Origin of the sequence: Mesorhizobium qingshengii (genome assembly GCF_900103325.1) — a bacterium.
In the GTDB taxonomy this organism is placed as follows: domain Bacteria; phylum Pseudomonadota; class Alphaproteobacteria; order Rhizobiales; family Rhizobiaceae; genus Mesorhizobium; species Mesorhizobium qingshengii.
On record NZ_FMXM01000017.1, the window covers coordinates 1 to 115,343 of the forward strand.

Annotated in this window: 92 protein-coding genes and 5 pseudogenes (1 of these 97 running past the window's edge); 49 read left to right on the plus strand and 48 right to left on the minus strand. The window is 61.5% G+C overall.

Features of this window, described 5'->3' with window-relative positions; all coding sequences use genetic code 11:
- The 5 genes and pseudogenes from BLS48_RS23625 to BLS48_RS23645 form a co-directional block, all read left to right on the plus strand.
- Positions 1–906 (plus strand): annotated as a pseudogene (locus tag BLS48_RS23625) (collagen-like protein); the annotation flags it as partial.
- Positions 907–1,128: 222 nt separating this feature from the next.
- Complete coding sequence (locus tag BLS48_RS23630) at positions 1,129–3,423, plus strand: peptidase domain-containing ABC transporter (RefSeq protein ID WP_244529812.1); 2,295 nt, start codon at positions 1,129–1,131, stop codon at positions 3,421–3,423.
- Between the two features lie 105 nt (positions 3,424–3,528).
- Entirely contained in the window at positions 3,529–4,869 is a 1,341-nt protein-coding gene (locus tag BLS48_RS23635) for an HlyD family type I secretion periplasmic adaptor subunit (RefSeq protein ID WP_244529813.1), read from the plus strand.
- A gap of 29 nt (positions 4,870–4,898) precedes the next feature.
- Positions 4,899–6,635, plus strand: coding sequence for a tetratricopeptide repeat protein (locus tag BLS48_RS23640; protein WP_091582892.1), 1,737 nt, complete (start codon positions 4,899–4,901; stop codon positions 6,633–6,635).
- Positions 6,636–8,052: 1,417 nt separating this feature from the next.
- A complete protein-coding gene (locus BLS48_RS23645) occupies positions 8,053–8,484 on the plus strand; it encodes a hypothetical protein (protein ID WP_244529814.1) in 432 nt (143 codons plus the stop codon).
- A gap of 177 nt (positions 8,485–8,661) precedes the next feature.
- On the opposite strand, the gene BLS48_RS35750 is transcribed toward BLS48_RS23645, so the two are convergent.
- From BLS48_RS35750 to BLS48_RS23720, 13 genes are all read right to left on the minus strand, one after another.
- A complete protein-coding gene (locus tag BLS48_RS35750; RefSeq protein ID WP_167365226.1) occupies positions 8,662–9,273 on the minus strand; it encodes a hypothetical protein in 612 nt (203 codons plus the stop codon).
- Positions 9,274–9,488: 215 nt separating this feature from the next.
- Positions 9,489–11,432 carry a type IV secretory system conjugative DNA transfer family protein gene (locus BLS48_RS23660; RefSeq protein WP_425284736.1) on the minus strand — a complete coding sequence of 648 codons (1,944 nt, stop codon included), beginning with the start codon at positions 11,430–11,432 and terminating at the stop codon, positions 9,489–9,491.
- Positions 11,429–12,454, minus strand: a complete 1,026-nt coding sequence (gene virB11, locus BLS48_RS23665) for a P-type DNA transfer ATPase VirB11 (RefSeq protein WP_091582902.1) — start codon at positions 12,452–12,454, stop codon at positions 11,429–11,431. Before virB11 ends, BLS48_RS23660 begins: the two co-directional genes overlap by 4 nt.
- The gene (gene virB10 / locus BLS48_RS23670; RefSeq protein WP_091583187.1) at positions 12,435–13,661 is read right to left on the minus strand and encodes a type IV secretion system protein VirB10; all 1,227 of its coding nucleotides are present in this window, start codon (positions 13,659–13,661) and stop codon (positions 12,435–12,437) included. The genes virB11 and virB10 overlap by 20 nt, the downstream gene beginning before the upstream one ends.
- Positions 13,661–14,473 carry a TrbG/VirB9 family P-type conjugative transfer protein gene (locus BLS48_RS23675; RefSeq protein WP_091582904.1) on the minus strand — a complete coding sequence of 271 codons (813 nt, stop codon included), beginning with the start codon at positions 14,471–14,473 and terminating at the stop codon, positions 13,661–13,663. Before BLS48_RS23675 ends, virB10 begins: the two co-directional genes overlap by 1 nt.
- A complete protein-coding gene (locus BLS48_RS23680) occupies positions 14,470–15,165 on the minus strand; it encodes a VirB8 family type IV secretion system protein (protein WP_091582907.1) in 696 nt (231 codons plus the stop codon). Before BLS48_RS23680 ends, BLS48_RS23675 begins: the two co-directional genes overlap by 4 nt.
- A gap of 46 nt (positions 15,166–15,211) precedes the next feature.
- Positions 15,212–16,213: a TrbL/VirB6 family protein gene (locus tag BLS48_RS23685; RefSeq protein WP_091582910.1), complete on the minus strand. Its 1,002-nt coding sequence runs from the start codon at positions 16,211–16,213 to the stop codon at positions 15,212–15,214.
- 224 nt (positions 16,214–16,437) lie between these two features.
- Positions 16,438–17,136, minus strand: coding sequence for a type IV secretion system protein (locus BLS48_RS23695; protein ID WP_091582916.1), 699 nt, complete (start codon positions 17,134–17,136; stop codon positions 16,438–16,440).
- A gap of 31 nt (positions 17,137–17,167) precedes the next feature.
- Positions 17,168–18,235 carry a lytic transglycosylase domain-containing protein gene (locus BLS48_RS23700; protein ID WP_091582919.1) on the minus strand — a complete coding sequence of 356 codons (1,068 nt, stop codon included), beginning with the start codon at positions 18,233–18,235 and terminating at the stop codon, positions 17,168–17,170.
- Entirely contained in the window at positions 18,232–20,646 is a 2,415-nt protein-coding gene (locus BLS48_RS23705; RefSeq protein WP_091582922.1) for a VirB4 family type IV secretion/conjugal transfer ATPase, read from the minus strand. Before BLS48_RS23705 ends, BLS48_RS23700 begins: the two co-directional genes overlap by 4 nt.
- A gap of 2 nt (positions 20,647–20,648) precedes the next feature.
- Positions 20,649–20,948: a VirB3 family type IV secretion system protein gene (locus BLS48_RS23710; protein WP_091582925.1), complete on the minus strand. Its 300-nt coding sequence runs from the start codon at positions 20,946–20,948 to the stop codon at positions 20,649–20,651.
- 3 nt (positions 20,949–20,951) lie between these two features.
- A complete protein-coding gene (locus BLS48_RS23715; RefSeq protein WP_244529817.1) occupies positions 20,952–21,290 on the minus strand; it encodes a TrbC/VirB2 family type IV secretion system protein in 339 nt (112 codons plus the stop codon).
- Between the two features lie 11 nt (positions 21,291–21,301).
- Complete coding sequence (locus BLS48_RS23720; protein WP_091582928.1) at positions 21,302–22,210, minus strand: lytic transglycosylase domain-containing protein; 909 nt, start codon at positions 22,208–22,210, stop codon at positions 21,302–21,304.
- Positions 22,211–22,409: 199 nt separating this feature from the next.
- Between BLS48_RS23720 and BLS48_RS23725 the strand changes: the two genes are divergently transcribed.
- The 5 genes from BLS48_RS23725 (at position 22,410) to BLS48_RS36315 (ending at position 25,681) form a co-directional block, all read left to right on the plus strand.
- Positions 22,410–22,970: a hypothetical protein gene (locus BLS48_RS23725; RefSeq protein WP_091583192.1), complete on the plus strand. Its 561-nt coding sequence runs from the start codon at positions 22,410–22,412 to the stop codon at positions 22,968–22,970.
- Positions 22,967–23,605, plus strand: coding sequence for a thermonuclease family protein (locus BLS48_RS23730; RefSeq protein WP_143019485.1), 639 nt, complete (start codon positions 22,967–22,969; stop codon positions 23,603–23,605). The genes BLS48_RS23725 and BLS48_RS23730 overlap by 4 nt, the downstream gene beginning before the upstream one ends.
- Positions 23,606–23,610: 5 nt before the next feature.
- Positions 23,611–24,405, plus strand: coding sequence for a hypothetical protein (locus BLS48_RS35110; protein WP_143019486.1), 795 nt, complete (start codon positions 23,611–23,613; stop codon positions 24,403–24,405).
- 161 nt (positions 24,406–24,566) lie between these two features.
- Positions 24,567–25,067, plus strand: a complete 501-nt coding sequence (locus tag BLS48_RS23740; protein ID WP_143019487.1) for a hypothetical protein — start codon at positions 24,567–24,569, stop codon at positions 25,065–25,067.
- Between the two features lie 242 nt (positions 25,068–25,309).
- On the plus strand, positions 25,310–25,681 hold the full coding sequence (locus BLS48_RS36315) for a hypothetical protein (protein ID WP_244529839.1): 372 nt from the start codon (positions 25,310–25,312) through the stop codon (positions 25,679–25,681).
- Here BLS48_RS36315 and BLS48_RS36925 read toward each other — a convergent pair.
- On the minus strand, positions 25,585–25,953 hold the full coding sequence (locus BLS48_RS36925; RefSeq protein ID WP_483127883.1) for a sunset domain-containing protein: 369 nt from the start codon (positions 25,951–25,953) through the stop codon (positions 25,585–25,587). The two genes, BLS48_RS36315 and BLS48_RS36925, sit on opposite strands and share 97 nt — an antisense overlap.
- A 164-nt stretch (positions 25,954–26,117) precedes the next feature.
- Between BLS48_RS36925 and BLS48_RS23755 the strand changes: the two genes are divergently transcribed.
- From BLS48_RS23755 to BLS48_RS35755, 5 genes are all read left to right on the plus strand, one after another.
- Positions 26,118–26,552, plus strand: coding sequence for a histone H1/H5 family protein (locus BLS48_RS23755; RefSeq protein ID WP_143019488.1), 435 nt, complete (start codon positions 26,118–26,120; stop codon positions 26,550–26,552).
- Complete coding sequence (locus BLS48_RS23760; RefSeq protein ID WP_091582939.1) at positions 26,518–27,051, plus strand: recombinase family protein; 534 nt, start codon at positions 26,518–26,520, stop codon at positions 27,049–27,051. The genes BLS48_RS23755 and BLS48_RS23760 overlap by 35 nt, the downstream gene beginning before the upstream one ends.
- A 24-nt stretch (positions 27,052–27,075) precedes the next feature.
- On the plus strand, positions 27,076–27,657 hold the full coding sequence (locus BLS48_RS23765; RefSeq protein ID WP_091582942.1) for a DUF922 domain-containing protein: 582 nt from the start codon (positions 27,076–27,078) through the stop codon (positions 27,655–27,657).
- 553 nt (positions 27,658–28,210) lie between these two features.
- On the plus strand, positions 28,211–28,561 hold the full coding sequence (locus BLS48_RS35115; protein ID WP_143019489.1) for a hypothetical protein: 351 nt from the start codon (positions 28,211–28,213) through the stop codon (positions 28,559–28,561).
- A 273-nt stretch (positions 28,562–28,834) separates the two neighbouring features.
- Positions 28,835–28,999, plus strand: coding sequence for a hypothetical protein (locus tag BLS48_RS35755; protein ID WP_167365227.1), 165 nt, complete (start codon positions 28,835–28,837; stop codon positions 28,997–28,999).
- 54 nt (positions 29,000–29,053) lie between these two features.
- Here BLS48_RS35755 and BLS48_RS23785 read toward each other — a convergent pair whose 3' ends face one another.
- The 7 genes from BLS48_RS23785 to BLS48_RS23815 form a co-directional block, all read right to left on the minus strand.
- Positions 29,054–29,524 carry a nucleoside deaminase gene (locus BLS48_RS23785; RefSeq protein ID WP_091582955.1) on the minus strand — a complete coding sequence of 157 codons (471 nt, stop codon included), beginning with the start codon at positions 29,522–29,524 and terminating at the stop codon, positions 29,054–29,056.
- 148 nt (positions 29,525–29,672) lie between these two features.
- Entirely contained in the window at positions 29,673–31,631 is a 1,959-nt protein-coding gene (locus BLS48_RS23790; RefSeq protein WP_091582958.1) for an oxidoreductase, read from the minus strand.
- A complete protein-coding gene (locus BLS48_RS23795) occupies positions 31,628–31,999 on the minus strand; it encodes a cupin domain-containing protein (RefSeq protein ID WP_091582961.1) in 372 nt (123 codons plus the stop codon). Before BLS48_RS23795 ends, BLS48_RS23790 begins: the two co-directional genes overlap by 4 nt.
- Before the next feature lie 19 nt (positions 32,000–32,018).
- Positions 32,019–33,314, minus strand: a complete 1,296-nt coding sequence (locus BLS48_RS23800; RefSeq protein WP_091582964.1) for an NAD(P)/FAD-dependent oxidoreductase — start codon at positions 33,312–33,314, stop codon at positions 32,019–32,021.
- A 73-nt stretch (positions 33,315–33,387) separates the two neighbouring features.
- Positions 33,388–34,443: an ABC transporter substrate-binding protein gene (locus BLS48_RS23805; RefSeq protein ID WP_091582967.1), complete on the minus strand. Its 1,056-nt coding sequence runs from the start codon at positions 34,441–34,443 to the stop codon at positions 33,388–33,390.
- Positions 34,444–34,462: 19 nt separating this feature from the next.
- Entirely contained in the window at positions 34,463–35,533 is a 1,071-nt protein-coding gene (locus tag BLS48_RS23810) for an ABC transporter ATP-binding protein (RefSeq protein WP_091582968.1), read from the minus strand.
- On the minus strand, positions 35,530–35,709 hold the full coding sequence (locus tag BLS48_RS23815) for an ABC transporter permease subunit (RefSeq protein ID WP_143019490.1): 180 nt from the start codon (positions 35,707–35,709) through the stop codon (positions 35,530–35,532). Before BLS48_RS23815 ends, BLS48_RS23810 begins: the two co-directional genes overlap by 4 nt.
- Positions 35,710–35,735: 26 nt before the next feature.
- On the opposite strand from BLS48_RS23815, the gene BLS48_RS23820 reads away from it, so the two are divergent.
- A complete protein-coding gene (locus BLS48_RS23820) occupies positions 35,736–36,710 on the plus strand; it encodes a helix-turn-helix domain-containing protein (RefSeq protein WP_244529818.1) in 975 nt (324 codons plus the stop codon).
- A 100-nt stretch (positions 36,711–36,810) separates the two neighbouring features.
- Positions 36,811–36,987: a hypothetical protein gene (locus tag BLS48_RS35760; RefSeq protein ID WP_167365228.1), complete on the plus strand. Its 177-nt coding sequence runs from the start codon at positions 36,811–36,813 to the stop codon at positions 36,985–36,987.
- 225 nt (positions 36,988–37,212) lie between these two features.
- Here BLS48_RS35760 and BLS48_RS23825 read toward each other — a convergent pair.
- Positions 37,213–37,317: pseudogene (locus BLS48_RS23825) on the minus strand (transposase); the annotation flags it as partial.
- 472 nt (positions 37,318–37,789) lie between these two features.
- Here BLS48_RS23825 and ric point away from each other — a divergent pair.
- Entirely contained in the window at positions 37,790–38,485 is a 696-nt protein-coding gene (ric, locus tag BLS48_RS23830; protein WP_091582975.1) for an iron-sulfur cluster repair di-iron protein, read from the plus strand.
- 300 nt (positions 38,486–38,785) lie between these two features.
- Here ric and BLS48_RS36320 read toward each other — a convergent pair whose 3' ends face one another.
- The 3 genes and pseudogenes from BLS48_RS36320 to BLS48_RS23845 all read right to left on the minus strand — a co-directional run bounded on the left by BLS48_RS36320 (position 38,786) and on the right by BLS48_RS23845 (position 39,522).
- Complete coding sequence (locus BLS48_RS36320) at positions 38,786–39,067, minus strand: DUF6522 family protein (protein ID WP_342028535.1); 282 nt, start codon at positions 39,065–39,067, stop codon at positions 38,786–38,788.
- A pseudogene (locus BLS48_RS23840) lies at positions 39,051–39,200 on the minus strand (iron-sulfur cluster assembly protein); the annotation flags it as partial. The gene BLS48_RS36320 and the pseudogene BLS48_RS23840, both read right to left, overlap by 17 nt.
- A 1-nt stretch (position 39,201) precedes the next feature.
- Positions 39,202–39,522: a DUF2249 domain-containing protein gene (locus BLS48_RS23845; RefSeq protein WP_425284737.1), complete on the minus strand. Its 321-nt coding sequence runs from the start codon at positions 39,520–39,522 to the stop codon at positions 39,202–39,204.
- Between the two features lie 74 nt (positions 39,523–39,596).
- Between BLS48_RS23845 and BLS48_RS23850 the strand changes: the two genes are divergently transcribed.
- Positions 39,597–39,989 carry an AAA domain-containing protein gene (locus BLS48_RS23850; protein ID WP_208604663.1) on the plus strand — a complete coding sequence of 131 codons (393 nt, stop codon included), beginning with the start codon at positions 39,597–39,599 and terminating at the stop codon, positions 39,987–39,989.
- Between the two features lie 219 nt (positions 39,990–40,208).
- On the opposite strand, the gene BLS48_RS36815 is transcribed toward BLS48_RS23850, so the two are convergent.
- The 3 genes from BLS48_RS36815 to BLS48_RS23870 form a co-directional block, all read right to left on the minus strand.
- The gene (locus tag BLS48_RS36815) at positions 40,209–40,514 is read right to left on the minus strand and encodes a DUF6455 family protein (RefSeq protein WP_091582980.1); all 306 of its coding nucleotides are present in this window, start codon (positions 40,512–40,514) and stop codon (positions 40,209–40,211) included.
- 64 nt (positions 40,515–40,578) lie between these two features.
- Positions 40,579–40,977: a hypothetical protein gene (locus BLS48_RS23860; protein WP_091582983.1), complete on the minus strand. Its 399-nt coding sequence runs from the start codon at positions 40,975–40,977 to the stop codon at positions 40,579–40,581.
- Between the two features lie 1,370 nt (positions 40,978–42,347).
- Positions 42,348–42,668 (minus strand): hypothetical protein, encoded by a 321-nt coding sequence (locus tag BLS48_RS23870; RefSeq protein WP_091582989.1) that lies wholly within the window; start codon positions 42,666–42,668, stop codon positions 42,348–42,350.
- A gap of 249 nt (positions 42,669–42,917) precedes the next feature.
- Here BLS48_RS23870 and BLS48_RS36820 point away from each other — a divergent pair, with 249 nt between their 5' ends.
- Together BLS48_RS36820 and BLS48_RS36825 are read left to right on the plus strand one after the other, a co-directional pair.
- Positions 42,918–43,106 (plus strand): 2-dehydropantoate 2-reductase N-terminal domain-containing protein, encoded by a 189-nt coding sequence (locus BLS48_RS36820; RefSeq protein ID WP_425284739.1) that lies wholly within the window; start codon positions 42,918–42,920, stop codon positions 43,104–43,106.
- A gap of 41 nt (positions 43,107–43,147) precedes the next feature.
- A complete protein-coding gene (locus BLS48_RS36825; RefSeq protein WP_425284741.1) occupies positions 43,148–43,252 on the plus strand; it encodes a hypothetical protein in 105 nt (34 codons plus the stop codon).
- On the opposite strand, the gene BLS48_RS23880 is transcribed toward BLS48_RS36825, so the two are convergent.
- The 7 genes from BLS48_RS23880 to BLS48_RS23910 form a co-directional block, all read right to left on the minus strand.
- Positions 43,206–44,033: an XdhC family protein gene (locus BLS48_RS23880; protein WP_091582995.1), complete on the minus strand. Its 828-nt coding sequence runs from the start codon at positions 44,031–44,033 to the stop codon at positions 43,206–43,208. The genes BLS48_RS36825 and BLS48_RS23880 overlap by 47 nt on opposite strands.
- A 14-nt stretch (positions 44,034–44,047) precedes the next feature.
- Positions 44,048–45,253, minus strand: a complete 1,206-nt coding sequence (locus tag BLS48_RS23885; protein ID WP_091582998.1) for a vWA domain-containing protein — start codon at positions 45,251–45,253, stop codon at positions 44,048–44,050.
- The gene (locus BLS48_RS23890) at positions 45,250–46,137 is read right to left on the minus strand and encodes an AAA family ATPase (protein WP_091583001.1); all 888 of its coding nucleotides are present in this window, start codon (positions 46,135–46,137) and stop codon (positions 45,250–45,252) included. The genes BLS48_RS23885 and BLS48_RS23890 overlap by 4 nt, the downstream gene beginning before the upstream one ends.
- Positions 46,138–46,144: 7 nt before the next feature.
- Entirely contained in the window at positions 46,145–48,565 is a 2,421-nt protein-coding gene (locus BLS48_RS23895) for an aerobic carbon-monoxide dehydrogenase large subunit (RefSeq protein ID WP_091583004.1), read from the minus strand.
- Complete coding sequence (locus tag BLS48_RS23900) at positions 48,562–49,062, minus strand: (2Fe-2S)-binding protein (protein WP_091583007.1); 501 nt, start codon at positions 49,060–49,062, stop codon at positions 48,562–48,564. The genes BLS48_RS23895 and BLS48_RS23900 overlap by 4 nt, the downstream gene beginning before the upstream one ends.
- A gap of 12 nt (positions 49,063–49,074) precedes the next feature.
- Entirely contained in the window at positions 49,075–49,938 is an 864-nt protein-coding gene (locus tag BLS48_RS23905; RefSeq protein WP_091583200.1) for an FAD binding domain-containing protein, read from the minus strand.
- 172 nt (positions 49,939–50,110) lie between these two features.
- On the minus strand, positions 50,111–51,358 hold the full coding sequence (locus BLS48_RS23910; RefSeq protein WP_091583203.1) for an MHYT domain-containing protein: 1,248 nt from the start codon (positions 51,356–51,358) through the stop codon (positions 50,111–50,113).
- A 104-nt stretch (positions 51,359–51,462) separates the two neighbouring features.
- On the opposite strand from BLS48_RS23910, the pseudogene BLS48_RS23915 reads away from it, so the two are divergent.
- From BLS48_RS23915 to BLS48_RS23955, 9 genes and pseudogenes are all read left to right on the plus strand, one after another.
- Positions 51,463–51,866: pseudogene (locus BLS48_RS23915) on the plus strand (DDE-type integrase/transposase/recombinase); the annotation flags it as partial.
- Positions 51,867–52,086: 220 nt separating this feature from the next.
- Complete coding sequence (locus BLS48_RS23920) at positions 52,087–53,997, plus strand: putative bifunctional diguanylate cyclase/phosphodiesterase (RefSeq protein WP_091583011.1); 1,911 nt, start codon at positions 52,087–52,089, stop codon at positions 53,995–53,997.
- A 198-nt stretch (positions 53,998–54,195) separates the two neighbouring features.
- Positions 54,196–55,161 (plus strand): ABC transporter substrate-binding protein, encoded by a 966-nt coding sequence (locus BLS48_RS23925; RefSeq protein ID WP_091583014.1) that lies wholly within the window; start codon positions 54,196–54,198, stop codon positions 55,159–55,161.
- Between the two features lie 11 nt (positions 55,162–55,172).
- Positions 55,173–56,123, plus strand: coding sequence for an ABC transporter permease (locus BLS48_RS23930; protein WP_167365230.1), 951 nt, complete (start codon positions 55,173–55,175; stop codon positions 56,121–56,123).
- The gene (locus tag BLS48_RS23935) at positions 56,104–56,955 is read left to right on the plus strand and encodes an ABC transporter ATP-binding protein (RefSeq protein WP_208604664.1); all 852 of its coding nucleotides are present in this window, start codon (positions 56,104–56,106) and stop codon (positions 56,953–56,955) included. The genes BLS48_RS23930 and BLS48_RS23935 overlap by 20 nt, the downstream gene beginning before the upstream one ends.
- Positions 56,956–57,053: 98 nt before the next feature.
- The gene (locus tag BLS48_RS23940) at positions 57,054–57,776 is read left to right on the plus strand and encodes a TetR/AcrR family transcriptional regulator (protein ID WP_167365231.1); all 723 of its coding nucleotides are present in this window, start codon (positions 57,054–57,056) and stop codon (positions 57,774–57,776) included.
- Positions 57,777–57,813: 37 nt separating this feature from the next.
- Complete coding sequence (locus BLS48_RS23945) at positions 57,814–59,178, plus strand: aminotransferase family protein (RefSeq protein ID WP_167365232.1); 1,365 nt, start codon at positions 57,814–57,816, stop codon at positions 59,176–59,178.
- A gap of 80 nt (positions 59,179–59,258) precedes the next feature.
- On the plus strand, positions 59,259–60,428 hold the full coding sequence (locus BLS48_RS23950; RefSeq protein ID WP_091583028.1) for an acetyl-CoA acetyltransferase: 1,170 nt from the start codon (positions 59,259–59,261) through the stop codon (positions 60,426–60,428).
- The gene (locus tag BLS48_RS23955; RefSeq protein ID WP_091583031.1) at positions 60,425–62,020 is read left to right on the plus strand and encodes an acyl-CoA synthetase; all 1,596 of its coding nucleotides are present in this window, start codon (positions 60,425–60,427) and stop codon (positions 62,018–62,020) included. The genes BLS48_RS23950 and BLS48_RS23955 overlap by 4 nt, the downstream gene beginning before the upstream one ends.
- A 278-nt stretch (positions 62,021–62,298) precedes the next feature.
- Here the strand turns inward: BLS48_RS23955 and BLS48_RS23960 are convergent, their stop codons facing one another.
- The 4 genes from BLS48_RS23960 to BLS48_RS36610 all read right to left on the minus strand — a co-directional run bounded on the left by BLS48_RS23960 (position 62,299) and on the right by BLS48_RS36610 (position 69,590).
- The gene (locus BLS48_RS23960) at positions 62,299–65,769 is read right to left on the minus strand and encodes an ATP-binding protein (protein ID WP_091583033.1); all 3,471 of its coding nucleotides are present in this window, start codon (positions 65,767–65,769) and stop codon (positions 62,299–62,301) included.
- Positions 65,766–67,025, minus strand: coding sequence for a metallophosphoesterase family protein (locus BLS48_RS23965; protein WP_091583036.1), 1,260 nt, complete (start codon positions 67,023–67,025; stop codon positions 65,766–65,768). Before BLS48_RS23965 ends, BLS48_RS23960 begins: the two co-directional genes overlap by 4 nt.
- 419 nt (positions 67,026–67,444) lie before the next feature.
- Positions 67,445–68,782, minus strand: a complete 1,338-nt coding sequence (locus tag BLS48_RS23970; RefSeq protein ID WP_091583205.1) for a glucoamylase family protein — start codon at positions 68,780–68,782, stop codon at positions 67,445–67,447.
- 676 nt (positions 68,783–69,458) lie between these two features.
- Positions 69,459–69,590 (minus strand): hypothetical protein, encoded by a 132-nt coding sequence (locus BLS48_RS36610; RefSeq protein WP_280142541.1) that lies wholly within the window; start codon positions 69,588–69,590, stop codon positions 69,459–69,461.
- A 193-nt stretch (positions 69,591–69,783) separates the two neighbouring features.
- Between BLS48_RS36610 and BLS48_RS36830 the strand changes: the two are divergent.
- From BLS48_RS36830 to BLS48_RS24000, 6 genes and pseudogenes are all read left to right on the plus strand, one after another.
- Positions 69,784–69,881, plus strand: a pseudogene (locus BLS48_RS36830) (IS481 family transposase); the annotation flags it as partial.
- 657 nt (positions 69,882–70,538) lie between these two features.
- Complete coding sequence (locus BLS48_RS23980) at positions 70,539–80,753, plus strand: hypothetical protein (RefSeq protein ID WP_091583042.1); 10,215 nt, start codon at positions 70,539–70,541, stop codon at positions 80,751–80,753.
- Between the two features lie 221 nt (positions 80,754–80,974).
- Positions 80,975–81,685: a hypothetical protein gene (locus BLS48_RS23985; protein WP_091583045.1), complete on the plus strand. Its 711-nt coding sequence runs from the start codon at positions 80,975–80,977 to the stop codon at positions 81,683–81,685.
- A gap of 72 nt (positions 81,686–81,757) precedes the next feature.
- Entirely contained in the window at positions 81,758–82,453 is a 696-nt protein-coding gene (locus tag BLS48_RS23990; RefSeq protein ID WP_091583048.1) for a hypothetical protein, read from the plus strand.
- Positions 82,454–82,520: 67 nt separating this feature from the next.
- A complete protein-coding gene (locus tag BLS48_RS23995) occupies positions 82,521–83,255 on the plus strand; it encodes a hypothetical protein (protein WP_143019492.1) in 735 nt (244 codons plus the stop codon).
- A gap of 191 nt (positions 83,256–83,446) precedes the next feature.
- Entirely contained in the window at positions 83,447–83,740 is a 294-nt protein-coding gene (locus tag BLS48_RS24000) for a DUF6916 family protein (RefSeq protein WP_091583053.1), read from the plus strand.
- 38 nt (positions 83,741–83,778) lie between these two features.
- On the opposite strand, the gene BLS48_RS24005 is transcribed toward BLS48_RS24000, so the two are convergent.
- The 4 genes from BLS48_RS24005 to BLS48_RS24020 all read right to left on the minus strand — a co-directional run bounded on the left by BLS48_RS24005 (position 83,779) and on the right by BLS48_RS24020 (position 86,049).
- Entirely contained in the window at positions 83,779–84,318 is a 540-nt protein-coding gene (locus tag BLS48_RS24005) for a GNAT family N-acetyltransferase (protein ID WP_091583055.1), read from the minus strand.
- Entirely contained in the window at positions 84,318–84,851 is a 534-nt protein-coding gene (locus BLS48_RS24010) for a phage tail protein (RefSeq protein ID WP_091583058.1), read from the minus strand. The genes BLS48_RS24005 and BLS48_RS24010 overlap by 1 nt, the downstream gene beginning before the upstream one ends.
- Before the next feature lie 61 nt (positions 84,852–84,912).
- Positions 84,913–85,443: a phage tail protein gene (locus tag BLS48_RS24015; protein ID WP_091583061.1), complete on the minus strand. Its 531-nt coding sequence runs from the start codon at positions 85,441–85,443 to the stop codon at positions 84,913–84,915.
- Between the two features lie 75 nt (positions 85,444–85,518).
- Positions 85,519–86,049, minus strand: a complete 531-nt coding sequence (locus BLS48_RS24020; protein ID WP_091583064.1) for a phage tail protein — start codon at positions 86,047–86,049, stop codon at positions 85,519–85,521.
- 237 nt (positions 86,050–86,286) lie between these two features.
- Between BLS48_RS24020 and BLS48_RS24025 the strand changes: the two genes are divergently transcribed.
- The 7 genes from BLS48_RS24025 (at position 86,287) to BLS48_RS36325 (ending at position 100,109) form a co-directional block, all read left to right on the plus strand.
- On the plus strand, positions 86,287–91,086 hold the full coding sequence (locus BLS48_RS24025) for a putative Ig domain-containing protein (RefSeq protein WP_091583066.1): 4,800 nt from the start codon (positions 86,287–86,289) through the stop codon (positions 91,084–91,086).
- A 372-nt stretch (positions 91,087–91,458) separates the two neighbouring features.
- Positions 91,459–93,558 (plus strand): multicopper oxidase family protein, encoded by a 2,100-nt coding sequence (locus BLS48_RS24030; RefSeq protein ID WP_091583069.1) that lies wholly within the window; start codon positions 91,459–91,461, stop codon positions 93,556–93,558.
- A 10-nt stretch (positions 93,559–93,568) separates the two neighbouring features.
- Positions 93,569–95,542 (plus strand): tyrosinase family protein, encoded by a 1,974-nt coding sequence (locus BLS48_RS24035; protein WP_244529824.1) that lies wholly within the window; start codon positions 93,569–93,571, stop codon positions 95,540–95,542.
- A 33-nt stretch (positions 95,543–95,575) separates the two neighbouring features.
- A complete protein-coding gene (locus tag BLS48_RS24040; RefSeq protein ID WP_091583074.1) occupies positions 95,576–98,221 on the plus strand; it encodes a LodA/GoxA family CTQ-dependent oxidase in 2,646 nt (881 codons plus the stop codon).
- Positions 98,222–98,223: 2 nt separating this feature from the next.
- Positions 98,224–98,640, plus strand: coding sequence for a hypothetical protein (locus tag BLS48_RS24045; RefSeq protein ID WP_091583208.1), 417 nt, complete (start codon positions 98,224–98,226; stop codon positions 98,638–98,640).
- On the plus strand, positions 98,621–99,781 hold the full coding sequence (locus BLS48_RS24050; protein ID WP_143019493.1) for an NAD(P)/FAD-dependent oxidoreductase: 1,161 nt from the start codon (positions 98,621–98,623) through the stop codon (positions 99,779–99,781). The genes BLS48_RS24045 and BLS48_RS24050 overlap by 20 nt, the downstream gene beginning before the upstream one ends.
- Positions 99,756–100,109 (plus strand): type 1 glutamine amidotransferase family protein, encoded by a 354-nt coding sequence (locus BLS48_RS36325; RefSeq protein WP_244529825.1) that lies wholly within the window; start codon positions 99,756–99,758, stop codon positions 100,107–100,109. Before BLS48_RS24050 ends, BLS48_RS36325 begins: the two co-directional genes overlap by 26 nt.
- Positions 100,110–100,348: 239 nt before the next feature.
- Here the strand turns inward: BLS48_RS36325 and BLS48_RS24060 are convergent, their stop codons facing one another.
- Positions 100,349–101,176: a GntR family transcriptional regulator gene (locus BLS48_RS24060; RefSeq protein ID WP_091583076.1), complete on the minus strand. Its 828-nt coding sequence runs from the start codon at positions 101,174–101,176 to the stop codon at positions 100,349–100,351.
- 278 nt (positions 101,177–101,454) lie between these two features.
- On the opposite strand from BLS48_RS24060, the gene BLS48_RS24065 reads away from it, so the two are divergent.
- Complete coding sequence (locus BLS48_RS24065) at positions 101,455–107,127, plus strand: peptidoglycan-binding protein (RefSeq protein ID WP_091583079.1); 5,673 nt, start codon at positions 101,455–101,457, stop codon at positions 107,125–107,127.
- Between the two features lie 238 nt (positions 107,128–107,365).
- Here the strand turns inward: BLS48_RS24065 and BLS48_RS24070 are convergent, their stop codons facing one another.
- Positions 107,366–107,833, minus strand: coding sequence for a hypothetical protein (locus BLS48_RS24070; RefSeq protein WP_091583082.1), 468 nt, complete (start codon positions 107,831–107,833; stop codon positions 107,366–107,368).
- Positions 107,834–108,269: 436 nt separating this feature from the next.
- Here BLS48_RS24070 and BLS48_RS24075 point away from each other — a divergent pair, with 436 nt between their 5' ends.
- A complete protein-coding gene (locus tag BLS48_RS24075) occupies positions 108,270–108,881 on the plus strand; it encodes an efflux RND transporter periplasmic adaptor subunit (protein ID WP_091583085.1) in 612 nt (203 codons plus the stop codon).
- Between the two features lie 438 nt (positions 108,882–109,319).
- Complete coding sequence (locus BLS48_RS24080) at positions 109,320–109,676, plus strand: ArsR/SmtB family transcription factor (RefSeq protein ID WP_091583087.1); 357 nt, start codon at positions 109,320–109,322, stop codon at positions 109,674–109,676.
- A 570-nt stretch (positions 109,677–110,246) separates the two neighbouring features.
- On the opposite strand, the gene BLS48_RS24090 is transcribed toward BLS48_RS24080, so the two are convergent.
- The 3 genes from BLS48_RS24090 to BLS48_RS24100 all read right to left on the minus strand — a co-directional run bounded on the left by BLS48_RS24090 (position 110,247) and on the right by BLS48_RS24100 (position 113,543).
- Positions 110,247–110,570, minus strand: coding sequence for a hypothetical protein (locus tag BLS48_RS24090; protein ID WP_091583090.1), 324 nt, complete (start codon positions 110,568–110,570; stop codon positions 110,247–110,249).
- The gene (locus BLS48_RS24095) at positions 110,567–111,370 is read right to left on the minus strand and encodes a DUF2092 domain-containing protein (protein WP_244529826.1); all 804 of its coding nucleotides are present in this window, start codon (positions 111,368–111,370) and stop codon (positions 110,567–110,569) included. The genes BLS48_RS24090 and BLS48_RS24095 overlap by 4 nt, the downstream gene beginning before the upstream one ends.
- Before the next feature lie 232 nt (positions 111,371–111,602).
- Positions 111,603–113,543: a DUF3604 domain-containing protein gene (locus tag BLS48_RS24100; RefSeq protein ID WP_091583096.1), complete on the minus strand. Its 1,941-nt coding sequence runs from the start codon at positions 113,541–113,543 to the stop codon at positions 111,603–111,605.
- 222 nt (positions 113,544–113,765) lie between these two features.
- On the opposite strand from BLS48_RS24100, the gene BLS48_RS36835 reads away from it, so the two are divergent.
- The 3 genes in view from BLS48_RS36835 to BLS48_RS24115 are tightly spaced (at most 46 nt apart) and all read left to right on the plus strand, a layout consistent with a single transcriptional unit that may run on beyond the window.
- The gene (locus tag BLS48_RS36835) at positions 113,766–114,044 is read left to right on the plus strand and encodes a helix-turn-helix domain-containing protein (protein ID WP_425284738.1); all 279 of its coding nucleotides are present in this window, start codon (positions 113,766–113,768) and stop codon (positions 114,042–114,044) included.
- A 46-nt stretch (positions 114,045–114,090) separates the two neighbouring features.
- The gene (locus tag BLS48_RS24110; protein WP_244529827.1) at positions 114,091–114,948 is read left to right on the plus strand and encodes a peptidylprolyl isomerase; all 858 of its coding nucleotides are present in this window, start codon (positions 114,091–114,093) and stop codon (positions 114,946–114,948) included.
- On the plus strand, positions 114,945–115,343 hold the 5' portion of the coding sequence (locus tag BLS48_RS24115) for a HupE/UreJ family protein (protein WP_091583101.1). The gene runs 594 nt beyond the window's last position; 399 of the gene's 993 nt are visible here — the first part of the coding sequence; the start codon lies at positions 114,945–114,947; the stop codon falls past the right edge of the window. The genes BLS48_RS24110 and BLS48_RS24115 overlap by 4 nt, the downstream gene beginning before the upstream one ends.

Sequence of the window (115,343 nt, forward strand, 5' to 3'; positions counted from 1 at the left end):
TCGACTGGCGCAACCGGCTCCACCGGAGCGACTGGTTCGACCGGCGCCACCGGCTCGACTGGTGCGACTGGCTCGACTGGAGCAACAGGTGATACCGGAGCGACTGGTGCGACTGGTTCGACCGGTGCAACAGGCTCTACAGGTGCAACTGGTGCGACTGGCGACACGGGAGCGACAGGTTCGACTGGTGCAACCGGCTCGACCGGAGCAACTGGCTCGACCGGAGCGACTGGTGCAACTGGAGCCACAGGTGCGACCGGCGATACGGGAGCGACAGGTTCGACTGGAGCAACAGGCTCGACCGGAGCAACTGGCGATACCGGGGCGACCGGAGCAACGGGTGCAACCGGCTCTACAGGTGCAACTGGTGCGACTGGCTCGACCGGAGCAACAGGCTCGCCTGGTCCGACAGGGTCGACAGGTCCGACCGGCTCCGGCGGTGGCACCGGGGGTCACGGCAACAACGGCCACGGCAACGGAGAACAGCCCGCGCCGGGCAATTCCGGGGACCATAACAATGCCGACAACAGCGGACATCAGGGACAGGGCAACTCTGCCGGTGGCCAAGGCAACGGAAACGGTACCCCCGGCGGTGCCAGCATCACGTCCACCTCGCTCGGGCTCGAGGACACCAAGCAGTTCCTGCAGACCGGCTCGACTGGCGGTGGTAGTGGTTCGGGCGGCAATGTATCGTTCAGCCAGTTGATCGGCCTCGCTGCGACGTCGGTGACGACAGACCTGCTGAACGTCCTCAAGACGGTTAGCGGATTTGGCAACAACGAGAACAAGCCGTCCGGGGCGAGCACGGATCTCATCTCGGACCAGACCAAGCCTGGTGCCGGCTACGCCAGCAACGACCACGCCGTCCAGACGTCCCTGAAGGATCTCTTGAAGCCGCACGAGTGAGCATGAATGGACCACGTATGGAGACTGGTCCAAGTTTGAAAAACGGGCGCGCGGGCTTCGCTGGGAAGCGGGGTCCGCGCCGTTCAACATCCCGGACAGGGATTGGCATGAGAGTCGCACGGCGAATTAATTCGGAGTACAAGGGGGCATGATCGGAAACCTCGGTAGAGGCACTTCGGCCCGGGTACTGTCGAGTTCGCTCGCGCATCGGAAGATAAGTCTATGGCGAATATCCCCGTGAACGCCGAAATCCAGCCGGTCCCCATCCACGCCGGTTCCGCGCAAAGCGACGCAGAGGGCGTCGAGAGTACTATGGCGCGGATCCCTGGCGGTCCGGCCGAATTCGACAAGATCGGGCCACGCCTAAAGGCGATGCTGCGAGCCGCCCGCTATCACGGTGTCGAGCTCGACCCCAACGAATTCAGGGCCGCGAGCGCGGTTCCGGCCGCCGCCGATCTGTCGCAGTGGGCGCAGGACGCCGGCATGTGGTCACGCGCCGTGCGCATCCGCTGGTACCACCTCTTGCGTTTCCAGGAAGTCGGACCGGTCGTCCTGTTGTTCAACGATGGCGGCGCGGCTCTTCTTATCGGGGCGAGCGCCGAGCGAAACATCGTCTTCCTTAAAAGTGTGGATGCACCCGACGATGGTGAAGCTACCGCCATCGACGAACTGCGGCTGTCTCAGGTGTGGACAGGCGAGGCACTGCTGTTGCGCGCCGCACGATCCTATGTCGCGGCGGACGCACCCTTCACCCTTCGCTGGCTCGCCGAACTGGTGCGACTCGAGAGCCGTGCCCTGCGCGACATCACCATCGCTTCGTTCACACTCAGCGTCCTTACCATCCTGCCGCCGCTCATCGTCATGACGGTGGTCAACAAGGTGCTTCAGTTCAACAGCGTCTCGACGTTGGTGCTCTTGTCCGCGGTGATTGCCGTGGTCTTCGCCTACGAGACACTGCTTGGCCATGCGCGGCGACTGATCATCAACGTCGTCGGCGCCCGTCTGGACACCAAGCTGCAACTGCACGTCTTCAGTCGGCTCCTGCGCCTGCCGCTCGACTATTTCGAGCGTCATCCGGCCGGCGAAACGATGTATCACCTGGCCCAAGTCTATCGTATCCGCGAATTCCTAACCGGAAAACTCCTCAGCACGTTCCTGGATCTGATCACGCTCTGCGTGCTGGTACCGGTCATGTTCTACATCAACGCCACGCTCGCCTGGGTCGTGCTGGCCTGCGCGGTCGTGATCATGCTGATCATCCTAGCCTATCTCAGACCGCTGCGCCGGAGATACCAGCGGGTGGTCGAAGCCGAGACGTGGAAGTCGGCGGCGCTCGGCGAGACTGTCGTCGGAATCAAGACGGTGAAAGCGCTCGGCCTTGAGCCGCAGCGTAAGGCGCTCTGGGATGAGCGAGTGGCGGAAGCGGGAAAGGCGCGTCTCGCCTTCGGGCAGCTCGCCAACTGGCCGCAGACCCTGGTCACGCCGATCGAACGTGTGATGGTGCTCGGCACCATGCTGATCGGCGCCTATCTCGCGTTGAACGACCGTTCGGGCTACATGGTCGGCAGCCTGTTCGCCTTCATGATGATCTCCCAGCGCGTGGCGCAGCCGCTGGTCGGCCTGGCGCGACTGGTTGAGGACTACGAGGAGGTCGGTGCAGCGATCGGGGAGGCAGCGTCGGTCCTCAACCGGCCGCTGGAGAGCAGTTCGAATTCCACCGGACTGAGACCCAGGCTTGTCGGCGAGGTCGCGTTCAGCGACCTGACCTTCAGCTATATCGGTACCAAGACACCGGCGCTCGACCGGGTCAGCTTCCACATCCCAGCCGGGACCATGTTTGGCATTGTTGGGCGCAGCGGCTCGGGAAAATCGACAATCGCGCGCCTCCTGCAGGGGATCAACCGCGACTACAGCGGCTTCCTCAAGCTTGACGGCGTCGACCTCAAGGAAATCAATCTGCGCCATCTTCGCCAGGGACTCGGCGTGGTTCTCCAGGACAACTTTCTGTTCCGCGGATCGATCCGCGATAACATTATCGCCGGGCGCGCAGGCCTGACGCTTTCCGACGCCATGCGTGCCGCGCACCTCGCTGGCGCCCAGGAATTCATCGAGCGTATGCCGAATGGCTATGACACCTACATCGAGGAAGGTTCGCCCAATTTGTCAGGCGGTCAAAAACAGCGGCTGGCGATCGCGCGCGCCCTCATCCACGATCCGACCATCCTCATCCTCGACGAAGCGACTAGTGCACTCGACCCGGAGAGCGAGGCCGTGGTCAGCGCCAACCTCATCCGCATCGCCAGCGGGCGCACCATGATCATCGTTTCGCACCGGCTCTCCTCGCTGACCGAATGCGACAATATTCTGGTAATGGATCAGGGCAAGGTCCTCGACGTCGCACCGCACGCGACACTGCTCGAACGATGCGCGCTCTATCGCCAGCTGTGGTCGCAGCAGAACCGGCACCTCGACGGCCGTCGCGGCCGCCCGGTCGCTATCCCGCCGCGGTTGGTTTGACGATGCTGCGGTTCATTTGCGCTTCAGGTCCGGTAACCTATGAGTAGTACCTCGCTCACCACGCTCTCCGCTCGGCGGCATCGGATGGAAACGAGGGACCCGACGATGCCAGCCATACTCGAGTTCCAGTGGCCGTCGACGGCTGTCGCCAATGCGCCTATTCCGCAGGCGGCGCGCGGCATCGTCTGGATCATTTCAAGTCTGGTCATCGCGCTGATCGCCTTGGCAGGATTGATACCGGTCGATCAGGTTGTGACGACCAGAGGGCTCGTGGTGTCAAAATCGCCCAACATCGTCGTGCAACCGCTAGAGACCGCGATCGTGCGCTCGATCGATGTTCGTGAAGGACAGCACGTGCAGGCCGGTCAAGTGCTTGCTCGCCTCGATGCGACCTTCGCTTCAGCCGACCTCGCGGCGCTTTCGATGCAGGTTTCGACGCTTGAAGCCGAAGTGGCGCGGTTGAAGGCTGAAGCGGATGGCCAAACCTTCAACTATGACGGTCTCGACCCAAGCTGGACTCTGCAGGCATCTATCTTTGAGCGCCGCAAGGCGGTCTACGACGCCAAGGTTGAGAATTTCGACCGCCAGCGCGACGAACTCAGTTCGGTAATCTCGCGTTCGCTATCGGATGCCGATGGCTACCGCCAGCGGCTCGCGGTCGCGGGCTCGATCGAAGAGATGCGCAAGCAGCTCGAAGCAAGACAGGTGGGCAGCCGCCTCAACACACTGCTCGCCGAGGACAATCGCGCGGAAATGTCCAGGGCGCTCGGCAATGCCGAGCAGACTGCAGAAGCCGCGAAGCTCCAGCAGGCGGCGGTAGCCGCAGAGCGCAACGGCTACATTCAGGGTTGGCGAGCGGATGTTTCGCAGAGCCTTTCGGAGGCGAGCTCGCGGATCTCCGACGCCCGCGAACTTCTCAACAAGGCAAAGCTGCGCAAGCAGTTGGTTGAGTTGAAGAGCGAAGTAGACGCCATCGTTCAATCCGTGGCCAAGGTTTCGGTCGGTTCGGTCCTGCAGTCCGGCGAGCGATTGATTACGCTGGTGCCGGCCAACGCGCCGCTTGAGATCGAGACAAACATCGTCGGCCGCAGCAGCGGCTTTGTGCATGTCGGCGACCAAGTGGTCATCAAGTTCGACACCTTCCCCTATTCGCAATACGGCCTCGCTCATGGCACCGTGCGGGCGCTCAGCCCTGATTCCTTCTCTGCGCAGGAGCAAGCACGCGATCCGAACAGCTCTCTGGCAATGCTGCCATCTGACGCCGAGCCGTTCTATCGCACGCGAATTTCCATCGACCAGGTCGCCCTCCACGGCGTGCCTGCGGGTTTCACCGTCAGCCCCGGCATGCCGGTGACGGCCGACGTAAAGGTCGGCCGGCGCACAGTGCTCAAGTACATTCTCGGTGTGATGCTCCCAATCGGCCAGGAGGCGATGCGGGAGCCTTAGAGTACTGGAGGAATTAGAGGCTCGAATCGATGACAATCCTGGATCGGCTGACTGGTCTGGCCTTCCCGGCTGCGGTGTTACGTCGGGCGATCCAGCTTGCTGACAGCGGCAAGGCCGCTGAAGCCTTTCCGCTTATGGCGAAAGCGGCGCGCGCGGGGATCGTCGACGCTGAATACCGGGTCGCGCGTTGCTATCTGGAAGGCGCCGGTGTGCCACCGAGCCGTATGGAAGGCGCGCGATGGCTGCTGCGAGCAGCCAATCACGGGAGCGCGGATGCGCAGGCGCTCCTCGCCGCTCTCTACGTCACCGGGCTGGTGACGGCGGAAGCCGACGGCAAGGGAGCCGATTCGGAGCACTTGTTCAAAACTGATTCCCCGGGAAAACCAGACTTCACGGCCGCTCTCGACTTTGCCACCAAGGCGGCCGAGGCAGGCTCGGCCACGGGACAGGCGATCCTCGGTTATATCCTTACTAGCGGCCCCACATCGATGCGCGATGCCAATGCGGCCCACCGGTGGTACGAGAAGTCGGCTTCTGCCGGCTGCGCCGAAGGGTGCCTTGGCTTTGCCCTGTCGCTGGCCCGCCGCGGCAAACGCGAAAACAGAGTCCGGATTGCGGAAGAGGTAAGGCGTGCAGCCGACGCCGGCCTGCCGACCGCGACCTATCTTCTTGCGGTCCTTACCGAGCACGGGCTCGGCGTAGCATGCGACATGGCTGCAGCCGCTCAACTGTATCAGGCTGCTGCAGAGAAGGGCCTGCCCTCCGCCCAGTTTCGGTTGGGATTGGCATTGATTGATGGTGCACTCGTCGGCCAAGATGTCGCTGCCGGGGAGGCGTGGACGCGGCGTGCTGCCTTGGCCGGCAATATCGAGGCAGCCTATATGCTGGGCGATCGCTATGTGAAGACGCAGCGGCCGGATTTTGCAGAAGCCGCGAACTGGTATCGGCGGGCGGCCGAAGCGGGCCACCAAGCCGCCGCCCGCGCTTTGGCCTCGCTCTATTTGACGGGTAATGGTGTGGCTGAGGATGTCGAGGAAGGAGCACGCTGGCTGCGCTCTTCCGCAAATGGCGGCAATCAGCAGGCACAGACAGACCTCGCCAATCTTATCCTCGGAGGAGCCGGCGAGCCGGACGACGGTGCAAGCGTTGCCGGATGGTTCGAGGCGGCCGCATCATCGGGCGACCTCATCGCGGCATTCAACCTTGGGCTCTGCTTCGCCAAGGGCGTCGGCGTTCGCCAGGACGAGGGGCAAGCGGCACACTGGCTGCGGCGCGCCGCCGAAGGCGTCGCCGAGGCGCAATATATGTATGCCCGCCTCCTCCAGGATGGACGCGGCGTGGCGGCCGACCCAACTCAGGCCCGCGTGTGGTTTGCGCGGGCGGCCGACGCCGGCGTGCTCGACGCACGCGTGGCGCTCGCGGAGATGCTACTCAATGGGCGCGGAGGCATGCCCGAGCCCGAGGCTGCAATGCAGCTGTTTGAGCAGGCCGCCGCCGACGGTCACGCCGGGGCGATGTTTGCGATTGGCGCGCTGTACGGAGCCGGCCACGGCCTGCCGGTCGACCAGACAGCAGCGCAGAAATGGTACGCTGCCGCTGCCGGACGTGGGCATAGCCAAGCCCAATTTATGCTCGGACGTTATCTCTTGAAAGGCCTCGCCGGGGAGCGCGACCCGGTTGCCGCTCGCCTTTGGCTCGAACGCGCGGCTGCGCACGGGATCGGTGAAGCCGCCGACGAACTGGGGACTGCGGGCGGGTCCAACTAGTGCTGCCGTGGCTGTTAGAATGAAGCGGCGCGAAGAGGGCTGGAGGCCCGTTGGGTCAAACTGCGGCAGGCGAAATCGGCACCGAGCAGTTCGTCGAGTAGGGCAACTGCTATGGCAATGTGCGGCGTTGCCGCAGCCTGGCGCTTGGCAGCTTTGAGGGCGGAATGAACTACTGGATCTACGAGAGCCGGACCCGCGATCGAGGACGGATCCATCGAGCCGATTGCGGCTTCTGCAACGGGGGCCAAGGCACGCAGGCCAAAGCGGGGGACAGGAACGGTCGCTGGCACGGCCCGTTTGATCGAGAAGCTGCATTCGCAAAAGCAGCCCAACTCAATCGCGTCGATATGCGAGCATGCTCAATTTGTGATCCGTAGTAGCCCTAAGAGCATTCCGCGTGCTCAACCTCGTCGAGGACGTGACGCGTGAATGCCTCGCAACAATCCCGGACACGCCGATCTCCGACCGCCGGGTGGCGCGTTAACTGACGGAATCGTCCGCCGCGGCAAGCCGGCCACATATTCCTCGCTCGTCTTCCAGACCTTGGCGGCCATGCCGAGATCATCACCGCAGCCGGCTACGACGCTGCGCTGATCGAAGGCTCCGCATCTTCGCCGGTTGCTCAACCCGCGCCCACGGCGGAACAGCACCGCCAAGACTTGGTGAGGCGCGCTGGCTAGTTCACCGGCCCTGTGTCCGTCAGCAAGGCGCATACTCGCGTCATGAAGCCGCTAGTTAGTGCCAGCCGACATTGCCAACGAGAACGGCAAGCCTGAAGATCACCTAGCAGCCGCCACCATGGCGCTACACAAGGCTATGGACGGGATGGAAGCACCGGCCAAAGTGATAGAGGACGCTTTGGCTGTAGCCGTGCCTCTACGCGCTATCCAACCATTGGGGAATGGTAGCTCTGCCCTGCGGGAATGACCGACGCGGATGCCCGGGTGCAACGGCCCCTTGCAACAGTTTCACCAAAATTCAACGGACACTGTTGATCCTACTGTATCAATTGCGAAATTTAATGGCCATTTCGGTCGCCGGCGATCGACGATCTTCCACCTGCTTCCAAAGTTGCAATAGTCGAACTGCGTTGCATTGTACGCCACCTTGGCGACGTGAAGACGCCACCGACAATGTCTTTCTAGGCTCTCAAAGCTAAAGCCCAGGGGTGTCCACCGGATCGCCCCGATCGGGCTACAGTTGAGGCCTGATCGTGCGCTCAGGTCGGAGCCAGGAAGGGCGTCACTGTCGCATGGAGCAGCTGCCTCTGCCGACAGCCCGCCAATCGCGGCTCCAATACCAGGATCACGCACCCTCCCGGGTACTGACATTGGACATCGCTGCGCGATCGCGCCGAAGCGCGTTGGATGGCGGTCGTTTGGATTCCTGTGTGAAATGATCCTAGTAGGATTGCCGATTGCGCCTGCGCGCCCATAGTCGCGGCATGAAGGCGGAGTATGTTGAGCTGGTCTTACTGGAGCAGTCGCTCGCCAGCACAGACGGTATTTATCCCCCGTTTTCGGATCGAGTGAGTGACGTTGCGGAGAAAACTGGCGGATCTGTCTTGTTCGACGTTCGCGTAGAGAGCGACATTCGAATTCAGAGAATGGCGGTTATTGGGTTTGGTGTAGACGGCACCGTCGCAATCATGATGGATAAGAACGGACAGCTTATTTCCGCACCGGTGGACGCAGACAGCGACTTTCTGGTTGCCGAACTAACCGCGTGGAGTTCACTGCCGATGGCCGAGCAGGTCTGTGCCAGCTACAGCGGTGCGGCCGCGACATTGCTTGTGGAGCTTTTAGCGCCGCACACAGCATTGGTTGCTCCGACGGCGACAGATCCGTAGCCGCCCTTCCTGGCCTACCCTTTGGTTCGGCGACGGCATTCCCTTCTGGAGGCGTGTCGCGATAGGGGAATTGCCATAGCCGGTTCCAAACAGAAGCTGGCGTTTAATGTCGTCGTTGCCGTAACCATCAGCATTGGATCGCCTCCGCCCCAGGGGAACGAACCGCTCCGCTATGAGTTAGCAATTCATGATGTACACTTTGGAACCCCCCGGTCGCGGGATAGCAGCCGATATTTTGACCTTGGAACTGGCCAAGGCCAGGCAGCGAGTTAGCCGAGCCGAGCTCGCCTTGGAACGCGCCACCGAAATGCTGGATGAAGGCTGTGGCGTCGGAATCAATCTCGCGCTCTGCAGCAGGATAAGGTTCGCGCAGCGACGTGTGATCGAAGCCAGGGAGCGCCTGACGAAGATCGATTCCACCGACATGAATTGACCCCTCCTTTGGGATTGATGATCGCGACCCTCCACCTTGAACTGCGAAATGACGTTTATCGCGCCGCAATGCTCGTGCTGCTGAGGCAGCAAATGATCCGGCACAATAAGCGCACTGACGCCTCGGCTGAAAAAGTCGAGCAAGCGCTGGCTAGGTTGGCCGAAGCAAACGCACCCATGGACCGGCTCAGGCGGCATCAGTAGGGCCACGCTGATGCACGACGTCCGCATCGGCACGATGTGCGGGCGTTTGTTCGGCTGCTGCATATGACGTTCGCGCCACTGCTTCGCGCTCGGTCGAGCTGCTGCCCAGGCGAACGGGTCGAGTTGCGTCGGATTGGGCTTGCGCTTGGTCATGCCGCAACGCTCCGATCTTGACTCGCTGTCACGCAGCATGCCGACGATAGCAGAAGAACGCCCCCTCAATAGTGGATCTCGCGATGTAGCGGTCTTCCAACTCGAACCCCGAACACTCTGCAATTGTTGGCACACAGGACAGGACGCGAACGTGTAACCTCTGCCCTCGCAGGGACTGGCAGGAGTTGTAAAGACGTCTCGAGCCGTATCCGGTCCTACTCGTCCTCTTCATCGGGAACGGTTTCATCAAAGATAGCTGACCAATTCCTGGCGGTCCCGGCAGGCGAATTCCCGGCACTCCTGGTCGTCAGCACCTTGAGTTTCCGTGCCGCGGCGGCAAAACGGGTTTCTATCTCAGTTCTGGAATCTGGCCGGGAAGCAGCCGGGTCCCCCGGCAGGCGGCCGGAATCCGTGTGTGATGGGGTCAGCGCGGCCGCGGCAGTTGCCCGACTCTCATGCTCACCGATCCTGGAATACAGGCCTCCGGTCGCAGGCACGGCCATAGGCGGCAGGAACTCTGTCCGCGGTACATCGGGCACGTTGAGTTGTGAGTATTTCTCCATCGCCACATAGGGGGCCGTTGCAAAGAAACGTAGCTTTTCGCCAAGGACAGGCCTTTGTCCCTCGGCCAGGATAATCATCTTGTCAGCCGGCAGCTGTCTGATCTCCTGAGGCATCATCAGGTCACGTTCGCGGAGCTGCTCGACCTTGGTCCGCCGATGAAGCCCCATCAACTCGATGGTGCGCGACTCGGTCTTGTAGCGCACCGTCCTCTTGCCCAGCCCCTTCGAAACACTCTCGGCGGTCGCCTGATCGTTAGCGCCAAGAACAAGTTGATAGCCGCAATTGCCCATCAGCGAATGACGAGTGGTTTCACCATAAATCTCATCAAGGTTCTTGAGGTCTTGAATGACGAACGCCATTTTTATTTTGTAGCCGGCGACGTAGGGCAGCTTGCTCGTAATCTCACTGAGCTTTCGCAGCTGCCGGAACTCGTCCAACAGAAAGTAGACCGGCACGACGTGTGGATCGTGTGCGAGCAACAGCACATCGAGTGTCTGCTGGATAAAGAGCGAGAGCAGCGGCTTCAGAAGCGTGAGATCGGTGATGTTCGGCGCCAGGTAGATCGATATCGGCCGGTGCTTCAAGGCCCGAAGATCCATGTCGGTTACCGAGGTGGCCGCGATCACACGCTCGTTGCGAAACGGCCGCAGAGCCTTCTGGATGTCCAGCAGTGCGGAGGCGGCAGCCCGTTCGGACAGCGCGATGTAGGCATTGAAGCTCTCGCGTGTGAAGCGCGACAGGTAAGGTTCTCGTTCCTTGATCAGGGCCATCAGGGCCTGAAGATCGACACCGCTGTTGAAGAAGGATGTCACTTCGCCAAGGTTGCGCCGGTCACGATAGAAATCGCTTTCGTTGATGTAGCTGATCGCGCCTGCTATCGCGATTTGGGCCGTCGCCTGCCAGATCGAATTCTCCGACTCCGTGTTTTCCGGCACGAGAATGCTGGCGATATTCTGGATGTCTGTCGTGCGATCACCCCGATCCGATCTGATGAAATCAAGCGGGTTGTAACGGTGGCTTCGTTCCGATCCCGGGGCAAACAGGAACACCTGGTTTCCCTGTGCTTTCCGGTAGCCCGCCGTCGAACGAAAGATCTCTCCCTTGAGATCGGTGACAATCATCGAACCTTGATGGGTGAGCGCATTCGGGATGACGTAGGAAGCCCCCTTGCCCGAGCGTGTCGGCCCTATCACAAGATGGTGACGTTCATCTTGAACGCGCAGGATCTGTCGACCGAAGCGCCCGAGGATGTGGCCCTTTCGCCGAAACCAGTGGCCACGGCGTAGCGAGAGCAGATTTTGAAAGCTTGCATCGCCAAGAGGGTTGGAAACGGATCTAAGACCGGCATAGGCGAGCGCGCCCGCACAAACCAATGCGAGGATGACGGCGCCCAGGCTGACACGCTGCAATACAGGGCTGTCGTGATACCGGATCAGTTGCTGAAACGGCGCAAAGGGATGTTTCGTGATCGTGGCTTGAAGGATGCGGCCGTCGCCATGGAGAAGCTGCAACGCCAAGCCATAGGCGAACAGCCAGACAACAACCGCCATTACGATGCAGAACGCAACGTAGGCAATGCGATAAGCGCCGGTCACGGGTTGTCCATCGGCGAGAAATAGATTTCCGAGACGCAGCGCTTTCCGCCGTGCCGCCGAAGCTGAATGACGATCGGGATGACGCTGCGGATGTATGAGATCAGATCTGCCTTGGGATATGCGGCCGAGAGGCCCGATTGCATCACCATCATGGCGAGCTGCTCATAGGCGCCATGTGGCGTGTCGGCATGGACGGTCGACATGGATCCGGGATGGCCCGTGTTTATGGCGCGCAGAAATGAAAAGGCTTCCGCTCCCCTGACCTCTCCGACAATCAGCCGGTCCGGCCGCATGCGAAGCGAGGCCTCCAGGAGAGTCTGGATCGTGACACTGGCCGTGCCTTGATCACCTTTCGAAGCAAGCAGGTGGACAGCATTGGGCTGCGGCGGAAACAGTTCCCGCGTGTCTTCCAGCGTTATAATGCGCTCCTGCATGTCCACCGACTTCAGGCAGGCGTTCAAGAATGTGGTCTTGCCGCTCGAGGTGCCGCCGCTGATCAGGATCGACACGCGGTTGGCGATTGCAGCACGAACAAAGCCATAAACGTCGTCGCAACGCAGAACGTCGATCAGCGATCGCACAACATCACCCATGCCGCCGATCGCGACAGAAACCCGGTCGAAGGCACCGGTGTCGCGATAGTCATCGAGGGTAAAGTCGCCGACCACCTGCTTGCGGATCGAAACGGCGCCGCCGCACGGCGCGGCTGGCGGCAGCACGAACTGAATGCGTTCGCCCGAAGGAAGGGCCGCGGAGAGGACGGGGTGGGCGGGACTGATGAACTGATTGGTGGTGGCTGCCACGCGCTCGCCCATATTGGCGATTTCGGCTTCGGTCAGCTTCGGCATCGCGTGGAACTCCATATGATCGGCACCGAGCCGCTCGACATAGACATGACCAGGTTTGTTGATCGAAATTTCGATAACTTCGGGATCGGCCAGGAACGCCTGCAGCGGCTCAAGCGCCCGGTACAGGAAGTAATGCTGGTGGCTTGCAGCAAGCTCAGTCGAGGCCACGTTCATGGCGGATTTCCTTCATGGCCTCCGCCAGTGGATCTTGATAGATCGCGGAGAAATCGAGATCCTGACGGACGAAGACAAAGATGCGTTCGCCCTGGGGGACGCTGATCGTTGGCGGTATCTTGACGCTGTCGCCAAGCACCTGATTGGCCATGTCCGAAAATGTCTGGGCAATCGTGGAGCGGGCGATGTCTTGCGCGCGCTGTCCTTCGTCACTGCCGCCCGTCGCCGCCTGGCTGCCATACCCGGTGAGATAGCTGGCGCCGCCGCCAACGATCGACAGCAGGATCGCTGCCCCAAACCGTTCGCGGAACTTGTTGTCGACCCGGCCGGTGAGACCGGAGCGGCCGAGACTGTCCGCACCGATCGAGTTCAGGCGCACGCTGACGCCATCGTCGCGAAGCAGCCGTGTCCAGATGACGAAGATCCGCTTTTGTCCTTGCGTGATCTCCGATTGGTATTCGCCGATCAGGCGTGTGCCGGCGGGGATCAGAACGCGCCTGCCGTCGAAGGAATAGACGTCCTCGGATACGATCGCACGGACTTGACCCGGCAGATCGCTGACGATCGCGGTCTCCAAAATTCCGGGAATGAGCGTGCCTTCGGGAACGAGCGCGTCTATGCGCTGAATCTTCCTGGCGATGGCGGAGCGATCGCCGATGCCTGCCGCGGCTGCAAGGAATTTGCTGTTGCGGTCCTTACCAGCAACCACCGCTCCCGGCCCTCCTCCAGCCTGTGGGGCGTTCTGTTCGCCAGCGGATCCCTTGTTGTCGAACACCACCATGCTGGAGCGAAAGCGCTTCGGAAACTCATCGGCGGGGACCGCTGTTGCATCAGGGGGTTCGGGTGAAGCCGCAGGCGGTGGCGGAACATTGAACGGCGTCGTGTCGGGGCTGTCCCTGGGTGGCGCCGGCGCCGGCGGTGGCGGCGGTGGAGGCAACGCGATGATGGCGGGTTCGGCCGGTTTCGGTTGCGGTTCACCGTCGCGAACAAAAGAGGGTGGGCGAAAACTCGTGGTCGAGAATTCCTCGTCGCCGGCCAGGATGTCGCGCGGGGGTGCCTGACGGTCGGCCAGGACGAAGTATCCGGCGACAAGCCCCGACAAGATCAGGGTGCCACCGCCGATCAGATGCTTGCGGCGCATGGATGTGTCGGCGATCGCGGAATCGCCGCTGCTCGCCAAGGCCTCCAGTTCTGGACTGCGCTGGATCAATTCCCGCTCCTCCTGCGGACCGTTGCCCATTTGTCCCTGGCGGGACCAAGCACATCCGGATCGGCAGTGCCGAAGTCAGGCTTTCGCAGATTGAAGATGCAGATCCACTGGTCACCGTCGCGTAGCGTGAACTGGGTGGCGACGCCATCGACGACGATGTACTCGCCCTCCTTGCGAAAATTCCTCAAGGTCTCGGAGAAATCCGAATTGACCGCGAAGATCGCTGGAACACGCCCGGCGAACCCGAAAAAGGTCTTGCTGCCGTCGTCGAAGACCAGGGAAGGCTTCAGCCGGGCATCGCCAGAATACGAATAGTCGATGTTGACGTTGGCCTTGTCGATCCCCGCGATGTTCGGCCAGGCGACGCGCTGCTCAGCCTCTTGCCGCAAGGCAGCGTTGAGACTTTTGTCTGGATAGAAGAACCGGATGCCGAAGACCTCCTTGCCCCTGTCTGGAGCACTGTCATCCAGTTCGAGAAAGTAGATGCGCCTGTTGGTGACGACGTTCATGTTCGTCGTCACATTTCTGGCGATCGGCTTGACGAACAGGATGTTGCCCTTGTCGGCCGGCACCACCTGCCAACTGTCGCTGTCGCCCAGCGAGATGGTTTCGAATGTCTCGTCCTCGTCGAAGACGATCATTGTCGATATGCCGTAGGTGGCGGAGACCCGCACGACGTTGTTTTCCTGATAGGTGATGCTGGTCACGCGCGAATCCAGGGCGCCAGCCTTCGGGGCCTGTGCGCTGCTCGCCGGCGTGACCAGCTTGCCCAGGATCAGGATCGTCACGACAATCAGACCCCGCCTCATCCTGCTGAACCGGGCGTTACCGTTTCCTGGTCGCGGCGGTAGCTGTAGACCTGGAAGCCGAGCGGGTTTTCAAAGCGCCATTCGTTCTTGAGCGGCGTCTGGGTATAGCGAAATCTCACAACCGAGATCCAATGCCTGTCGACGGCTTCGGTGTCGCTCCTTTCGGTGGTGGAGAAGCGAACGATGGCGGTGCTGTCATTGGGGAACGACACGGATTTGATGTCGACCAGGACACGCTTCAGCCGGCCATGGACCTTCGCCGGATTTTGCGGATTTGCCGCGCTGAACAAAGTCTGGAGGTCGCGCGCGGCGTCGCCCGTCGACAACAGCGCCGCGATGCCGAAATATTCATCGATCGAAAAGGGATCATAACCCTCGCGGTTGCGAATATAGCGCACGACGTTGGCCTGGGTAACGGCCTCCTGACCGGTGAGAGTGGACGCCTTGGTCAGGCCCGACTTCACCTCGATATATCCGGTGTTTTTGTCGACTTCGACGACATACGGCTCGAAGCTTTTCAGCGGCAGCATCAGCACCACCGCCAGCAGACAAAGCAGGCCAACCGCGGCAAAGACCAGGGTGAAGAACCAGGCAATACGGCTTGAGCGCCTGGCGCGTTTGAGGATCTCATTTTCCCAGATGTCGCCATCCTGGAAATAGGATCGAAGCCCTTCGTCCGTGCTTCCGGCCATGCGTCTCATCCCGTTTGTTTCGATGCCATCTGAAGGTTTCGCGCCCCTATCGTGGATGTCCATTGGCGGTGATGGCGCGCTGCATGGCATCGCGCGACAAGGTCTGCGGGGTGTGCAGTCTTGCTTGCACGCGATGGACGGCTGCCTGCATCTGCCGGGCCGAGCCGCCCAAGGCCCTGCGACCGAACAGAACGCCCTGCATGGTCAGTGCGCGCGAGCGATGACCGACCGGAATTGACAGCCCGCCGACAATGCCCTGGGCCAGGGACTGGATCTGGATGAGCACGAAGCTGCCGGCGAGGCACAACATGATGAAGGCCCCAAGATCGCTGAGCTTCAGCTCGCGACTGCCGGAGATCTGGTTGATCTTGGTGAGCTCGGGCGCCATGGCCGCGATCAGGAAGGCGGCGATCACGTAAACGAACAGGGGAATGAGCGCGTAAAGCAGCGACTGGTTCAGCCATCCCATCGCATAGGCGCGCGTGGCATCGAAGAACATGCAGGCAATGAAGACGGGCGCGGTGCCAAGCAGGACCCACAAGATCACCTTGGCGAGGACCAGGATGCCCAGGGCCACGGCAACGAAGAGCCCGGCGAAGGCCATGATGATCATGCCGATCAAGGCAGGCAGGACGGAGAAGTAGCCGGCCTGTTCGGAAAACGTCGACGCAGCCAGATTGGCCGTCTCCCATATCTGGGAAAGGCCGTTGGTCGGTTCGGTCACGCCAGTGGCCGATGCGGACAGAACGGCGCGCCCCGCGGCCTCCGGGACCTTGGTGAGCCACAGGTAGACGAGTGTGTCGAAATTCGACCAGGTGCTCACCAGAACGAGGATGACGAAGACCCTGGCGACCCTGCCGATGATCTCGGCGGCGCTGAGCCGCGACATGCCAAGAGCGAGCTGCGCACCATAAAAGAGGACGACCAGGATGAAGAGCAGGCGAAGCAGCGGCTCGATATCCCGGCTGAGGATTTCGAACGCGCGTTCGGAGAAATTCTTGCCGGACGCATCGATGCGCTGCAGCAGCTCGCCTATGAAATTTTCCACCGCCCTGCCCTATTCCACATGATGTGCAAGCGCGTCGATCGCCGCCTGCGCTGCCCGTCTGTCCGAATTCACCGCCTGCATCGGGCCGCACTCCACGCGAGGGTCGGACGCGAAGCCGGTGAGGTTGACCGGTCGTTTGCAGGGTGCGGATTTCTCTTTCGCCGTACCGCACCCCGTCAGCACCAAGACGCCGCAGATTGCTATCAATGCGCGCCGCGACGGTCTCATCTGTAGGTGAGCGCCTTTTTCGTGTTCGAAATATCGGTCAGCCTGCGCTGGTTCTCCGCCTGCAGCGACTGGACGGCACTGTTCATGACGCCAATCATCTCGTTGAGCGTCAGTCCCGTCTGGACCTGGAGCTGCGTGTTCTGGTCAATGGAGCCTTTGATGTCCTTGGCCTGCCCGATCCCCTGACCGGCATTTTCGAGTGCTGCGCGCCGCGTCTCCACGGCCTGCCGCGAGCCGGCAATCAAGGCCGACACACCCAGGACGGTCTTGACCAGTTCCTCATAGGATTTGTCGCTGGCCAGCGAACTGTTGTCCTTGCCCGAAAGCGATTTCACCAGTTGCAGGCCGTTGATGAAGGCGGTCGCGGCCTTGGCAATTTCCGGATCCATCGATCCGAAATCCGGCATCCCGCCTTGAAGCAGGCTGTCGAGGGACGGCACCGAAGAGACACTGAAGCCATTGCCGATCGCCAGGTCCTTGAGCGCGCCGACATCGCTGCCGCGGTCCCCGGTGACTGCCTGCAGGGTCTTCTCGACCGTGGTGAGAATGTCCTTGTTGGTGTCCAGGATTTTTGCTGCCTTGTCGGCAGTGTCCTTGGCGACCGCGTAGTTGGTCTTGTCGATCACCGGGATGTCTGCCCTTGCGGAACTGACGGTGAGTGCGACGGTGGCGAGCAGGACCAAAGCATGTTTCATGGTGTTCTCCTTTTCACTGCTGGATGAGACTTCATTGCGGGGTGAGAAGCAGGCCAGGCTTTACGTCGAGACTTTGCACGCAGCCTTGCGTCTGCGTGCTCCACACCAGGCCTGTGCTGTCGTCACAAAAGCCGGCTGTAGGCGGGTCATTGTCTTGATCGCCTTTGGTGTAACGTCCCGAGCGGCTTGCGCCGGACATTTCGCTGAGCGTCAGCGCGTTGCTGGAATTGACCAGGTCGGCAACGCTCGCGCCAAGCTGGATCACGCGGTTCAACATCTCGATGTTGGCATTGCGGGCGCCGGAATTCTGATCCCAGCTGTCCTGGATCGTGCCGGTTGCCTGTGTGCCGAATTGCTGAAACCAGGAAGCGACGCCGCCTGATCCATCGTCGATGGCGCTGGTCAGCCCCATGGCGTTCAGCGTCGCGGTGCGCATGCCCGTATAGGCTTCGCCGGTGCCGCCATAGTTCAGCGGTATCCCGGACTTGTCGGAGCCGCCAAACGCCGGCAGCCATCTTTGCGTGATGTTGGCGACATAGCCTCGTGTTTCGCGAAACGGCGGAATGCCACCGTAAGTTTCGACATTGCCGGCGCCAGAATTGTAGGCGGCAAGTGCCAGCGCGACGTTGCCGTGGAAGCGCTCCAGCTGCTGCTTGTAATAACGCGCCCCGCCGCGAAGATTTTGCTCGGTACTGTAGGGATTGACGCCAAGCTCAGCGGCGGTTGCAGGCATGAGCTGCGCCAGTCCGATCGCGCCAGCGCCGGATTTGGCGCAAGGGTTGAAGCGGCTCTCCTGATAGACGAGGGCCAGGAACTGGTTCTCGTCGACGCCCTCCTCGCGCGCGATGCGTCGAACCAGTCCGGCTATGGACGGATTGGCATTGGCCGCGGCGACAGGATCGTCCGTGCGCGCCGGCCGGTAGAGCGCGCACGTGACGCTCTGATTGTTGTTCAGGCGCTCCCGATCGACGCCTTCGATCGCCGTGACCTTGCCGTTGCCCTCCTTACGTTTCTGCAACACGGTACCATCGATGGTCGGGATGTCGGCGGCGGCGGGCGAGGCAAGCAGCACCAGCAGCAGCGGGAAAGGCCGGATCATGTCGAGATCCCTCCGCCACAGAATTCCGGAAGCCATTTGGCCGGATCATCGCCAAGGCGGGCACGCAACGCCGCGCAGGCCTCGACAGTCTCCTTGCGTCCGGACAGGACTTTCAGCACGTCGGGCATTGTCGAAAGATCGAGGCGGGCAATGACGGAGTCGTTGCCATGCTTGATCAGGAAGGTCCGCCGCTCCGGCGGCGTGTTCCTGATGAACGCGAACTCCTTGGCGGTCAGGCCAAAGCGCCTGACATAGCTCTCCTCGTCGGCGCGCGGGTTGGGGAAATGCAGATTGGTCGACGACTGCTCGATCAGCGTGTTCGATTGCGGCGCCCTGGCGATGTCGGCGGCCGACTGGGTGCCGAAGCCGACGACGCCGTTCAGCTTGCGGATCGTCTTCATCTTGTCGACGATGTAGTTGGAGAAGGTCGGGTCCTGAAGCAGCTTCCAGCCCTCATCCATGAAGATCAGGACGGGATCGCCGGTAAGCAGCTCATCGAGGCGATGGTAGAGATACATCAACGCCGGCGTCCGCACCTCGGCATTGTCCAGCACATGCGTCATGTCGAAGCCGAAGACGCGGCTCTTCGAGAACGACAACACATCGCTCGGCGCGTTGAACAGCCAGCCCTTCTCGCCTTCGAACCATGGCCGAAGACGCGACTGGAGGTCATTGGCATCGGAACGCGATCGCCCCATCAGCAGGCCGGACAGGTTGGCCAAAGTGCGCTGCTCGATCGGCTCCTGGCAGATCCGGCCGATTGCCTGTTCCAAAATGTCCTCTTCCTCCTGGGAGAAGCCTCGTCCATCGGTGGACTGGAGCATCACCTTGAGAAGGCGCTGCAGAAATTCGCGGTTTGCGGGAGTGTTCTCCATCTGAAGAGGATTGAAGCCGGTGCTGATGCCGGGCCGCAGGACCTCATAGGCGCCGCCCACCGCGCGGATGAAGATCTCGGCGCCGCGGTCCTTGTCGAAAAAGACCGCCCGCGGCTCTGGCGAAATCCGAAGCGCCTGGGCAAGCAGGAATGTCAGCACGACCGTCTTGCCCGATCCCGTGGGGCCGGTGACGAGAAAATGCCCGATGTCGCGCTGGTGGAAGTTGAACCAGTAGGGCGTCTGCGACGTCGTCTCGAGAATGCAGATCGGCAGACCCCAATGAGTGCCGGTCGCCCTTCCCGTCGCGAAATTGTGCATCGAGGAAAAACCGGCGAAGTTGGCGCTCGACAGCATCGACGAGCGGGCGATGTAGCTGTGGTTGCCCGGCAGCTGCGACCAGAACGAAGCCTCCATGTTGAGGTCTTCGCGCAGCCAGTTGATGTTCATGTCGGTGAGGCAGGCGCCGAGCTCCGATACCGACTTGTCGACGCCGCTCAGGTCGCGCGCCAGGCACAGCAGGCTCAGATGATGGTATCCGAAAACAGCCTCCTGGTTGACGAGGCTGTTGAAGGCAAAATCGATGTCGGTCTCGACCGTGCTGCCGGCTTCGTCGGAGGCCTGGATCTGCCGCTGCAGCCTTGCAATGCGCTCCTGTGCGATCGGCTTGTCGGCGATCGTGAACGACTGGGTCAGGATGAATTCGTGGTTGAGATGGAGCAGTCCATCCAGCATTCCCGGCCCCGAGAATGGCGGATATTCCTTTATCGACAGGATCGCCCCGAAGCGGCTGTCGGCCAGGGTGGGTGCCTGCGCCTGCAGCGTCCGCTTGGAAAAATGCAGGCGTGATGTGCCGACAAAATTGCGAATGGCCATGCGCGGCAGGCGCATGGCCCGCGATGTCCCGCAGGTCAAAAGCGTGTTGAAGAACGCGCAGGGCTCGGAATAGGGCTCGCCGTCGCGGTAGACGATGCCAAGGACACGAGCCCCATATCTTTGCAGCTCGCGCGTGACGTTGCCTGTCACTTCCTCAAGCTCGCCGATGCGCTCACGGCGCCGCTGCGCCTGCGTCTCCCGATCCGACGACCAGTCGAACAGCCTGGCGACGGATTCAGCGGCCCCCAATGCGCCTCGCATCCGGGCACGCACCACCGTCAGGTAGAGGCCGTTGGTGAACATGCGCCGTTGCTTGAGGCCGGCCATGTAGCGCGTGTTGAGCATGTCGCAGAACGGATCCGAGAACGAGCCGCCAATCGAAGGGCTGACCTCTTTGCGAATGATGGTCGACCAGAGCGAATAGCGGCTCGAACCAAGCGCGCGGATCATCGTGTTCTGCACGCTGGCGCGCATGTTGAGCTCGGCCTGGTCCTCGGTCTGGAAAAACAGGCCATCGAGCTTGATCACGGAGACCAGGGCCCCGCTCTCCAGACCGATCACGCTGTTTGCCAGGTGGCGCATGTAGGGCACGTGCGTTGCCATTGGTCTTTCGCGGCGGCGCTCGCGTCCAAAGCCCAGTTCTTCCATGACGACGTTCAACATGGTCAGGACCCGTAGGAGTTGGTTTGCCAAAAGGCTTTGTTGGGTGTGCGCGGCGTACGGCGGCCGGCGACCTGGGCAAGGTCGAGAATGCGAACATCGCTGCTGCACAGCGCAAACAGGGTGAGATAGGTCACCGGGGCGATCGCAATCGCCCAGAAGCTTGCGGTCACCAGGAACGCGATCAGCGTGATGCCGACGATGATGTAGAACGCGTTGAGCGGGATGCCCCACATCATCGGCGGCCGTGTGAGGCCGATGACCAGTGGCGTCAGTTGCGGCTTGTCGTTGGAAAGCGCGTCCATCGTTCACTTTCCTACGGCCGAGATCATCTGGTCGACGATGGCCGGCGCGCCGAACACCAGCCCGATGCCGATCACCACGGCACCTGCCGTGAACCAGGACAGGCGGCCGGCAAAAGCCAGGAAGCCGAGGCCGATAACAGCAATGATGGCGAGCAGCCGTCCGAAGGGACCGGTTATGAAATCGACGATCATCTGCACCGCGGTCTCGAGCGGAGCAAACGCGCCTGACGTCTGGGCAAGCGCCGGACCGGCAATCGCGCTCAACGATAGCGCCAGGATCAAGACCGGGACGATGGTTCGTGTCGTTGCCGTCGGCATTGAGGTCAGGAAGGTTCGGTTCATGTCTGGCTCCGCTAGAATTGCATGACGCCACCGACCCATTGGCGGTGTCTGGTTGAGGGGATCGTTCCGGTGCTTGAAGTCGTGTCGTCGGCCGAGGCCGAATTGACGGCAGCGTCGATGGCGGTAGCCTCTGGATCGGCGCTTCGCAGAGCAGACTGCCGCTTGAGCACCTCGGCCACGAAGTTCACGGTTTCCGGGAAAGGCGGAATGCCGCCATACTCTCGCACCCGCGCCTCGCCGGCGTTGTAGGCGGCGGCAACGATCAGCGGATTGCGATAGGTCGCAAACAGGTCGCCCAGAAATCTGACGCCACCGTCGATGTTGTCGGCGGGATCACATACGTCCTTCACACCGAGCCGGCCGGCTGTTGCCGGCATCAACTGCATGGGACCACGTGCGCCCTTGGGGGAATTGCGAACCCTGTCGAGACTGCTCTCGACGGTCGCGACCGCCAGTGCGAAATCCGGATCGACATCGTATTTCCGGGCCGCTGCCGCAACGAGCCGGGCGGTGTCCGCAGCGCTGAGAGGCGAGGCGTCACACGATCCCGCGCCGAGGTTCTGGTTCGGAACAGGAGATATGTCAAAATGACTATATTCTCCGCGCGGCGCCGAGGCCTTAGTTTCTGAAGGCCTCGGCTTGACGGAAGTTCGGGCGTCGGCGCTCGTTCGGCGAAGCTGACCATCCTGCCCGAGCACATAGTCCTTGGCCTCAATTCCCCAGCGAGCATCGAAGATGGCGTCAACCGCGTCATCGGCCACTTGAGAGGAGCCAGTGAAGAGCACTTTTTGCGAGAATTCCGTTTCTGGCCGGACGTCTCCGGCCGTGGCGGATGAGTTGGCCCACGCCGTAACCAGGACGGCGGTCGTCAGGCCGAGAAACAGGCGCCGGTTCGCTATTCTGAACAAGGTGTCAGTCATCCGAAGCCCTTGGTCGGTCGAGTCGAAAGATGGTGGGAATCGATAAGCGACTCAAAAAACAATGTCAATTCAGTATTGTTTTTTGTTGCGAGGCGATTTTGAAATTGGCACAGTGCACTCGAAGAATCGGATGCACGAGAGGAGCGTTCAGATGAATGGCAGGGTTGTCGCCGGCCTCGTTGCTGGCTTTGCGTCGGTGATGCCGGCGAATGCCGCGGGACCCATTGACGAGGCCTACGTCAGATCCCTGGCGGCGCCGGGGAAAACGGTGCTGGTCATGGAATATTACGATGGCCAGGGTGCCATCGCCGATCGCAAGGGCTTTGCCTCGGCCAAGGGGTTCGAGGCCGTCTCGCCAACAGACTTCCGGGTCGACGGGAAGCTGACGGTCCATCTCTATGGCATCGAGCCGTGTGACGGTGACCTGGTCAACCGGCGCGAGAACTTCTCGGGCACATGCACCGACTATGCCAGGCGCGGGCTGGAGACGATGCTGAAGTCGCCGAAAGTGATCTTCTGCCGGGCCTTCGTCAGCGAGACCAACGCTCCGGTCCAGGATGCCACCTGCTACGGCTACTACAATTTCCCCGGCAGCCTCGACACGGTCGACATGTTGGAGGAGCAACTGGTGTCGATTGGCACCCACCGCATCGCAAAAAAGCCAGATGGGACGCCGGCACGCAAGGATCTCGCGGAAGCAGAAAAGATTGGCCGCGGCGGGTTCGGCATGTGGGCGGATCCAAGGATCAAAGGGCAATGAGGACCATCGCTCTTATGCTTGCCTCTGCCATCTCCACGGGGGCCGCCAGCGCCGCACCGTCCGGTTATCTTGATGGGCGGCCTGCAGGTTATGTGACAGTGATCGACGGCCGCACGTTGTGGTTTCCTGGCTCGGCTCAGAAGGTTCGTCTAGCAGGCATCGACTCATGCGAACTGCTGCAATGGGCATTTGACCCAAAACGCCATGGCAACAGTCTAATTCTGAAGCCGGTACCCTGCGGGCCGCTGTCGAAAGCCTGGCTGAAGCGGCTGATCGGCGGCAGCCGGGTCGTTTGCCGCATTTCATCCTACTCCACCGACGGCGCTCTGGCCGGCAGGTGCACCGCGGGTGGTCGCGATCTCGCGGTCGACATGCTGCGTGTTGGCTGGGCGCGGGTCAAGGGTCCCTCCCGCGCCAGCTCGGAGTATTTGAGATGGCAGCGTTATGCGATGTCGGCACGCTATGGGATGTGGGCGACATACGTGATTGACCCGGACGAATGGCGCGCCAAGGCGGTCGAGAGGACGCTCGCGCGAAAGCCGATTGCCGATTTCAATCTGCTCTCCGAGCGCGCGCATGAAATCTCGCCACCATTTCTTGATGCCAGAAGGCGCCCTCCCCGTTCCGATCGGTAGATGCCTTGGGTGTTGGCAGCGCGGTCAGATCTTTTCTCGGACACCCTGACGAGTTGGCGGCAGTGTGCAGTTCAGTGTGGATTAATCCTCTCGATGACTTAGGCCAGAGGGTATTGGCCCGCGACGCTACAATTAATGATCGCTCGAAACTTGATTTCGCGTCCCGTGCTCTAAAGTACGGTAATCGCACCTTGTGTTGCGATCTAATCGGCGCGCTCACAAGATCGAACGATGCGACTTTTGACTTCGAAGGTTTATCGGTAGATAACGGAAATTTCAATGTTCTGAATTTACGCGAACGCAATATTGCAAATTTACGAATCGAACAGAGTTATTTAGGTGAATTGGTTCTCCCAGCTCGAGACAATAAAAAAGTCGAAATCGTAAAGTGCATAACACCGCGGGTAATAGGTATTAGCTCACCGGCTGGAATACCGTACTGGATTCGCGACCTTGAGGCAGAGGCGTTCGACTCCGTGGCAAGCGTATCGAGAATTAGAAATATTGGGCTTAAGCCTGCTCACGAGGTCCTAGCTACCATCGTTCGCAAAACGTTTTTCCAGAAAGGCAGCGGACGTAAAGAAGAAGCCTTGCTTCGCGGGCTGGGCAGCCCGGCAGCCCGGAATATGTCGCGCAAGATCCTAAATCTCCTTGAGCGTGAAGACCTACTGACTTCGTTCAAAGGTGATGAGGGCATGGTGTATGCGCCTGTGCGCTCTAATACAAAGAGAATGCAGACCCTTCTGGACGAATTGCAAGGCAGTCACGATCCCATATGGGTTCAGGTTGGAGAGCTATAGGCGGGGTAACATTACGGTATGCCCTGAGGTGACGTCACATGATGGGGCGACGGCCATGTAACGTCTGGGTTGACATTGGCTATTTGTGACGGTGTAGCCTCAGGCCTAAACCTTGAGGCGACACCGCATGAGCCGCATAGGGTAGGCGAACTCGCCATCGCATGACGCCGCCAACGCAACAAATGCAGTTGCAGGGCTCGGGGGCGCACTCTAACCAGGAGTTCGTATTATGGGCGAAGGGGGAAGAGATGCCGCTGACGGAACAGGGTGTCGTTGACGCGATTGAGACGTGGCTGACGGCCAGCGGTTACTCGGAGGTGAAGGCCATAAAGGCGGGAGCGCGGGGATACGATGTCGTAGCGAGGCGTGAAGACACCGGTGAACGTTGGCTAATTGAAGCAAAGGGCGGCGCGTATTCAGGAGCCGATACCTCGAACGACGCTTGGTCAAGAACCGGTGCAGCGTTTTTAATGACTGCCGGATGGCGCTTTCAGAAAGACATTCCGGGCGAGCGCTTTGCCATTGGCATCCCATCGTCTCGCTGGTTTGACATACACCTTGGCCGGATATCGCCAGCGCTGGAGTACCTCGGCATTTCAGTATTTCAGGTAAGCGACGACGGAAGGGTGACCTTTACCGAAAACTGTCCCCGAACAGAGTAGGCGGCCGCCGCCGCTGCTCCACAGTAGGGACCAACTTCCTATCGTCCCCGGTGGGGCAGCGTCGTCAAGGCGGCAGGTTTAGTTGCAGAGATCAACCGGCTCCGGAGTTCTCGCAATGGCCCTTCCCACCAAAGCTGCCATCCGGTCTTTGCCTTTCGAGGTCAAGCTCACATTGGCATTTGGCTAGGACCGCCTGACGCGCCCACTGCACCACGCCGCGCGACACGCTAGGAGGAAGCGCAATGGGTACGATGCACTTTGACGCCGAAGCCAAAGCCAAAGCCGAACTGCACTCGGAAGCGGTGAAGCTGATCACCCGATACGAGAGCCCGCTTGAGATCGAGAAAGCGCTAATGGCCTACAATTGCGAGATGGAGTCCCAGATACTCGCCATAGCCCACCGGCATCCAGGGATAGTTTCCATCGGCTACGACGATACGCCGCCTGTCGGGGGGGTGACGCCGTGGACATCTGCGGCTATTGCGGGCAACGAACAGGTCCAAGGCGGCAGCCACCGTCACACCTTGGCCTTCCGCCAACCGGCCCACCATGCTTCCCACTGCGAGCAGAACCAGCGTTCCCCTCGCGCCGGGTTTACGCGCGTGGCCGAGTAATACTCTTGGCCCGGCATGTGATAGATATGTTCGCCGCGCTCGTTGATGTTCCCCTTGATGTCACAGCCCACCTCGCGCACGGTGAGGTTGCTCGATGATGAACCGGAGGAATGGACGCGGGGAAGTGGGTGTTGGGTGTCCATCGCGAAGTACGCAATGGACGTTGCCCCAAGCAGCGCGAGAGAGGTTGCGAAGCGGGCGCGGAGAAGCGAACGCCACCAAGAAGGCCTTCGCCTTCTAACCCGTGGCTGAACAGAATTGCCCATTGCCATCACCCCCGAGGGGAGAATGCTTCTGCAACGCCCAAGAGTCTAGAGGAAGCCCCGCTGGTCTATCGCAAGCCAGCTCTTTCGATATTTCTTGCACTCCTTTGGTTCGATGGTGTGGAGAGCGAACGGCGTTCCGCCCTACATGCATCAACGATGAGAAACTTCGCGTGACCAATCTTGCAAAACTGCTTCGCAAATATCACGAAGACGAGCTGTTCCGGCGTCTTGCTATTGGTTCGCCAACTTGGTCAGAAATGATCGCAGAGGCAATCATGAAGGATCGATCAGGCGACGAATATCGTATGGCTGTTCACAACGCGGCCTCGATTGATCTTGTCGCAGAGAACGGCAATCACGTTCAGGTCAAAACTGTGGGTACTGTTGGTTCATTCGCCGGAATTCGGCGCGGCCGCGATACTGCGGTCGAAATCATGGTGATCACGACTTTTAGCGTGGCACCACGCTATTTCCTCCTGTCAATGGACGAGTTTAAGCAAATCGCCCGCACCTATAGCTATCCAGAGCGCAATCACTTTTCGTGGGAGATAAGCGGATCTCGCATCAAAAATGGTGCGCTCGACGCGTTTGAGATCACACCTTGAAGATTTCGAGGTGGCTGGAGACAGGCATCAGATCAACAGGCTGGCGATCGACCTTAGGCCCCAACCTGCCGCCGTGCTTGAATGGGTGCGTGAAGGCGACACGTTGGTTGTGACCAAGCTGGACCGGCTAGCACGCTCCGTTGCTGACCTCGTTTCGATCATAGCGGCCTTGAAGGTAAAGGGGGCAGGCCTTCGCATTCTTGCAATGAACCTCGACACCGCCACTCCCACCGGAAAGCTGATGTTGAACCTGCTGGGCTCAATCGCAGAGTTCGAACGGGAGCTAATGCTTGAGAGGCAACGCGAGGGAATCGCAAAGGCGAAGGCCGAGGGCAAGTATGCGGGAAGGCAGCCCACAGCTCGCGCAAAGGCAAAGGAGGTGTTGATGATGCGGGCAGAGGGGAAATCTGTTACTGACACGATGCCGGCGCTGGGCATCAGCAGTGCAAGTGTTTTCCGGATACTGGCAGAGCACGCTGAGGCCACCCGCGCAAGTTAGTGCGGCTGGAATCGGGGGGTCGAAATGCAGTTAACAACCAGGTTGGTCATCGCGTCGGCGTTGTGCGGAGTTTTGCTTTTCGTCTCCGGTGCGGAGGCCAGCGTCAAAGTCATTCGCAAGGACATTCTTTACGGTGTCAGAGGCCCGTCTAAGAAGGAAATCAGTAGACAAATTTCTCAACGCGGGGGAGCAAAGATAACCATTAGCTTCAGTCGCAAAATCGATTACGCGCTCAAAGGTCCATCCACCTGCTACGTACGGGAGGCACGCCATACGCTGTATTTAGTCTCAACCTATCCTCGCTTGGAGGGTGAGGCGTCTCCGAAACTGCGTAAGCGTTGGAATGCCCTAGTTTCTGCCGGGAAGGCCAGCGACAAGACAATTGCGCAATGGGCGGTGCAAGTGGCCACAGACTCGGACGCCTTAACGGCGAGATTGTCGATGAAGAACGACCCAAGTTGCGGTCGGCTTAAAAGCTTCGTCACGCAGCGAATACACTCCATGGAGCAGAGATTCGAGGCGGCAAAACAAAGACACGTTAGCGAGCAAAATGGCCCTAATGGCGCTGTCGGCAAGGCAACCGCCGAATTGTACAAAGAGCCGTAAACGTGCAACCTTTACAACATCACCACGTCGCAAGAAGCCGTCCGCCAAGCCGACGCGCGTCAAACCGAGATGCGTCGCAATGGCGCCTCCGTGCGACAATCCTGGCTGAACTACTTACATTGGATGGCCGGTTACCCCCAATCTCCAAATTGATCAGGCCAACCCTGCCGAGTGCACCATACGTTGCTGGCGGCCAGGAATTCTTATTGCCCGTGGAATTGGTACCTGTGCCTCTCTTGCTATCTTGAGGATCGCCTTGTTCGCCGTCGCGGATGCCGATCGCGGTTTCGCAGGGCAAGCCCTACCTGGCGGCGAGATCGGTGATATCGGACGACCTTGTCGCGCCGATGGTTGCCAGGCGAGAGCACATTCGAAATCCAGCATTCGAGCTTTTTCGCCTGCTGTTGCGTCTTCAGTCCATGGGCTACGAAACTCATATCCTGCCGAACGAGGAGAGCGGTGCCAGACGCGCGCCGACTGGCAGAAATATGCACTCATGCTAATGTAAGCGAAGCATGAATGGAGGAGTGCAAAAGGATTACGCGGAGGACATATGCGCAGGTCTGCCAGGATTCTCATCCCTGCCTTGGCCGTCGTTTCGACTGAGGCCATCGCTCACGAGTGGTATACGGGGAAGACAGACCCCGTCACAGGCTTCAACTGCTGCGCAGGGTCAGACTGCGCACCGATCCCGGACTCTGAAGTCAAGGAAATGCCGGGCGGCTATATCTATCTCCCCACCGGCGAGTTCATCCCACATCTTCGCGTACAGCACAGCCATGATTGGCAGTTCCACCGTTGCATCTATCAATCGGAATTTTTCAACCTGGATCAGGGAAGTTTCAGAAAAGGCGACACCCGCTGTTTCTTTGCGCCGCATACCGAGATCGGCGCTGCCTTTTAAGTCCTAGTTGGAGAGAAAGAACGCCGGCGCATCAGGATGCAGGCGCCCGGAGGGCTCAGTCCGCTGATCGATAGGCTCGGGCCGGATCATGGCTCCATGCATCAGGATCTCGTCGGGCTGTTCGGGTGCTCGAAATGCAAGGCAGCGGGACGCGACCGTCGCCCGGTCGTGGCAGGAGGGGTGCCCCTTCCTCGGCGGAAGATCGGACGACACCCCGATCGGCACCGCGTCCTCCGCCAGAGGCGCGGGCTCTCAACTGTCCAGGGTAGGAGAATGCCCGATAAGCCGGTGACGACCTACGTCGTGAGCGTGTTTGAGAAGCCGCACTGGCGCACGATGCTGACCACGAAGGACAAGGACAAAGCCTTGGCAATGGCAAAGGAGATCGGGGATAAGGTGCGGGTCGAGACGATCACGCCGAAGCCGAAGAGACGCTAGCGGAACTGCAGCCAGGCGCCCATGTCGGCTGACTGGCAGCCCTCAGCCACCGCGTCAGCGCTTCCAGAAATCGCGGTGCGGGGCGAGGAGTTCGTCCTCGATCTCGGGGACGGGACCAACGACCTCGATCTTCTTCTGGCCCGAGTCGAGTACGGTGCGCGACGGGAGGCTCATCGTCGGATTCTCGGCGTGGTCGCCAGTCAGCGCGAGAAGCTTGGCCTCCTCGAAGCCGTAGACCAGCCGGCCGATATTCGCCCAGTAGAGCGTTCCGGTGCACATCGCACAGGGCTCGCCGGTTGAGACCAGCGTGCATTGCCAGAGGAACTCCGGCTCGTAGGCTGCGGCAGCGCGGCGGGCGAGCTCGGTCTCGGCATGGCGCACGGTGTCAAGATTACCCTGCCGCATCAGCACGCGATCATCCGGCCCGACCAGCACCGCACCGAACGGATGGTGTCCATGCGCCGCCGCCTCGCGTGCTACTTCACTGGCGGCGCGGAGGTGGGCGAGCATCTGGTCGCGGGTCATCGGCAAAATCCTATCACGTCGGCAGCCATCCGATCTTGAGCCGAGATTGCGGCCGAGCGGGGGCTTCGTCAATCGATAGCTAATATACATGGACGGCGCGGACTGTTCCGCCGCAAGTTCTGGCGTGACTTCGACAGCCTCATCGGCCTCAGATCGCGCGGCCGACCTTGAGGCCCTCAAGGACGGCCTCCTCGGCCGTACGTGGGGTCAGGGCGTCGCCAATGACGTGCACCTCGCCGGCGAAGCCTTCCAGTTCCGCTTCCAGGTCAGCGACCCGGTCATGTCCCTGCGACAGGACAAGCGTGTCGATGCCCTCGAACAGGATCGGTTCGCCCGACGCGCAATGCTCCATGTAGATGGTGGTGCCATCGCTGCCGTAAAGCCGCGCATAGGGTTCGATTTTGACGCCAAGCCGGTGCAGGTTGCCGACCATCGTGTCGCGGACATAGCCGTGGATGGTCTCGCCCGCGAACAGACCCTCCACGCACAGCGTGACGGTGCAGCCGTCGCGGGCGAGCTTTTCGGCGAGGCCGAGGCCGACCCAATCCCCCCGCCAGTCGGCGATCAGCACATTGGCGCCGACATTGGCCTGCCCGGCCAGCACCTGCCAGACATCGACGACGTGCGTGCCCTCACCGCCCTCGATGACGGGCCGATGCGGCTTGCCGCCAGTCGCGATCACGACGACAGTTGCGCCTTGCGCCTCCACCAGCGCGCGCGTCACCGGCGCGTTGCGTTTCACCGCCACGCCAGCAAGTTCCATTTCGCGTGCCAGATTGGTGATGATCCCACCAAATTCCGCCCGCCCCGGCAGCAGCTGAGCCAGCCGGGCCTGTCCACCGAGCTGGGCTTGCGCCTCATGCAAGGTGACCTCGTGTCCGCGTGCGGCCAGAACCGCCGCGGCCTTCATTCCCGCCGGTCCTCCGCCGGCCACGATGATGCGCTTGGGCCGGTCCGTCGGTGTCTTGATGCCCAGCGTCAGCTCGCGCCCGGTTTCGGGGTGCTGGATGCAGGAAATCGGATAGCCCTTGTGGAAATGGCCGATGCAGGCCTGGTTGCAGGCGATGCAGGCGCGAATGTCGTCGACCAGGCCCTTGGCCGCCTTGGCCGGCATTTCGGGGTCGCAGATCATCGCGCGCGTCATGCCGCACATGTCCGCCTGACCCGAGGCAAGCACCTGCTCGGCCGTCTGCGGCTGGTTGATCCGCCCGGCCACGAAGACAGGCTTGTCGACGAGTTGCTTCAGGGCTGCCGAAAAGGGTGCCGAATAGGCGTGGGCGAAAAACATCGGGGGCACGATATGGATGGCCCCTTTCAGCGACGCCGACGTTCCCGCAACAACGTTGAAGTAGTCGATCACGCCATCGCCATCGAGCATTTTGCAGAACGTCAAGACGTCGCCCGTCTCGATGGTCTGACTGTCGTGCTCCTCGCCTGTGATGCGCAGCCCGACGACGAAATCTCCGGATGTCTTGGCCCGGATGCCAGCCGCGATCTCGCGCAGGAAGCGCAGGCGGTTTTCCAAGCTGCCGCCATAGAGGTCTTCGCGTCGATTGACATTGGGGTTGAGAAACTGCGCCGGCAGATAGCCGTGGCTGGCGACGATCTCGCATCCATCGAAGCCCGCCTGCATCAGTCGTGCCGCTGCGTCGCCATAGCCAGAGACGATCTCACCGATCATTCCCAGCGACAGCGGAACCGGCATCACGTGGAAACGCGAATTCGGCACGGCCGAGGGCGCATAGGCGACAGGAGCGGTCCCGTCCTGCGTCTCCATGATCTCGCGCCCCGGATGGAAGAGCTGGCCGCAGATCCTTGCACCGTGACGGTGCACGGCGTCGGCCAGCGCACGATAGCCGGGAATCGCATCGTCCGAGGTCGCCATCAGAACATGGGAGGTGTAGCGCGCGGTCTCGTGCACGCCCGAGACCTGGACAACGATCAGCCCGGCGCCACCCTTCGCGCGCGCCTCCTGATAGGCGATCAGCCGGTCGGTGACATGTCCGTCATGGGCCATGACCGTGTCATGGCCTGTCGACAGGATGCGGTTCCTGACTTCCATGCCGCCGATCCGGAGCGGCGAGAAGAGATGCGGAAACAGGGTCACGGCGCCTCGCGACTGGTGGTGCGGGATTTCCAGTCGACCGGACTGAGGGCGTAGAACACCTTTGCCCCGTCGCCTTCATAGCGCAGTGGCGTGCCCTCCGGGAGCCAGATTACGTCACCGGGACCCGCCTCGATGACCCTGTTCTCGCTGCCGCCGAGCCATAGGCGAAACGTCCCTTCGAGCACGACGATCAGTTCATCGTAAAGAACGGTCCATTCGATCGAGCAGTTGTCGAAGGTGGCGATGCCCCCGCCCATGCTCGACGACAGCTCAGGTCCGACAAGCCGCGCTATCGTGGCCTTGCCGGGAGGGCCGCCATAGGGGTCGAACTGCATTTCGCGGGACGGGAAGTGCCTTGCGCCTGACATGCTGATCCTCTCAATTGGTTCACGTTTTGGCTTCAAGGCCGTCAAGCACCCGATACCACTGGCTGAGCGTGAATACAGCCAGCTTGCGAAACGCGTGAAGCGGGATCGGATGCGCTGCCGTCACGGGGAAGGGAATCTCTTCCGGCCGCGCGCCAGACGCGAGCCGCGCCAGAAGCCTGCCCATGACCGTGCAGGCTGCGACACCTCGACCGTTGCAGCCGAGCGCGGCATAGACATCGGGTGCCAGCATATGCAGATGCGGCATCGTATCCTTGGTGATGGCGACCTTGCCGCTCCAAACGAATTCCAGCGGTGTTCCCGCCGCCTGCGGGAAAATGCGCGCAATCGCCGCTTCCAGCGTCCTTGCGTCCTCAAATCGCGGAGCCTCGTCCACCGGAGAGCGTCCGCCCATGACAAGCCGGCCTTCATGATCAAGCCGGAAATAAAGAAGGAGGCGCCTGGTGTCGGCCACACCCTGCCCGCCGGGCAGGATCGTGTCGCGGATGGATGCAGCGAGAGGCCGCGTTGCGGCCTGGAAACTGGCGACGGGGATCACGGTCTGGCGCAGGCCCGGCCACAGCGTGTCGGTGTAGGCATTCGTCGCCAGGATGACCTTGGTCGCCCGCACGCGGCCACCGGGTGTCTTGACCTCCCAGCTGTCACCGTCGCGCCGCAGCGCCTGCACGGGGGATCGCGGGTATAGTTCCGCGCCTTCCTGGATAGCCGCTTTCGCGAGCCCTCGAGCATAGGAGAGAGGCTGCAGGACCCCGCCGCGCGGATCAAGCCAACCGCCATGATAGGCGTCTTCGCGGGACCCGACCAACGCCGACATCTCGGCCTGATCAAGCAGCCTGGCATCCACGCCTTGCGCGGCCCATTGACGGCAGCGCGGAGCGACCATTTCCTCGAAGGCCTTCTTGCCGTGGGCTCCCTGGATCCACCCGCTGCGTTGCGCATTGCAGTCGATGCCGTAGCGGTCGATCAGCGAGAAGACGAGGTCGGCGCTGCGTCCGAATTCTTGCGTGACCCGCGATCCCAGGTGCTCCCCCAAGGCCTTGGTCATCTTTTCTGGATCGTGCTTGAGGCCGGCGATGATCTGTCCGCCGTTGCGGCCGGATGCACCCCAGCCGGGTTCCGACGCTTCGAGGACGACGACTTTTGTTCCGGCCCGCGCAAGATGCAGGGCCGCGCTGAGGCCCGTATAACCCGCCCCGACAACGGCAATATCGGCAGTGCAGTCGTGATCGAGGGGCGCGTGCCCTGAGGCGGGGGACGCGGTGGCGGCCCACAGACTGGCCGGCAGGGGCTGAACCATCGTATTCGCTTTTCGGTTTGATCCTTGGGAAAAGAGGTCTCCCGCACCGGAACGCGGGAGACCGCTGCTCGGCTTACTGCAGCATCAACTGGTTCCACTGTTCCTCGTATTGCTGCATGTATTTGCGAGCATCCCTCTCATTGATGATCAGCATGTCCTTCAGGTTGTCCGGGGCCATCACCAGGACCTTCAGGGTTTCGGCGTCGGCCGTCGAAGTGACTGAGCCGAGCACGGGGCCATAGGTCTTGAGTTCCAAGAGCTTGGCCTGCTGCTCGGGCGCGAGGCTGAAATTGATCAGTTCATGCGCGAGGTCGACATGAGGCGATCCCTTGGGGATCACGAACCAGTTGGCCCAAGCGATGCCGTCCTTGAAGGTAAATCCGACTGGCGCACCCTCCTTTGATGCTGCAAGGACGCGACCGCTCCACGCCGACGAGAGAGCGAGTTCTCCCGAGGACAGGAGTTGCGGCGGCTGTGCTCCGGCTCCCCACCAGACCGTGACGTGGGGCTTGATTTCCTTGATCTTGGCAAGCGCCTTCTCGGCCTTCTCCGCCGTCAGCGGATAAACCTCCTCGCGCTTCAGGCCGGCGGCGAGCAAGGCCGCCTCGTAGTTGTAGTAGAAGTACTTGTAGAGACCGCGTGGCCCGGGGAAGCGCTTGACGTCCCAGAAGTCGGCCCAGTTTTGCGGCCCGCCGTCCGGAAATGCGGTCGTCGACCATGCCATGACGGTGGCGCCCGTCGACGTTGCGATTCCACTCGGTGCGACCCAGCCCTTTTCAAGGTTGGCGGCATTCGGGATCTTGGCGAGATCGAGTTTCTCCAGAAAGCCTTCCTCTTCACCCTGCCAGACCGAGCGGCCGCCGACGTCGACAAGATCCCATTCGACCGCGCCGGCCTCGACCATGGCCTTGATCTTGGCCGTTTCGGTCGGGGAGGTGTTGACGATCTCCACGCCCTTCAGCGCCGCGAAGGGATCCGTGAAGGCCGATTTCTCGGCGTCGGAAAGAGCTCCTCCCCAGGACGTGAAGGTGAAAGGTCTGTTCTGGCCAAGCGCCATGCGCGGAAACCCGCCCAGGCCTGCCAGCATCGTGCCCGCCGTGGCGGACAAGAGAAATGTGCGTCTATCCATTGTGTTGTTCCTCCTTTTTCTAGTTTTCCGAAACCACGAGCGCGTGGTCCGGCTTCCACGACAACGTCACTTTCGTGCCGGTTCGAAGCGATCGATCTGTTATCTGGCGCGCTGTGACGATCTGGCCGCTTTCCAGGGCCAGCCCGTACTGGCTCAGCTCGCCGAGATAGACGGTTTCGACGATCTCGGCCGGGATGCCGTCGCCGGTTTCGTCGAAAAGCAGGTGCTCGGGGCGCACCAGCAATCGGGCCGGTTTTCCGGCTTCCACACCTGGCCCTGCCGAAGCCACGATGGTGCGGCGAAAGGATTCGACATCCGCGGTGGCCCTTCCCCCGGTCACGGCGGTGACCTTCGCCGCAAGCAGGTTCGATTCACCGATGAAGCCGGCGACGAACGCGTTCGCGGGACGGTCATAGATGTCGTCGACCGAGCCAAGCTGCTGGATGCGGCCCTGGTCCATCACGGCGATCCGGTCGGACAGGACGAGTGCTTCTTCCTGGTCGTGCGTGACGTAGATCGTCGTGCGGCCAAGCGTCTGGTGCAGCCGACGCAATTCCAGCTGGACGGTACGACGCAACTGCTTGTCCAGGGCGCTCAGCGGTTCGTCCATCAGCAGCACGTCGGGCTCGATGACGAGAGCCCTGGCGAGCGCGACCCGCTGCTGCTGGCCGCCGGACATTTTCTGGATCGGTCTGTCGGCGAATTCCTCGAGCCGCATGAGCGAGAGAACCTCGGACACGCGGCGTCTGCATTCGTCCTTGGAAACACCTCGGACGGCAAGGCCGTAGCCGATGTTCTCTCCAACCGTCATGTGTGGAAACAATGCATAGTTCTGGAAGACCATGCCGATGTTGCGCTGCCGCGCCGGTAGGTGCGTGACATCGCGCGTGCCAATCTCGATCCTGCCTGTCGTCGGCTCGACATAGCCGGCGATCAGGTTCAGCAAGGTCGTCTTGCCCGAGCCCGAGGGACCGAGCAGCGTGAGGAACTCCCCAGCGACCACGTCGAGATCCGTCGGCGTCAGGGCGGTGAACGAACCATAGCGCCTCGAAAGGCTCTCTAGCCGAAGCGGTAATCCTGTCCTCGTCATCGTGTCGGCGTCTCCCTGCCGCCGCCGGCAAGCTGCGCGGCGGCGAACAGCACAAGTGCTAGAACGATCATCACGGTTGCCGCCACGGCGATCACCGGAGTGAACTCTAACCGGATCGACTCCCAAATCTTCACGGGCAGCGTCTTGTTCGAGTAGCCGGCGAGGAAGACCGCCACGACCACCTCGTCGAAGGAGGTGATGAATGAAAAAATGGCGCCGCCCACGATGGCCGGGCGTGATGTTTGGCAAGGTGATCGTGCGGAACACCGTCCACGGGCTGCCGCCCAGGCCCGATGCGGCCCTCAGCCAGTTCTCATCGACGGCGCGCAAGGCGATGCCGACATTGATCACCACAAAAAGGGAGTGCCAGGATCATGTGACCAAGGCTCATCCCCAGAATCGTGCCGCTCAGTCCGACATCGAGGGCGACACCACGACCGGCACGATCATGCGCTGCGATAGAGGGCGACCGCGGTCAGTGGCGCCCGAAGACTTGCCGCTGTTTCGGGGGCTACTCACATCCCGGCGAACCGACATGCTCCGAAATGCCGTGGTGCACAGCGTTCCCTCGGGCATCGTTTTGTTCGAACAAGGCGACGTGCCTAACTTCCAACTGATCGTACTGGCTGGATCCGCGCAATTATATGGACGATCCACCGAAGGTCATGAAGTCTTGATCGAAGCTGTTCGCGCCCCGGATCTGGTCATCCCTGCGGCTGTCCTGACCGGTGCGCCTTATCTCATGCAGGCGCGTGTGCCGGAGCCTTCGCGGTTTCTGTTGATTCATGCGGCAGCGTTTCGCGCGGCCGTCGACGCGGACCCATTGTTGGCGCATGCCGTCATCGGCAGCCTAGCGCAGCAATTTCGGCGCATGGTCCGTCAAATCAAGAACCTCAAGTTGAGAACCGCGACCCAGCGTGTCGGATGTTACCTCTTGGCCCTGTCACAGAGGCAGCGCACTCCAGACAAAGCAGTCCTACCGTTTGAGAAGATGCTGATCGCCTCCGAACTTGGTATGACTCGAGAATCCTTTTCGCGTGCGTTGTCGAGCCTGAGCAACTCGGGCATTCGAGTCGATGGCCAGATGGTCGTGATTCATGACGCTCCCCGGCTGGCCGCCGAATGCGGGTTTGACCCCGTTACCGACGGGCCTGAGACCGATGACTTCGTGGTCTGATTGACCGAAGTCGCGGCGATCCTTGATGTTGGTTGATCCAAGTCAACGCTAGTCCGTCACTCCTGCCGTCACCTCAACCAGTTGAGGAAGGAGAACAGGTGTGCCAACGGACAGCTCGACGATCACTATCTTGGTGTTGGATGTCTTTGTCTTCCTTGCTGTGCTGGCGTACGCCTCGTTCGAATCGCGTCATAAGTTACGCAAACAGCGCCGTGCGCTGATCAAAACGTATTTGGACGAGAAACCTCGCCAGAATTCCGTCAAGCCGAAAGCCTGAAGCGCTAAACATGAGAATTCAGGGGAACCTTGAGGATGGGCCCACCTCCACAAATTGGCGTCCGCAGCATCGATGCTTGATCAAGCTATCTGGACGTTTAGGACGTCGTTAAGCGATTACTCCATTGCTGGCGCTTGGAGGTTTATCCGCCGCGTATTGATCGGCCCGCGATGCCGAAGGGGATAGCACGAGACCTGAAATGGGCCTTGCCGATGAGCGCCATCAGACACCCTCACGGCTCCAGCGGCTGAAGCGGCGAAAGACTCTGTTCCAATCGCCGAAGATATCGGGCCGATCGCGCCGGGGGAATCCCGTGCGCAAGATCCACAGAGCGTCGAAATCCCTGCCCGACACGTACGATTCGGACTTGAGAAAATGGCCATGTTCATCAAGCCAAATGTCCTGAACTCAACCGCGCCGCATGTACTCAGGCTTCTCGAGGGGAGGATGCTGCCGGCAGCTTGCTGATCTGCTTTAGGATTTTGGCGGTACTGCGCAGTGAGAGCCCGACATAGGTCTGGCTGTCCACCTATGTGCTTCCGTTACTTCGAGGGCAATTGGCAGACAAACAGCCACTGAGGAATGCGAGACATCCGGTGCACGCCGAAAGACGCTGCGGTTTGGCATACTCCGGCAAGAAGGCATGTTCACGCTCTTTGTTCCAGCGCAAAGACTTCGCGCCTTTTCTGGGCGATTGATGGTCCAACGGTTGGCACTGGTTCGTCTCACAACGATGCGTTGCGGCGAATGAGTCCACTCTGAGTTTCAAAGCCGTTGTGTCCAAAATGCATGGAGCTTCGTCATGAACACCCAATTCCGAGGTGCAGAACTATGGGAACGCACTGTCGGTGACATAGCGGCCACGCTGCCCGGCGCCACCGCTGTGTTCCGCAAATTCAAGATCGATTTCTGCTGCAACGGCGATCTCACCCTTGATGGCGCGGCGCACCGGCGTGGAGTCGATCCCGACGAGCTTGAGCGCGCGTTGGAGGCGCTTGGTACCGGCGCCGGGGACACAGCCGCGCCAGCTGCGATGGACAGCGATGAACTGATCGGCCACATCGAAGCCTGCTACCACGAGGCGCACCGCCGCGCTCTGCCCGAGCTCATCGCCCTGTCGCGTAAGGTTGAGGCGGTGCATCGCGAGCATCCGAAGGTGCCGGCCGGCCTTTCCGATGCGTTACGGCAGATGCAGAGCGAACTGGAGCAGCACATGGCCAAGGAAGAAGCTATTCTGTTTCCGGCAATGCGGCAGTGGGCCAAAGGCAAGTTCGATATCCCGATTTCGGAACTGCGGCACGAGCACGATGACCAGGGCACCTTGCTTCGGCTCCTCGAAAGCCTCACCGACGACTTCGTCACGCCCGACGGAGCCTGCCGCTCCTGGCAGGCGCTGTACGTCGGCACGGCCCAGCTTGCCGAGGACCTGATGGAGCACATCCACTTGGAGAACAACATCCTATTCCCGCGGTTCGCGGCAACGGAAAGCCGTGCCTAGCCGCCCAACGTTGATGGCGACTGCAGCTATGTGAATCGCTTGGCGAATCTTCGACTGATGGGCTTGGCGCTGGACGCGGTAGTCGCCGCGCTGCCACTGTTGCTGTTAACGCTAACTCGCCTACCGGTCTGGGTTTTAGGAGCACGGAAAGACTCTATTGGCATAGGCACAATCAGTGGTGAGCCCTACGTTGCGATGCTCGTTGCTGCTGGAGGAAAGGCTTTTTCACTCACCCTGCAGCCTTATGACATCTCAAAACTTGGGAAGGCCTTAAAGAGCCGAGCGGAGCGAGCTGTAGGACTAGGCCTCTCGACGAACGGGCGAGGTCATTCCAGACTTCTGCAAAACTCGGCGGGCTATCCGCCGGTGCGATGCAATTGGCGCGGTAGGACAGCTTGCCCAAAGTCGATCATCGAGCGCCGTATCACATTTGCTCAGACGCGCGCGGCGATTGCCGTAGAAGAAGCTCAATCGATATTCGCCCTCGTGCTCGCCAATCCCGCGTTCACAGAGGGAGGTAATCTCCTGTGTTCTCAGCAGCGAGTGCACCGCCGTCGGATCGAGACGTAGCGTTGACGACACCGCCGTCGTTGACCAGGACAGCGTAGACAAGCCCCAAGTCAACGATGTTGTAACCGAGTTCCGGATCGATCACGAGGCGAAGCGCCTCCTTGACCTTCTCGTCGTCCGGCCGCGATTCTGCTCCAACGGTCATGTCACGACCCCTGCCACATCGCCGCCCACGCAAAGTCCGCGGGCGGCTTGTTGCGTTGCGATACCTGTCTCACGCTGCCTTCGAGAGGCGCCCGATCTCGGCGCGCCAGACCGGCCCCCTCTCGAGATAGGTCCAGGAGAATTGGTGCGGATGTTCTGCCTCCAGCTGGCAATAGAGTGGCTTGGGCGTGATCGTTGACGAGGATGAACTTCCCGCCGGGCGCAAGCTGATCGACAAGTTCGAAGATCTTCTGGTGCCTCTGCATCGGCACCAGGCTGCGGACATCTATTTCGTTCGTTTCTGCTTCTGTCGTAAGTGCCATTGAATCGTTCCTTCGATTTCAGTGAGGAGCGGCGGATCCAATCCCGCCCCGGGCCGCCGCCGTGGTGAGGCAACTTGCGCTGCACCGATCGGCACGGGAAAGAGGCCCCAGTCACGACCGACGATATCCTGATCATCACGCCCTACAACGCACATGTCTTCGAAATCCAACAGCACCTGCCCAGCGCCAGAGTCGGCACGGTCGACAAGTTTCAGGGACAGGAGGCGCCGATTGCGATTTATTCGATGGCGACTTCAACTCATGCACACGCTCCGCGAGGCATGGAGTTTCTTTACAGCCTGAATCGCTTCAACGTTGCAACGTCACGGGCCAAATGCCTGTCGATTCTCGTGGCTTCACTCCAGGTGTTCGAAGCGGAATGCAGGACGCCACGACAGATACAGCTTGCCAATGCGTCCTGCCGATATCTTGAGATGTCCTCGATGATCCAGTTGCCGACAAATTAGAACGGTTGCAGCGTCGATGCCTTTCGATCAGAATGCAGCTCAAGTCTGCAACCGGGCATTCTGCGTTTTCTAGGCCCAAGCGACCGCGCAACGAAATCGTCGCGTCGATGCAATAGCTCTCACTACGATGAGCTGAAACCTTCGAAATAGTGGTGACCATCGCAATACTGCATTTTGTCAACAACCTATCGATGCCCATCTACTTCCCGGCTTCGAAAGCTACCGCCTTTTCCGGCGCCCAGGACGCACTGATGCAATGGACAGTCTGCATTCCCTGAAGAACCCGGCGTTCGAGCAGAATTCGGCGAGGCCGGCAAGATCGCTGCCACGCTCTAGCCAATCGCGGCATTCGCTCTGGAAAGAGCATCCCAGGCACGCGTTTCGCGCATCCGCTATCGCCTTTCCGCCGCATTTGCGGGCCGCCACGAGCCGATCGACTTCAATCCGCTCCATGACGAGGTCCATGAACTCGAATTGCCGCCAGACTCTCTCAGCCTGCGACCACTGTCGTTGCCCAGACTGCATGACGATCTCCCTCTGCCAGAGCGACCACTTGTCCCTTAAACTCTATCCAGCAAGGTCCCGCGGCTCAATGTGTCGCGTCGCCGCGCCCGCGAGGGTCGGCGCCGAGCGTCTTTCGCGCCTGTCTTTTATGTGGAGCAAACTTCTCCCACGTAGGTCCGGCTGCGGTTAAGGTGTCCCAGACTGGTTCTGCTAACCCAGAGCGAACTGAAGGTTTAATGCTGGAGAGGGGAATGCGCCCGACTGCAGGGTTGTCCAGCCCGACGCCAGCTCCGACTAGCGGGTTCTTGGCCTCGAGATCGTACATCGACAGCCAGATGCTGCGGCCGACGGGCATCGTGTAGCCGGCGGCTCCCCGGGCGGCGTAGGCGCGGTCGAAGCGGTCCGGCATTTCGTCGCCCTCGACGAAGTGGACCTGCGCGAAGCGAGGCGCATCCTTCTCGTCGACCGTGACAACGACGACCATGTCGGCGCCTTCGAGCGTGCATTCGCGAAAAGGCGGGGTTCTGATCGTTGGAGTTTTCCGTGGTCATCGTGCTGCACTGACCGGAGGGATGGAGTCAGTCCTCGGTCGGCAGCTCGGCCAGTACCTCTCCGGGACCGTCGTCCTCGTATGACTCTTGGAGATGTTGTTGTGAACGTTGACATCAATCCACCTTCATCCGAGGCGGGATGTCGTGCAAAATACGGCAAGTCGTCTTCCAGGGTGCAATAAAGTTAGGTGAAATATCGTTAAACGTTCGAAATATTCCATTCGTATATTGACCAGGGTCCGCCAGCCCACCTGGCACACGCTTTACGGTCGTCGCAGCTCGGGTTACCCGATAGAAACGACTGCGTTCGCCCAGCGAAGGGCTCGTGTGCTGCTTGGCTCAGGCCCGCCCGTTGCTGCCCAGCTTCGAGAAAACCGTACACCAGAAACGATAGTCGCTTTGGCGACCGTCGAAGTGGGCAGTCAACGCGCACCACGCGGTGGCAGTCGCCGCGTCAGATCCATAAAGCTCCACTGCTGCGTCGACCGCAGCCGCTGGATCAGACAGCTCCCAGAGCCTCAAATCGTCATTGGAATGACTGGAGCAAGTTTTTGGCATGCCAAGACCTCCCGCGGGTGGTCCAGCGAGGGCAGCTTTGCGCTGCAGGCCGGACGTTGGGAACCCACGTGGAGGTGAGCCACGATCCGCGGGCGTGACGCCCAGGATGTCTGTCGTGTCGTCCCTGGCCTTCTGCAGCTTCGCGGGCGGCTGTGAGACAGCCGCAGAAAGCTTGCGCAGGCAAATTATTGCAGAGTGCTGTCGTCAAGACAACCGGTGTCCATCAAGGGAGGGCGGGCGGGGTCGCGTCGCAGCGCGCGGAACCGAATCTGGCGTTCGCAGCTTTAGGCTTCAATGAAGGACGGCTTAGGGCACATTCAATGTTCAATGACAAAGAAACACGAGTCCTAGAAGCGGGGCTGTTCGCCGCTGTGCCACTCTCAATCCTGATCGTGGTGGGGATGGTCAGCTTTACCTTCGGCTGGTTTGGATGAGCACTCGCAGATTCGAAGGGAGCGCGCTGACGGGCGTGGGGCAGGAAACCTTCCTTACGAATCCGTAAGTCGTCGGTCAGCGCAAAGCCAGCTAACCATCTTTGTCGGCGGCGAACGGCACTTTGCTGCCCGGTGGGCCTCCACCTGCCGAAACCAATGGCCCGCTGCCTGCTTAGTCTGCCCGGCAGCGGGCTGTCGGCTTGTATTCGTGCGCGAGGGATTAGGAACAGGGATGGCAATGCGGGTTTTGTTCATCGCCATTGCGGTCCTTTTTTTCGCCGGCCTCGCACTGTGGCTGACCGCCGAGTTGATCAACTCAAGCTATCCCAGCGTCGCTCATTGAACCCGTGGCGTCCTTGGAACCATTGCAGCGCTAGCGCAGAGCCCAGCGGGGCTCGGAGATCGGCGGGATTGTTCATGAGCACGGGAATGTCGGCCAGCGAATAGTTGAACAGAGAGTCCGCGCTGCCGATCGCTTCGAGATCGGCGACCTCGCGGCCAGGCGTCGCCGACGGCTTCATAGGCTTCTCAAGGTCGAACGGGGAGGCGTTCCCGCCAATGGAGAAGGAGCGCCATGTGCACGCCTCAAGAAGCACGTCCTGCTCGGTGAGCGTCGAGACTTGACTCTGCACCAGGACATGGCCACGAGACGGTCGCCGAGGCCTACGTCTTCGACCAACTGCTCGAAGAGTCCGATGCAGGGATCATCGGGCGACACACCCGGCAAAGCTTAGCTCGGCGCGTTCGCCGTTCCAGCTTCGCGGGCCGAAGGTTGCGGCTGACGTCTAGGGGAACGGCATGCGCATGGCGATGATGGGAGCGGGCGGGGTCGGCGGCTGTATCGGAGCCATCTCGCTCAGGCAGGGGGCGACGTAAGCTTAATTGCTCGCGGGGCGCACCTTGCGACAATGCTCCAGACAGGCCTGCGAATTCAGAGCGACCTCGGCAGCGTCGTTGTTTCACCTGTGTCCGCAAGCGCGGCGGCTGATATCGGTCCCGTTGACGTAGTTATCTTCGCAGTCAAGCTCTGCGACAGCGAGGAGGCCGCCGCCCTCTCTCACCGCTCATAGCCGGAACACGCGTCGTTACGCTGCAAAACGGCGTCGACAGCATCGAAACTCTCCGCGGCCATCTTCAAGGCGACCGCGTGATCGGCGGCGCCACCTGCCTCACCGTGCGCCTTCGCCACGTTGCCCGCGACGGCGCTCCATCGTGACCTCAGCAAGGATGGACAGGGCGATCTCTTCGGGCGTGATGGCGCCCAGATCGATTCCGGCCGGCGCCTTGACACTGTCCAGGGCAGACGCTTCGACCTGTTCCGAAAGCAGCTTTTCGCGCAGCGATGCCATCTTGCGGCGGCTGCCGACGAAAGCCCGATAGTCGGCCTCGACCCCGAGCGCCGCCTTCAGCGCCGCCTCGTCGCCTTTGCCCTGCGTGGACACGACGATGAAACGCCGCGCATCGTGAAGGCCTTCGAGCAGGAAGCCGTCGACCAGAACATCGGCGTCGGGCGTCGCCGTCATGTCGCCGGCCGGCACGGCGACCGTGACATGGTAGCCCAGCGGCCGCGCCAATTCGGCGAGCGCCATCGCAACTGGACTGGCGCCGAAGATGACCAGCGAGGGATGCGGCAGCACCGGCTCGACGAAGATGTCCATAGTGCCCTGGCTCGGGCACATGTTCTTGGCGAATTTCACGCCCAGGCGACTTTCGCCGGGCTTGACGCCGAGTTCGGCCAGAAGGTTCTCAGGCTGGATCGACACCAGCCGCGACTCGCCGTCCGCGAGCGACTCACGCGCCGCCTTCAGCACCGCGCCCTTGGCACAACCGCCACCGATCCAGCCTGCGGCGATGGTGCCGTCCGGGCGAATCACCGCCTTGGCGCCGGCCTTGGCCGCCGTTACGGAAACCGTTCGCACCACGGTCGCCAGAACGAAAGCCTCCTCGGCGGCCTTGAGCCTGGAGACGAGATCCATCACATCGACATGGGCGGTCATGGCCAAGCCCTCCGTCAGAGGTTCGCGAGATAGGGTTCGAGGTCGGCGAGGCTCTTCAGCGTATGCGCAGGTGCGTAGAGATCGATGTGCGGCATGGCCGCCTTGATGCCGGCGGCCTCGGGCGAGTAGCCCTCCCAGCCCATCATCGGGTTCAGCCAGACGATGCGCCGGCAGCGCTTTTCGAGCTGCGCCATCTCGCGACCGAGCAGGGTTGCGTCGCCGGTCTCGTAGCCGTCGGAAACGATCATCACGCAGGTGCGCGAATGGATGGTGCGCGCCGCATGCCAGCGATTGAAATTTGCCAGGCACTCGCCGATCCTTGTGCCGCCGCCCGCCCCTTGCGCCATCATCGACAGCCGGTCGAGCGCGCGCTGCGCGTCGCGCTCCTTCATCGCGTCGGAGACATACACAAGCCGTGTGTGGAACAGGAAGGCCTCAGCCTCGCGGAACTCGTCGAGCACCCCATGGATGAAGCGCAGGAACACAGCCGTGTACATGCTCATCGAGCCCGACGCGTCGAGCAGCATGACCAGCCGCAGCGGCTTTTGCTTACGGCGGCGCTTGACCAGGCTGACCGGCACGCCGCCATGGCTGATGTTACGGTGGATGGTGCGCCTGAGATCGAGCTGGTAGCCGCGACGGCGGGCAAGGTCACGGCGCGTTAGTTTCGTGCGCATCGCCCGCGCCAGCCGTGCGGCCACGGCATGCGCCTCCTCCATCTGCGCGGGATCGGCGATCTTGCGGAAATCCGTCTCGGCGAGATCTTCCGCCCGTGAGGCGCCTTCCTTGCGGCCCGTGCCTTGACCATAACCATCGCCAGCGTCGTCGACGGGGAGTTGGTCGAGCGTCCCCTGCCCGTCCGCTCCGGCGGTGTTGTCCCGTAGGTTCTTGACCGAGGGATTGTTCTGCGGCGCGGCAGATCCGCTCACCAGCGAGCGCGAGCGCACCCGCTTGCCGAGCCAGAAAGCATCGAACAGCCCGTCGAAAATCTCCCAGTCGGCCTTGCGCGCCGAAAACAGGTGCTTGAAGGCCGAGCGCAGCAGGTCGGGCTTTTGTGCATAGCCGGCGGCCATCAGCGCGGCCGCGTCCTGGCCCTCGCGCAAGCCGACGGCAAAGGCGTTGTCGCGCAGGGTGCGCAGGAAGGCGGCCAGCTTAGACGAGACGAATTTCGAGACTTCGTCGAGTTCCTCATAGCCCGGAGGTGTACCGCAGCAGCTCATGCGACCCTCCCCAGCAGACGTTGTGTAACTTCCGGCTTGAACCTGGCCTTGTCCTCGCGCGTCTTCAAGAGGCACATCAGCGTCTCGTGCACGGCCTCGGGCGCCTCGCGCAGGTCGCGCACGTCGAGCCCGACCAAGGCTGCCGCCCAGTCCAGCGTCTCGGCGACGCCCGGCACCTTGCGCAATTCCTCCTTGCGGATCTTTTCGACCATGCGGGCGATCTGCAGCGATAGCGAAGCGCCGGCGGCCGGCAAATGCGCGGTGATGATGCGCGCCTCGCGATCGACATCGGGATAATCGACATAGTGGTAGAGACAGCGCCGCCGCAGCGCGTCGGACAGTTCGCGCGTGCCGTTGGAGGTCAGCACGACATGCGGGATGCTTACCGCCGTGATCGTGCCGAGTTCGGGGATCGACACCTGCCAGTCGGACAGGAGTTCGAGCAGGAAGGCCTCGAACTCCTCGTCGGCGCGGTCGACCTCGTCGATCAGGAGCACGGGCGGCCTCTCACGGCGGATGGCCGCCAGCAGCGGCCGTTCGAGCAGGTATTTTTCCGAGAATATCTGATCCTCGATGTCGGCCATGCGCACGCCGCCCGCCTCCACCTTGTGCGCCTCGATCGCCAGCAGCTGACGCTGGTAGTTCCACTCGTAGAGGGCGGCCGCCTGGTCGAGACCCTCATAGCATTGCAGGCGGATCAGTTCGGTTGAATGCACGCTGGCGAGCGCCTTGGCGACCTCGGTCTTGCCGACGCCCGCCTCGCCCTCCAGCAGCAGCGGGCGCTTCAGCAGCTGCATCAGCGAGACCGCGGTAGCGAGTTCGCCATCGGCGATATAGCCGGCCTCGGCGAGCCGCGCGGCGATCTGGTCACGGGACAGGGTCATGAGGACCCTACCCCACCGCTCCCAGCCGTTTCGCCGCTTGCCAGTTGCGCCAGAAATCATGCGGCATCTGGATGTGCGTCGAACCGAGGAAGGAGAAGGCGTCGTTGACGGCGTTCGAGAAGGCCGGCACGCCGCCGACATTCGGGCTTTCGCCGACGCCCTTGGCTCCGATCGGGTGATGCGGCGACGGGGTGACGGTGAAGTCGGTCTCCCAATGCGGCGTCTCGACCGCGGTTGGCATGAAGAAGTCCATGAACGAGCCGGTCACTACATTGCCGGTTTCGTCGTAGCGGATCTCCTGCCCCATCGCGATGGCGAAGGCCTCGGTCAGCCCGCCATGCACCTGGCCCTCGATGATCATCGGGTTGATGCGGGTGCCGCAATCGTCCAGCGCATAGAAGCGCCGCACCTTGTAGACGCCGGTGTCGACGTCGATGTCCATGACGCAGATATAGGCACCGAACGGATAGGTCATGTTGGGCGGGTCGTAATAGCTCACCGCTTCCAGCCCCGGCTCCATGCCCGGCGGCACCGAATTGTAGGCCGCCCAGCAGATGTCCTTCATCGACATCGTCTTTTCCGGCAGGCCCTTCACCCGGAAACCATCGATGTCCCATTCGAGATCGTCCTCGTGGACTTCCAGCCGGTAGGCGGCGATCATCTGCGCCTTGGCCTTGATCTTGCGCGCCGCCATGGCGATGGCCGCACCGGCTACCGGCGTCGAGCGAGACCCGTAGGTGCCCAGCCCATAGGGCGCCGTGTCGGTGTTGCCCTCCTCGACCTTGATGTTGTCAGCGGGAAGGCCGATCTCGGTGGCGATGATCTGCGCCCAAGTCGTCTCATGGCCCTGGCCGGTGCTCTTGGAGCCGACGCGGGCAATGCCGGCGCCAGTCGGATGCAACCGGATCTCGCAGCTGTCGAACATTGCGATCCCCAATATATCGCAATTCTTCGACGGGCCGGCGCCGACGATCTCGGTGAAGAAGGAGACGCCGAGCCCCATGATGTCGCGTGTTTCGCCGCGCCTGAAGGCTTCGCGTTTCGCCGCCTGCTCCTTGCGAAGGTCGGCGTATTTGACCGTCTCCATCATCATCTTCATGGCGGTGTGATAGTCGCCGGAATCATACTCCCAGCCGAGCGCCGAATGGTATGGAAACTGCTCAGCCTTGATGAAGTTCTTCAACCTCAGTTCGGCCGGGTCCATGCCGAGCTTCTGCGCGAGGATGTCCATGCCGCGCTCGATGCAATAGGCCGCTTCCGTCACCCTAAACGAGCAGCGATAGGCGACGCCGCCTGGCGCCTTGTTGGTGTAGATGCCATCGACCGACAGATGCGCGGTCGGGAAATCATACGAGCCGGTGACAATGTTGAAGAAGCCGGCCGGCCATTTCGACGGGTCGGCGCAAGCGTCGAAGGCGCCGTGATCTGCCAGCACATGAACGCGCAGGCCGGTGACCCTGCCTTCCTTGGTCGCCGCGATTTCCGTCGTCATGTGATAGTCGCGGGCAAACGAGGTCGCGGTCAGGTTCTCGATGCGGTCCTCGACCCATTTGACCGGCTTGCCGGTGACGATCGAGGCCACCGCCGCGCAGATATAACCGGGATAGGCGCCGACCTTGTTGCCGAAGCCGCCACCGACATCGGGCGAGATGACATGGATCTTCTGCTCCGGCAGGCTGGCGATCAGCGCCACCACGGTGCGGATGACATGCGGCGCCTGGAACGTTCCCCATATGGTCAGGTCGCCGTTGATCTTGTCGAAGGACGCCACGCACTGGCAGGTTTCTAGCGGAGACGGATGCGTGCGGTGATAGGAGATCAGTTCCTTGATCGTCACATCAGCCTTGCGGAAGGCGGCGTCGGTCAGGTCCTTGTCGCCCACCGTCCATTCGAAGATGTGGTTGTGGTGCTTGCGCGGCCCATGCGCGCCGCTGGTCTTGCCGACGAGATCCTCGCGCAGCACCGGCGCATCCTTGTCCATCGCCTTGAACGGATCGATGACCACAGGCAGCGCCTCGTATTCGACCTCGACGGCGTTGATGCCGTCATCGGCGGCGTAGCGATCGGTGGCGACGACGAAGGCGACTTCCTGGTTTTGGAATAGCACCTTGCCGTCGGCCAGCACCATCTGCACGTCGCCGGCCAGCGTCGGCATCCAGGAGAGGTTGACGGTCTTCAGCGTCTCGGCGGTGATCACCGCCAGCACGCCCGGCACCTTCAGCGCCTTTTCCGAATTGATTGAAATGACCCGTGCATGCGCATGCGGCGAGCGGACGAAATCGCCATGCAGCATGCCCGGCAGCTTCAGGTCGTCGACATAATTGCCCTTGCCCTGCGTGAAGCGCGCATCCTCGACACGCTTCCTCTTGCAGCCCATGCCTTCGAGTTTTGCTTCGCGCTGTTCGCGCGTCGGGGCCATGTCGTTCATTCGGCGGCCTCCTTGAATTCGGTGCCGTTGATCTTGGCCGCGGCGTACTGGATCGCCTTGACGATATTCTGGTAGCCGGTGCAGCGGCAGATGTTGCCTGAGATCCCCATGCGGATTTCTTCCTCGCTGGGTGAAGCATTCTCCTGCAGCAACCTTTGTGCCCGCAGGATCATGCCCGGCGTGCAGAAGCCGCATTGCAGACCGTGCATCATGCGAAAGCCTTCCTGCAGCGCCGACAGCGTGCCATCGGCATTGGCAACGCCCTCGATCGTCATGATCTCGCAGCCCTGCGCCTGCACTGCGAACATGGTGCAACTCTTCACCGACATGCCGTCGATATCGATGGTGCAGGCGCCGCAGTGCGTCGTCTCGCAGCCGATATGGGTGCCGGTCAGTTGCAGGTTTTCGCGGATGAAATGCACCAGCAAGGTGCGCGGCTCGACGAGGCCTTCGACCTCGGCGCCGTTGACCTTCATGGTGATATGGGTCTTGGCCATTTTCGCTCCTCCTCAGCCGGCACGCGCGGCGGCGCGCTTCAAGGCACGCATCACCATGATGCCGCCGACGCTCTTGCGGTATTCAATCGGGCCGCGCCCATCCGCCGCCGGCGACATGATTTCTTCCGCGGCCGCCGCCGCCTTTTTCAGGGTTGCCTCGTCGAGGCCGGTGCCGATCACGATCTTGGCCGCCTCCTCGGCAAGCAGCGGCGTCTCGGATAGATTGGTGAGCCCGATCGCGCAGGTCGCCACCTTGCCGCCGGACATCGTCAGCACGACGGCGGCAGCCGCCGTTGCATAGTCGCCGACCTTGCGCTTCAGCTTCTCATAGGCGTAGCCATGGCCCGACGCGGGCGCCGGAATTACGATGGCGGTCAGGATCTCGCCGGGCTCCAGCGAGGTAAAATAGGCGCCCTGATAAAAATCTCGCGCCACCACCGAGCGCGTACCGCCCGGCCCTTGCAGCGTGTAGCTGGCGCCAAGCGTCATCATCAGCGCCGGCATGTCGTTGCCGGGGTCGCCATTGGCCACATTGCCGCCGACCGTGCCACGGTAGCGCACCTGCGGGTCGGCGATTACCAGCGCGGTCTCATGCAGAATCGGCAGCGACTTCGAGATCATTTCTGACGCCAACAGATCGTGCTGCGTCGTCATGGCGCCGATGACTATGGTGCTGCCATCGCGGCGCACGCCCTTGATCCCGGCAATGCCGTGCAGGTCGACCAGATGTTCCGGCGTCGCCAGTCGCAATTTCATCATAGGGATCAGGCTGTGGCCGCCCGCCAGCGGCCGGGCTTCGTCGCCGAGCGACACCAGCAGCTTGACCGCATCGGCGACGCTCGACGGCCTGTGATAGCTGAACGGACCCGGGATCATCATCTCCTCCATTCGCCCTTCGTCGCCAACTTCCCTGTGGGCAAATCTCGCATTGGGCGAGGACGTTGCCGCAGGCTGCGGCGCGTTGGGTGCACGCGCAATGAGGCGCCCTTTCGGACGTCACGAGGGGCGGAAATTCACACGAAACGCGGTTTTATGCGCACGAACTGCGTCAATATTCGCGACCTGTCGGCGGGTGCGCCTTGCGCCCGGCAAGGCCGAGCCGGGCCTTGAGTTCCGCGATCTTGACGCGGCTCACCGGCACCCGGTGTGGCGCCGGACCGTCGAGTTCGACAACAGCGCCGTCGCCTTCCTTGCGTACCAGGCTGACATGCGGAATTGCGACGATATGGCTGCGATGCACCCGCAGGAATAGATCGGGGTCGAGCTGCGTTTCCGCCTCCGAGATAGACCATGGCGACATGCGTTCGCGCGTGCCGTCATGAACCAGCGTATAGTGCGCATCGGCACGCACACCCCTTACATCGGCGACATCGATGAAGTGGATGCCGTCCGCGCCCTCGACCGGCATGCGCGACGCCGGAACCGGGCGCGGCTGGCCCAGCCCGCCAAGCGGTGCGGCGGCAACGCGCTGGCCTGGGCGGAGCGGGTGCCCGTTCGAGGTCGCAAAAGCGCCTGCAACCAGCATGTCGGTCGCCGACATCGGCAATTCGCCATCGTCCGCGGTGGCCATGTCCGGCGCCTCGCGCCGACGCGGCTCGGGGACGAGGAACAGCAGGAAGCCCGCCGCGAGCACGAAGCACAGCAGCGACACGACGAGCGCCAGCACTTGCGGTGACGCGACCAGCCCACCAGCAGCATGGGCAAGCTCGGGTGCCGAGCGAAAATGCATGCCGAACATCGCCGTATAGTGCATGCCCGACACCGCCAGCCCGAAGGCAACCGCGCTGAGCGCAAGTCGCCGGCCGACATGCCGCGCCAGGAAGATGCGCAGGCCGCCATAGGCGGCGCCGACGGCAATGAGGGCGGCCAGCACCACCATGGCATGCTCATGCTCGATGTTGAAGGAACCGGCGAGGCCGTGGATGCCGACATAATGCATCGAGACGATGCCGCCGCCCATCAAAAGTGCCGAGGCCGTGACGCGCCCGTCGGAAGGCTCGCCAACGCTGACGAAGAATAGCGACACGCCGACGACCAGCGCGCAGATCAGGAACGAGACGATTGTCGGCAGCACCAGGTAGGTGGCATCGGCGGGGATAGGCGCTGCCATGACGCCGATGAAATGCATGGTCCAGATGCCAACTGCCAGGAAGCCGGCAGCGCCAGCCAGCAGCAGACGGCGACGGGCGCCGGAAGCGCCGCGCACCCGGGCCGCTAGGCCGAAGCCGGTATAGCCACCCAGAACAGCAATCGCCACTGAGAGCGCCACCAGATATGGGTTGTGCCCAGCGAACATGTCGGTTCCGGCCCGCACTTTCCTCCCGGCGGGCGCCTCCCTGCGCGGAAGTCTATATGCGCGACGGTTAGCTTGACAATGACGGGGACGGAACGTGCCGGCTCTCCCACCGTGTCGTCGGCTGGGCGATGAAGGCAGAGATGACGGCGCAACTCACAGACGCCCTCATCATGGCGTTCTGGCGCAGAGGAAAGCCCGACAGGCTGCTGCATCACTCCGACCAGGGATCGCAATATACGAGCGAGCAGTTCCAGCGCCCGATGGCCGGCCAGGGCATCACCTGCTCGATGAGCCGGTCGGGGGCAACGTCTGGGACAATGCTGCGATTGGAGAGCTTCTTCTCGTCGCTCAAAACCGAGCGGGCGGCCCGCAAGGTCTAAAGGACGAGGGATGACGCGAGGGCGGACGTGTTCGATTATATCGAGCGCTTATACAACCTGGGCGAAGGCACTCGACACTGGGCGATCTGAGCCCCGTCGAGTTCGCGCAACAAGCCATGCTGGCTTGACCTTGTGTCCGAAAAACCGGCAGCAGGCCAGATCCATGTTCTCGATCACCAGACAGATTGAGGAAGACCCCATACAAATGGCACGCGACAAAGGCTTCGCCACTGACTTTCTTGGCTGAGGGACCCAGAAGGCCTATACCCCGCTGAATAGTAACCCATCCTTCAGTGGGCTTGCATAAGCTTGCGTTGCGAAGAGGCATGGGAAGCGAGCTGACTAGTCATGGCCCTTAAGGAGGACGCGCTGGAGGCCAGAGTCCTTCAGGATCAGCTTGCTGACCTGAGGGCCGGTCTCTTCGTGTCAATGCCGATAAGCGCTATCCTATCAGGCCTAATATTGACAGTGCATGCCCTTTCTGGCGGCGGCTTTGCCGCCGCGATCTGGTTCTTGGTCGTCAATGCCATAAACGCCGCCCGCCTTGCACTCGCCCGTTATCAGCTAAAACTTGGAGGGACGGGGCACCAGGACGATCTGATAGGGGTTTCGCAGCGGCTTCGCTGGTTTGCCATCCTTGCTCTTCTGGCAGGGATTGCCTGGTCCTTTGTTGCTGTCCTTACCGCTGGATACACGACACCTCAAGCACCGCTGCATCTGATTATTCTGGCGGGCATTTCAGCTGGTGCGGCTACATACGGCAGTTCATATGCCGCGACAGCGACCAACTTCATCACGCCGCCACTCCTCATCGCGGCGGGGTGTCTGTCGGCGAAAGGCAACTTTGAAGATTATATTCTGGCGTTCACGGTTCTGCTCTTCATGGGTGGCTTGGTTCGAGTTTCGTTCGTGGGGCAAGCACGCTTCCGCGAAGCAAGCCGCCTGAGACATGAGGCGGAGCGGCTTGCGGCGGAAATGGAGCGCAATTCCAGGGAGGATCACCTGACGGCGCTTCTCAACAGGCGGGGCCTCGAACACGCAATCGATCAGCTCGAGAACACAGACGGCCCCTTCGTTGCAATGCTGATTGATCTGGACGGTTTCAAATCCATCAACGATACCTACGGTCACAGGACCGGTGATGAACTGCTCGTCATGATCGCCCGCCGGATAGAGGAGGAAGCACCGGAAGGCTCAACGCTCGCCCGCATCGGCGGCGATGAATTCGTGCTGTTTTTTCCCTTACCGAGGAATTCACTTCCTCCCAGTCACCTCGCATCCAATATCATAGCCAAAGTTGCCCGCCCTTATCCTAAGGTCGCGTCCGTCCGGATCGGTGCATCTATAGGAATATACTTGGCTGAAAGGCCGAGACTGACGGAAATGTTGTTGCGGGCGGATGTCGCCCTTTACACCGCCAAGCGTCGTGGCAGGAACGAATTTTGCCTGTTCGATGCCGAACTCGACAGGGAACTGCAACGCCGCCAGTCCGTCGAACGCGACCTTCATTCGGCGATAGAGACGAGAAGCTTGGGCCCTTGGTTTCAGCCCATCGTAAGACTCGACACCGAGGCCGTGGTCGGTTTTGAAGCCTTGCTAAGGTGGTCCCATCCGATTCATGGTGCGATCTCTCCACCCGAAATCATGACAGCCGCGCGCGAAACCGGAATGCTTGAGCTGCTAACTCAAAGGGTATTCGCCGACTGTTGTGCTCTTATCGACGGCTTGGTGAAAGCTGACTGTCGTGATGTTCGTGTGGCGATGAATGTTTCACCGCGCGAATTGGAGGCCGGCGATATCGACGACATGGTTCTGAATGGTCTGGCGGCAAAAGACCTCCCTGCAACGATGTTCGAAATCGAGATTACCGAAGATGCCCCAGTGGACCCGGACAGAGTGGATGAAAAGCTCGGGCGGCTTTCACATGCCGGCATTTCCATCGCGCTCGATGACTTCGGCACCGGCTTTTCCACGTTGGCATGGCTCAAGGACAGCCGGATAAGCAAGGTGAAAATTGACCAGGGCTTCATTCGCGGCTTGGCCAAATCCCGGGAGGACCGGCTGCTTGTCAAGATGGTGGTCGATCTTGGTAGGACTCTCGGGATCGAGGTCATGGCCGAGGGCGTTGAAACAGAGGCAGATCGGCAAACTCTGTACAAGCTTGGCTGCAGAACCGCTCAGGGCTTCCTATTCTCCAAGGCGGTGCCTCTGAGCCAAGCGCTTGATTTGGCAGTAAAAGAGCAGGTTAAGGAGTTGTGAGGGCACCCGGCACCGCCGCAGCTGACCCCGCTTCTCAGCATCAAGACCGCGGCGAGCCCCGAGGCGCCGGGCCATTGATAAGGCCTCCGTCAGCAAATCTTTGGCTGTGCGGATTGACAAATTATGAAACTGTATTCATTTTCATAATTGAAAGAGACAAGCGCTGCTAAAAAGGCGCGCCAAACATGGGGAACTAACATGAAGTCACTGATCGCACTGTCGACGGTTGCAGGATTGACTCTCGCAGGCTCGGGAATTGCGAAGGCAGAGGATGCAGCGCTTTCTGGCAAAACAGTCTGTGTGAACAGATATGCGTCGGCGCCTGTCATTGATGACATTCTGAAAGGCATGGATGACGGCTTGAAGGCTTCGGGTGGTGAAAAGGTGGTTCAAAATATCCAGAACCCCGAGGCTGATGCCGCAACACAACAGACGATCGCGCAGCAATTTGCCAATGGTGGCTGCGATCTTATCGTGGTCATTGGCACCGCCGCCGCTCAATCCATACAGCAGGCGACCAAGACTGTGCCTGTGGTGTTTGTCGGCGTATCCACACCAGTCGAGGCGGGCATCGTTCAGTCCCTCGACAAGCCTGGCGGTAATATGACCGGCGTTTCGGATCCTCTTCCCGTTGAATCGGAAATCGACGGCATGTTGAGTATCGTGCCGACTATCGAGACCATTGGTCTTATCTACAAGGTTGGCGATCCCGCGGGCGATCCGCTGGCTGCGCGCGCTGTAGCGCACATCGAACGCAAGGGTTTGAAGCACGTTACGGCGGGTATTGCCAATGCCGGCGAAACCACCCAGGCGGCGCAGTCGCTTGTGGGGCGCGTTCAGGCGATCGAGTTCCCTTGCGACACGACAACGATCTCGGGCATGGCAGGAGCGCTGAAGGTCGCCAAGGACGCCAAACTTCCGGTGTTCGGCTGCACGACCGATGCAGTCAAGGGCGGCGCGATTCTGGCTGGCAGCTACAGTTACATCACTGTCGGGCAGAAGGCAGCCGACCTTGTCGTGGCGGTGCTGAAGGGCGCTGACCCCGCCACGACCCCGGTTGTCATTCCCCAGATTGCCGGCTTCGAGATCAACAAGACCGAAGCCGACGCCTTGGGGCTCAAGATCCCTGAGACTATGATGACCTCCGCAGTCAAGACCTACTGAGGCGGATGCTGATGCTGATCGATGTGCTCGTGATCGGAGCCCAGATTGGGCTCCTCTATGGACCGCTAGCGCTTGGCATCTACCTGGCGATCAACGTGCTCAGCTTGCCGGACTTGACGCTTGAAGGCTCGTTCGGCCTTGGCGGCGCGGCTGCCGCGAGCAGCCTTCTCATGGGCGTCGATCCAATCAGCTCCCTGCTGCTCGGCATGTGCGCCGGCGCGCTTGCCGGACTTGTGACGGCCCTGCTGCACGTGATCCTTCAGATGAACGTTCTCCTCGCGGGCATTCTGATGACCACGGCAGCGTGGTCCGTCAGCATCGCGGTGATGGGCACAGGCAATGTCTCTCTCGTCCGGGTGGATACGTTGTTCACCTGGGCCGAGAATTTGGGGCTCCGCAACCAGACCGCTTCGATCCTGGTGGCGGGCGGTGTGACCCTGATTTTCGCCACCTTCCTGGTCTGGCTTCTGCATACCGGATACGGCCTGGCGACACGGGCAAGTGGGTTGAACATACAGACCGCGCGAAGTCTCGGCATCCGCACCGAGATGCATCAGGTTCTTGGCCTCATGCTGGCCAACTCGCTGGCGGCCGCATCCGGGGCGTTGGTGGCGCAGAGTCAGGGGTTCATGGATGTCTCCATCCAGGGCGGCGTGATCGTGGTCGGCCTGGCAGCCTTGACGATCGGGACCAGCGTCATCCGTTCCGACAAAGTCGCTGTCGGGGTGACCTCCGTAATCGTCGGCGTGATCATCTATCGCTGCATCGTGGCGCTCAGCCTCAGAATGGGCATTCCGCCCAACTCCGTTCGATTGATCACCGCGCTTTTGGTGTTCGCCTTTATCGCGGCGCGCATCCACGGAAAGGGCACGCTCACGATTTCCGGCTTCGAAGGCTGGCGGGCCCGTCGGCGCAAACATGTGCAATTCTTGGAGAACGATCGTGTCACCACCCTTCTCTGAGCGACGCATTGGTGGCGCACCACCAGCGATTCGTCTTCGCAACGCGACGAAGCGCTTTGCCGGCCTTGGCAAAAAGGAAGTCTTCACCGCGCTGGATGATCTGACCCTTGATATCGCACGCGGCTCCTACGTTGCGCTGATCGGCTCCAACGGCGCTGGCAAGTCCACCTTGCTCTCCATCCTCATGGGGACATTGCTCCTCGATGAAGGGTCGCTCACCATTGACGACGAGGACATGAGCGAGAAGCCCTCGTGGCAGAGGGCTTCCAAGATTGCGCTCGTTCGCCAGAACCCCGAGCACAACGTGCTTTCCTCGCTCAGTATCGAGGAGAATTTCGCACTGGCCGTGATGGGACGGGAGCGTGCCTTCCGCCTTCGCCGCTATGACCGCAATGGCGTGAGGCTGGCCGCGAGAAGCGCGCTTCAGCGATTTGGCATGGGACTGGAAGATCGGCTCGGCGAATCGACGGGCACTCTCTCCGGAGGGCAGCGCCAGGCAGTGGCGATGGCGATGGCCGCGGTCCGCAATCCGCGCGTTCTGCTGCTGGATGAGCATGTGTCGGCGCTCGACCCCAAGCGCGCAAAAATCGTGGCTGACGTCACCGAGGAGATCGTGCGCGCGCAAGACATCACCACGGTCATGGTCACGCATGATCTTGGTCATGCGCTCAGCCACACCGATAGAGTGCTGATGATGCATCGCGGCAAGGTGGTGATGGATCTGTCTGGTGAGGAGAAAGCAGCGCTGGACCTGGCCGAGCTTGCCGGCCAATTCGAGAGACTGGTCGGTGAGGCACTGCCTGACCGCACGCTCCTCGCGGCGGCTTCCTGATGAGGGACAAGATGACGGATCGGAACGCGCCAAATGCCTCGCCGGCTGGAATCTCGTCAGGCCGCAGCCAGGCGGCCTCCGCCGGAGCGCATTTGGCATTGGGTGATCGCTACGTCGCCGCGCTCAATGCGCAGATCAAGGGCGCGGGTGGCGAAGGCAAGAGCGCGCGCACACGCGCAAAACTGAAGCGGGCGGCGTTCGATTGCTTGACCGAAAGCGACCTTGCCAGCCTCACGATTGGCTCGGTCACCGGCAAGGCAAAGGTCGCGGCAGGGACGTTCTACCTGCATTTCGACAGCATCCGCGACCTGGTGCTTGAGGTCTTCTCGGAGTTCGCCGCGGTCGACATCGCGCCGGCAATTCCCGAGGGCGACGAATTTGTCGACCTGTTCTCCCAGATGAAGGCGACATTCATCGAAATCGTGGGAGCGTTCCGCCGCCGTCGGATGTTCTTCCGGTCGCTGTTCCAGATGAAGCGTCAGGACGCGGAAGCCAACGCGGTCTGGCTGAGGCTAACAGCTCAGTGGGCGGAAATACTTTCGGCCATCGCGAGGGATCATGCGAAGCAGCCTGTTCCCTCAGCGTTCGACCGATTTATTGGGCACGCAACGAGTGCGTTCGCCGACGAGATCATGACCCGTATCTATGTCGACGAGATTTTTGGCGCGGCGTTCCCCGACGATCCGCGCAATGACGAGCACGTGGCGGAGCTCCTGGCCTTTACCCGCCATCGGATGCTGTTTGGATCCGACCCCGACCCGAAGCTGCTGACAGCGAATTCCCCACTCAATGGTTTCTCTTACCCTGCCAAGCGGTCCTGAAAAGACCCGTCACGCAGGCAACATTGCGAGGACTTTCATGACACTGCGCTATCAGCATTTCATCACGCCCGAAGGCACGAAAGAATTCCCGAAAGTCGTCCGTGGTGAGGGCGTCTATATCTGGGACAGCACCGGTCGCCGTCTGCTCGACGGATCGTCGGGCGCCATTTCGGTTAATGTCGGCCATGCCCATCCCAGGGTCCTGGAAGCGATGCGCGACCAGATGGGGCGCATCATCTACGCGCACAGTATGCGATGGGACAACGACCCGAATGAGCGGCTTGCCGCCAGACTCGAGCGCTTGAGCAACTGGAATTATGGCGCCGCGTTCTTCGTCTCCGGCGGCTCGGAGGCCAATGAGGCCGCGATCAAATTCGCGCGTCAGGTAGCGGTGGCGCGAGGTCAGGCTTCACGTTTCAAGATCATCAGCCGCATCCCTTCCTATCATGGCGCGACAACGGCGCTTCTGGGCATCACTGGTGACCCCGACTATGCGGCGGCCTACAAGCCGATGTTTGTCGACATGCCAAAGATCGATGCGCCGCTGATGTATCGTCGCCCCGCCGGCGAAAGTGAACAGGATGTCGTCGACCGCTGTGTGCGGCAGCTGGAAGAAACGATCCTCAGGGAAGGTCCCGAAACCATCCTCGCCTTCATGATCGAACCAGTCGGTGGCGTGTCGACCGGAGCCCTGGTTTCCCCGGACAGCTATTCCACCCGCATCCGGGAGATATGTGATCGCTATGGCGTCATGCTGATCTACGACGAGATCATGAGCGGCGCTGGCAGGACGGGCAAGTTTCTCGCCGGCCATCATTGGCCGGATTGCCGGCCCGATATCGTCACGCTCGCAAAGGGCGTCAGCGGCTCCTATGCACCACTCGGCGTGGTCCTGGCGTCGGCAGACATGGTGAGCGATGTGCGCCGTTCCGGCGGCTTCAAGCACGGCCACACCTATTCAGCCAATCCAGTCAGTTGCGCTGCATCCGACATGGTTCTGAGGGTTGTCGAGGAAGACGGTCTCATGGAGCGGGCGCGGAATTTGGGCGCGCTGATCAAGTCCCGATTGGAGGACATCAAGGGCAAGACCGGCATCATCGGCGACATTCGCGGACTTGGACTGCACATGGCCGTCGAGATCGTCGCGGACCAGGTCACCAAGGAACCGTTCCCAGCGGAAATGCGGGCGAGCGAGCGGATAGGAATGATCTGCCGCGACCACGGACTGCTCTTGTTCTCTCGGCGCACCGCCGGCGGTTCGTTTGGAGAATGGCTGATGGTCTGTCCTCCCCTGACGATCAGCGAAGCGGAAATCGAGGAAATGATGGAGTCGTTCACCGCCGGTATCCGCGCTTTCGAGAGCGAGATTTCGGCGCTGCCGGGACTGCGCGCGAGCGCCTGAGCGAAGTGGCGGCAGGGAATGCCGCAAGGCAAGAAACGGGCTGATTGAACGGCGCTCGTCGAGTGCCGAAAGGAAGAGGCATGGGCAAAGCACAGATGATCGGGTGGGCTCACAGCAATTTCGGCAAGTCCGGCGCGCCCGACACCGAAACACTAATGGCGGAAGTCGTTGGCCCGGCACTTAACCATGCCGGCGTCGGATCCGCCGACGTCGATGGCATCTTCGTTGGCGTCTACAACAACGGCTTTTCGCGTCAGGATTTTCAGGCGGCACTTGTCGGCATGAGTCATCACGGCCTTGCCGCGACCCCCGCTGTGCGTTTCGAAAATGCCTGCGCGACGGGTTCAGCCGCTCTTTTTGGTGCACTCGATTTCATCGAGGCCGGTCGCGGACGGATCGCTCTGGTGATCGGCGCTGAAAAGATGACCGGCTTGCCTTCCAGCGAGGTTGGCGATGTCCTGATGTCTGGCTGCTATCGCAAGGAAGAGGCGGACGTGGAGGGTGGTTTCGCGGGCGTATTCGGTCGCATCGCGCAGGCCTATTTCCAGCGCCATGGCGACAGATCCGAGGAACTGGCGATGATCGCCGCGAAGAACCATCGCAACGGTGTCGCCAATCCGGTTGCGCATATGCGCAAGGATCTGGGTTTTGAGTTCTGTAACACGGTATCGGAGCGCAATCCCTATGTCGCCGCCCCTCTACGGCGAACCGATTGCTCCCTGGTGTCAGATGGGGCTGTAGCTATCGTCATAGCGGACGAGGAGACAGCGGCCCACATGTCTCGTGCGATCGCATTTCGCGCCAGAAGCCATGCCAACGACGTAATGGCGCTGAGCCGGCGCGATCCGACCGCCTTTGACGGTGCGCGGCGCGCTTGGGCAACGGCGCTCGACACCTCCATGTTGACCATGGATGATCTCGATCTTGTCGAGACACACGACTGTTTCACCATTGCCGAATTGATCGAATATGAGGCGATGGGCTTAGCGTTGCGAGGTCAAGGGTTTCGCATCGTGCGCGAAGGGGTTGCGGAGCGCTCCGGCAGGCTGCCGGTGAATCCGTCCGGCGGCCTGAAGGCGAGAGGCCATCCGCTCGGCGCGACCGGCGTCTCCATGCATGTGATGGTGGCGCAACAATTGATGAACGAGGCTGGCGGAATGCAGGTTCCCGATGCCAGCCTTGCCGGCGTCTTCAATATGGGCGGTGCCGCTGTCACCAACTACGTCTCGATCCTGGAGCGGGTGCGATGAAGGCGGGAACTGCAGGTCCGATTGAACCGGTGTCGACGCGGGTGATGAACCTCTCGCATTTCGTCACCCAGGCGGCTCGGCGATTTCCCGAACGGATTGGATTTGTCAGGGGAGACAAGAGCTGGACATGGCGGGAGATTGATCGGCGGATCGATGCGATGTCTTTTGCCCTTGCTGAAATCTATGGGGTCAAGAAAGGCGATCGCGTGCTCGTGCAGTCGCAAAACTGCAATCAGATGTTCGAGTCCATGTTCGCCTGTTTCCGCATCGGTGCGATATGGGTTCCCACAAATTTCCGGCAGACACCCGAAGAAGTAAGCTACCAGGCAGAGGCGAGCGGCGCCGTCGGAATGATCTGCGGCAACTTGTTTGCGCATCATCAGAGCGCTTGCGCTGCCTCCAGTGCGCCTCTTCGCTTCTTCATATCCATCGGCGCATCCGCATTCGGTCCCGACTACGACACGATCGTTTCGCAGCACGACGGCAGGCCGGTCGAAACGGCAGCTGTCGACCGGGACGACCCCTGCTGGTTCCTATTCACCTCGGGCACAACGGGCCGGCCTAAAGCGGCTGTGCTGACGCACGGCCAGATGGCGTTCGTTATCACAAACCACCTTTGCGATCTCATGCCCGGAACCACTGAGGAGGACGCCTCGCTCGTGGTCGCACCGCTTTCTCACGGGGCGGGCGTTCACCAACTGACGCAAGTGGCGCGAGGCGCCAAGACAGTGCTGCTGGCGACCGACCGATTCGACATCGACGCGGCGTGGGCTCTGATCGAAAAGTGGCGTATCACCAACGTCTTCACCGTCCCGACGATCCTCAAGATGCTCGTCGAGCATCCTGCCGTGGATCGGTATGACCACTCATCGCTTCGCCACGTCATCTATGCCGGAGCCCCGATGTATCGCACGGACCAGGAGCAGGCCCTGACGAAGCTCGGCCCTGTGCTGGTCCAATATTTCGGTCTTGGCGAGGTGACAGGCAACATCACGGTTCTCCCGCCCAATCACCATCGATTGGGTGATGGCGCGGGTGCGCGGATCGGCACTTGTGGCTTTGAGCGAACAGGGATGCAGGTTGCGATCAAGTCCCCTGATGGCAAAGAGCGCTCACTCGGCGAGACCGGAGAAATTTGCGTTATCGGGCCTGCCGTTTTTGTTGGATATTTCAACAATCCAGAAGCGAACGCGAAGGCATTTCTGGATGGCTGGTTCCGCACCGGGGACGTCGGGCACATGGATAGTGAAGGCTTTTTGTACATAACCGGCCGGGCATCGGACATGTATATTTCCGGTGGCTCCAACATCTACCCGCGCGAAATCGAGGAGAAGATCCTTACCCTTCCCGGCATCGGCGAAGTGGCCGTATTGGGGGTTCCCGACCCAATCTGGGGGGAGATCGGGGTTGCGGTTTGTGTTGCTGCGCCTGGCACTGATGTCGCAACGCTCGACGTTGACGCCTGGCTGCAGGACAAGATTGCCCGCTACAAGCTGCCGAAGCGGTATGTGTTCTGGAGCGAGCTGCCAAAGTCCGGTTATGGGAAGGTTGCCAAAAAGGCGATTAGAGATTTGCTTGCCAGTCAAACCTAGTCGACGCCAACACAAACGGTTTCTGGTCAGACTGTAAACCTCGCGCGCGCTTTCCGAATGTCTGCGATCAGGCGAAGCAATTGTGGCTCAAGGTGGACGCGGCTCAATCAAGGCCCACCCCTGTAGATTGGGATGTCTGCTTCCCGGCTTTGACCCGTCTAATCTCAACGACCGAGATAAGGCGCAAAGCGGACGCCAGAGCCTGAGCTTGGAATGTCGATGAAGGGAAAACATCGACCAGCACGGTATGTCAGTGAGGCATCATGCAAAATCCAATCTCAACCGAGCTCATGGATGGTCACGCCCGGCACAACCGCCTTGGCGATCTCACATAGGTGCTGATGATGCGTGAGGTAGATCACCTGACCGGCACTCGCCATCTCGCCGAACAACCGGAACACCTCCTCTGACCGGACATGGTCGAAGGTCTCCATGATGTCGTCGGCGATGAATGGCACGGAGGGCCTGAACTGTGCGAACTCGTAATATCCGGCAAGCCTGAGCGCCAGGTAAAGCTGAAAACGCGCCCCCTTTGACAGTGCGTCGGCGACCTTGGACTGGCCGTCGCGCTGCAATGCGATGAGCACTTCACCGCCTTTGACCGGTTGGGTCGTCAAGCCTAAGTACTGGCCGCGCGTCATCAGTGCGAAAGCGTCGGATGCCCGCGCCATCATTCCGGAGCGATGACGCTCGCGGTAGACGCGCAGAGCGTTGCCGGCAGCCATGACGCCCAGTTTCAGCTCGATGTAGCGGACGGCCTTGTCTTCGATGTCCAGCAGGACGGTGCGCCGTTCGGCATCGATGCGGGCAACAGCGCTGTCGCCGCCAATGGCATCCAGCTTGTCGGCGGCTCGCGTTTGCCTGATGAGCTGTTGCTGTATCGCATCGTCGGAAGCGCGAAGCCGCTGCTCACTTTCAGCCTTGTCGATTGCAAGGCTATTCAGATCGAGAGCATCCAAAATCGAACGCGCCTGCTCGAACCCTTCCACCGCGAGCTCGGACGCGACCTGCTCCTCAAAGTCGGCGACCGCCGTGCGCAGACGATCCCTGTCGCGCAGCAGTTCGTCGCGTTGCACGACTTCGGATAGCGTGGCCACGCCAAAGACGCTCAGGACGTCGCTCTTGCGGCGCTCATGTCCTGAAATCTCAGCATCGAGGATCTCACGCGCATCCTGCAGGCGCTGCAGGTCATTGACGAGGCCTGCCTTGGCCTCGCGCATGCGTTCGGCGCGCTCCAGGCGCTCGGCAAGCCGGACCGCAAGCTGTTCCGGTTCTTCCTCGGTCGCCGCCTCACCCGCTTCGGCTGCAACGGCGCTGACCTCGACCAGGAAATTCTCCCTGTCCGCCTCCATCTTCTCGATGCGCAGCCGCATGGCGTCCCTGTCTTGAAGACTCTTGGCGAGGTCGGCCAATTGATCAAGGACGCCGCCAATGCCAGGCGCCGATATGCCGCTCTCCAGCCAGGTGCCCTTGAGCGCTTTGGCAATTTCGGCCAGCCACTCGTCCTCACGTCGCTCCGCGACTTCGACGGCTCGGCGCCTGGCAGACAGATCCTCCTGCCTTGTGCTGACCGTCTTGAGCGCCTCGGTGCGCTCGGCATCGATCTTGAACTGCCTGTCGAGGAACAGCTGCGCGACGGCCATGACCGTCTCCAGATTGTCGTCGGGATCCAAACCGACGCCGACGCTGGCCAGCGCCCCGCTCAGCTCCAGGCGTACTCGCTTTCCCTCCTCAACCGCCCGCTCGGCCTTCTTGCGGGAAAGCCCGATCTCCTCGGAGGCCGCAAGCGCATCGACCCGGGCAGCAATGCGCTCCTCGATCAGTCCGATCAGACGTTCGGGGGACGTGTCCAGGCACTCTCCAAGCAGGTCTCTTGCCGCTGCACGCATGTCATAGAGCAGGGCCTGCCGCTCCGAGCCGTTGCGGGCAAGGTGGTCGCGCGAATGGGCGATTGCTGCCGCGGCTTCAGCGAGGCCGCGGCTTGTCGCGCGGATCTCCACGAGCTCGCGCGCGTTGGCCAAGCGGCCTGCGCCAACACTGTCGTCGCGAGCCATCGCTCCTGCGAAATTATCCGCCGTTTCGCCAGTGAGCTCATCACGATGTCGTGCCCAGGCCTCGTCGCGGACGCGGCGAATGGCGGCCGCCGCTTCATCGTCGGTGACCGCGACCGAGGCACGAAGCGCGTCCAGCTGTGCTGAAAGCAAATCGTGATTGCCCTGGTATTCGGCAAGACGTTCGGAAAGAATGGCCCTGCCCTTCCCGAGTTCGGCTGCAAGCGCCTTCCATGCGCCAAGCTGTCCGGCATTCGGAATGGCGATCCTGGCCAATGTCGCGGCATCTCCCGACCAGGGATGCAGACGCCCGATCGCGGCCGCCCACCGAATTGCACCGGCATCCGCGGCCTCGCGTGCCGCCTTGATTTCGCTCAGGTGCCCACTGGCCCTTGCCGTCGCCAAAGCCGAGGCGAGCCTTGCCCTGGCAGGCTCGGGTACCGCCCGTTCCTCGCCAACTCGCTCGCGTGCGGCCTGGAGCGTATCGACGGCTGCCGCGGCCTCGTCGCGCGCGACGCGCAGACCGGTCGAGATTCCGGATCGCTGCTCGATCATCGTGCGAACAGCACCGATGGTTGCAGCAGGCAAAAGCAGCTTGGCAGGGTCTGGCTCGGAGGCTCGTCCCAGGGCGGCAAGGGAGCCCCTCACGGCATTGTCGAGGATCTGCAACTCTGTCCTGCGACTTGGCAGGTCGAGGCCCGCCGAGACGTGGCGCACCTTGCGGTCAGCCAGGCCGCGAACGCGTTCGGAGATCGCGAGGATCACGTCGTCGACGTCGACCGAGGCGATCTTGGTCGTCACTCTGTCGAGTTCATCGACGCTTGCAGCCAGCCGCGTTCTCAGGCTGGCGTCGTCATCGATCATCTCAGTGACACTGCCCGTCCAGGTCCGTGACGGTGAAGCAATCTCAGGCAACTCGGCTAGCTGGGCTTTCTTGCGTCGGATATCGGCAAGGATCGGGATCGCGCGAAGATATTTCGCAATGGCATCGAGCCTGGCCGACAGCACCGACCGTTCAGCGATGCTGTGGTTGTATTTTTCCTGGGCGTCGAGGCGTTCGGCCTCAAGCCCCTCATAGGTCGATGCCAGGGTGTCGATCTGATCGCGGCGCGATTTCAGGTCCGCAAGGCGTTTCTTGAGGAGTGCCAGTTCGGTTCCATGCGCCTGCTTGCGATAAAGCCCGTCGGCCTCGGCCTCGAGCGCGCTCAGCGTGTCGCTTGCATGGCCTAAGCCGGCGCTGGCCGTGAACAGCAGCTTGCCGAGGTCGCCGCGCGACTCCAGGATTGATTTTCCACCGGCCTCCAACGTCTCGTCGTCCAACGAGAACATGGTCTCGTATGCGTCGCGAGACAGGCCGGCGAGATGGGCCGATATCGCCACCTCGCTGACCGGTTGGCCAGTCGCGTTCAACAATGAATTGGTACGCTGTTTGGTGCGGGTGAACGTGTGCTCCGCGCCGCCGAGTTCGAGCACCCCGCCGATGCGCATCGCACCGTACTCGTGCAGGAAATTGTAGCGGCTGCGTTCCTCGATGCCGAACAGCAGGTCCAGATAGCCGGCAAGTGCCGTCGACTTGCCAGCCTCGTTCAAGCCGAAGACGATGTGCAGATCGGGTCCTGACGCGGGTTTTGGCCCGAAGTCGATCGTCCTGTCGGTGAACTTGCCATAGCGAATGAGGTCAAGGCGCCGCAGCCTCATGGCGCACCGCTGGCCTTGAGACGGGCGGTGACCAGGTCGGGGCCGCTGGCAAGCACCCTGTCGAGGAACACCTCCAGCCCAGCCTCGTCCTTGCCGGCGAAGTCGCGCCCATCAGGCGGAAGATCCGCGATCATCTTCTGGACCAACGCCCTCGCCTCGGCACGGAAAGCTTCCGAGCTGGCGTCGGCGCGCATGGACTGTGCGAGTTCGAAAATCGGGTCCGCGATGCCTTCGGTTGTTTCAGCTGTGGATGGAGAGACGTTAAGCTCGAGCTTTTCCACCCATGTCTGCCCCACCTGTTCTGCGACCTGCTCGGCTTCCGCGAGCAGCAGGTCGCGGTCGCGGATCAGCGCCCAGGACAAGGGCGATGTCCCGGTCAGGCCGAGACGGACCACAACGTGACGGGACCTGACGGAGGCGCGCACATCTTCGAGCGCGGAGCGGACGCGCCCGACGAGCTCAGGCCATCCCGCCGCGCCGGTCAAGTCGAGGTTCAGCCGCTCGAATTGCGCGATACTGGTCAGCCTCTCCTCGATCAAAATGGAACGGTCGTCGCGTATCGTCACCAGGGTGACGGATTTCTCTCCGGCCTCGTTGATATCCCTGCCCTGCGGAATGCCTGGCATCACGACGGTGCTCGCCCCAGGATGGACCTGGCGGACATGGATGTGCCCAAGCGCCCAGTAGTCGAAGCCATGGCTGTGCAGATCAGCGACGCTACAGGGAGCGTAAACGTCGTGGCCGGGCGATCCGGCCAGGCTCGTATGCATGACGCCGACATTGACCGCGCCTTCACGCGGGGCTGAGTACTTGGGCAGCAGACTGTCCGGCGCCTTGGGGCTGGCAAAGCTCAAGCCATGGAACATGACGTCAAGCCCGCCGGCTGTCTGCAGCACTGACTGGGGACGGCCGCTGAAGATCGTGACCGTGTCCGGGAACACCAGCTGTTTCGATATCCGCGACATGGCGTCATGGTTGCCACGGATCTTGAAAACCTTGATGCCGGCCTGGTGCAGTCGTGTCATCTGTGACGCCAGAAACCGCGCCGTTTTCATCGACGTCTGATCGCCATCATAGAGGTCGCCGGCAATGACCAGCGCATCGACACGTTCCGCAAGGCAGAGATCCACGATCGAGACAAAAGCCTGACGGCTGGCATCTCCGATGAGTTCGGCAAGGTCGAGGTTTCGCATCGCCAGCGAACGCAGAGGCGAGTCGAGATGAATATCGGCCGTGTGTACGAATCGAAATGCCATTAGCGTTCTCCGGCCAGGAGCATACGGGTGTTCGATCGTGGCCCGATAGAAGAATTTCAAGGCACGCGGTGTGGGATGGGCTTAGCAACTTGCCGCCCGTCCGAAGGACGATGGGCGGGTCATAGCGCGAGCGCAACCACCAGCTTGGTCGCCGCAATATCCGCTTTCAAGCGATGGCAAAGCTGACCAGGACGACCGAGATAGGCACCTTGCTGTCTGTCCGCAGCAGGCCGTTACGATCTGGTTCCAGCCTGATAGAGTTCCCCATGGCCTCATTGCCATCTCTCCAGCGCTGAGTTGAATCCCCTAGAAGCCGTCTCGTCACCCGATGAGGCTACAATCGTCCACCGCATCGATAGCGGACGGGCAGCCTCGGAACTCGGACATTCAGAAAACGGACCTTGGTCAGTCTGGGCTCATCAGGTCTGCGGAAGTCTTTCCAGCCAACCACCCTCGAAACCCGCCCGTTGCAGGCCAACGCGGATGTACGGAGACGAGCACATCAACCGCCATAATAGTCCGCTGCGTACGTTCTCAATCATCAATACGACGGGGCCTTCGTCCAGGCCGAAATGCCAAGGTGAGACCCACCAGCCGAACGCCCCTTTGGCTTTGCCCTGCGGGTGCGTCGGATTAAAGGACGACGCGAAACCGTACGTTCTGGTGGACTTGAGCTTGGCCTGGTGGATCCAGAAGGCGATTGTCGGCAGCACGATTTCCGGAGCAAACGGCAACGAGGTGACGGCGGCCCATGGTGCAAGCGTCCCGTCGTCGGGACCAAATGGCACGCCCCGCGCGGCATAGTCGAGGAACCGGCGTTCGATGCCTTTCAATTTGAGCGTTGAGGGGCCGGGGCCGTCACTCGCGGTAATGCCCCAGCAATGTTCTCCATAGCCATCGAAGCCGCGTGGATTTTCAAGGGCGTAGCGGTGCTGGACAAGGGTGGCGCGTCGGCTGTTCTCGAAGTAGTCGCTTCCCTTGTCGCGCATGTAGGCATCCGCCAGACCCCGAAGATCGATCCACACATGCGAAAATTGATGGATGAACAGCGGTCCCGCATAGACATAATCGTAGCCGTAGAAATTCAGCCATCGGAAGGTGGCGGTCCAGGCCGTGTAACTGCTCGAAGGCAGAGGATGGGTCGGCGAGCCGAGGCCCAGGACATACAGCAGAAGGGCTTCGTCGTAACCTTCCCAGCGATACTTTAGGAAGCCGGTCTCGGGGGTCCAGCCGTGGGAAACGGTCTGTCCTTTGTTTTGCGCCCAGCACCAGTCGGCCCGACGATAGAGCGCATCCGCCAAGGTGCGGATCTCTCTTTCGCCCTTCGTGTTCCCGTCGAAGAATGCCGCGGCCGCCAGCCCTCCTGCCAACAGCAAGGTGCTGTCGATGGTCGACAGTTCGCAGCGCCAGGCCCGCCGACCGGTGTGCATGTCGAGGAAATGATAGTAGAAGCCGCGATATCCCGTGGCGTCCGGCTCTGGACCCTGAGGGCTGTTCCAGAAGAAGCGTAGCGTGGCTAGGGTCCGCTCCACGGCGGCCTTCCGGCTCATGAAGCCACGCTTGACCCCGACTGGATAGCATCCCAGCGCAAGACCGGTGGCGGCGATGCTTGCGGGCCAGTCGGCTTCGGTCTTGTCGCGAATGAGACCGTTGGCGGGGTTAGCCTCGTGGATGAAGTAGTCGAATGTCTCCCGCTGCAGAATCTCCAGATCGTCGTTCATGGCAATTGTGCTCGCCTTTTTCTCATCCAGATTCATATCCGGGGTGCGACGCGGTCCATCCGGAGAGGCGATACCTCGGCTTTCGCCGGGAAGATCAACCGTATCGCCGATACCGAATGGCGCGGCGAAGAGAGCCATGACGAATAGCAGCCGAGGCGGGAAATATATTTCAGAGCTTGCCACAATATCGCCCACGAGCACAACAGCTACGACGATATGGCAGGCATCATGAGATGAAGCGGCCACAATATCGCGTGACTTATATTTCGGGACACGAAGATAACGTGCCTCAGAGACGGAAGCGGCTGAGCGCACCTATCGAGCGGCTGGGGGCATGTGAATCGCCAGCGGGCCCACCCAAAGAGTTCATGGTGCTGCATGGGATGGGCGATGCAGCGCAGGCGCGCGGCTACGCCTTCGAGAGGTTCCTGTAGCGCAACCGCGATCCCGGCGGAACCGTTGTAATGTCGGCTTTCAGGAACTTGTGAAGCGACCTCTACGGCAGAGACGAGGCGCAAACTCTCGTTCGCAGGGTGGCCATCCCCGCGTCACTCCGGCTGATTAACGCGGCGTGACGTTTACGATACTGATGGGGCAGTTGCGCACCGCGCACCTGGCGCAAATCAAGCTTCAATCAGAAAGTGACGTTGCCTGCTCGACCGAAGGTCCGGATCGCGGCGTCTTGTTCTCTTCGGCTATAACCAGCAGCGCCTCAAGTGTCACCGCAATGCCCCGACATCAGCGCGGATATGTCGGTATTGCCGCCGGGCAATGCGAGCTCCGGCGCCCTGGTTTGCATGCTGAAACTAAGTTCCTTTAATTTCAGGCGCAGATCTTCGTCCATGACATTCCTCCGGTTGGCTGGAGGGCTAACGCTTTTATTGGTGACGCGTTCCTTCTGTCCAAAACGGGGCAGCCTGACGGCGCCCCTATCTCGCCAATGTGGACACTAGATGTGAGCTTTCGGGAGGTTGTCCATTCGGACCGGACCGAGGAGACTGGAGTTACCAGGCTTCAGCATCCATCGAAGGGTCCGAATGAACATCCACAAGAATGCCCGTCTCACGCCGCTGCGTCGAGAGGAGATGCGCTGTCGGCGATAGAAGGCGCTTTTTCCACGGTCCATGCGGCGCAGAAAATCGCACTTCTTTTTCGTTCCCACGAAGGAGCCGCCGACAGCCCTTTTCGGACGCTTCTGCCGACGATTATGACCGCTCCAATGCGGATGTTCGCCGGAATATCCGTGAACCAAAATAGTACGCTGTGTTCTCTGACGCCTTGCCGCGCACCAGTGGTTGTGACCCGCGAGCCACCGAGCGGCATGGATCTGGCGTCGACCATTGCCGCCGAGGGACGCGCGGCCGCCGCTCGAGAAGGTGAGGCCATGACAATGGCGGAGAACCGATCCGGGCTGACGGCAAAGCCCAGCGAAACGATCGGCCGTTACATGCGCGAAAACGGCTGGTCGGCCGCGTTCAGGAAATATTGCAGGGCTACGGTCGGAGTCAGATAATCCGGCCGACCACACTAAACCATTGATTTTATTATCTACGCATTGCGCTTTTTGTCTTAAATTCATTAGAACTAATGTAGAGAAAAGTAGATTAGCTGGAGCGGCAAATAGGTAAAATTTATATCACTTTGAAACATACTAAATATAGTCTTTTACAAACATATTTCTTCGTCTTATCTTTGTACTTCGCGCTAAGGTATAACGAGCGCCTAACCCAAGTCCTCACCCGACGGTTGCAGGGCATGGATGGTTGCGCCGTGGCCGCAAGGGAGGTGGGGGATGATCGCTTTCAAACGCGATACGAGTGGCTTATATCTGGCTGATACCCCTGCCAATGCCCGCGTCGCTTTCCTGTTCCAGGATCAGTCTCGCGCTGACCCGACCTTCGATCTTACCGCCCAGAATTGGGTCGACCCAGGCCAGCTTGGCTACATCGCCTTCTTCGTCCCATCGGCAACACGCGACTGGGCCGCTTTCGAGGCCGGCGTCCGCAAGGCCTTCGCTGCCAATACCGGTAGTCAGATCGGCTGGTTCCACGAGCCACTGAGCATCACGCCGGTTCTGGTCTCGGTCACCGGCCAAGGCACGTCGTCACCAACAGTGGCGGAATCCTTCTCGCTGACATTCCGGCAGAGCGTGACGTGCCAGGTCCAGCCGGATCTGTTCGGACTGTCGACGACCGTGCTGTTCGACGACGCTTCCAACAGCCTGCAGATCGCCAACAGCCAGCCGCCGGCCACACTGCTCTTGACGGCGACGCCGCCAGCCGGCGCTACCGTCACTTTCCAGTCGCAAGCGTCATTCGCGAGCCTGGCGCTTTCCGGGCCGTTCGCCGGCACCGCCAGCACAGCGTTTGAACTAGCAGCCGCCGATCTCGTCCAGTTCGAAGGCGGCATGATGTATTTCAGCCCGCCGGTCGATGGCGGGCTGGTCAATGCCTTGAGCTATCCGGTTTTTCGCGGCGCCGGCGGCTCGACGACGCCATTCGGCTTCAATGTGACGCTTGACGTGCTTGGTCCTCTCGATGCGGCGCGCAGCTTCTTCCAGTTCACCGACCCGCTGCTCGGCTCCACCTTCGTCACCGCCAATGGCAAACCGTTCGCCCTCAATACCGTCAACACCGGCGATATCGCCACGGCGAGCCGCCTCGTCTTTGCCGGCCGTCCGCAACAATCGCCAAGCGAGCAGCGCTATTACTATCTGACACCAGCGGGACAGTTCGGTCTGGCGCTCGACACCGGCGCCAGCCAGGCAGCCGCCGCGGCAGACGAAACGGTGCAGATGCTGTGCGGCGTCACCGGCACCGAGTTCGTGACCGTCACGGTTGGCCAGACACCGGACAAGCTCGAATTCGTGCCGGCCCAGCCGGCCTACCTCATCGCGCCGGCGCAGGATTCGCCTACCAATCCGGCTTTTCTCGACGCCACCGTGACAACTTCATGGGCGAAGCTTGTCTCCGAGCAAGGCACTTACGTATCGCAGCCGGAACGCGCGCCACTCTACAAGCAGCCCGACAGCTCGGCCGCAATGCTCGCCGGCGCGGCACCTGCCTCCGGCCTCACCGTCTATCTCCTCAATTATTTCCACGTTCCGTCATGGACTGATGCCGGAAGCGCGCCGGCCGTACCGCTCGTTCCGTATGCCGGGCTCGATTTCTCGACCAATCCCAACCTGAAAGCCACCGCCTATCTCGACATGGAATCGCGCGCGCTGAACCCCAGGCGCGCCGCCGGTTTCATTCCAGCACCAAAGCAGCGCAGCGCGCCAAAGGCCGCCGCTGCCGATTCAAGCGTGTTGGCGATGACGCCGCAAGGCATGTTGGCCGAGCTTGCCGGCAAGCCGCTGGCATGGACCGGGCTGCAGATGGCGACGAGTGCGGCCGGGACCCTCGAATTCGAGGCCATGGGTCCGTCGATCTGCAAAGCCGTGCAGCAGAACCAGATCTTCACGGTGGTCAGCGAGAATCCGGCAAACGCCGATCCGCTTGGCACCGGACAGGCGCTGTTCGATTTCACCAATGACAAGCTCGAGATCGGCGACTGGACGTTCGACCTATCGCCGGGCGGCCTCTCGGCACCCGACCGCACACCGCCGATCTTCATGATGAAGTTCTATCCGGGCGAGACGATCGAGCAGCTGGTCGCCGACACCAGGCTGTGGTCGCAGCCCGACACCTTCAACAAGACATTCACCGCAGCCGCGACGCAGACCTATCTTCAGACGCTGATCGCCGACGCGAAGGCCTCGGTATTCCCCAATGGCGGTACCCAGCCCGATACGACCTCGCTTTACTGGACGTTCTACCAGACGGTCACCGATACGACATTCAACGGCGTTCTCGCCGTAAACTGCAACATGCAGCTCGATGAACTGCCGACCGCCGTGCGCGCCGTGCTCGGCGGCATGACGGATCCGGGAATAGCCGGCTTTCGCGTCCATCACGTCGGCATCGCCATCAACAACACCGATGCCGACCCGTTACAGACCGCGCCCAAGCTGGCGCAAAGCGCGACCTTCGCGCTGGTCGATTACGAGAAGACGGCGAGCAAAACGGCGGCGGCTGCCGGTATCGACATCGACTATGGTTTCGAGGTCGAATATCTGCGCGCTCTGTTCACCAATTCCGAGCTGCGCAGCTTCGCCTGCGAGATCAACCTCACCATCAACGATCTGTTCAAGACCGGCGTCAATCTCGATGCCGGGCAGAGCACGGCCAGAAATGCCGACGGTGACGGCAATGTCATCGCCATCATGGGCTCCTACCAGGCACATGGCACCAGCGGCGACGACACGAGTTCGGGACAGGGCGTCTATTCCTTCGTCGCCCAGGGCGAATTCGTCTTCAATTTCACCGGCGACAGCGGCAAGGCCAACAACAAATATCTCAAGCAGATCACACTGACGAAACTGCAGTTCTCGTTCGACGATGAAACCGCGGCAACGCCGCCAAATGCCGACACCACCCATATCAGCGCGCATTTCGCCATCTGGGGCGACATCGAATTCAACGAATTCCAGGTGCTCGACCTGTTTGCGTTCGAGAAGCTGGCCTTCTCCAATCTCGGCATCGACGTCGGGTTCGACCTGACGATCCCGGCCAGCGGACAGCCATCGACCAGCACGCCGTCGCTCACCTTTTCGCCGGGCGACCTGCGGCTGGATCTGGGCGCGACCGAGAAGCGCAGCGGTGCGGCCAGCCTGCTCGACCTGATCCCGTTCAAGCTCAAATCATTCCTCTATTCGGGCGAGGCCGACGAGACCATCGAGAGCCTGAACTACTATTCGCTGGGTTCGTTGCCGGGCTTGGCGGAAAACGGCATCACGCTGCAGGACAAGTTCAACTATGCGTTGATCTTCGACCTCGATCTCGGTTCGATGGGCGGGCTGGTCGGCTCGCTCTCGGCCTTCAAGTTCAGCGTGCTGATCGGCTGGCTGAGCCCGGAGGACGGCGGCGGCCTCGCCTTCGGCATCCAGCTGCCGCAGGTCGACGGCAAGCTGGAAATCAAGATCGAGGGTGTGCTGACCATCTCGATCGAGCAATTCAATCTCGAATACGCCACCGATGGCGAGCCCAAGATGCTGGTGCTCGGTATGCACAATTGCTTCATCGAGGTGCTGGGCCAGCGGCTGCCGCCGGACGGCACGATCAGCATCGGTCTGTTCGCGCCGACCGAGGGGGCCGACCAGATCGGCTGGATCGGCGCCTACAATCAGGGCAAGGACGGCGGTGGCGGTGGCGACACGCAGGAAAAACTGGCAGCGCCCGTGCCGGCCAAGATCGGCGCGGTCAGCGACGTCTTCGAACTGGTCTATCTCGGCGTCGGCCAGCGGGTCGGCCCCGACCCGACCAAGCCGCCGGCCAATTTCGATGCCTTCCTGAAATTCATGCAGGGCGACTTCTGGGATAAGCTGAAGGACAAGAAATTCTCAGACATCTACCACCCTGACGGCAAGTGGATCTTCGTCACCGACTTCACGCTGCTCAAGGTGCTGCAGGTCGGCTTCGTCTTCTATGACGTGACGCCGTTCTACGCGCTGTTGCTCAGGCTCACGGGCGGCGCCGGCAAGGGCGCCGAATTCGAAATCGTCTACACTAAGATTTCCGACACGATCGGCAAATTCGCCGCCGTATTCAGCCTGCCGGACAGTTTGCGCACCTTCCAGGTGGGTGCTGCTTCGCTGACGCTGCCGACGCTCAGCGTCGACGTCTACACCAATGGCGACTGGAAGGTCGATCTCGGCTTCCCGGACGGCGACAATTGGAGCGTCTGCTTCCAGGTGCAGGCGCAGGCCGGTCCGATTCCCGTGACCGGCTCCGGCGGCTTTTACATAGCCAGCCTGAGCTCGGCCACCGACCCCGACGTGTTCAAGGGTACCTACCAGAGTATCCTGGCCTTCGGCTTTGCGGCGCGGCTGGGCGTCGGCAAAGACTTCACCGCCGGGCCGCTGAAGGCAGGCGTCAGCGTCACGTTCTTCGGCATCATACAGGGCGCGGCCGGCTATCTCACCAGCGGCGGCGGCGACCTCGCCAAGAAGCCGGACGCGCTGTCGCTGCAGGGCCAGTTCGGCATTATCGGCGAGCTCTACGGCTCGCTCGACTTCATCATCATCAAGGCCAGCGTCAATGTCCGGCTCGAAGCCTCGATCGGCATCATCCTGGCGCTGGAACCGCCAAGCGTGCCGGGCGGCGGTGGCGGTTCGATCCTGCTCTACATCGAGGCCTCGGTCAGCGTCAGCGTGAGGGTGGAAATCAACCTCTTCCTTTTCACCATTTCCATCAGCTTCAGCTTCAACGCCTCGTTCCGTTTCGAATGGCAGCTGGCCGGTTCCTCGCAGCAGGCCCAGATCGAAGGCTTTGCGCGGTTAAGACAGCGATTGCTCGCAAGCGCCGCGCCAAGTGTTGGCCTGTTGCCGAACCTGCCGAAGGGCCTGCCGATCCTGTTCCTGCCGGAGCTGACGGTGGTGTTTCCCGACGCGACCAGCAATGGCGCGCCATGGGTCGTGACCTCGCTCGGCGTGCAGTATGACGACAACCCGTCGCAGAACCCGACCTATGCCGACTTCAAGCCGTTCGAGGCGGTGACGACGCAGCTCGCCACTTTCGCGCTGATGCACGCGCTGAACCTGCCGGCCTACAATTCCGTCGTTCAGCTCGAATCCGATCCGACCAGCGGCGCGCTCGGATTGAAGGACATAGACAGCGATCCGGAAGCGTTGACCGGCTGGATCGACTACCCGACGGTGCTCAGCCAGCTCGCCAATTTCAGCGCCACGCTTGCCGTGCCGGCCGGCCCTGCCAAGGTTAGCGCGAGCGTCTTTCCGATGCCGCCCTTCCTCAACCTGGCCACCACAGGGCGCACGGACGGCAATGGCAATGCGCAGGAATTTGCCTATCAGTTCGAGGCGAAGAACCCGGTCTCGCAGACCTACCTGCAGACGGTCGACACCTATTTCAATCAGTTGTTCGTCAACCAGACCTCGAACCCAAGCTCCGCCAACCCGATCGGCGGCACAACGCCTCTGTCGCAGGAGATCTTCCTCGATTACTTTAAGGGGTTGATCCGTGGCGCGGCGCACGAGCTGCTGGTCACGATGCAGAATGCCGGGCTGACCTCGTCGCCACTCGACAAGCTGTTCACGGCGGCGGTTGCAGCACCCACACCCGGCGCGCAGACCCGCTTTCAGGGTCTCGCCGGGCAAATGTCGAGTGCGTTCCGCGGCGGCGTGCGCCTGCCTTACACCGCCGGCCTCACCGTGCCTGGCGGAACCGCGCTGAACACAACCAACCCGCTGTTTGCGCTTTTGTGGCAGGAGTTCCCCGCCGGCGGCTTCGCCGCGAACGACAAATACTCCATTACGCTGAGCAATCCCGACGCGACACAAGATTGGCTGAGCGTCAACGCCTCGTTCTGGCTTACCAAAGACGTCCTCGGCCCCTATCTCGTCCTCACCGAAGCGTCGATAACAGCGCCAAGCAGTCCGACACCAATCGCGCTCAGCTCGACCGGGCCGCAATCCTTCGCGCTGGAGAACGCCATCGCCTGGACGCCGCCAAGCGCGGCGCCGCTCAGCCTGCGGCCGTTCGCGCCCAGCCTGGGGAAGTTGCAGGCAAACGAAGGAACATCAGCTATTCCCGTGCTGGTGAAATCGCGCCAGGCGCAAGGCGCCTATCTGCCGGATGGCACTCCGCTACCTGCCGGCGACATCACTTTCGCCACCAGCATCACGCTCACGGTCAAGCAGATTCCGGGTGCTGCGCAAGGCAGCATGCTGCCCGACGTCTACGCGCTGTCCGGCGCCAGCCAGGCGGACGAAGCGCTGCTCGGCAGGATCCTCGACGATCTCAGAGGCGGCGACCGTCCGGTCGCTGCGATCCAGATCCTGTACCAGACGGCGGCGGGCGCGCCCGGCCTCGTGTCCGCCGCGGTCGACCCCGATGCGGTCTTTGCGCTGCGCACCAACACCACGACGGTCTCGCAACCGCCGCAAGGGCTGATGGGCTTTGCGCTCGGCCTGCCGGCGGGTGTCTCCGTCGGCGCCAGCACCGACATCAGCTCGGACGGCGGTTACGGCTTCCTGCAGATCATCCAGCAGGCGACGGTCACCAATGCGTCGGGCTACTATCTGCGCTTTGTCGACAAGACCGGCAATTCGCTGCCGACGGCGCTGTTCGTCAAGGGCGTCGCGCAGGTGACGATGCTGGTGACCTACAAGCCTGGCAGCGGAGCCAACCAGAACGGATCGCCGCTCGCCATTCAGTCCTACTTCAATGCGGTCGTGCTGACTGGCACCGAGAATGGCCTCGTCTACTATGCCGAGACAGCCGATCCGTCGCTGGAGACTCGCTATGTCAAGGTTGCCGCCGGCACGTTCGGCGTCGAGTTGACGCGCGCCGAGAGCGTCATGCAGTTGCAGGCACCTGCAGCCCTCGCCAAGGCCGGGCTGCTCGCCAAGGCGACGACTCATTCGCGCGGTGATGTCATCGCGGCGCTGCGCGCCTCCGGCGTCGCCGACGATACGGAACTCCACCAAGCCCTGGTCGCGGCGGGCGACGCGAAGGCGTCGGTCAACGCGCTCTACAGTCTCGTCACCTATCAGATCCAGGCGACGACGGGCTTCAGCTTGAGCAATCTGTCGGCGCCGATCCAGCCGCAAAAACACGACCAATCCAGCACCACCGGCACCTACCGTGTGTTCGCGCCGCTCTACAATGTCGCCACCGAAAATGCCGGTTCGGCCACGCCCAACCGCTACGCTTCGGTCAACGACAAATTCACCCTGTCGTTCTTCGTCAACGATGCGTTCGGCAACCAGCTGCCGACGCCGGCAAGCTACAGCGACACCAATCTCTATTTCGATCCGATCGTGCCCGTCGACCAATGGCCGGGCATCCTGCCGACCTATGGCTTCGACGGTTCGACGGCGAATACGGTCGAGATCGTGCTGACGCCCAGCCAGGCGGCCTTCAGCGGTATGTCCGCCGACCAGAAGGCGGCGGCTCTCGCCAACTACCGCACCATAGAGGACCAGATTACCGGCCCTGGCGTCTCGTTCTATGTCGAGACCAGTCTTGCCCTGCAGGCCGACGGCAGTAGCTTTGTCAGTTTCCAGGTCTCGGCAACCGACACGAACAAGGTCACCGGCATGGTCGCCGACCTTGTCAACTGGCTGGCGGGGCTCAGCACGAACTTCCCCGGCGCCGTGACAATCTCGATGCATGTGAGAGGACCCGGCGCCTTGCCGCCGCTGTTCGAGATCGTCGTGCTGTTCGGCATTACCCGCGATGTCAATCTGATCTCGCCCTATCTGAAGGACCAGTTCGGTACGGTCTTGGTGCCGTCGGCACAGAATGTCGCGACCGGGTTCGTGCCTGCGACAGGCGGCGCCAGCGCCATATCGCAATTCGCCGCCGACTTCACCGGCGCCTTCCCGGCGCAGAAACTCGCCATCGGCATGAACGGCGCCGAGGCATCGTCGCAGCAGCAACTGTCGAGCACGGCCCTGTCGAGCACCGGTTTGGCGCGCAAGCGGCTGAAGTCCTTGAAGCTCGCCCATGACGGTTCGGGCGGCGCACGAGCCGGTTCGCAATCGCTGTGGGCTGCGGCCGCCTCGCTGCTCGACATCTCGATCGGTGCTGCCGGAGGCGGTCCGCGGTTCCTCTCGCCAAAGCCGCTCGACAATGTGCTGAACAGCGCCAGCGTTGCCCTGCCGACGCTGTCCTCCAAGTTGCCGGCGCTGCCGGCGCAGCAGCTGTTCATCGATACTGATCTCGACCAGCTCAACCGCAGCTTCTTCCAGGCGGTCGACGAGGTGTTATCGCCTGCATCGGCAGCCATGGCCTTCGAACTTGTTTCGGACGCCTATGACGCGATCGCGCTCGGCCGTGAAACGCTGGCGCAGAAATATTCTCAGTATGAGGTGGACTGGCTGTTCGGTCCGCAATCGCCATTCACCGGCACGACGGCCGCACTTGGCGTCGCGCAGGATGTGTTCGAACAGCAGATGCGCGCAGCGCTGATGACGGCCTATTCGGTCGACACGATCGTGCAATACGACGTGACCTGGAACCAGTCGGTGTCGGCTGCAGCCGATGGCAACATCGAACTGTTCGGCCAGATCGAAGCGTTGCTCGCAGGAGACTACAACTGGAGCGGCGTCAGCCTGTCGGCGACGACCAACAACCCGCACGGGCTGACCGATGGCAGCCGCGTGTTGATGATATTCCAGGCGAGTTCCGGGCAGTTGCCGGACAATGGCGTCTATGCCGTCACCGTCACCGGCGATACGACCTTCACGATAACGACCGCCGCCAGCGGCTCGGGTGCCGGCACTTTCTCGGCCACGCAGCAGAATGCCGGGTTGTCGACCGCCCATGTCGGCATCGTGAGCACGGGCGCAAGCCCGCTTACCTTCCTCTATGGTGACCCGGATGCCGGCGCTGCGGCAGTGGTGCCGTTCGACCTGCGCTTTGCCATCACCAATCTGCAGTTCTTCCTGGCGCCGGCGGGCGCACCCGACGAGGCACGGCCCTCGATCTGGCTGCAGCTTGTCGATCCCTATCCGCAGGGCGTGCCGCATGTCGGACCGGCCGGCGTGTTGACCAAGATCCCGGTGGTGTACCGTCAGTATCCGACACCGCCGACATTGATCAGCCAGACCTGGTCCGGCTTCACGCCGACTTCAGGCTCCGGCAATCCGATCGCCGACGGCGCCGACTGGAGCTGCCTCTATACCTACCAGGCTTTCCTGGTCGCGCAGGACCAGATCAACACCGCCGTCACCTACAACACCGATCTCAGTGCTGCGTCGAATACGCCACCCAACCTCCTCGGCTCTGCCGGCCCCAGCGGCCCGTTAAATCTGTTCACTGCGCTGGCGCGCACCTCGGCCGTCTATGGTGCCATCGGCCCGGTGCTGCGCAATCCGGCCGATCCGGCCTGGGCCGACGCGGTGGCCGCCTTCGCCACCGCCATTGGCGAGGTGACGGCAAACAAGGATTGGAGCCCGGGCGTCAACCTCGCCTTCGCGCAAGGGCTGGTCAATGTCACCGACAATTATGTCGTCACCGACACGCTGCAGGCGGACGGAACGACACGCCTGATCGACCTGCAATGGCCGGCGACGCAAGGTGAATCGAGCTTCGCCAATGTCGCGCTCACCGTCACCGCTCTCGATCCGTCCAACCTGACGCCGTACCCGAACCAGCATCCGGTCCAGCCGCCGCCGGCGGACGGTCTGCAGTTCGAGGTCGACAATGCCCCGCCCGGCAATTTCGGCGTCGCGCACACGATCGAGGTCGACGCGCTCAACGTGCTGGCGGCCGAAAATGCGCTGGCATCGGTGCAGATCGAGCGCAACCTGATCATGCTTGAAGCCGCCAACAACACGGCGTGGCAAGTTGTGCCGGAGTTCGTCTACAAGACCCCGCAGGTTCGGCCGAGCCAGCCGGTGACGCCGTTCATCGACAATGCGACGCCGATCGATGTGACGACACTGCCAGGCCAGGGATCGGGCACGGCATGCCCGGCATCGCCGTCGAGCCTGTGCCAGCGCATCTACACCGTCATGGCCGCCCTGCTGGCCGACCCCGCGCAGCAAAAGTCACTGCTTGGGGCACATGCGGCGGCCAACGTTAGCAGCGGAACGACAAGGCGGGTCAAGGTCGCCTGCTCCTATCAGTTCCCCTTCCCCGCCGTTGCCGGCGGCGCCTTCGACGGTGCCTCGATAAGTCCGCTGGTTCCGATCGTACTGGCCAGATCCTTCGAGATCGACGGGCAAGAGACGGCGCAGCTTGGAGATTTCGCGACGCTGTTTGCCGAGGCGATCGCCAACTGGGCCTCCGACAACAGCATCGTCTTCGGAGACAATGCCGAGCCGGCGGGTGCGAGACTGGTCTTCGACATCACGCTTTACGCAGCGCTCAGCGGCGTCAACACGCCGGTTCTGCGCTTCAGCAACCTGCAACTGAACCTGACGGACATCGATGCGAGCTGACCGCCTCAAGGCGGGCAGTTGCGGCGGTGTCACGCGACACATGACTGGAAAGGAGGGAATTTTTCGAAACCAGAGTTCGGGCCAGACCGGCAACCGGTTCTGGGCGATCCGACTATGAAACTAGCCGAAAGAGCGACGGCACGCTTCGACCAGCAGGTCCGCCGCTCTGCAGAATATATTCAGGAATGACAGTCCGAAACCGCAAACCGCGAGGGAAATCCATGGCAACGGCCCCAAAATACAACATTATCGGCGCTAACCAATCCAATGCGAGCTGGGATGGCTCGCCGACCACGCTGGCCTACCGCGAAAGCGCGACGATGCCGCAGACGACCAATGGATCGATGGTCCTCGCCTATCAGAATACCGCTTCGCTCAACAATGCAGGCAAGCTGGCGCTGACCTCGGGCGGTTCGCAGCCAACGTTCCTGGTTGCTCCGGCACTACTCTCGCAGCCCAGCATTCTCGTCAATAATTGGCAGGCCAACAATCTCAACGTCACCAATGTCAGCGTTGCGGCCGCGACGCCGATCTGGATCGAGGCCTTCGGTCCCGGACTGCCGGGCCAGAAGCCGGTGGCGCTTGCCATCAACACGGCGCTGACGCTGAAGCCGGGCGGCATCGCGCAGGGAACATCGACGCCCAACTGGATGCAGCTGACGCTGGGCACGAACACCGGCCAATTGATCATCGTTGCCCTCGTCGGCGGCCCGCAGGACGCGACAGGCAACAACGCCTACGCCATCGCGCTGAACTCGCCAGCCGGCAACACCGGCCCAGGTACGGGCACGCCGGCGCCGCAGGGCTATTACGCGACGACGGGCGGCAACAACTATTCGTTCGAATTCAACTGGGGCTCCTCGGTTGTCTACGTCGCGAACATGTCGCCTTCGACGGCATCGTCCCTGACGGCGGAACTCTTGTCTCTGTGACCTGAAGCGTGGGAGCCGGCGGTATCAGGCCGGCTCCCACATCGACGCCAACGAAAAGGAGGACAACCCGACATGAGCGACCTCGTCCCGGCGGGCACGGTGAACGCGGCCTGGAACGGCCAGCCCCAGACTCTGGCGGTGCGCGGCAACGTGACTATGCCGCAGACGCCAAACGGCTCTCTCATCGTCGGTTACTTCAACCAGTCGCAGCAAAACAACGCCGGCAGGCTGGCCTTGACCTCCGGCGGCAGCGATCCGACATTCGTCCCGGTTCCGGCACTGGCACGGATGATCAGCATCCTGACTGCGAACTGGCGGGCCAACAACCTGAACATCACCAATGTCAGCACCAATGCCGCGACCCCGATCCTGGTCCAGGCGTACGGCCCCGGTATCCCCGGCATGCAGCCGGGTACGCTGACGATCGGGACGCCAGTCCAGCTGGCGATGCGGCAGGCGGTGCAGGGAACAACGACGCCCAATTGGATGCAGCTGGAATTCTCCTCGAGCACCAGCAATCTGGAGGTGGTCGCGGTCGTCGGAGGCCCGCAGGACCAGTCCGGCAACAATGCCTATGTGATAGCGCTCAATGCGTCGGGGGGCGACACCGGGCCACCGCCTTTGCCGCCTCCGCCGGCCGGCTTTTATGCCACGGCTGGCGGCAATAAATACGCGCTGCCCTTCAATTGGGGGGCAGCGACGGTCTATGCCGTCAATCTCTCGCCAAAGACCGCATCGCCGGTAACGGCCTTGCTGCAATCACTGTAGAATTGCCCTAGAAGGACTTTTCCGCCACGCTTGACGCCATCGTGGCTGCTCTCTTGAAATGGAAGTCATGCCGCCTTCTGATCTCATCAGCCTGGGCCAACCTCCGGCGACGATCGACTGGAATGGCTCACCGACGACGCTTGCCGTGCAGCAGCGTGCGGTGATGGCGCAGACATCCAATGGCTCGATGATCCTGGCCTTTCAGAACATCTCGGAGATGAACAACGCCGGCAAGCTGTCCTTGACGAGTGGCGGCAGCCAGCCGCAGTTCCTGGTTGCCCCGGCCTTGGCCTTGCAGCCGACCATACTGATCAACAATTGGCAGGCGGACAATCTGAACCTCGCCAACATCAGTGCCAATACCAACACGCCGATCTGGATCGCGGCTTTTGGACCATGTTTGGGTTCGCCACCGCAGACCTTGCCGACCAACGGGGATGTCGTCCCGGTCGCGCTCTACACCGCGCTGAAAGCGACCACTGACCCAAACTGGATGCAGCTCGGTTTCCAGGCGAACTCGGGCGGTCTTTGCCTGTTCGCCATCATCGGCGGCCCACAGGACGCAAACGGCAACAACGCCTATGCGATCGCGTTGAATTCGCAGTATGGCAATACCGGCCCCGGCACCGCCAAACCGGCCCCGCCCGGCTACTATGCGACGACCAGCGGCAACAGCTATTCCTATGAATTCAACTGGGGAAGCTCTCTGCTCTTCGTCTACTATTTCGGCAGCGGCTCCGTCCTGGCCGATGTTCCAAAGGCTGGGGATGCACCCCCCACGGTGACATTGGGATCGATGTGACCGGGCATCGTCGATTGCGGAATCCGCACAATATTTGCACACGGCGGAAGGTCGGCCGAATGTGCTCCCGTCTACAGTTAACCAACAGTGCTTGGATCGAAAAGCCAAGTCTTGCCGGAAGGAAGGGCTCGCAAGAACTTTCGTGCCGTGCCAAAACACCGGGTATCAATAGACCGGGAAGCGGAGGACTTATGGGACTTGTGACGCTGGACCATTTCGCCGGGTGCGTCGGAAATGCGTTCGACATCGACATGGGGGAGAGTTCGCTGCCCCTGACGCTGTCGGAGGCCCGGCCGCTGCCGGAGACCGGCTTTCCCGGAATGCGGCGATCGCCTTTTTCGCTGATGTTCCGAAGCGGATCGCAAATCGTGCTGCCGCAGAAGCTCTACAGACTGAAAAACGCGACCCTCGGCAATTTGGAAATATTCCTGGTCCCTGTCGCCAGGGACAAGGAAGGCATCGTCTATCAGGCGATCTTCAATTGAGGCGACAACGCTAGCGGTTGGGAAGAAGAGCCAGCCGGTCAGACGGTCGACCACTGCATCCCGATATGAGTATCGGTAGCATCGACTTCGTGAAAATGAAGGCGGTGGTAGAGAGCCTGCGCGCGAATGTTGCGCCGCTCAACATGCAGGAAGACGCTTGATGCCGAACAGCTTTGCGCCTGGCGTTGAATTGCCTTCAGCACGGCGAGCCCTCGGCCGCGATCGCGATACTGCGGCAGGAAACCTATATCGATGATATGCCAACGCTCGGCACTTGTATCGACATAGAGCCGTCCGATCGCCTTGCCCTTGTCCTGCAGTATCAGGAAATCGGCGTTTGCAAATACGCTGACATAGTGGCGATGCTGAAGGTTGAATTGCCCGTCGATGAACGCCCGTTTCATCTCCTGCAGCCACGGTACGGGTTCCATTTCCTCCATGCGGAATGACCAGTAGAGCTGGCGCAGAAATGGAATGTCCGCGAGCGTCGCGCTGCGGAACGCGCCACGCGGAAAGCCCAGCCGAGAGTTTTCGCCGGCAGGAAATGCCGGCAGCGCTTCTGCTTCGATCGAGACCATCAACCGAACGACGGATAGACCCCCGACATCGCTATACTGTAATTCAGCGCGAGGTAAGGCTGGCGATTCTCGTGCGGCTGACTGTTCCCGGTAATGCCGAGCATTGTGGGCAGGAATTGCGCGTTCGCCTCCGCGTTGGCCACAAAAGGACTGGTGCTTCCCGGCGGGGCCAATGAATTGCCGGCAGAGGGCGCCCCCGTTTTCTTGGCCAGATCCGGCTGGTTGTATATTGTGAACTGATGCATGTGCGCCGGCATTTGCGCCACCGTCAGCGTCTCACTGATTGCGCCAAACGTCTCGCCGATAGTGCGGCCTGAAAGCCCGGGGCCTGTGCCTTGGTTGCAGCCGGCGCGGTTGGTAAAATTGGGCAACTGAAAGGTGGTTGTGCCATTGCCGCCGTAATTGGTGCCAAGCAACGAGAACAGCGCCGAATATTGCTGGATCGGAACAACGGCGCCATTGCAGGACGCCCACCCGAGCGGAGCGAAGCTGAAGCCGAAGACCTGTATCTCACCGAGGAAGGGCTCAGTCATTGGAATGTCCTTGCGATCTGGATGGCGAACCGGTTTCCATAAACAATCCCGAGCGCTGGGCTCAGCCCTGCGATGGGTAAATTCCCGCCCATGCAATGCAGAACTGCACTGTCAGGGTCGGCATTGTGTTGTCGTGCGGCGAGGTCCCGCCGACACTCTGCGTCGATTGTGGGGCGGTGACATAAGGCGTCGCGCCGGCAATATCGGTCACATACATGGTGTCGTTTGAGACGGCACCAAGTTCGGCCGTCGTGTTGACCGATTTTCCATCGGCGCTCGACGTGGTCGCGGTCATCGAATGATTGTGCTGCGGCATCTGCTGGGGGAGCAGTGTGACGTTCTCGCTGCCAGCCACCTGGCCCAGGACATAGGTCGAAAGGCCAGACCCGGTGCCCTGATGGATGGGCACACGACCGGACAGACTGGGCACGGCGAAGGTAGACTGGCCATCGCCGCCATAGGTGGTGCCGATCAGTGTAAACAACACCTCATATTCCGAGATGGGATACAGCCCCCCGTCGCAGGCGAACCAACCGTTCGGCACGCGCGAAAACCCGAACATGCGGATCTCTCCGACAAAGGGCGTGGTCATCGATGGATCTCCTCCGGGCAGTAATTTGGCGGGCAGTGATTTGGCGTGCAGTGATCTGACGATGGCTCGCAGGCGTCAGCTGCGTGACGGGAATATCCCGGTCATCGCGATGTTGTAGTTGATGGTCTCGTAGGGCTGTATGTTCGGGTGTGGCTGGTTGCCGCCGACATAGGTGACGGTCGGAGCCGCAAGTGGAACCAGACGGCCATTCGGCGCGGCATAGATGGCATTTGTGGTGGTGCCATAGAGCGCATCGCTGGGATTGCGCGCCGCACCCGCTGCAGTGGTTGCGTTGCCCACATGGTTGTGGGCCGGCAGTTGCTGAGACAGCAGCGTGACGTTTTCAACGCCGCCGGTTTCACCCCACTGATAGGCTGATGGGTTCCAGTTCGGATCGGCGGATGGGCCAAAGCCGACCGGGGTGCGGCTGCGCAGGTCGGGCAGGGCGAAGGTCGTTGTGCCATTGCCGCCATAGGTGGTGCCGAGCAGCGAAAACAACGCCTGGTTTTGAGCGATGGCGATTATCGAGCCATTGCAAAAGGCGAAGCCCTTTTGCGCGAACCCGAACCCCGTCATCATTATCTGCCCGAGGAAATATTCGGCCATTAGCTCCCCCTAATATTGTTCAGCAAGTTCGTTGAATTCATCATTGCTCATAAACCAGAGATTCTGCAAGCGGAGTTTTTCTACATGGTAGACATGGTGAAGACTGTATGATTTACTTTGCCTCCCAAACCGATGGGGATAATCGCACTCGGATTCTGCGTCAGCTAAAGATTTGATCGGTCTATATTTTTCGCTTCGACACCAAAGCGTATCGATTGGCGGCACGGGGGGCATGCATTGGATCGGACTGTAAAGTATTGGGCCGAGCGTTCGGACGCGCTTGCCAGCAGGTTCCTGCTGTGGGTTGCCATGCTTGCGTTTCTTGGCATGGCTGCCTTGGCGCCATCCGAGGCACAGGCCGCGCCATCCCTGGGCTGCCCCGCCCCGATAACGTTTACCGTGGCATCCGGCGGCTCTCATCAGATCGACGCGTCGTCATGCGATCCTTTCGGAACAAACCCGCAGAGCCAGGTGGTGCAGCCGGCACACGGCCATGTCACCATCGACAACCCCTCCGCCGGACTCCTGACTTATGTCAACAATGGCGACGGCGCCCTGTCGGATAGCTTCACCTTTGAAGACGCGTCCGCTGGTGTCGTCACCGTCAATGTCACCGTCTTGCCTGCCAGTTCGCCCATCACCGTCACCCCGGCAAGCCTGCCGACGCCGGCAGTCGGCGTTTTCTACGACCAGACACTTTCCTCCAGCGGAGGCGTGGCGCCCTATACCTATACGTCGGGTGGCGGCAGCTTGCCGCCGGGGCTCAGCCTTGCGCCCAACGGCAGGATTTCAGGCACGCCGACGGGCTCGGGCCCTTACAACTACACTGTGCATGTGGTGGATTCCACGGCCGGCACGCCCCTGACAGCCGACAAAAGCTACAGCTTAAGTGTCGCCGGCCCCACCCTGGTCGTTTCGCCGACCAACCCGCCCGCAGGCGCGGTAGGCTTTGCATACAGCCAGCAACTCAGCACCAGCGGCGGCACCGCGCCCTATACTTACAGTGTCGAGATTGGCCCCCTGCCGGCTGGACTTAGCTTGTCCTCCAGCGGCCTGATTTCCGGAACGCCGAGCGCCCAGGGCACCGTCACATTCAAGGTCAAGTCGCAGGACAGCACGACGATCTCGACCGGCGGCGTCTGGTTCGTCACCCAGGACATAACCGTCGTCATCAATGCGGCTCCGACCATCGTCGTCAACCCCGCCACCGTGCCCGGCGGTACAGTCGGGCTCGCCTACAGCGGCGCGACCATGACCGGCAGCGGCGGCACGGGCCCCTATACATTCACCATCAGCGCGGGATCGCTTCCAGCCGGGCTGACGTTGAACGGGACAACAGGCGCGCTTTCAGGCACGCCAACCGCCGGCGGCACAGTCAATTTCACCGTCCAGGCAACCGATAGCAGCACCGCGCCCGGACCATTCAGCGGCACACGGGCCTATACGCTGACGATTGCCGCGCCGACCATAAGCTTGCCGGCGACGACATTGGCAGATGGCACGGCCGGCAGCGCCTATTCGGCGGCCCTCAATCCGGCGACCGGAGGCACTTCGCCCTACACATATGCAGTGACAGGCGGAGCCCTGCCGCCGGGCGTGGCGCTATCGGCTTCAGGCAACCTTTCCGGCACGCCAAGCGCGGCCGGTAGTTTCAACTTCTCGGTAACCGCGACCGACAGCAGCACGGGCACGGGACCCTATTCGAGTGCGCCGCAGGCCTACACGCTCAACGTCGTCAACATTCCGCCGGTCGCCAACGCAGTGTCGGCCACGGTCGCCTACGACAGCAGCGCCAATCCGATCACGCTCAACATCACCGGCGGCACACCGACATCGGTTGCGGTTGGCACAGCGGCCACCCACGGCACGGCCACGGCCAGCGGCACGACGATCAGCTACACACCCACCGCCGGCTACGCCGGTCCCGACTCATTCACCTACACGGCAACGAATACTGCGGGAACATCCGCACCGGCGACGGTCACCATCACGATCAGCGACCCGACGATCGTTGTCGCGGCATCCGGGGCTTTGACCGCACAAGTTGGCGTGGCCTACACGCAGACCTTCACCGCATCCGGCGGTGCTGCGCCATACACGCTGTCGGTAAGCGGCTTGCCGGCGGGTCTTTCCGCCTCGGGGACCAACAGCGTGACCGTCTCCGGGACGCCGACAGAAGCGGGCAGCTTCGCCCTCAATGTCACAGGCGCCGACAGCAGCACCGGAAATGGCCCCTTCGCGATTGCGCAGCCGTTCACGCTCACTGTCGCTGCGCCAACGCTTTCCATGGCGCCTGCGGCGGGAACGCTTAGTGCCGCCTATGGCGCGGCCTACAGCCAGCTGTTCACGGCGTCCGGCGGCACTGCGCCCTACAGCTACACCGTAAGCGCCGGTGCGCTTCCGGCGGGCCTGGCGCTGGATCTCAATAGCGGGCTGCTCTCGGGAACACCCACCGTAACCGGCCCATTCACCTTCTCGGTCCAGGCAACCGACAGCAGCACCGGCACCGGCGCACCGTTCGCCAGAACGCAAAACTATGTCCTGCAGGTCGGCGCACCGACCATCGCAATCACACCGGCCTCGCTGGCGGATGCGGCCGCGGGGGCTGCCTACACACCCGTTTCCCTTGTCGCATCCGGCGGCGTTGGCCCCTACAGCTTCTTGCTGTCCGCCGGTCCGCTGCCGAATGGCATGTCGCTCACTTCAGCAGGCGTTCTTTCGGGAACGCCGACGCAGTCCGGCACATTTCCGATCACGGTTCAGGCGCAAGATGCCAATGGCCAGACGGGCACCCAAGGTTACAGCCTGCAGGTCCTGGTGCCCGGCCTGACGGTGTCGCCCGCCAGCCTTCCCGGCGGCGTGGCCGGAACCGCCTACAGCCAGACTTTTTCGGCGAGTGGCGGCACCAGCCCGTACAGCTTTGCGCTGACGTCGGGCACGCTGCCCGCAGGATTGACGCTTGCGGCCGGAGCGCTCACGGGCACGCCGACGGTTGCCGGCTCCTTCTCCTTCACCGTGACGGCGACCGACAGCACGACGGGAACTGCGGCGACCGGGTCCCGGCCCTACACGCTGATTGTCGCCGCGCCGACCATCACGCTGGCGCCGGCCACCTTGCCTGCGGGTCAATTCGGCGTTGCCTACAGCCAGACGCTGACGGCCAATGGCGGCACCGGTCCTTACACCTACGTGATGACCGGCACGCCGCCGACCGGAATAACGCTGTCATCAGCGGGCGTGCTTTCGGGCACGCCGGCAGAGTTCGGCTCGTTCAACATCACCGCCACGGCGACCGACAGTCTCGGTTTCACCGGCACGGCAAATTACACGCTGGTGATAGGCAACAACCCGCCGGTCGCCAACCCGGAGACGGCTGAAACGTTTGAAGGGCAGCCCGTGACCATCCACGTCACGGACAACGATACCGGGACCATCACCTCCGTAGCGATTGCCACGGCGCCCGCGCACGGCACCGCGTCGGTGAGCGGCACCGACATCGTCTACACGCCGGGAGCGTCCTTTAACGGATCGGACACGCTGACATACACAGCGACCGGACCAGGCGGAACCTCGACACCTGCCACCGTCACGATCAACGTCAGGCCCCTTCCCGTCCCGGTCGCGCAGCATGTAACGACGGTGTCGGGCAAGGCCGTGGTCGTCGACCTGACCAAGGATGCAGTCGGCGGGCCTTTCACCAGCGCAAGCCTGGTTTCGGTGCCGCCGTCTTCGTCCGGCACCACGGTGCTGAACGGGTTCCAGATGACTTTCACGCCGACGGCGACCTTCCAGGGCACGGAAACGGTAACCTTCACCCTGAGCAACGCCTATGCGACGTCGGCGGTGACGGCGATCACCATCGAGGTCGTCGAGCGTCCAGATCCGACGTTGGACAGCGAGGTCATGGGCATCCTCAACGCGGAGACCGCCGCAACGCGCCGTTTCGCCACCTCGCAGATCGGCAACTTCCAGCAGCGCCTGGAAGGCCTGCATGACGGCGACAATGGCCAGGAACCCACGGATGGCCTGGCCTTCGTCCAGGGCATCGTGCTCTCCTTCGACAGCACCTGCGGCGAAGCCGAACAAGCGGCAAAAGGACCTGATTGCGGTCGCAGCAAGGCGTCCGACCCGAACTGGCCGTTCAAATCGTCCCTCGACGACACCACCACATCGGGCACCCCCGGCGGCTTCGGCACCGGCAGCTTCGGCCACAGCAAGGTAACGATCTGGACCGGCGGCTCGATCAATATCGGCCAGCGTGACGGCAATGACGGCTACAAGTTCGAGACCACAGGCCTCAGCGCCGGCGTCGACTATCGCTGCAGCCGCGCTTTCGCGATCGGTCTCGGCATGGGTTACGGCCGCGATGTCAGCGACGTCGGTGACAATGGCAGCCGCAGCACCGGCAAGGCCTACACGGCGGGTCTCTACGCCAGCTATCATCCCGGCCAGGACTACTTCATCGACGGTCTTATGGGATATCAGTGGCTGTCGTTCGACTCGAAGCGGTACCTGACTTCCGGTGGCGGCTTTGCCAACGGCGAGCGCGACGGCGGCCAGTGGTTCGCCTCGGTTTCGGCCGGCAAGAAGTTCGAGATCCAGGAATGGCAGATCTCGCCTTATGCACGTCTCGACGTTGCCAAGGCGAAGCTGGATGCCTTCACCGAAAGTGGTGATCCGTCCTCGGCCCTGCACTATGGCGAGCAGGACATCAGCACCACCACGGGCAATCTCGGCCTGACGCTCGCCTACAAGTTCGCCGCTGACTTCGGCGTGGTTTCGCCGCAGGTGAGGCTGGAGTACCAGCACGACTTCCAGGGCGACAGTGCGATCACCATGAACTACGCCGACATGTTCGGCGGGCCGATCTATCACACGTCGATCGACGGGCTCGGCAAGGACCGCTTCATGCTCGGCCTCGGGGTGAATGTGCAGACGGCGCAGGACTTCAACATGCGGCTGGAATATCGCGGCCTGTTCGGCAGCGATGGCGATACCGACAACGGATTCCTAGTCAATCTGGGCAAAACGTTCTGATCTTGGGCGCGCCGGAAAACCTGTCGTGCCTCATGTTCACCCTCGCAGCCCAGCGACTGCGAAGGTGTTGTCTTTGTCGGAGCGCGCGTTGCGGAAAGCGGCGGCGACGCCGTAGCCGACGATGTATACATGCGAGAACAACGGGCCGAACCGATAGTTCTCAGAGATCGTCTTCTGCGAGTAAACTTGTTAAAAATAGATCGAAATTGGAGCGAATCGGCAATTTGTCGTATAAACGAGCCTACAAGCCCGCTCGTACAGTGTTTTGTGAAGTAAATTTGATTTTTACAACTTCGCAATCTGGACATGCTTCCTGATCTGTCGCACTATGCTTTCCGAACGCAATCTCGAGTCAAATTGGCGGAGGGCACCATGTCGCGTGGTGGATGGATGGCGCGTGCGCGGATTTTCGCGTGTGTTTTCGGCGGCAGCCTGGGCTCAATCGCGGCGCTACCCGCGGCAGCCGAAATCCTCAATCCGCCGGTGTTGCAGGATGAGCGCGCGGCGGTTGCCAAGCCCATCCTGACCGAGGAAGCCCCCGCGCCACTGCCGGGCAACACGGCGCCGGCACGCGGCGACCGCCTGCTCGATCTCAAGATCCAGTACATCGACAACCAGATCTACAATCCGTCGACGGGCGGCTACGATAAGGTGCATCTGCGCGGCTACACCGGCAAGGGCGTCGATCCCGCCGCGCCCTATGTCTCGCCGACGATCGAGGCGGTTCCCGGCGACACGGTGCGCATCACCCTCGACAACCAGCTGCCGGCAGGGCCGCAACCAGGCGATCCCGGCTGCATGCCCGGCGGCCAGATGCCCGACATTCCGCACTGCTTCAACGGCACCAATTTGCACACCCATGGGCTGTGGGTAAGCCCGACCGGCAATAGCGATAATGTGCTGTTGTCGATCAACCCGCAGACCAAGTTCACCTACGAGTACAACATCCCGTCGGACCATCCATCCGGCACCTTCTGGTACCACACGCACCGTCACGGCTCGACCGCGCTGCAGGTATCGAGCGGCATGGCCGGAGCGCTGATCATCCGCGGCAACCGTCCGCCCACGCCGACAGCGCATGGCGACCTCGACACGCTGATCCCGACCTCGGCTATCCCCGAACGGGTACTGGTGATGCAGCAGATCCAGTATGCCTGCCGCGGACCAGCCGCGAAGCCAGGCGATCTCGGCCCGATCAAGCAGAATATTAAAGGCAGCTATTTCTGCGATCCGGGCGATGTCGGCGGCATCGAGGCCTACGACCAGTTCGGCCCGGGCACTTGGCCGGCATCGGGCCGTTACACCTCGCTCAATGGCAAGGTGTTCAATCCCGACGATGCAATGAAGGCGACGCAGGGCCAGATCGAGCGCTGGCGCGTGATCCATGCCGGCGTGCGCGATACGATCAGCCTGCAGTTCTTCAAGGTGCTGGACGGCAAGCTCAAGCCCGGGGTGAAGACTTTGCTCAGGGCCGACGCCACGGCTTCCTTCATGAAGGACACCTGCGACACCAAACCGGTGCCCTACGCGCTGGTTGCCGCCGATGGCCTGACGATGGCGGCGGCACAAATGACCACGCTGGCGACATTCCAGCCCGGCTACCGCTTCGACGCGCTGGTGGTCTTTCCACAGGCCGGGCGCTACTGCGTGATCGATTCCTCAGCCCCGAAATCGGGCGTGGTCAATGGGCTTGATGTCGGCCCGCGGCTGCTCGGCTTGGTCGACGTTGCACCGGGCAAGCCGGTAGACAATGTCGAGACCTACATCAACGGCAAGCTGGTCGCGCTCGCCGAGACCAACATGCCCGCCAACGTCAAGGCGACGGTGGTGGCCGATCTCAAGACTGGCATGAAATTCACCAGCTTCACGCCGCACCCCGACATCACGGACGAGGAGGTCAAGGGCAACGGCACCCAGGAATTGACCTTCTTCATCGACACATCGGGACCGGATGTGAAGTTCGAGGTCGGCAACACGCTCAACACCGCCGACGTCAAACCCTATGATCCGACCCGCATCGATCGCCAGTTGCCGCTCGGCAAGGCGCAGGTCTGGACACTCCAATCGCATTTCGTCAGCCATCCATTCCACATTCACGTCAATCCGTTCCAGATCATCTCGATCATCGACCCCCTCGGCAAGGATGTCAGCGCTCCTGGAGCGATAGACGACGTCGCCGGGTCGCCCGACCCACAATATCCTGGACTGAAGGGCGTGTGGAAAGACACGTTGTGGATCAAGAGCCTGATCCCGCAGAACCTGCCCACGGGCTTTTCAGGAATTTACACGATCACGCTGCGCACCCGCTACGAACGCTATATCGGCGAGTACGTGCTCCACTGCCACATCCTCGACCATGAGGACCAGGGCATGATGCAGAACGTTGCCGTGGTGCTGCCCGACCAGGTGGGCGACACCACGCGGGGCGAGGCCATGCAGATGGACGTGGGTGGTCACGATGCCCTCAAGTAAGGCACAGCCAATGCCTGAGGCGCCGTTCACCTGGAGCGACGTGAAAGCCATCCTCACCGCAGCCGGCGGCAACGAGGGGCCTGGCAGCCTGACCGGGCTGACCTTGCCGGAGTTCCTGACGCTCCAGCTACAGGGCATGCCGCTGATCGCGCCGCTCAACACCACCTGTTGCGGCAAGAGCGACGCCAAGGGGCGCGGTGAGCGCTCAGCACTGATCCGCGGCTTGCGCGGGCTACCGCCGTTCGACGGCAAGCAGTTCCCGCGCCTGCCCTGGGGCGGCAAGCCGGTCGTGGATGACGACATTGACCGCATCGAAACCTGGATCGAGGAAGGCTGTCCCGGAGAGGTGATCGGATCGATCGCGCTCACTGGCGAAGTCAGCGTGGCAACCGAAGCCCGCGTCGAGGTGAAGGGACTTCCCGGTCCCATCTTCGGCCCAGCGTCGGATCCGGCGGCATGGCGCTACGCCAAGGGCGAATTGCGCCAGCGCATGGATGCCGATGGGCTGAGTGAGCCGCAAAAGGAGCGGCTGCGCTACGCCTTTCGCGAACTCTACAAGCTCAACAAATGGGTCGGCGACAAGCGCAGCTACAACAATCTGGCGCTGATCCACCAGAATCACTGCCAGCATGGCTGGGAGCGGTTCCTGCCGTGGCATCGCGTCTATCTCTATGAGTTCGAGCAGGCGCTGCAGGATTTTTGTCCTGACGTGACCATGCCGTGGTGGGATTTTCCCGCGTCACGCTACAAGCCGGAAGATCCGGCCAATGGCGCGATACTGCCCGACGCCTTCAAGGGCTTTCTGACGGAAGACTCCGCGCGTTTCCTGCGCGATCACGGTTTCCCGGCCAAGATCGACACGCTGGTCGGCCAGCTCTGGGCCAATCCGACGCAGATCTATGACGCGGTCAGCAGGGCCTGTGGCAAGGACTATGTGGAGGGCGAAAACCGCAAGCGGCTGATCGATGCGCTGCTCGGCGCCAATTCGTTGTGGTATCCGCTGCGCTATTCCGGCCAGTTCGGCAAAGGCACAATCAACAGCGTCATCCACTATCACTACCCGGCCCAGGAGGACATTGACGAGATCCTGTCGCTGCGCACCTTCCGCGACTTCGGAGGCGGCAGCCTCTATGTCGACAGCTTCGGCTTCCTCGACCAGAACCCGCACAACACCATGCATATCTGGACCGGCGGCATGAACCCGGCGTTCAAGACCGACGCTCCCGCCGACCGCAACAGCGCGGTGCGTGTTGCCGGCCGAAAATTCCACCAGCGCGACGATCTCTACTCCGAGCCGCAGTTCGGCGACATGTTCTCCAACCTGACGGCGTCCTATGACCCGATCTTCTGGCCGGTGCACGCCAACATCGACCGGCTCTGGTGGCGCTGGCAACAGGAGCATCCCGACGGCCTGCCGGCCGATCTCGATTCAGCGCTGACGCCGTGGAGCTACGCGGTACGCGATACGCTCGACATGAACCGCTTCGGCTATGAATATGTTCGCGGCGGATGCCTGATGCCGGTCGGGCTGACCAGCCCGGTCGGGCGCTTCGTGTCGGCGCCGATCGCGGTGCCCGAGGCGACCAAGGGATTCCGCTCGGCCGAAGTGCGGCTGCACCGCGTGCCGCAGTTGCCGCGCTCCTGCTTCATCCGCGTGTTCCTCAACACACCGGATGCCGATGCCTCGACGCCGCTCAACGTACCAGGCTATGCCGGCTACGCCGCCGTGTTCGGTCATGGCGAATGTTACGGCGGACCCGGACATTGTGAGGTACCACCGGCGGAAAACCGCAAGTTCGATTTGCGCGAGCGGAGCATGAACACGCCGCGCAACCACCGCATCGACGTGACGCGCGCTGCACGCCGGCTGATCGCCGCCGGCGCCTCCAGTCTCACCGTCAGCCTGGTGGTGATCGGCGCCTCTTACGAGGAAGACCGTGAGCTGCTGCGGCTCGATGGGGTCTCGCTCAACTTTCTCGACTGACCAGAGGCCGGCGCCGGCGCAGGGGGAAATCACATGGCCGACCCATCGATCTATCGCATCCACCCGGCGGTCGGCATCGCCCGGCTCGGCGACAGTCCCGAAGCCTTCTGCATCTCGCCGGAAAAGCCGGCGCAGATGCCGATCGAATGCGACGCCAACGGCAATGCCGCCAAGGGCGACGCGCCGATCAAGCACTTCAAGGACAATAAGGGCCGCATCAAGCGCCAGGCGGCGCGCTTCCAGATCTTCGTCTATGACGACGCCAATCCGGACGGCGTAGCGCTGAAGATCGGCGACCATGTCGAAGGCGGCGGTAACAGAGGCAAGCTGGTCGATATCCAGTGGCGGGTGCAGCTCGCCAACAAGAAGGCGGCGTGGTTCACCTTCGACGGGCTGCGCGGCGAAGCCGGCTATCCCGACGGCTCGCCGCTGCGCAATCCTGATATCACCGATCCGATTGAACGGCAGAAGCTGGTCATCGACGCCGGCCCGCAAGCCGTTGACTGTACCGCGCGGCGCAAGGCGAGTTTTGGGCGCGACACCAACCCGGCCTATGCGGTCACCTTCCCGCCAACCGGGATGGCGCCAAACGACATCGACACGCTGGGCGACATGATGACGGACGACAATGGGCGGTTGCTGGTGCTCGGCGGGCATGGCAACAGCGGCTCGTTCCTCACAGGCTTCGGCCATCCGCGCATCGAGACCTACGCCAACAGCGATGGCTGGTTCGACGACATCTCGGACGGGCCGGTGATGGCCCGGCTGGTGATGATGGAGGAGCGCGTCCAGGCGTTGCGGTACATCGATGTCGAATATCCCGCCTGGGTGCTGGTCGGCTATCCCCGCTATGCACCTGAGGTGCTCGACATGATCACGCTCGAAGACGTGGTCGAGGACATGTCGATCCGCGAGTTTGCCTACCGTACCGACATGTATGGCACGGCAGGAACGTTCAACGCGCCGCAGAAGATCGATCCCACCGATACGGCGGCATTGCTGCATTGGAAGGCCGGGCCAGTGGAGTGGAACCCGGCCTATCGTCCCTGGTTCTGGCGCGACATCTGGCCGATCATTTTTCGCGCCGACGAATTCTCCTATTTCGCCAACATCCTCCAGCAATCGAACTTCCCGCATAACCAGTCGAGCCGAGGCACCTTCGACCCCTATCGCCTGTGTATCCCGCCGCGCATAGCGCCGCGCGGGCTGGCGGCGAAGGAAGGTCGCGCCAGGGACGACCAGGCCGACGGGCGCCTGCTCGAGGCAGCCGTGGAGCCGAGCCTGATGCAGCTCGATGCAACGCAGGCGCCGGGCGCGGCGAAGGACGCCGTGGTGGGTGAGGCCGGCGCCACGCTCAAGGCGGCGGCGGCGGCTTTCACGGCCGCGGTCTGCCCGCCCGCGGATGGCGAGGCGCCACGCGCCTATGCTGCGCGCTGGCAAAGGACCTTTGCTGATAACGATACCGTGGCCGATCCCGCCTATGCCGAGGCGCGCGGTGCTTTCGACGCGGCGGTCACTGGCGTGATCGAGCGCATCGCCGCGGCCGTCGCGCCACCGCCGGAGCCGATGCTGGCGCTCGCGCGCTCTTCGTCGCGGCAGGAGCCGGGCGAGCCCGACCGCACCACCGATCCGGACGAGCCGATCGAGGCAGCACTTCGACGGTTGGCGTTCGAATACCGCTCCGGCCAGTTGTATGACCGCGCCCTCACTGCTGCGGCCAAGGACGCCACCACCGATCCCGGCCGTTCCGCGCGGCAGTATCTGTTCGATCTCCTGAGGAAGCCGGGCGAAGAGAACCTGTTCCGGCTCGAGGCCAATCCGGCAACGCGCACCTATCATTTGCCACTGATGCCGCTGCTGGCCGGCGACAACCCGATCACCAACAAGACGGTCAGCAAATTCCTGCGGCTGACCGACACGCAGCTGTTCCTTTTGCGGCAATGGGCGGAGGGCATTTTTATCGATGAGGTGGATGCGGGCTTCGCAGCGGCCATCGATCCTTGGCAGCCCTACAAGGACTGGAACGTGCCGGGCGGGCGCGGTCTCGACCAAGGCGTGCTGTCGAACGGGCTCGGCGGCGCCTTCTGCCCCGGTGGCGAAGTAACCTGGATCATCCGCAATCCGGCGATCTGGCGCGAGCCCTACCGGATCAAGGCCGACCCCGAGTGGTATACGTTCGCGCTGACCGCAGCGCAGGAGAACGCGAACCGCTGGGGCGCAGGCGTCAGCGAGGAAGGCTACATCGCCTATGCCTCAGATCCGCTGTCGCTGGGCAGCGATTTCGACATCGGGCTGCAGCCGGGCGACCTGACCAAGCTCAGCGGGCTGCCATGGCAGGCCGATTTCAACGAATGCTCCACCCAGACGATCGACGTCACCTATGAGGAATGGAACGTCCTTTACCCCGACAGCGTCGGCAACACGCTGATGGAACGCGAACGGCGCGTGTGGGAGACGCTGTGGTGGCCGGCGCACCGGCCGATGCAGGTCTATTACCCTGTCGGCACCGGTTTTCAGTTCCGCAACTGGGCACGTGGCATTCCGCAGACACTGGCCGGCGACCTCAAAATGGTGACCGAGTGGTCGAAGCTCGGCTTCATGGTCCGTAACCCGGGAGGCGGGCTCGATCAGCCCTCGCCCGGGATCAAATACATCTGCGTCGAAGATTCGGGAGAATGACGATGACCAATCCCTTTGTCGGCAACTGGACCTATCGCAGCTTTCTCAACGATCCCGATATCAGCAAGGCGGCTAACGACCTCCTGTTCGGCGAGGGCACGCTAACAATCGTGGAGCAATCGGAGACCGAACTCTCGGGAACGATCGGCGGCCCGGGATGGTCGCTCGATCTGCGCGGCAGCTTTGGCTACGGCTCGCCCATGCAGGTGCGCTTCCAGGGCAAGGGCGTGGTCGGTGGCGAAGAATGGATCTACGATTACGTAGGCTGGCTCGTTCCCGTATGGCCGAACAGTACCGACCGGCTGGAAGTGCCGGCGATCGTCGGCTCGGTGGTGCGCACCATCCCGCATTCGGGCAATGGCGGCAGCACCAACCCGGCAGGGGTGGTGGCGTCCTTCTATGCCGTCAGAGCAGGCTGAATTCGTCGTCATCGGTGGCGGGCTGGCGGGCACCGCGGCCGCACTGACATTGCGCCGTCACGCGCCTGAAGGGCGCGTGGTGCTGATCGAGGCTGGGCGGCACGACCGGGTCAAGCCAGGCGAGGTGCTGCCGGCAGTGGCGCAAGGGCTGCTGCGCCAGCTCGGGGCATGGGAACCGTTCCTTGCTGCCTCTTTCGTCGACAACCGCGCTGTCGTTTCAGCCTGGGCCGACGACGCGCTTAGCGAGCGTCCCAGCATCTTCTCCGCCCAAGGTTCCGGCTGGCAGCTCGATCGGGCTCGGTTCGACCAACTGCTAGTAGAGGCGGCAGCCACAACAGGCGTCGAGGTTCGGCTTGGCTGCGCCGTGCGTTCGGCGGTGCGTGACGGCCAGGGCTGGCGTCTCGAGCTCGCCGATGCAGAGATCGTCGCCGACGCCGTGATCTGGGCGGCCGGTCGCAGCTGGAGGCTGGCGCGATGCCTCGGTGCAGCGCTCAAGGTGCATGCCCACCTTGCGGCCTACACACGCTTCTTCGACAGCGCGCCGGGCGATTGCCGGATGGTCATCGAGGCGCGCCCCGAAGGCTGGTGGTACAGCGCCGACCTGCCCGGCGGCAGCCGGGTGGTGGCGTGCCTGACCGATCCTGATCTCGGCAGCGCGTTGCGCGACCCGAAATCCTGGTACCGCGCATTGGCGGCAACACGGTTCATCGCACCGCTTCTACCTCGAGGCGCGCGCGAAACCTCTGTCGCGGTGAAGTCAGCTGGTACGGCCACGGTCGACCCGGCCGCGGGTGAGCGCTGGGTGGCGGCGGGCGACTGCCTCTTTGCCGCCGATCCGCTGTCGTCGCGCGGCATCGTGCATGCGCTGCGCTCGGGAATCCTTGCGGCCTATGCCGCGTCGGACATGATCGACGGGCGCAGCGAGCTTGCCCGCAGGCGCTACGCGATGATTGCCGCGCAGGGTTTTGCCGACTACGTCCCGGCACTCGCTGCCCACTACGCAGCCGCCGCGCGATGGGACACGCCTTTCTGGCAGCGGCGTCGCAGCCATGTCGACGATGCGGCGGCGGTTCAGGGACAAGCCATGGGCATTTCGAGCAGGGAGAAGCAATCCAATGAAACTCGGTATCCCGGTCTATGACGGCGTCAACCTGCTCGATGTGGCTGGCCCGCTTGAGATGTTCTCTTGGATCGACAAAAAGAAGGGGCTGGAGACGGTTCTTCTGTCGATCGACGGCGCGCCCGTCACCAGTTTGAACCGGGTGCGCTTCGATGCGCAAGCCAGCTTCAAGCTGCTGCAACTCCATGGACATTGCCCGCCAGCCGCGAAACCGCCAGGGCCGCCATCCGGGACAGGCCAGCGCTGGGAAGCGCAATCAAGGCACGCAGTCACTTCTATCGCCACCTTTGCCCGCCTGACAAGCCGGCGCCCAGTTCACTTTGACCGATGCGCGCAGTCCGCCCAATAGCGGCTGATGACGCGGCTCGCCCACCATGGCAGCCTTGGCCTAATCCTCGGTGATCTGGTGGGCAAACCCGAATGAGGCAAATCTAGTAACCGAGGCTTACTAGGTGCCTTTCGTGTTGTCGCAGTGGCTCACTGACGACGCATCGCCAAGAGCAGTGACGGTATTTTGCCTCCACGAAACGGTGCTCACGCGCGGGCCAACGCAGCACTCGCGCATTGTGCAGAAACGGCCGTCGAACTCTATTCGACCATGCGGTTTAGATAGTCCGCGGTGGCGCTCGGGCCCGGAATGATCGAAACAATCTTCATCTGGGCGACGGTTCGTTTGGCGGCCGCGTCGAGGTGGGCATCGAGCATTGCGGCCGCCGCCTTGACCACGTTACGCGTGAGTAGTTCCGCGACCAGCCTAAGTTCGGTTATCACGCTTTGGTCTTCCGGCAGGCCGAGGCGGCGCAAGAGCCGTCCGGCGGCGCCGAGTTGAAGCAAGTTATTGCGAATGAGCTCGGTGAGTTTGTCATTGGATGCTGAAAGAACGCACATATCGATCAATTTCATTTCGATGTCCTCAAGATCGTCGGCCTGTCGCGCCCCCTCGGATTGTTCGAGGGCCTGCAATTGCCTCAGAAGGTCAGCCAGCATGCCGGGGTTAATGTTCGGTGCGGCGGAAATCAGCGCCTCGGGTTCCAGCGGGCGGCGAAGGGTGAAATGATCCTTGATGGTCTTGGCCGTCAGGGGGCCCGCGACCCAGTGAGAACTCTGGTTCTTGCGAACCAGGCCGCGCTCGTGAAGGCGACCGAGCACGTCGCGCACGACTGTCCGGCTGACTTTGAAATGCCTGGCCATCTCTGTTTCGACGATACGATATTGGCCAAAGACGATACAGCCGGCAACGTCGGCTTCGATGATGTTGTATATGCGCTCCCACGATGAACGGCTTTGCAGCGCCTCGTCGGCGGCATGCCGTTTGACCAGACCAAGAGACTTGATGTCGGTACGGTTGGGTGAAAGACCAAGTCCCGCCGGGCCGACAAGATAGCCGCGACCATTGAAGCGGTGAACCATCCCCATGGAATGCACTGCCTTCAGCGCGTCAGCGCTGAGACAGGGAATTGCAACGTTGCCGGATTGGTTCGGCCATTGCCGAGATCCTGAGCGCTACGGCGTGGTGCAAACAGGCGCGGGCTTGGCCAGGATAGTGCCTGTATCAATGTGGAGCGCTCCCCAGACACTGCTGAAAACTTGATCTGATTCTCGAGACGGCGCAGCCGAATTGATCACGATCAATCGGTAGCATCGGTTCTTGTGTCATCTTTTTTCGACAGAAGCGCGGGATCGAGGAGGATGGCATGTTTCCGCAGCGTCGCTGGATGGTGGCTGTCGGGCTTGCGCTTTCATGGCTGCTCGCTGCTGCCAACGCGCAGGCCCAGGAGGTCGATCTCCAGCCTGGCGAAGCGATTGTCACACAGTTCTCCGGGACGGTTGCGACGATCCAGCCCGGTCAGGCTCCTGCGATCCGCATAGACCCTCAAGGAGCGGTCGCAAAGGTCATTGATGTGCGCCGCCCCGGCTTCGATCCGGCGGGCCAGCACTGGCTGGACGAGCCACAGAGAAACCTCATCACGGCCGAACACGTGGGCCAAGTATTCGCCATTGCTCTGGACGACGACCCCGCGCCGAACATCTACCTGGCCGCGTCGGCATTCGCAGGCCTCCATCGCGATGGCGACGGGTGGATGGACGGACAATGGGGACAAGGCGGCGGGCCGGACTCGATCTGGAAGCTCGATGCCCGCAACGGATATGCGCCGCGGTTGTTTGCATCGGTGACGCTGGATGGCCGCCACAATAGCGGTGCAGCTCTCGGAGACCTGGCCTTCGACCCCTATCACCGTCAGCTGTTCGTATCGGATCTCGAGTCCGGCATGATTCACGCATTCAGCATCGATGACGGCACCGAACGCGGCAGGTTCGACCATGGCATCGATGCTCGTTCCGGGTTCCTCGACGTCCCCACGGGCGAGACGCGGTCGCTTCCCACCGTCGAGTTCGATCCGTCAAGCGCTGCCAGCCTAACCACTTGCGCCGCAGGGAATGTTGCTGTCGCGCCGGAGTGCTGGAATCTCGCCGACTTTCGGCGACGGGTATGGGGTCTCTCGGTTCACCGGGACAACGAAACCGGCGAAGTGCGCCTTTTCTACGCACTCTGGAGCAATGCGGGCTTTGGCAACAGCGAATTCGAACAAGCCTCGCCGGCGGAAAAGACCAATTCGGTTTGGTCGGTGGGACTGGACGACTCCGGGCGCTTCCGGCGGGGAACAGCGCGGCTCGAGTTCCTCGTGCTTGGCGGGACGACCGGCGACGTGTTCGCCATTTCGGATATAGCCTTTCCGCGGACTCCTGAGCAGCAGGTCATGCTCCTCGGCCGCCACCGCGGCATTGTCACGCGCGAGCCGGCCGCGGACAGCACTGCGAGGCCTCCGTGGCCGGACGCCTATTCGCCCGGCTTCGAAAGTCCGGAGAACCTGGTATGGCGGCAGCAGGATGACCGATCCTGGCGGCCGAGCGCCGATGACGGCGCGGCCGCGGAGGTATCGCAGTCGCACGTCCCGGTAGGCCAGAACATGGCCGGCGGGGTCGACTTCGGATTCAACTATACAGGCGGTTCGATCGACGAAGTTGCTTCGGGATCCTTCATGTGGATCACCGCCAACCACCTCTGCCCGGTTCAAAACCCATGCCTCAACGTGGCGACGCGCGAGCGCACCGACATCTCCGAGGTGCATGGGCTGCTCGGAATCCCGCTGCCGCCCAATGTGTCCGACAATGAGGGCCGCGCATCGGATGCGTTTCTGGCAATCGACATCGACGTGAATGCAGATGCGGCCGGCAACGTGGATATCGCTGGACTGGCCCGACGCAATGCGGGTGCCGTGGGCGATGTCGAGGTGTTTGCACCCTACCCAGAGGTACCAGACCAACGCGTGGAACCCGTCGCGGGAGACGCGGTCGAAGCGGCGGCGGAAGGTCCATTGTGGCCCCTGGACGCACAAAAGGAGCCCTGGTGGCCCGCTCCCCTGCCTCTCGGCGGTGCCGACGCGGGTCCCGATCTGGCACTCCAGAAGGCGGTACCATTCACCTGTGTGCCCGGTGCATCGTGTACGGTCGTTGCGGTCGTCACCAATATCGGCGGCGGAACCTATGCGTCGCCGATTCGTATCCGCGACCTTTTACCGAACGACTGGCAACTGACTGCGGCCGGTCCCGCCGGCTCCAACTGGTCGTGCCAACAGCTCGGTCCAGAAGTCGTCTGCACCGATGCCAGTTTCTCCCTCGCGCCCGGCCAGCAGCATGTCCTGGCCTTTGAGGCGCAGGTCCCGGCTCAACAGGTTGTTGGCGTGATCCGCAATTGCGCAGCGATCGAGCACGCCGTTGCCGGCATCGACGCCAATGCCGCCAACGACGAAGGTTGTACGGACCTCGCATTCGATGGTCCCGCACCCGGCGCGGCGGCGGATGGGCGCGACCTGTCGATCACCAAGCTTGCGCAGCAAGCCAGCTGCGCCGCCGGTGGGCCATGTTCCTTCACCCTGCGCATCGCCAACACGGGGACGGAAGCCTTCGAAGGGCAGGTCTCGTTTATCGATGTGCTCCCGGCGGGCTGGGTCTATGCAGCAAAGGATATCGGCTGGTGGTGCATGCTGACGCTGGGTGGCGGTGACCGATTCGCCTGTCGTCGGCAGCAGCGGCTCGAGCCAGGCCAATCGATCGACGTGTCGCTTGCGATCCGTTCGCCGGCAAACGCAACGGGCTCGGCCGAGAACTGCGCCGAACTCGACTGGTCAGCCAACGAACGCGATGCGCGCCCCGACAATGACCGGTCCTGCGCGGCGGTGAACATAAACGCCCCCGAGGCGGGGGGTGGTATGCTCGGCGTCGACCTGTCCATCGACAAGCGCTTCAAGGGCCAAGGCGCTCTGCCTGCAGCCGCGGCCGGAACGGGCTTCATCGGCGGATGCCAGCAGGGGGCCGAATGCGCGTTCGATATTATCATCACCAACAGGGGGCCGGGCCCCTTCGACAACATTCTGACCGTCGTCGACGAGATGCCCGCGGACTGGAAGCTCGCCGGCGGGGGACTGGATTGGATGTGTATCACGGACATTGCCGAGCCCACCTTCGCATGCAGAAAGCACGTCGTGCTTGAGGCGGGAACGAGCGAGGTTCTGACCCTGAACATGATCCCCCGATACGGGCCGGATCGCATGGAAGTTGAGAACTGCGTCAAGATCGACTGGAGCGGATCGAATGCGGATACCGATGCCTCGAATGACCGCATCTGCCTGCTGGTTCCACTGGCTGAAGGTCGTCCTGATCTTGTTATCCGCAAGAAAGGACCGGCTGCGTGCGAGCGCGGCGTGCCTTGCGCCTTTGATATCGAAATCCAGAACATTGGTTCTGTGGACTACGAGGGACCGCTTTCGATGGTCGAGGAGGATGACGACGTATTCGAGATCTCGAGCTACGGAGCCGGTGATCCTTGGCTCTGCAAGGCAAATCCACGCCTCCCTCCAGCGCTGGGAAAGGAGAAGGACCTTCAGCCTGGCCGCATCACCTGCACAGTGGACAAGCTAACATTGGCGCCGGGGAAGTCGAGCAGGATCCGGCTGACGTTGTTAGTATCCCAATATCTCGAAGAATCACGGACTCACTATCAGAACTGCGTGCGGTTCGCAGAAGATCCGGACAATGACGGCGTAAGCGAGGAAGGCTGCCATACATTCCGCCTCGTGCCTAAATGGGATCTTGCGATCACCAAGGAGGGTCGGCCGATCTGCTACGGTTTGGCCCGCGATGTTTGCGACTACACCTATGCCGTAACCAATGCGGGTTCTGCGTCCTACCAGGGCCCTGTTTCGATCATTGACGAGTTTGCCGCGGGTCTGGGCATTGAGCTGCAAGGCTGGTCTCCGCGGCCGCCAAACGGCTGGAATTGCGAGCAGGTCAAGGACGGCGAATTGAGGTGTGACCATCCGCCCGTCAAGATCGAACCGGGCGAGACCATGCGCGAGGTCCTTAAGTTGACAGTTGCCTTTGGAAAAGCACTTCCCCCTGACCTCGACAACCTTACGAACGTCGCTACGGTGAAGTATTTGGGCGGCCCCCCAGACGCCAATGAAGCCAATGATCGGGACGACGCTCTCGTCCTGATCAATCATTCCGCGAATCGCACAGTAACGGGCGAAACAAAACTCTGCTCAGCATTCGACATCATAACCAGCCTCTGGGGCGAGACTAGTTGCTACAATTCGACGATCACGCCAGAACTCGACTTCAACGGGGACGGTACCCGCGTGTGCCGTGGTCCCGCATGTACTAACTACGAGTTCGTCATCGGCAATTCGGGTGCCACCAACTATCGCGGCGAGTTGACGATGGACGTGACACTCCCGCAGGGCGCGCGGTTCCTAAGCACTAAAGGCGAAAAATCCGGCCTGGCCTGCAAAGCGGAAGCGTGGTCCTGCACCACGTCTGGGAACAAGGCGACTTGCAGCCCCGGGCGGTGCATTCTGGGCCCTGGTGAGGAAACGTCGGTTGATTTCGAGGTCAAGCTGTTGCCGGATCCGGCGCCCGCCATCCCGTCCGAGGGGATGGACCTGACGACCTGTGCGGAATTGAAGTGGACGCGACCCTCCCCTGTAAACCCAATCGAACAGCGCCCGAGCGACAACATAATCTCGCGTTCCTGCGTAACGACGAGGGTCCTCCCTGAAGAGCCTGTGGAATGCCCGCCGGGTCAGGAAAGGGATTCCGCCGGGAAATGCGAGCCTATCGCGGCGCCCGTGGACCTCGCGATTTCCAAGAAGACGATCGGAGACTGCTCAGGCCAGGAGAGCTGCCGGTTCCAGATCACCGTGGAAAGCAAGGGTAGCCGCCCGTTCAAGGGCCGCGTCGCATTTCGCGATACCTTTTCGCGTCCCGGTGCAAGGTTGACTCAGTTGCACGGACGCGGCTCATGCTCGCAATCAGGTCAGACCGTTGACTGCATCATCGAGCCGGAAGGTCTCGCCCCGGGTAATCCTGCCGTCGTCTCACTCGATATCCGGCTGCCGCACGGGGAAAGCGGCGCATCGCTCCAGAATTGCGCAGAGATCTATCAACCGGACCCTACCGACGCCTCTGCCATGTCGCGCGATGAAATCAGGATGCTGCAGCGTGTTCTCGATCATCGTGGCTTCGACCCGGGACCGATCGACGGTGCAGTGGGCAGCCGCACCCGCAACGCGGTGAGCAGGGCGCGAGCATCGGTCGGTCTCGAGGCCAGCACGCAGGCGGATCGGGCCCTGCTTCTTGTTCTGCTTGGTCAGACACGAGACCAAAGCGACCTCAATCCGGGCAACAATCGGTCCTGCGTTTCGGCGAAAACGCCGATATGCGGCCCGGGTTACAGCACTGTCCGCGCGACCGGTGAATGCGTCTGCGTTGCGCCGCGCGTTGAACGGGACGGCCAGTGCGTTGCGCCGACGCAGGCGCCCAAGCCGCCTCCAAGGCTACAAGCCGCCCCACAGCCTCAACCCGTGCCCCAAATTCGCTGCGATGACGGTCGCGTGGACTCCCGCAACCGGTGCATCTGCCCATCGGGTTGGACCCGGGAGCAAGTTCAGCGCAACTGGTATCGCTGCGTGCGGCCGACGCCGGCCCCGATCTCGCCAACGCCGCAGATCAAGTGCGTAGGCGGCGCACTGATCGGTGGCTTCTGCATATGCCCTCCGGGCAATACCGTGCAGCAGCTTCCCCGAGGCAAAGGGTTTCGCTGCGTTGCGCCGCAGCCCGTGCGTCCCGCGCCGCAGCCTCAGCCGGTAGCTCCACGCCAGCCTCCGCGGCCCGCACCCGCCAAGCCGGCACCCATTCAGCCACGGATACCGCAGATCATGCCGCGATTGCCGCAGCTTCAGATGATCTGTCCGCCAGGCACGAAGTGGGTTCCTGAAGCACGGCAATGCATCAAGACGATCGACTGAGCCATAAGCTCTGTTCCTTCACCATGCCCGGCAAGAAGCTTGAATGGATGCGCCCAGCCCTAACGTTTCCATGCTAGTGGTTGAAGTGGTGGTAGCCCGGAGCGCTGAAGCCGATCGCTCGACCTCTGTCAGATCATTCTCCGCCCCATCTCGGGACGCGGCAGGTTAGCCTCGACCGCCACGCGCCCAAGCTTCAGAACCGTCGGTAGCAGGCATCAATTTCCTGTCTGTCGGGTTTTTAGCGCCGAGCGGCAGTCGCCAAGCGACGAAAGATTGCGCTTGTAGAAAGTGCAGGATCAACCTTCAAAATCTGATCCAATGCATCGGTAAGATGAGGAATGACAGCACCCTCCGACGTGCCGACCGTCAGATCCAGTAGCTTCAGGAGAGCCCGCGCCTTCGCCTCGTCGTTGATGATGGCGAGCTTCTTTGCTTCGTCTTCATCGCCATAAAGGCCGTAGTCGAGCATCGACCAGCAATCGAACGGAACGAGAAAGCGCGCGATCGTGTCCACGGCATCGGCGAATGCCTCGCCTGAGGCCGCAGGAAGATCAGCAAGCGCGCCGCTGACCCCAGGCGTCGCCAGCGACCGTTCCTGCGGCCACACCTCACGAAGAAACGGCGCGGCGGCAGTTCGGAAAAGACCGTCTCGCGTGCTGCTGAACTCATCCGGCGGCGGTTTCGTTGAAAGATCTCGGACAAACACTTGGATCGCATTCGCCGCCGAACCGAGGAGGACGTCCTTTATCCCACGACGATCCTCATCGGCCGCTATCTGAAGCTTATGCTTGCCGGGTGAGCTGAGACCAGGGAATCTCCTCGGGTTTCCCAAAGCGCCTGACTAGGTGTCGTATCAAAGCGCGCTCGAACCCGGTGCCGACAGTCGCGGTGAACTGTTGATGTCAATCCATGCAGTCTACGGTCCCGCTGAAAGGGCGGTCGTGATTTGCCGCAGATCAAAGAGGTAGCCGCGCCTGACGGATATAAAGGCAACGTGCGAATGGTTGGTTGGGTAACGACCGGTCTTGCGGATTTTCTCAGACGCCCTCCGCTTGCGCTTTTTGGCAATCAAGCCGCGAACGAGTGACGGCGGAGCCGTTATCGGACGATTGTCCTGTAGAGAACCTGCCTGAGGCTGCAACATGCAAGGTAATCGAACATCGGCGGCGGCAACCTTGTTCCGCAGGCCCGCAATCCTGTACCCGCTGGTCGCGGCCATGGTTATTTTGGTCGGCTTTGGGGCGTATGCCTTCTACAACAACCGCCCGGTCGCCGTTGAGGTTGTGGCAGAGGAACACGATGTCCCTGTCCGTGTCTTCGGGCTTGGCACCGTCGAGGCCCGGATCCGTTCCGATATCGGCTTCGAGGTCGGCGCTACCCTGGTGGAGCTGAAGGCCGACGAGGGTGATCGCGTCAAACAGGGTGACCTGCTTGGAAGCCTGACGCTGGGTGAGCAACAGGCAAAGTTGGAGAAGGCCAAGGCTGCCTTGCTCGTCGCCGATGCTACCGTCGAGAAGGCGAATGCCAACTTGGGAAAGACGCGAGCCATCCTGGCGCAGAAGAAGGACGCAAATGCACGCAGACAGGCGCTTGCCGGGCAGAGCGTGGTGTCTCGGCAGTCCGCAGAGGAGGCGCTCAGGGATGACCGCCGAACAGTTTTCTCGCTAATCCCGGTCTACCATTCTGCAGCCGTGGTCAGTCTTGATAAGAAAGCCGGCAGACCATTTGCCACCAGGTCAGCGGCAGCTCTTTAGATTTGTCGATTAGACGGCGGAACGGCCGAAATAAGGCGCGTTGCCGTCCGGCTGCTACGGGGCCGGTTCCGGACAGTCCGGTTTGCAACATGATCAGGCGATAGCGCCGTTCTTCGCCACCCGAGTTGCACCGGCCCTTCGCTCCACGTCATCGTCGACTGATGCCCTGGCATCCAGAGGAACAGAGACCGACATGCCAACTGCGACGCGGCGATGGCCTTCGATCTTTTCGATCTATGCGCATAAGGCGTGTATGGCAGGGGTGGCGGGAGTGAGGGAGTGAGGGAGAGTCACGATGACGGCCGCTAGTGAGGAGTTCGATCCCGCCCATGTTCTTTCGGCGATGCACGCATCGCAGCGCTGCATCCAAAGCCCTGCTGTTGCGTTAGCCTACGGTTCCGCATTAGCGTGACGCGAAAGCAAAAGTGCCTCGACTCGATGATTTCAAAAAGACTTGATGCCGACGCCGGTACTGTCGCCGACTTTCTCACCTTGAAAGGAAATGAGAAGCGCCTTTTGATCATGAACCATCTGGCCGCAGGCGAACTTTCGGTCAGTATTCTCGCCGAGAAAGTTCTGCTCAGCCAATCGGCCCTGTCGCAGCACCTTGCAAAGCTCCGCGCCTTTGGCCTCGTTGACACCCGTCGCGCAGGCAAGATGATTTACTATTTCTGCTCATCCAGTGCGACGCGTGAGTTGCTTGCCATGCTGGATGGCTTCCTGGTGACCGAAAGACTGCTCGCGGGCGGGTCCCATTACCTCACCGAGAGGCTGCGTCGGTTGCGAACAGCATAAGCATCGATGGCCGCTTCGCCGAAGCAGATATCAGCGCCGGAATGAGCCTGTCTCCTGTTGCGGTCGCGTGCCTCACCCATCAGCAGCGCCGCCTCGGTGCGGGTTGGGCTTGCCCAGAACCCGCGTCATGTGATGCTTGACCGTGTTCTCCAGCAGCGAAAGCCGCGCGGCGACTTCCTTATTTAAGCTTTCCAGTGTCGCCCGCAAACGACCAGATGTAGTTCGCCAACATACGCACCGTCCATCCGTCCTTTTGCGAGTGGTCGGTTCGCGTCACCTTCAGCCCGAATTTCAACAAATTCAATTCAATACGGTTGCTTGGAGCAAATGCTTGCCCATGCTATGCACTGGTTCAGACAGATCGGCCGCATACGCCTGCCCCCCGATACACCCCAGTACTACCACTCCGGCGGACGTAGCCGAACATAGACAACGCGGCTGCGGTCACTGGCCGCCAATAAATTCCAAAAACTCACGACATGAGTACCCCCTCTTGCGATTCTGCCCCTGCATTCCGAGGGCGACAACCATATTGCGGTCGCCCTAACGTTGGTATCAAGCAGATTTATTCTAGAAATAGACGATGACGTATCCGCTTCCGGATCTTTGGTAGTATGTGCCGCCACAGTAGTAGAGGCTATAGCCGTTATAAGTCCCATAGGCACAACCGGCGGGCACAGCCGCAATATAGGCGCCACGGCGGATGACACGGCGGGTGGTGCGGCGCGCGGTGCCAGCCACGCTGACCGGGGTCAGAGGACGACCGACGCGAGCTTCAGCTTTGGAGACGAAATTGAACACGCCTGCATCGCCTGTTTGCCCGCCGAAATTCATGTCCCCGGCGCCAAACAGCACTGCCAACGCAAAGAGAGCCGTCTTCATTACCTTCTTCATTGTCCATCTCCTTTACCGGAAAGGTTCGGAATTTCATCCAACCCCTGCAATTCTTCAACCTTGACTTCCTTGGCATCCGCCGCTGTCTTCAAGTTGAAGTCGTCAGAGGCGACATCGCTACCATCTTTCCATTCCGTGACCTCGATTGTGTATTCCGGAGCAAGCGCCAGCGTCTTGCTGGTGATGGTAAACCGGCAGGGCCGCGGCTTGTCACCTTGCGTTATCCAAATCTGCCAATCGGTATCGAGGGTTCGGAATGCCAGGTGATCGCACTCCACGCCGCCGATTACCCCGCTGCCGAGATCCTTGGTGTCCGTGACGTTTGACATCATGGTCTCGTTGGGATTGCTCGACAGGAGGTCGGCGGCAGGAGCCTCCAGCCCGAAGTCAAATCGCAACGTGTCTATCACCTCGTCGAGACTGCCGGTCATGGCAATCTTGGTGAAGGCGTTCAAGTTCTTGCCATAGAGGCCAAGACTCTTGCCGTCATACGTCAATTCGACATCAGCGAAGCCGCCTGTCCGCGTCACGCGGATCTTGTCAGGACGATTGACAATCGCCGCTCCGGAACTGGCGAAAGTCAACTTCTGCAGATCAGGTGTCACGATTTCGACGTTCGAATTGTACTTGAACGAGATGGTCTTCTGCCCGCTGACATAGTCAGACATCGCCTTGAACAAATTTTTCGCGCCCGCTTCGTCGGCCCAGGCGGGCATTGTCAACGTCCAACCCATCGCCATCGAAAGCACCGTAACCGCGACTGCGGCCCGGAAGCTCCCTCCAATGATTTCTTGTGACATTTTTCGCTCCTCTTTGTGGTGAAAGTGGAGAGATCCATTCAGGACTGGCTTTGCGCCTGGTGGTCTCTTACTTGATTTACGACCCGCAGCAGAACATCCCGCCTCTAGAGAGCGTGTATTGGAAAACCTTCCATCCCCTACCCTCAGGCCTTCATGCGACCGGCAATCGAGCTCTGTGGAGGCTCAGCGCTTGCCGTCAGTCCGGTTCGCGCTGCGCCGCCGTCGTGTTGCGTTATGACTTCGCCGGTGTGTACCAGATAGGCGAAGTGTAGGCGCGTTCCTGGATCGATGATGGAACATCGGTCGGAACAGGAAGGCCGTAATACTTGGCATCATACGTCGTCCAGCGCGGCGTCGGAATTTCAAGTACGCGACCGTAGTAGAATGCGCTCTGCTTGGGATCGAATTCGGGATCCTTCCACGCAGCGATCAGTTCGGGGGACCCTATGCTATTGGTCCATGTTGCATTCGCCACATCGACCGTATTGCCAACTGCCGGCACCTTTCCGTCCGCCCCGCGCTTGCGGTCGCCGGACCACACGACGTCGTAAACCTTCTCATGGGTTTCGCCCTTCTCATCCAACCAGCCCTTGATGATCTGGTAGCGGTCGAGATTGGCGCCGATGGGGTCCTTCAACGCAGCAATAAGGAAGGTTGGAACCTTGCCTTCAGGTGGTGCACCAAGATCTCCGCCCATGGGCACGCCCTTTCCGTAGCCTGCGACAGCAGGGTTGCGGCTCTTGGCATCGGCTTCAGTGAACTCATAACCACCAAATAGACGGACGGCCATGCGGGTGCCCGTCGTGGCATAGACCTCGCGGCGCTCCATTGCGTCAAAGATCGACTGCCGGGTGTTCTCCGTTGCCCAAACCGCGGCATAGCCTGCCGCGACGACATCTCTGTCATTGACAGTAATGCCGGTCTTTGCGTTCTTGACGAACGTATTCGTCAGGCGTTCTGCGCTGGGCTCCATGGGTGCGACTTTGCCCCAGAAATTATCTTCCTCGACTGCAGGAAGCCCTGTATGCGCATCAGTCGAACCGATCATTCCGAATTTGAAAGGATTGACGCCGAATTGTTTCTCCATCTTGAGCCCGAGCTTCAATCCAGACCGGGCATATTCATGCTCCAGCATCTCTGGTTTCTTCGCCTCGCTCATGTCGAGATTGCCCTTGTCCCATTTTTCGAAGTTGGCAAACTCGTCATTAGGTGACAGGAAAGGATGTGCCTCGCCGTCGCCCTTCATCTGCGTCACTTCGTAGACGGGCTCCCATCTATGGCGGGCTTCCGCATACTCCTGATCGACCGGCTTGTCCGTGAACGGTTGGATGAACGGAAACATCAGACCGTTGCTCACATTGCCATTGTGGGCGATGGCAAGCACATCGCCGCCGGTCTTCGACTCGTAGTTCGCCATCCATTTCCACAAATCCGTCTCCCTGGGACTGCCCAGTGGTGCGCCCGTCGTAAAGGGAAGGGACTGACGGGCAAGCTCTCCACCATCCTTGAAAATGATGTTTCGGTGAATGTTGAAAGACCCCTGGGCGGTCCACTCATATCCAATGAAGGCTGTAAACCGGCCGGGATCATTGTTCTCTTCAGCCGCCTGGATGGTGTCCAACCATGTGGACTTGAAAGCAGCAGTATCAGGTTCATAGACCAATGCTTTTGGGAAACTCCCATCAGAAAAGGCACCGATCACCTGCAGGGCGGCTTGCTGACCTTTGCCCTCCTGCATCATGTCGTACCATTTGCGGCCCTGCGGATCCGCCACAATGTTCGGCTTACCAGCCGCAAGGTCCGGGAACAGACCCATATTATCTGAGTGATCGGCTACGACGAGAAAATCGAGCGGACGCGATAACTTTGCTTGCTGTCCAGTGTTCGTTGTGACCTGTTCGCCCTTGGCAAAGCGGTAAGCATCTCGAGGTAACAGACGGGCACCGAAAATGCCCGCATCGAAGGACACGGCGGTGTGAAGGTGGGTATCACCGAATAGCGGCCGCGTCGGGAAATTACGATCGGCATAAGGCGAGTATGGCCGCTTGGAAGGAAATACCTTTTCGATCTTTTCTTTTGTGACCTGGCCAGCGTCCCCGTCAGCAAAGGCAGGGTGGCACAAGCCAAGAGCCGTCGCTCCTAGTAGTGCGCCTCTGAGAAGTGATGTACGCATTTGTTTTTCCTCCCCATTCGATGCCTGGCTCCAAAGACCGTCAACCAAACGAACGGTCTGACTGACCTTAGTTGATTGGGTATGCGCATTTGAGTGGGCGTTCCTTGACCTAGATCAAGGATTTCGCTGCACGAGCTTCCAAATTATGGCAGTTGGGCGCTCCAATATGAGTCCCGACATGGCGGCTTGCGCCGTTCAGTCTGTTATCTGCTGAGGCACTTGTTGCCCTGGGGCGAGGCGAACATTCGGAAGGTTGCGCGGTACTGCAATGTGAGCCCCCGCAGATTGCAACGGCTTCTCGCGGGGGAAAGTACGAGCCTCTCCGAACTCATCGAACAGGTCCGCCGGGAGGTGGGTTTGGAACTGCTGACCAACGGCCGGACGTCGATTGCTGAGGTGAGTTCCGCTATCGGATACGAATCGCCATCCATTCTTATAAGCGCCGTGAAGGGCTGGACGGGCAAGACTCCAAGTGAGTTGGTTCTTGAGAGCAACAGATGAAGTCTCTAACTTACTTTTCGCCCGCACATTGAAAAGCAAGACGACAATGACCACTGCGAAGATCATCAGAGAACCTTTAGTCCATTTCATATTGCTCGGCGCGCTGATATTTGGTGTCTATTCTTTCATTAGTGGAGATAGCTGGTCGTCGAACCGCATCACCATAACTTCTGCCAAGATTGCCCAGCTGTCAGAGATCTTCGTGAAAACATGGCAACGGCCTCCAAATGCCGAGGAGGTCAAGGCAATGATCGACGACTACGTGAAGGAGGAGCTATACGTTCGCCAGGCGCTTGTCCTCGGGCTCGATAAGGACGACACCGTCATCCGGAGGCGGCTGCGCCAGAAGATGGAGTTCTTCAGTAGTGCCGAGGCCGAGAGCGTGGCTCCGACCGACACCGAACTGCAAGCCTATCTTGTCGCCCACCCCCACAGTTTCGAGATCGAGCCGCAGATAGCCTTGCAGCAGGTTTTTCTCAACGCCGAACGTCATGGCGACAGCATCGCGGGGGACGCCGCTGCGCTGCTGGCAACGCTCAAGGCAAAGCCGGAAACGGGCTTGTCAACTCTTGGCGACCCAACAATGCTACCCTCCAGTCTAAGCCTGACACGCCTTACGAATGTCGCGGAGACCTACGGAGCAGAGGTCGCGGACGGCGCACGCAGAGCTCCCGTTGGGCAATGGGTCGGCCCGGTACGATCCGGGTACGGTTTCCATCTCATTCGCGTCACCGAGAGACAAGCGGGGAGACTTCCCGCACTAACGGAGGTCCACGATACCGTACAGGCCGAATGGATTCAGGCGAAACGTCACGAAGTCGAGGAGCGCCGGCTGGCCGAGTGGCTCAAGCGCTATCAGGTGGTGATCGAGACTGCGCCGAATGTCGAGGGAACTGCGCCATGAAGCGACTGTGGTTGGTCCTCGGGCTGCTGCTATTGATTGCTGCCCGACCTGTGGCGGCACATGAGCTCCGGCCAGCTTATCTCGATATGCACGAAGCTGCGCCTCACCAGTTTACGGTGCTGTGGAAAGTGCCGGCCATAGGAGAAATGCGTCTCGCACTCGATCTGCGGCTGCCGTCAGACTGCGTCTCAAAAGCCGAACCGACAACATCCATCGAGGGCGGGGCCTATCTTGAGCGGTGGTCCACAGACTGCAAAGGCGGGCTCAAAGGAAAGACCATCAGCATCAACGGACTCAGTTCCACGATGACCGACGTTCTGGCACATATCGTGTACGCCGACGGAGTGACGGAAATCGCAAGGCTAAAGGCCGACTCGCCTTCCTTTGTCGTCGCC

Bases quoted from the DNA above. Each gene is read 5' to 3' on its own strand.
- BLS48_RS23730 (WP_143019485.1), top strand. From the start codon at position 22,967: ATGAGGACCATCGCTCTTATGCTTGCCTCTGCCATCTCCACGGGGGCC.
- BLS48_RS23630 (WP_244529812.1), top strand. From the start codon at position 1,129: ATGGCGAATATCCCCGTGAACGCCGAAATCCAGCCGGTCCCCATCCAC.
- BLS48_RS23720 (WP_091582928.1), bottom strand. From the start codon at position 22,210: ATGACTGACACCTTGTTCAGAATAGCGAACCGGCGCCTGTTTCTCGGC.
- BLS48_RS23845 (WP_425284737.1), bottom strand. From the start codon at position 39,522: ATGGCACTTACGACAGAAGCAGAAACGAACGAAATAGATGTCCGCAGC.
- BLS48_RS23960 (WP_091583033.1), bottom strand. From the start codon at position 65,769: ATGAGGCTGCGGCGCCTTGACCTCATTCGCTATGGCAAGTTCACCGAC.
- BLS48_RS24075 (WP_091583085.1), top strand. From the start codon at position 108,270: ATGCAAGGTAATCGAACATCGGCGGCGGCAACCTTGTTCCGCAGGCCC.
- BLS48_RS35750 (WP_167365226.1), bottom strand. From the start codon at position 9,273: ATGACCAAGCGCAAGCCCAATCCGACGCAACTCGACCCGTTCGCCTGG.
- BLS48_RS24000 (WP_091583053.1), top strand. From the start codon at position 83,447: ATGGGACTTGTGACGCTGGACCATTTCGCCGGGTGCGTCGGAAATGCG.
- BLS48_RS23635 (WP_244529813.1), top strand. From the start codon at position 3,529: ATGCCAGCCATACTCGAGTTCCAGTGGCCGTCGACGGCTGTCGCCAAT.
- BLS48_RS24080 (WP_091583087.1), top strand. From the start codon at position 109,320: ATGATTTCAAAAAGACTTGATGCCGACGCCGGTACTGTCGCCGACTTT.
- BLS48_RS23905 (WP_091583200.1), bottom strand. From the start codon at position 49,938: ATGATCCCGGGTCCGTTCAGCTATCACAGGCCGTCGAGCGTCGCCGAT.
- BLS48_RS23725 (WP_091583192.1), top strand. From the start codon at position 22,410: ATGCCGGCGAATGCCGCGGGACCCATTGACGAGGCCTACGTCAGATCC.
- BLS48_RS23955 (WP_091583031.1), top strand. From the start codon at position 60,425: ATGAAGGCGGGAACTGCAGGTCCGATTGAACCGGTGTCGACGCGGGTG.
- BLS48_RS23950 (WP_091583028.1), top strand. From the start codon at position 59,259: ATGGGCAAAGCACAGATGATCGGGTGGGCTCACAGCAATTTCGGCAAG.
- BLS48_RS23900 (WP_091583007.1), bottom strand. From the start codon at position 49,062: ATGGCCAAGACCCATATCACCATGAAGGTCAACGGCGCCGAGGTCGAA.
- BLS48_RS23715 (WP_244529817.1), bottom strand. From the start codon at position 21,290: ATGAACCGAACCTTCCTGACCTCAATGCCGACGGCAACGACACGAACC.
- BLS48_RS23760 (WP_091582939.1), top strand. From the start codon at position 26,518: ATGGTGCGCTCGACGCGTTTGAGATCACACCTTGAAGATTTCGAGGTG.
- BLS48_RS24035 (WP_244529824.1), top strand. From the start codon at position 93,569: ATGCCTGAGGCGCCGTTCACCTGGAGCGACGTGAAAGCCATCCTCACC.
- BLS48_RS23980 (WP_091583042.1), top strand. From the start codon at position 70,539: ATGATCGCTTTCAAACGCGATACGAGTGGCTTATATCTGGCTGATACC.
- BLS48_RS24060 (WP_091583076.1), bottom strand. From the start codon at position 101,176: ATGGGGATGGTTCACCGCTTCAATGGTCGCGGCTATCTTGTCGGCCCG.
- BLS48_RS23640 (WP_091582892.1), top strand. From the start codon at position 4,899: ATGACAATCCTGGATCGGCTGACTGGTCTGGCCTTCCCGGCTGCGGTG.
- BLS48_RS23860 (WP_091582983.1), bottom strand. From the start codon at position 40,977: ATGGTCGTCGTTGTCACGGTCGACGAGAAGGATGCGCCTCGCTTCGCG.
- BLS48_RS24015 (WP_091583061.1), bottom strand. From the start codon at position 85,443: ATGACCACGCCCTTTGTCGGAGAGATCCGCATGTTCGGGTTTTCGCGC.
- BLS48_RS23890 (WP_091583001.1), bottom strand. From the start codon at position 46,137: ATGACCCTGTCCCGTGACCAGATCGCCGCGCGGCTCGCCGAGGCCGGC.
- BLS48_RS24065 (WP_091583079.1), top strand. From the start codon at position 101,455: ATGTTTCCGCAGCGTCGCTGGATGGTGGCTGTCGGGCTTGCGCTTTCA.
- BLS48_RS24020 (WP_091583064.1), bottom strand. From the start codon at position 86,049: ATGGCCGAATATTTCCTCGGGCAGATAATGATGACGGGGTTCGGGTTC.
- BLS48_RS23765 (WP_091582942.1), top strand. From the start codon at position 27,076: ATGCAGTTAACAACCAGGTTGGTCATCGCGTCGGCGTTGTGCGGAGTT.
- BLS48_RS36815 (WP_091582980.1), bottom strand. From the start codon at position 40,514: ATGCAGTCTGGGCAACGACAGTGGTCGCAGGCTGAGAGAGTCTGGCGG.
- BLS48_RS23895 (WP_091583004.1), bottom strand. From the start codon at position 48,565: ATGAACGACATGGCCCCGACGCGCGAACAGCGCGAAGCAAAACTCGAA.
- BLS48_RS23920 (WP_091583011.1), top strand. From the start codon at position 52,087: ATGGCCCTTAAGGAGGACGCGCTGGAGGCCAGAGTCCTTCAGGATCAG.
- BLS48_RS24040 (WP_091583074.1), top strand. From the start codon at position 95,576: ATGGCCGACCCATCGATCTATCGCATCCACCCGGCGGTCGGCATCGCC.
- BLS48_RS36610 (WP_280142541.1), bottom strand. From the start codon at position 69,590: ATGGACGAAGATCTGCGCCTGAAATTAAAGGAACTTAGTTTCAGCATG.
- BLS48_RS23795 (WP_091582961.1), bottom strand. From the start codon at position 31,999: ATGTCAGGCGCAAGGCACTTCCCGTCCCGCGAAATGCAGTTCGACCCC.
- BLS48_RS24050 (WP_143019493.1), top strand. From the start codon at position 98,621: ATGCCGTCAGAGCAGGCTGAATTCGTCGTCATCGGTGGCGGGCTGGCG.
- BLS48_RS24100 (WP_091583096.1), bottom strand. From the start codon at position 113,543: ATGCGTACATCACTTCTCAGAGGCGCACTACTAGGAGCGACGGCTCTT.
- BLS48_RS23700 (WP_091582919.1), bottom strand. From the start codon at position 18,235: ATGATCCGGCCTTTCCCGCTGCTGCTGGTGCTGCTTGCCTCGCCCGCC.
- BLS48_RS23945 (WP_167365232.1), top strand. From the start codon at position 57,814: ATGACACTGCGCTATCAGCATTTCATCACGCCCGAAGGCACGAAAGAA.
- BLS48_RS36925 (WP_483127883.1), bottom strand. From the start codon at position 25,953: ATGGCAATGGGCAATTCTGTTCAGCCACGGGTTAGAAGGCGAAGGCCT.
- BLS48_RS24045 (WP_091583208.1), top strand. From the start codon at position 98,224: ATGACCAATCCCTTTGTCGGCAACTGGACCTATCGCAGCTTTCTCAAC.
- BLS48_RS23930 (WP_167365230.1), top strand. From the start codon at position 55,173: ATGCTGATCGATGTGCTCGTGATCGGAGCCCAGATTGGGCTCCTCTAT.
- BLS48_RS23675 (WP_091582904.1), bottom strand. From the start codon at position 14,473: ATGAGGCGGGGTCTGATTGTCGTGACGATCCTGATCCTGGGCAAGCTG.
- BLS48_RS24030 (WP_091583069.1), top strand. From the start codon at position 91,459: ATGTCGCGTGGTGGATGGATGGCGCGTGCGCGGATTTTCGCGTGTGTT.
- BLS48_RS23785 (WP_091582955.1), bottom strand. From the start codon at position 29,524: ATGACCCGCGACCAGATGCTCGCCCACCTCCGCGCCGCCAGTGAAGTA.
- ric (WP_091582975.1), top strand. From the start codon at position 37,790: ATGAACACCCAATTCCGAGGTGCAGAACTATGGGAACGCACTGTCGGT.
- BLS48_RS23705 (WP_091582922.1), bottom strand. From the start codon at position 20,646: ATGTTGAACGTCGTCATGGAAGAACTGGGCTTTGGACGCGAGCGCCGC.
- BLS48_RS24095 (WP_244529826.1), bottom strand. From the start codon at position 111,370: ATGTCACAAGAAATCATTGGAGGGAGCTTCCGGGCCGCAGTCGCGGTT.
- BLS48_RS23995 (WP_143019492.1), top strand. From the start codon at position 82,521: ATGCCGCCTTCTGATCTCATCAGCCTGGGCCAACCTCCGGCGACGATC.
- BLS48_RS23820 (WP_244529818.1), top strand. From the start codon at position 35,736: ATGAAAAAATGGCGCCGCCCACGATGGCCGGGCGTGATGTTTGGCAAG.
- BLS48_RS23910 (WP_091583203.1), bottom strand. From the start codon at position 51,358: ATGTTCGCTGGGCACAACCCATATCTGGTGGCGCTCTCAGTGGCGATT.
- BLS48_RS35115 (WP_143019489.1), top strand. From the start codon at position 28,211: ATGCGCAGGTCTGCCAGGATTCTCATCCCTGCCTTGGCCGTCGTTTCG.
- BLS48_RS36315 (WP_244529839.1), top strand. From the start codon at position 25,310: ATGGGTACGATGCACTTTGACGCCGAAGCCAAAGCCAAAGCCGAACTG.
- BLS48_RS23800 (WP_091582964.1), bottom strand. From the start codon at position 33,314: ATGGTTCAGCCCCTGCCGGCCAGTCTGTGGGCCGCCACCGCGTCCCCC.
- BLS48_RS23680 (WP_091582907.1), bottom strand. From the start codon at position 15,165: ATGGCCGGAAGCACGGACGAAGGGCTTCGATCCTATTTCCAGGATGGC.
- BLS48_RS23925 (WP_091583014.1), top strand. From the start codon at position 54,196: ATGAAGTCACTGATCGCACTGTCGACGGTTGCAGGATTGACTCTCGCA.
- BLS48_RS23965 (WP_091583036.1), bottom strand. From the start codon at position 67,025: ATGGCATTTCGATTCGTACACACGGCCGATATTCATCTCGACTCGCCT.
- virB11 (WP_091582902.1), bottom strand. From the start codon at position 12,454: ATGAACGTGGCCTCGACTGAGCTTGCTGCAAGCCACCAGCATTACTTC.
- BLS48_RS23880 (WP_091582995.1), bottom strand. From the start codon at position 44,033: ATGACCGCCCATGTCGATGTGATGGATCTCGTCTCCAGGCTCAAGGCC.
- BLS48_RS23740 (WP_143019487.1), top strand. From the start codon at position 24,567: ATGACGCCGCCAACGCAACAAATGCAGTTGCAGGGCTCGGGGGCGCAC.
- BLS48_RS23810 (WP_091582968.1), bottom strand. From the start codon at position 35,533: ATGACGAGGACAGGATTACCGCTTCGGCTAGAGAGCCTTTCGAGGCGC.
- BLS48_RS23710 (WP_091582925.1), bottom strand. From the start codon at position 20,948: ATGGACGCGCTTTCCAACGACAAGCCGCAACTGACGCCACTGGTCATC.
- BLS48_RS23985 (WP_091583045.1), top strand. From the start codon at position 80,975: ATGGCAACGGCCCCAAAATACAACATTATCGGCGCTAACCAATCCAAT.
- BLS48_RS35755 (WP_167365227.1), top strand. From the start codon at position 28,835: ATGCCCGATAAGCCGGTGACGACCTACGTCGTGAGCGTGTTTGAGAAG.
- BLS48_RS24090 (WP_091583090.1), bottom strand. From the start codon at position 110,570: ATGAAGAAGGTAATGAAGACGGCTCTCTTTGCGTTGGCAGTGCTGTTT.
- BLS48_RS23805 (WP_091582967.1), bottom strand. From the start codon at position 34,443: ATGGATAGACGCACATTTCTCTTGTCCGCCACGGCGGGCACGATGCTG.
- BLS48_RS23695 (WP_091582916.1), bottom strand. From the start codon at position 17,136: ATGAAACATGCTTTGGTCCTGCTCGCCACCGTCGCACTCACCGTCAGT.
- BLS48_RS24005 (WP_091583055.1), bottom strand. From the start codon at position 84,318: ATGGTCTCGATCGAAGCAGAAGCGCTGCCGGCATTTCCTGCCGGCGAA.
- BLS48_RS24010 (WP_091583058.1), bottom strand. From the start codon at position 84,851: ATGACTGAGCCCTTCCTCGGTGAGATACAGGTCTTCGGCTTCAGCTTC.
- BLS48_RS36325 (WP_244529825.1), top strand. From the start codon at position 99,756: ATGAAACTCGGTATCCCGGTCTATGACGGCGTCAACCTGCTCGATGTG.
- BLS48_RS23970 (WP_091583205.1), bottom strand. From the start codon at position 68,782: ATGAATCTGGATGAGAAAAAGGCGAGCACAATTGCCATGAACGACGAT.
- BLS48_RS24110 (WP_244529827.1), top strand. From the start codon at position 114,091: ATGACCACTGCGAAGATCATCAGAGAACCTTTAGTCCATTTCATATTG.
- BLS48_RS23885 (WP_091582998.1), bottom strand. From the start codon at position 45,253: ATGAGCTGCTGCGGTACACCTCCGGGCTATGAGGAACTCGACGAAGTC.
- BLS48_RS23990 (WP_091583048.1), top strand. From the start codon at position 81,758: ATGAGCGACCTCGTCCCGGCGGGCACGGTGAACGCGGCCTGGAACGGC.